The organism is Schaalia sp. (genome assembly GCF_050312375.1).
Classification (GTDB): domain Bacteria; phylum Actinomycetota; class Actinomycetes; order Actinomycetales; family Actinomycetaceae; genus Pauljensenia; species Pauljensenia hyovaginalis.
The window spans coordinates 1-108,663 of record NZ_JBNOYB010000024.1 but is presented as its reverse complement, the minus strand read 5'-3'; the positions used below and the strand labels follow the sequence as shown (position 1 = coordinate 108,663).

General features: G+C 65.6%; 91 protein-coding genes, 1 tRNA gene, 1 other RNA gene and 2 pseudogenes. 65 read left to right on the top strand and 30 right to left on the bottom strand.

Going from position 1 to position 108,663, the window contains the following annotated elements; translation table 11 throughout:
* Positions 1 to 86: 86 nt before the first annotated feature.
* Both ACQY7V_RS01885 and ACQY7V_RS01880 read right to left on the bottom strand, forming a co-directional pair.
* Positions 87 to 1,109: a siderophore ABC transporter substrate-binding protein gene (locus ACQY7V_RS01885; protein WP_428638631.1), complete on the bottom strand. Its 1,023-nt coding sequence runs from the start codon at positions 1,107 to 1,109 to the stop codon at positions 87 to 89.
* A gap of 124 nt (positions 1,110 to 1,233) precedes the next feature.
* The gene (locus ACQY7V_RS01880) at positions 1,234 to 1,818 is read right to left on the bottom strand and encodes a 1-acyl-sn-glycerol-3-phosphate acyltransferase (RefSeq protein WP_428638629.1); all 585 of its coding nucleotides are present in this window, start codon (positions 1,816 to 1,818) and stop codon (positions 1,234 to 1,236) included.
* Positions 1,819 to 2,034: 216 nt separating this feature from the next.
* Here ACQY7V_RS01880 and typA point away from each other — a divergent pair, with 216 nt between their 5' ends.
* The 8 genes from typA (at position 2,035) to ssrA (ending at position 9,987) form a co-directional block, all read left to right on the top strand.
* Positions 2,035 to 3,954: a translational GTPase TypA gene (gene typA, locus ACQY7V_RS01875; RefSeq protein WP_428638628.1), complete on the top strand. Its 1,920-nt coding sequence runs from the start codon at positions 2,035 to 2,037 to the stop codon at positions 3,952 to 3,954.
* Positions 3,955 to 4,074: 120 nt separating this feature from the next.
* On the top strand, positions 4,075 to 5,199 hold the full coding sequence (gene prfB, locus ACQY7V_RS01870) for a peptide chain release factor 2 (RefSeq protein ID WP_277299194.1): 1,125 nt from the start codon (positions 4,075 to 4,077) through the stop codon (positions 5,197 to 5,199).
* A gap of 232 nt (positions 5,200 to 5,431) precedes the next feature.
* Positions 5,432 to 6,121, top strand: a complete 690-nt coding sequence (gene ftsE, locus ACQY7V_RS01865) for a cell division ATP-binding protein FtsE (RefSeq protein ID WP_154476485.1) — start codon at positions 5,432 to 5,434, stop codon at positions 6,119 to 6,121.
* A 4-nt stretch (positions 6,122 to 6,125) separates the two neighbouring features.
* Positions 6,126 to 7,040: a permease-like cell division protein FtsX gene (ftsX, locus tag ACQY7V_RS01860; protein ID WP_277299196.1), complete on the top strand. Its 915-nt coding sequence runs from the start codon at positions 6,126 to 6,128 to the stop codon at positions 7,038 to 7,040.
* A complete protein-coding gene (locus ACQY7V_RS01855; protein WP_428638625.1) occupies positions 7,040 to 8,320 on the top strand; it encodes a peptidoglycan DD-metalloendopeptidase family protein in 1,281 nt (426 codons plus the stop codon). Before ftsX ends, ACQY7V_RS01855 begins: the two co-directional genes overlap by 1 nt.
* A gap of 79 nt (positions 8,321 to 8,399) precedes the next feature.
* Entirely contained in the window at positions 8,400 to 8,927 is a 528-nt protein-coding gene (smpB, locus tag ACQY7V_RS01850; RefSeq protein ID WP_303773796.1) for an SsrA-binding protein SmpB, read from the top strand.
* Positions 8,928 to 8,940: 13 nt separating this feature from the next.
* Entirely contained in the window at positions 8,941 to 9,498 is a 558-nt protein-coding gene (locus ACQY7V_RS01845; RefSeq protein WP_303777912.1) for a hypothetical protein, read from the top strand.
* Positions 9,499 to 9,612: 114 nt separating this feature from the next.
* Positions 9,613 to 9,987: a transfer-messenger RNA gene (ssrA, locus tag ACQY7V_RS01840) on the top strand.
* 265 nt (positions 9,988 to 10,252) lie between these two features.
* Here the strand turns inward: ssrA and ACQY7V_RS01835 are convergent.
* The 6 genes and pseudogenes from ACQY7V_RS01835 to ACQY7V_RS01810 all read right to left on the bottom strand — a co-directional run bounded on the left by ACQY7V_RS01835 (position 10,253) and on the right by ACQY7V_RS01810 (position 17,214).
* Positions 10,253 to 11,510 (bottom strand): annotated as a pseudogene (locus ACQY7V_RS01835) (IS256 family transposase).
* Positions 11,511 to 11,832: 322 nt separating this feature from the next.
* Positions 11,833 to 12,699 (bottom strand): hypothetical protein, encoded by an 867-nt coding sequence (locus ACQY7V_RS01830; protein ID WP_303773798.1) that lies wholly within the window; start codon positions 12,697 to 12,699, stop codon positions 11,833 to 11,835.
* A 57-nt stretch (positions 12,700 to 12,756) separates the two neighbouring features.
* Positions 12,757 to 13,935: pseudogene (locus ACQY7V_RS01825) on the bottom strand (IS3 family transposase).
* 305 nt (positions 13,936 to 14,240) lie between these two features.
* Positions 14,241 to 15,935, bottom strand: a complete 1,695-nt coding sequence (locus tag ACQY7V_RS01820; RefSeq protein ID WP_303773799.1) for a hypothetical protein — start codon at positions 15,933 to 15,935, stop codon at positions 14,241 to 14,243.
* A gap of 226 nt (positions 15,936 to 16,161) precedes the next feature.
* Positions 16,162 to 16,644: a 2-oxo-4-hydroxy-4-carboxy-5-ureidoimidazoline decarboxylase gene (locus tag ACQY7V_RS01815; RefSeq protein ID WP_303773882.1), complete on the bottom strand. Its 483-nt coding sequence runs from the start codon at positions 16,642 to 16,644 to the stop codon at positions 16,162 to 16,164.
* A gap of 351 nt (positions 16,645 to 16,995) precedes the next feature.
* Positions 16,996 to 17,214 (bottom strand): hypothetical protein, encoded by a 219-nt coding sequence (locus tag ACQY7V_RS01810; protein WP_303773801.1) that lies wholly within the window; start codon positions 17,212 to 17,214, stop codon positions 16,996 to 16,998.
* Between the two features lie 86 nt (positions 17,215 to 17,300).
* Between ACQY7V_RS01810 and ACQY7V_RS01805 the strand changes: the two genes are divergently transcribed.
* From ACQY7V_RS01805 to ACQY7V_RS01775, 7 genes are all read left to right on the top strand, one after another.
* A complete protein-coding gene (locus ACQY7V_RS01805; protein WP_303773802.1) occupies positions 17,301 to 18,554 on the top strand; it encodes an ATP-binding protein in 1,254 nt (417 codons plus the stop codon).
* Positions 18,555 to 18,924: 370 nt separating this feature from the next.
* Positions 18,925 to 19,749, top strand: coding sequence for a MerR family transcriptional regulator (locus ACQY7V_RS01800; RefSeq protein WP_303773804.1), 825 nt, complete (start codon positions 18,925 to 18,927; stop codon positions 19,747 to 19,749).
* 692 nt (positions 19,750 to 20,441) lie between these two features.
* Positions 20,442 to 21,383: a restriction endonuclease gene (locus ACQY7V_RS01795; protein ID WP_303773805.1), complete on the top strand. Its 942-nt coding sequence runs from the start codon at positions 20,442 to 20,444 to the stop codon at positions 21,381 to 21,383.
* Between the two features lie 114 nt (positions 21,384 to 21,497).
* On the top strand, positions 21,498 to 21,743 hold the full coding sequence (locus ACQY7V_RS01790) for a type II toxin-antitoxin system Phd/YefM family antitoxin (protein WP_303773806.1): 246 nt from the start codon (positions 21,498 to 21,500) through the stop codon (positions 21,741 to 21,743).
* Complete coding sequence (locus tag ACQY7V_RS01785; RefSeq protein WP_303773807.1) at positions 21,740 to 21,997, top strand: Txe/YoeB family addiction module toxin; 258 nt, start codon at positions 21,740 to 21,742, stop codon at positions 21,995 to 21,997. The genes ACQY7V_RS01790 and ACQY7V_RS01785 overlap by 4 nt, the downstream gene beginning before the upstream one ends.
* A 682-nt stretch (positions 21,998 to 22,679) precedes the next feature.
* A complete protein-coding gene (locus ACQY7V_RS01780) occupies positions 22,680 to 27,824 on the top strand; it encodes an endo-alpha-N-acetylgalactosaminidase family protein (protein WP_428638622.1) in 5,145 nt (1,714 codons plus the stop codon).
* A gap of 209 nt (positions 27,825 to 28,033) precedes the next feature.
* On the top strand, positions 28,034 to 29,299 hold the full coding sequence (locus ACQY7V_RS01775) for a peptidoglycan bridge formation glycyltransferase FemA/FemB family protein (RefSeq protein ID WP_195838684.1): 1,266 nt from the start codon (positions 28,034 to 28,036) through the stop codon (positions 29,297 to 29,299).
* Positions 29,300 to 29,419: 120 nt separating this feature from the next.
* On the opposite strand, the gene ACQY7V_RS01770 is transcribed toward ACQY7V_RS01775, so the two are convergent.
* A complete protein-coding gene (locus tag ACQY7V_RS01770) occupies positions 29,420 to 30,247 on the bottom strand; it encodes a YwiC-like family protein (protein WP_428638620.1) in 828 nt (275 codons plus the stop codon).
* A 136-nt stretch (positions 30,248 to 30,383) separates the two neighbouring features.
* Here ACQY7V_RS01770 and ACQY7V_RS01765 point away from each other — a divergent pair, with 136 nt between their 5' ends.
* Complete coding sequence (locus tag ACQY7V_RS01765; RefSeq protein ID WP_235361297.1) at positions 30,384 to 31,358, top strand: bile acid:sodium symporter family protein; 975 nt, start codon at positions 30,384 to 30,386, stop codon at positions 31,356 to 31,358.
* A 271-nt stretch (positions 31,359 to 31,629) separates the two neighbouring features.
* Here the strand turns inward: ACQY7V_RS01765 and ACQY7V_RS01760 are convergent, their stop codons facing one another.
* Positions 31,630 to 33,594, bottom strand: coding sequence for a solute carrier family 23 protein (locus tag ACQY7V_RS01760; protein WP_428638618.1), 1,965 nt, complete (start codon positions 33,592 to 33,594; stop codon positions 31,630 to 31,632).
* A 432-nt stretch (positions 33,595 to 34,026) separates the two neighbouring features.
* On the opposite strand from ACQY7V_RS01760, the gene chvE reads away from it, so the two are divergent.
* The 7 genes from chvE (at position 34,027) to ACQY7V_RS01725 (ending at position 42,590) form a co-directional block, all read left to right on the top strand.
* A complete protein-coding gene (gene chvE / locus ACQY7V_RS01755) occupies positions 34,027 to 35,211 on the top strand; it encodes a multiple monosaccharide ABC transporter substrate-binding protein (RefSeq protein ID WP_428638616.1) in 1,185 nt (394 codons plus the stop codon).
* 83 nt (positions 35,212 to 35,294) lie between these two features.
* Positions 35,295 to 36,842, top strand: a complete 1,548-nt coding sequence (locus tag ACQY7V_RS01750) for an ATP-binding cassette domain-containing protein (protein ID WP_428638614.1) — start codon at positions 35,295 to 35,297, stop codon at positions 36,840 to 36,842.
* A complete protein-coding gene (mmsB, locus tag ACQY7V_RS01745; RefSeq protein WP_428638613.1) occupies positions 36,839 to 38,008 on the top strand; it encodes a multiple monosaccharide ABC transporter permease in 1,170 nt (389 codons plus the stop codon). The genes ACQY7V_RS01750 and mmsB overlap by 4 nt, the downstream gene beginning before the upstream one ends.
* A gap of 155 nt (positions 38,009 to 38,163) precedes the next feature.
* Positions 38,164 to 39,198 carry a LacI family DNA-binding transcriptional regulator gene (locus ACQY7V_RS01740; protein WP_428638612.1) on the top strand — a complete coding sequence of 345 codons (1,035 nt, stop codon included), beginning with the start codon at positions 38,164 to 38,166 and terminating at the stop codon, positions 39,196 to 39,198.
* Positions 39,199 to 39,465: 267 nt separating this feature from the next.
* A complete protein-coding gene (locus ACQY7V_RS01735; RefSeq protein ID WP_428638611.1) occupies positions 39,466 to 40,209 on the top strand; it encodes an L-ribulose-5-phosphate 4-epimerase in 744 nt (247 codons plus the stop codon).
* The gene (gene araA, locus ACQY7V_RS01730; RefSeq protein WP_428638610.1) at positions 40,209 to 41,717 is read left to right on the top strand and encodes an L-arabinose isomerase; all 1,509 of its coding nucleotides are present in this window, start codon (positions 40,209 to 40,211) and stop codon (positions 41,715 to 41,717) included. Before ACQY7V_RS01735 ends, araA begins: the two co-directional genes overlap by 1 nt.
* Positions 41,718 to 42,305: 588 nt before the next feature.
* Positions 42,306 to 42,590, top strand: a complete 285-nt coding sequence (locus ACQY7V_RS01725; protein WP_154476535.1) for an HU family DNA-binding protein — start codon at positions 42,306 to 42,308, stop codon at positions 42,588 to 42,590.
* Positions 42,591 to 42,758: 168 nt separating this feature from the next.
* Here ACQY7V_RS01725 and ACQY7V_RS01720 read toward each other — a convergent pair whose 3' ends face one another.
* On the bottom strand, positions 42,759 to 43,919 hold the full coding sequence (locus ACQY7V_RS01720) for an ROK family protein (RefSeq protein WP_320785570.1): 1,161 nt from the start codon (positions 43,917 to 43,919) through the stop codon (positions 42,759 to 42,761).
* Between the two features lie 190 nt (positions 43,920 to 44,109).
* Between ACQY7V_RS01720 and ACQY7V_RS01715 the strand changes: the two genes are divergently transcribed.
* From ACQY7V_RS01715 to ACQY7V_RS01675, 9 genes are all read left to right on the top strand, one after another.
* A complete protein-coding gene (locus ACQY7V_RS01715) occupies positions 44,110 to 45,417 on the top strand; it encodes an alpha-L-fucosidase (RefSeq protein ID WP_303777669.1) in 1,308 nt (435 codons plus the stop codon).
* Between the two features lie 36 nt (positions 45,418 to 45,453).
* Positions 45,454 to 46,728 carry an ABC transporter substrate-binding protein gene (locus ACQY7V_RS01710; RefSeq protein ID WP_428638608.1) on the top strand — a complete coding sequence of 425 codons (1,275 nt, stop codon included), beginning with the start codon at positions 45,454 to 45,456 and terminating at the stop codon, positions 46,726 to 46,728.
* 25 nt (positions 46,729 to 46,753) lie between these two features.
* On the top strand, positions 46,754 to 47,668 hold the full coding sequence (locus ACQY7V_RS01705; RefSeq protein WP_235361311.1) for a carbohydrate ABC transporter permease: 915 nt from the start codon (positions 46,754 to 46,756) through the stop codon (positions 47,666 to 47,668).
* A complete protein-coding gene (locus ACQY7V_RS01700) occupies positions 47,658 to 48,572 on the top strand; it encodes a carbohydrate ABC transporter permease (RefSeq protein ID WP_303773824.1) in 915 nt (304 codons plus the stop codon). Before ACQY7V_RS01705 ends, ACQY7V_RS01700 begins: the two co-directional genes overlap by 11 nt.
* A gap of 63 nt (positions 48,573 to 48,635) precedes the next feature.
* A complete protein-coding gene (locus ACQY7V_RS01695) occupies positions 48,636 to 50,120 on the top strand; it encodes a M81 family metallopeptidase (RefSeq protein WP_428638606.1) in 1,485 nt (494 codons plus the stop codon).
* Complete coding sequence (locus ACQY7V_RS01690) at positions 50,117 to 51,067, top strand: ROK family protein (RefSeq protein ID WP_428638605.1); 951 nt, start codon at positions 50,117 to 50,119, stop codon at positions 51,065 to 51,067. The genes ACQY7V_RS01695 and ACQY7V_RS01690 overlap by 4 nt, the downstream gene beginning before the upstream one ends.
* The gene (locus ACQY7V_RS01685; RefSeq protein ID WP_428638634.1) at positions 51,067 to 51,756 is read left to right on the top strand and encodes a copper homeostasis protein CutC; all 690 of its coding nucleotides are present in this window, start codon (positions 51,067 to 51,069) and stop codon (positions 51,754 to 51,756) included. Before ACQY7V_RS01690 ends, ACQY7V_RS01685 begins: the two co-directional genes overlap by 1 nt.
* A gap of 29 nt (positions 51,757 to 51,785) precedes the next feature.
* Positions 51,786 to 52,127, top strand: coding sequence for a DUF3039 domain-containing protein (locus ACQY7V_RS01680; RefSeq protein ID WP_154476551.1), 342 nt, complete (start codon positions 51,786 to 51,788; stop codon positions 52,125 to 52,127).
* On the top strand, positions 52,124 to 53,935 hold the full coding sequence (locus tag ACQY7V_RS01675) for a DEAD/DEAH box helicase (RefSeq protein WP_303773826.1): 1,812 nt from the start codon (positions 52,124 to 52,126) through the stop codon (positions 53,933 to 53,935). The genes ACQY7V_RS01680 and ACQY7V_RS01675 overlap by 4 nt, the downstream gene beginning before the upstream one ends.
* Before the next feature lie 130 nt (positions 53,936 to 54,065).
* Here the strand turns inward: ACQY7V_RS01675 and ACQY7V_RS01670 are convergent, their stop codons facing one another.
* On the bottom strand, positions 54,066 to 55,406 hold the full coding sequence (locus ACQY7V_RS01670; protein ID WP_277299219.1) for a nicotinate phosphoribosyltransferase: 1,341 nt from the start codon (positions 55,404 to 55,406) through the stop codon (positions 54,066 to 54,068).
* An 81-nt stretch (positions 55,407 to 55,487) separates the two neighbouring features.
* Here ACQY7V_RS01670 and clpS point away from each other — a divergent pair, with 81 nt between their 5' ends.
* From clpS to ACQY7V_RS01650, 4 genes are read left to right on the top strand one after another with little or no spacing between them, the layout of a single operon-like run.
* Positions 55,488 to 55,775 carry an ATP-dependent Clp protease adapter ClpS gene (gene clpS, locus ACQY7V_RS01665; RefSeq protein ID WP_428638602.1) on the top strand — a complete coding sequence of 96 codons (288 nt, stop codon included), beginning with the start codon at positions 55,488 to 55,490 and terminating at the stop codon, positions 55,773 to 55,775.
* Positions 55,772 to 56,347 (top strand): DUF2017 family protein, encoded by a 576-nt coding sequence (locus ACQY7V_RS01660; RefSeq protein WP_235361317.1) that lies wholly within the window; start codon positions 55,772 to 55,774, stop codon positions 56,345 to 56,347. The genes clpS and ACQY7V_RS01660 overlap by 4 nt, the downstream gene beginning before the upstream one ends.
* 9 nt (positions 56,348 to 56,356) lie before the next feature.
* Entirely contained in the window at positions 56,357 to 57,193 is an 837-nt protein-coding gene (gene murI, locus ACQY7V_RS01655; protein ID WP_303777664.1) for a glutamate racemase, read from the top strand.
* Positions 57,190 to 57,999: an MBL fold metallo-hydrolase gene (locus tag ACQY7V_RS01650; RefSeq protein WP_235361319.1), complete on the top strand. Its 810-nt coding sequence runs from the start codon at positions 57,190 to 57,192 to the stop codon at positions 57,997 to 57,999. Before murI ends, ACQY7V_RS01650 begins: the two co-directional genes overlap by 4 nt.
* Before the next feature lie 71 nt (positions 58,000 to 58,070).
* On the opposite strand, the gene ACQY7V_RS01645 is transcribed toward ACQY7V_RS01650, so the two are convergent.
* Positions 58,071 to 58,991, bottom strand: coding sequence for a LysR family transcriptional regulator (locus ACQY7V_RS01645; protein WP_184453374.1), 921 nt, complete (start codon positions 58,989 to 58,991; stop codon positions 58,071 to 58,073).
* Positions 58,992 to 59,130: 139 nt separating this feature from the next.
* On the opposite strand from ACQY7V_RS01645, the gene ACQY7V_RS01640 reads away from it, so the two are divergent.
* Positions 59,131 to 59,259: a histidine kinase gene (locus ACQY7V_RS01640; RefSeq protein ID WP_184453372.1), complete on the top strand. Its 129-nt coding sequence runs from the start codon at positions 59,131 to 59,133 to the stop codon at positions 59,257 to 59,259.
* A gap of 83 nt (positions 59,260 to 59,342) precedes the next feature.
* On the opposite strand, the gene rdgB is transcribed toward ACQY7V_RS01640, so the two are convergent.
* A complete protein-coding gene (rdgB, locus tag ACQY7V_RS01635; RefSeq protein ID WP_428638598.1) occupies positions 59,343 to 60,032 on the bottom strand; it encodes an RdgB/HAM1 family non-canonical purine NTP pyrophosphatase in 690 nt (229 codons plus the stop codon).
* A complete protein-coding gene (gene rph / locus ACQY7V_RS01630; RefSeq protein WP_154476569.1) occupies positions 60,029 to 60,799 on the bottom strand; it encodes a ribonuclease PH in 771 nt (256 codons plus the stop codon). Before rph ends, rdgB begins: the two co-directional genes overlap by 4 nt.
* A 36-nt stretch (positions 60,800 to 60,835) precedes the next feature.
* Between rph and nudC the strand changes: the two genes are divergently transcribed.
* Together nudC and ACQY7V_RS01620 are read left to right on the top strand one after the other, a co-directional pair.
* On the top strand, positions 60,836 to 61,870 hold the full coding sequence (gene nudC / locus ACQY7V_RS01625; RefSeq protein WP_428638596.1) for an NAD(+) diphosphatase: 1,035 nt from the start codon (positions 60,836 to 60,838) through the stop codon (positions 61,868 to 61,870).
* 45 nt (positions 61,871 to 61,915) lie between these two features.
* On the top strand, positions 61,916 to 63,934 hold the full coding sequence (locus tag ACQY7V_RS01620) for an ATP-dependent helicase (protein ID WP_428638594.1): 2,019 nt from the start codon (positions 61,916 to 61,918) through the stop codon (positions 63,932 to 63,934).
* A 22-nt stretch (positions 63,935 to 63,956) separates the two neighbouring features.
* Here ACQY7V_RS01620 and ACQY7V_RS01615 read toward each other — a convergent pair whose 3' ends face one another.
* Complete coding sequence (locus ACQY7V_RS01615) at positions 63,957 to 64,964, bottom strand: hypothetical protein (RefSeq protein ID WP_428638593.1); 1,008 nt, start codon at positions 64,962 to 64,964, stop codon at positions 63,957 to 63,959.
* Between the two features lie 56 nt (positions 64,965 to 65,020).
* Positions 65,021 to 66,556 (bottom strand): zinc-dependent metalloprotease, encoded by a 1,536-nt coding sequence (locus tag ACQY7V_RS01610; RefSeq protein ID WP_428638591.1) that lies wholly within the window; start codon positions 66,554 to 66,556, stop codon positions 65,021 to 65,023.
* 130 nt (positions 66,557 to 66,686) lie between these two features.
* On the opposite strand from ACQY7V_RS01610, the gene ACQY7V_RS01605 reads away from it, so the two are divergent.
* Positions 66,687 to 67,967 (top strand): YlbL family protein, encoded by a 1,281-nt coding sequence (locus ACQY7V_RS01605; RefSeq protein ID WP_428638589.1) that lies wholly within the window; start codon positions 66,687 to 66,689, stop codon positions 67,965 to 67,967.
* A 31-nt stretch (positions 67,968 to 67,998) separates the two neighbouring features.
* On the opposite strand, the gene ACQY7V_RS01600 is transcribed toward ACQY7V_RS01605, so the two are convergent.
* Positions 67,999 to 68,568 carry a PPA1309 family protein gene (locus ACQY7V_RS01600; RefSeq protein ID WP_428638587.1) on the bottom strand — a complete coding sequence of 190 codons (570 nt, stop codon included), beginning with the start codon at positions 68,566 to 68,568 and terminating at the stop codon, positions 67,999 to 68,001.
* Between the two features lie 121 nt (positions 68,569 to 68,689).
* Here ACQY7V_RS01600 and ACQY7V_RS01595 point away from each other — a divergent pair, with 121 nt between their 5' ends.
* The 3 genes from ACQY7V_RS01595 (at position 68,690) to ACQY7V_RS01585 (ending at position 73,278) form a co-directional block, all read left to right on the top strand.
* Positions 68,690 to 71,761: a UPF0182 family protein gene (locus ACQY7V_RS01595; RefSeq protein ID WP_428638632.1), complete on the top strand. Its 3,072-nt coding sequence runs from the start codon at positions 68,690 to 68,692 to the stop codon at positions 71,759 to 71,761.
* Between the two features lie 155 nt (positions 71,762 to 71,916).
* A tRNA-Met gene (locus ACQY7V_RS01590) sits at positions 71,917 to 71,990 on the top strand.
* Between the two features lie 514 nt (positions 71,991 to 72,504).
* On the top strand, positions 72,505 to 73,278 hold the full coding sequence (locus tag ACQY7V_RS01585; protein ID WP_320772574.1) for a sulfite exporter TauE/SafE family protein: 774 nt from the start codon (positions 72,505 to 72,507) through the stop codon (positions 73,276 to 73,278).
* Between the two features lie 87 nt (positions 73,279 to 73,365).
* Here ACQY7V_RS01585 and ACQY7V_RS01580 read toward each other — a convergent pair whose 3' ends face one another.
* Both ACQY7V_RS01580 and ACQY7V_RS01575 read right to left on the bottom strand, forming a co-directional pair.
* On the bottom strand, positions 73,366 to 73,977 hold the full coding sequence (locus ACQY7V_RS01580) for a DUF5052 family protein (RefSeq protein WP_235361327.1): 612 nt from the start codon (positions 73,975 to 73,977) through the stop codon (positions 73,366 to 73,368).
* Positions 73,978 to 74,085: 108 nt separating this feature from the next.
* Entirely contained in the window at positions 74,086 to 74,535 is a 450-nt protein-coding gene (locus ACQY7V_RS01575; protein WP_277299228.1) for a rhodanese-like domain-containing protein, read from the bottom strand.
* 249 nt (positions 74,536 to 74,784) lie between these two features.
* Between ACQY7V_RS01575 and ACQY7V_RS01570 the strand changes: the two genes are divergently transcribed.
* The 12 genes from ACQY7V_RS01570 to ACQY7V_RS01515 all read left to right on the top strand — a co-directional run bounded on the left by ACQY7V_RS01570 (position 74,785) and on the right by ACQY7V_RS01515 (position 85,683).
* Positions 74,785 to 75,381, top strand: coding sequence for a SatD family protein (locus ACQY7V_RS01570; protein ID WP_428638585.1), 597 nt, complete (start codon positions 74,785 to 74,787; stop codon positions 75,379 to 75,381).
* A gap of 3 nt (positions 75,382 to 75,384) precedes the next feature.
* Complete coding sequence (locus tag ACQY7V_RS01565) at positions 75,385 to 75,807, top strand: hypothetical protein (RefSeq protein WP_428638583.1); 423 nt, start codon at positions 75,385 to 75,387, stop codon at positions 75,805 to 75,807.
* A 378-nt stretch (positions 75,808 to 76,185) separates the two neighbouring features.
* A complete protein-coding gene (locus tag ACQY7V_RS01560) occupies positions 76,186 to 76,719 on the top strand; it encodes a Fic family protein (protein WP_428638582.1) in 534 nt (177 codons plus the stop codon).
* 3 nt (positions 76,720 to 76,722) lie between these two features.
* A complete protein-coding gene (locus ACQY7V_RS01555; protein WP_428638580.1) occupies positions 76,723 to 77,127 on the top strand; it encodes a hypothetical protein in 405 nt (134 codons plus the stop codon).
* Positions 77,128 to 77,286: 159 nt separating this feature from the next.
* Entirely contained in the window at positions 77,287 to 78,849 is a 1,563-nt protein-coding gene (locus tag ACQY7V_RS01550) for a type I restriction-modification system subunit M (RefSeq protein ID WP_235361330.1), read from the top strand.
* The gene (locus tag ACQY7V_RS01545; protein WP_235361331.1) at positions 78,846 to 79,526 is read left to right on the top strand and encodes a restriction endonuclease subunit S; all 681 of its coding nucleotides are present in this window, start codon (positions 78,846 to 78,848) and stop codon (positions 79,524 to 79,526) included. Before ACQY7V_RS01550 ends, ACQY7V_RS01545 begins: the two co-directional genes overlap by 4 nt.
* On the top strand, positions 79,526 to 80,125 hold the full coding sequence (locus tag ACQY7V_RS01540; protein ID WP_428638578.1) for a restriction endonuclease subunit S: 600 nt from the start codon (positions 79,526 to 79,528) through the stop codon (positions 80,123 to 80,125). Before ACQY7V_RS01545 ends, ACQY7V_RS01540 begins: the two co-directional genes overlap by 1 nt.
* A gap of 5 nt (positions 80,126 to 80,130) precedes the next feature.
* Positions 80,131 to 81,126 carry a GIY-YIG nuclease family protein gene (locus tag ACQY7V_RS01535; protein WP_235361333.1) on the top strand — a complete coding sequence of 332 codons (996 nt, stop codon included), beginning with the start codon at positions 80,131 to 80,133 and terminating at the stop codon, positions 81,124 to 81,126.
* Positions 81,123 to 84,167 carry a type I restriction endonuclease subunit R gene (locus ACQY7V_RS01530; RefSeq protein ID WP_428638575.1) on the top strand — a complete coding sequence of 1,015 codons (3,045 nt, stop codon included), beginning with the start codon at positions 81,123 to 81,125 and terminating at the stop codon, positions 84,165 to 84,167. The genes ACQY7V_RS01535 and ACQY7V_RS01530 overlap by 4 nt, the downstream gene beginning before the upstream one ends.
* A 70-nt stretch (positions 84,168 to 84,237) precedes the next feature.
* Positions 84,238 to 84,759, top strand: coding sequence for a hypothetical protein (locus ACQY7V_RS01525; protein ID WP_277299237.1), 522 nt, complete (start codon positions 84,238 to 84,240; stop codon positions 84,757 to 84,759).
* Positions 84,760 to 84,772: 13 nt separating this feature from the next.
* Positions 84,773 to 85,210, top strand: a complete 438-nt coding sequence (locus ACQY7V_RS01520; RefSeq protein WP_277299238.1) for a helix-turn-helix domain-containing protein — start codon at positions 84,773 to 84,775, stop codon at positions 85,208 to 85,210.
* A complete protein-coding gene (locus tag ACQY7V_RS01515) occupies positions 85,207 to 85,683 on the top strand; it encodes a hypothetical protein (RefSeq protein WP_428638573.1) in 477 nt (158 codons plus the stop codon). Before ACQY7V_RS01520 ends, ACQY7V_RS01515 begins: the two co-directional genes overlap by 4 nt.
* Before the next feature lie 150 nt (positions 85,684 to 85,833).
* Here ACQY7V_RS01515 and ACQY7V_RS01510 read toward each other — a convergent pair whose 3' ends face one another.
* Positions 85,834 to 86,847, bottom strand: coding sequence for a LacI family DNA-binding transcriptional regulator (locus ACQY7V_RS01510; RefSeq protein WP_277299240.1), 1,014 nt, complete (start codon positions 86,845 to 86,847; stop codon positions 85,834 to 85,836).
* A gap of 180 nt (positions 86,848 to 87,027) precedes the next feature.
* Between ACQY7V_RS01510 and ACQY7V_RS01505 the strand changes: the two genes are divergently transcribed.
* From ACQY7V_RS01505 to ACQY7V_RS01490, 4 genes are read left to right on the top strand one after another with little or no spacing between them, the layout of a single operon-like run.
* On the top strand, positions 87,028 to 87,903 hold the full coding sequence (locus ACQY7V_RS01505; RefSeq protein ID WP_277299241.1) for a carbohydrate ABC transporter permease: 876 nt from the start codon (positions 87,028 to 87,030) through the stop codon (positions 87,901 to 87,903).
* A 3-nt stretch (positions 87,904 to 87,906) separates the two neighbouring features.
* The gene (locus ACQY7V_RS01500; protein WP_277299242.1) at positions 87,907 to 88,704 is read left to right on the top strand and encodes a carbohydrate ABC transporter permease; all 798 of its coding nucleotides are present in this window, start codon (positions 87,907 to 87,909) and stop codon (positions 88,702 to 88,704) included.
* Positions 88,701 to 90,521, top strand: a complete 1,821-nt coding sequence (locus ACQY7V_RS01495) for a glycoside hydrolase family 43 protein (protein WP_277299243.1) — start codon at positions 88,701 to 88,703, stop codon at positions 90,519 to 90,521. The genes ACQY7V_RS01500 and ACQY7V_RS01495 overlap by 4 nt, the downstream gene beginning before the upstream one ends.
* A 50-nt stretch (positions 90,522 to 90,571) precedes the next feature.
* Positions 90,572 to 91,894 carry an ABC transporter substrate-binding protein gene (locus ACQY7V_RS01490; RefSeq protein WP_277299244.1) on the top strand — a complete coding sequence of 441 codons (1,323 nt, stop codon included), beginning with the start codon at positions 90,572 to 90,574 and terminating at the stop codon, positions 91,892 to 91,894.
* A 138-nt stretch (positions 91,895 to 92,032) separates the two neighbouring features.
* Here the strand turns inward: ACQY7V_RS01490 and ACQY7V_RS01485 are convergent, their stop codons facing one another.
* Together ACQY7V_RS01485 and ACQY7V_RS01480 are read right to left on the bottom strand one after the other, a co-directional pair.
* On the bottom strand, positions 92,033 to 92,857 hold the full coding sequence (locus ACQY7V_RS01485) for a hypothetical protein (protein WP_428638571.1): 825 nt from the start codon (positions 92,855 to 92,857) through the stop codon (positions 92,033 to 92,035).
* 38 nt (positions 92,858 to 92,895) lie between these two features.
* Positions 92,896 to 93,690, bottom strand: a complete 795-nt coding sequence (locus ACQY7V_RS01480) for a hypothetical protein (RefSeq protein ID WP_277299246.1) — start codon at positions 93,688 to 93,690, stop codon at positions 92,896 to 92,898.
* Between ACQY7V_RS01480 and ACQY7V_RS01475 the strand changes: the two genes are divergently transcribed.
* The 3 genes from ACQY7V_RS01475 to ACQY7V_RS01465 all read left to right on the top strand — a co-directional run bounded on the left by ACQY7V_RS01475 (position 93,662) and on the right by ACQY7V_RS01465 (position 97,025).
* Complete coding sequence (locus ACQY7V_RS01475) at positions 93,662 to 94,660, top strand: DMT family transporter (protein WP_428638568.1); 999 nt, start codon at positions 93,662 to 93,664, stop codon at positions 94,658 to 94,660. The two genes, ACQY7V_RS01480 and ACQY7V_RS01475, sit on opposite strands and share 29 nt — an antisense overlap.
* A gap of 278 nt (positions 94,661 to 94,938) precedes the next feature.
* The gene (locus ACQY7V_RS01470) at positions 94,939 to 96,297 is read left to right on the top strand and encodes a sigma-70 family RNA polymerase sigma factor (protein WP_428638566.1); all 1,359 of its coding nucleotides are present in this window, start codon (positions 94,939 to 94,941) and stop codon (positions 96,295 to 96,297) included.
* Between the two features lie 80 nt (positions 96,298 to 96,377).
* Positions 96,378 to 97,025, top strand: coding sequence for a cation transporter (locus tag ACQY7V_RS01465; protein WP_277299249.1), 648 nt, complete (start codon positions 96,378 to 96,380; stop codon positions 97,023 to 97,025).
* A 35-nt stretch (positions 97,026 to 97,060) separates the two neighbouring features.
* On the opposite strand, the gene fumC is transcribed toward ACQY7V_RS01465, so the two are convergent.
* Positions 97,061 to 98,467, bottom strand: coding sequence for a class II fumarate hydratase (gene fumC, locus ACQY7V_RS01460; RefSeq protein ID WP_277299250.1), 1,407 nt, complete (start codon positions 98,465 to 98,467; stop codon positions 97,061 to 97,063).
* 185 nt (positions 98,468 to 98,652) lie between these two features.
* Positions 98,653 to 99,888 (bottom strand): MFS transporter, encoded by a 1,236-nt coding sequence (locus tag ACQY7V_RS01455; RefSeq protein ID WP_277299265.1) that lies wholly within the window; start codon positions 99,886 to 99,888, stop codon positions 98,653 to 98,655.
* A gap of 184 nt (positions 99,889 to 100,072) precedes the next feature.
* Here ACQY7V_RS01455 and ACQY7V_RS01450 point away from each other — a divergent pair, with 184 nt between their 5' ends.
* Positions 100,073 to 100,513, top strand: coding sequence for an MmcQ/YjbR family DNA-binding protein (locus ACQY7V_RS01450; RefSeq protein WP_428638564.1), 441 nt, complete (start codon positions 100,073 to 100,075; stop codon positions 100,511 to 100,513).
* 131 nt (positions 100,514 to 100,644) lie between these two features.
* Positions 100,645 to 103,827 (top strand): hypothetical protein, encoded by a 3,183-nt coding sequence (locus tag ACQY7V_RS01445; protein WP_428638562.1) that lies wholly within the window; start codon positions 100,645 to 100,647, stop codon positions 103,825 to 103,827.
* Between the two features lie 151 nt (positions 103,828 to 103,978).
* Here the strand turns inward: ACQY7V_RS01445 and ACQY7V_RS01440 are convergent, their stop codons facing one another.
* The 5 genes from ACQY7V_RS01440 to ACQY7V_RS01420 are packed head-to-tail and all read right to left on the bottom strand — an operon-like array spanning position 103,979 to position 107,076.
* Positions 103,979 to 104,509 carry a dihydrofolate reductase gene (locus ACQY7V_RS01440; RefSeq protein WP_428638560.1) on the bottom strand — a complete coding sequence of 177 codons (531 nt, stop codon included), beginning with the start codon at positions 104,507 to 104,509 and terminating at the stop codon, positions 103,979 to 103,981.
* Positions 104,506 to 105,309 carry a thymidylate synthase gene (locus ACQY7V_RS01435; protein ID WP_428638558.1) on the bottom strand — a complete coding sequence of 268 codons (804 nt, stop codon included), beginning with the start codon at positions 105,307 to 105,309 and terminating at the stop codon, positions 104,506 to 104,508. The genes ACQY7V_RS01440 and ACQY7V_RS01435 overlap by 4 nt, the downstream gene beginning before the upstream one ends.
* Before the next feature lie 40 nt (positions 105,310 to 105,349).
* Positions 105,350 to 106,135: a VPDSG-CTERM exosortase interaction domain protein gene (locus ACQY7V_RS01430; RefSeq protein WP_184453273.1), complete on the bottom strand. Its 786-nt coding sequence runs from the start codon at positions 106,133 to 106,135 to the stop codon at positions 105,350 to 105,352.
* The gene (locus tag ACQY7V_RS01425; RefSeq protein ID WP_184453271.1) at positions 106,113 to 106,571 is read right to left on the bottom strand and encodes an OsmC family protein; all 459 of its coding nucleotides are present in this window, start codon (positions 106,569 to 106,571) and stop codon (positions 106,113 to 106,115) included. Before ACQY7V_RS01425 ends, ACQY7V_RS01430 begins: the two co-directional genes overlap by 23 nt.
* Before the next feature lie 25 nt (positions 106,572 to 106,596).
* Positions 106,597 to 107,076 carry a DUF2505 domain-containing protein gene (locus tag ACQY7V_RS01420; RefSeq protein ID WP_428638556.1) on the bottom strand — a complete coding sequence of 160 codons (480 nt, stop codon included), beginning with the start codon at positions 107,074 to 107,076 and terminating at the stop codon, positions 106,597 to 106,599.
* Between the two features lie 82 nt (positions 107,077 to 107,158).
* On the opposite strand from ACQY7V_RS01420, the gene ACQY7V_RS01415 reads away from it, so the two are divergent.
* Positions 107,159 to 108,619, top strand: a complete 1,461-nt coding sequence (locus ACQY7V_RS01415) for a sensor histidine kinase (protein ID WP_154476615.1) — start codon at positions 107,159 to 107,161, stop codon at positions 108,617 to 108,619.
* Positions 108,620 to 108,663 lie beyond the last annotated feature (44 nt).

The following is a 108,663-nucleotide window of genomic DNA, read 5'->3' as shown; positions in this document are numbered from 1 at the left end:
CTTCTGTGCGCCGGGGAGGGAGTCGCGGACTGGGCCCGCGACTCCCGCCGCCGCCCTCGTATCCGAGGGGCGTGAGGCCGAGATCGTCACTTCGCCTGTTCCATGGCGTCGGCGATCTGGGTGAAGAACTCCGTGTAGGTCTGGATCGACTCGTTGACGTAGGTGTCCGCGGGCATGTAGAGGATGCGGCCCTTCGTCACGGCGTCGACGTTCGCGAGGGCGGCGGTGTTCGCGAGGAGCTCGTTCGCGGGGACGGGGGTCTGGCCGCGCTTGGCGCCGATGGCCGCGTCGCGGTCCATGACGAGGATCCACGCGGGGTTCGACTGCGCGATCGCCTCGACGGAGACGTCGTCGCCCTCGTGGTCGGTCGACCCCTCCGAGGACAGGGCGGGGGTCAGGCCGAGGACCGAGTAGATCGGGCCGAGGGTTCGGCCCGAGCCGGGGGCCGAGTAGTTGATCTCACCGCCGGAGACGATGACGGAGAGGACGGTCTGGTCGGAGGAGTAGGCGGCTTTCACGCGGGCGATCGCGTTCTCGAAGTCGGCGACGAGCTTGGCGGCCTCGTCCTCCTTGCCGAAGATCTTCCCGAGGAGGGTCGTGACGCGGATGAGTTCGGCGTCGAGCGGCTTGTCCGGGTCGATGTTGGTGTCGACGAGGGCGGCGCCGGGGACGAGTCCCTTGATCGCGTCGTACTGCTCCTGGAAGCGCTGGCCGTTGAGGACGAGATCGGGATTCGCGGCGACGAGCGCCTCGAGGTTCGGTTCGCGGTGGGAGCCGAGGTCGACGACCGTCTCGTCGGCGGCGTAGGCGGAGGTGCTGGCGATGATCTGGCGCGGTGCGGCTGAGAGCTTCACGCCCCAGTCCTCGAGGGTCTCGAAGATCCGGTTGTCGGTGGCGACGATGCTCTTCGGGGAGGTCGGGACCTCGACTGAGCCGCGGAGGTCCTCGACCGTGATCGTCGCCGGTTTCGCGGCTGCGGACTGGGGTGCGCTCGAGGCGGATTGAGCGGCGGGTTCGCCGCCGCCGGTGCTGCAGGCGGCGAGGGTGAATGCGGTGATGCCGACGAGGGCGAGGGAGACGGCGCGTGCGCGGAGCGCGGTCGAGGCCACGATGGAACTCCTACAAGTCGATTCTCGATGGGCGCACGGTCGTGCGCAGCTCGCACGATATTCGATAGGAGTTCGTGATGTAAATGGTGACTGAGGATAGAAAGGTCACCCTAAGAAGCGCTGGTCATGACCCGGATTCCTCGTCCTCGATCCGCAAGCGCGGAACGGAGACGAGCTCCGGATTCACCCCGGTCTTGTCGGCGTAGAAGGCGCGGATCACGTCCATGTCCGCCTTCGGATCCCCGCTGAGGCGAATCGAAGGGCCCCAGCCGAAGGTGCGGGTCTTCGCATCCACGTAGCCGAGCGCGACGGGGAGGTCCGCTCCCAGGGCCATCCGGTAGAAACCGGACTTCCAATACTGCCTGGGCGAGCGCGTGCCCTTGGGGGTCAGGACCACGGTGAACTCATCGGCCTCGGCCGCCCTGGCGACCACCTGCCCCACGACCCCGTGCGCCGCGGAGCGGTCGATCGGCATCCCGCCGATCGCACGGACGAAGGGGCCGAGCAGCGGGACCCTCGTCACGGACTCCTTCACGAGGAAATTGAAGGGGCGCCCCAGTGACCAGAAGCACAGGGCCATGAAGACGCCGTCCCAGTTCGAAGTGTGCGGAGCGCCGATGACCAGCGTCTTGTCCTCCAGAGGCTCGTGGACGAAGGTCCAACGCGAGAACAGCATGTAAGTCTTCGCGACGAAGCGGCGGATGCGCATGAGTCCGATTTCAGAGCTCCCGTGCAGATCGGCGGTGTCGAGGGCGCGAGCCGTCGAGGGGCCGGGAGGGCCGGGCCCCGGACGTGCTCACGCGCCCAGAGTAGCGGCTCGACGCGTGGCCGATGTCGCACGTCCCGCCCTCGGGCGCAGCGGCCTGAACGACTAGGATCGGGGGTGCTCATTGCGCCACAGGGGCGCGAGGAATCGAGGAATCACATGCCCGTACGCCAGGACCTGCGCAATGTCGCGATCGTCGCACACGTCGACCATGGCAAGACGACGCTCGTCGACGCGATGCTCTGGCAGTCCGGCGCGTTCTCGGATCGCGACACGGTCGAGAAGACCGGTGAGCGCGTCATGGATTCGGGCGATCTCGAACGCGAGAAGGGCATCACGATCCTCGCCAAGAACACCGCGGTCCACTACCGGGGTCCTGCCGCCCAGAAGCTCGGACTCGAGGACGGCGTCACGATCAACGTCATCGACACCCCCGGCCACGCCGATTTCGGCGGCGAGGTCGAGCGCGGCCTGTCGATGGTCGACGGCGTCGTCCTCATGGTCGACGCCTCGGAAGGGCCCCTTCCCCAGACGCGCTTCGTCCTCCGCAAGGCCCTGCAGGCCCAGCTCCCCGTCGTGGTCGTCGTCAACAAGGTCGATCGGCCCGACTCCCGGATCGACGAGGTCGTCTCCGAGACGACCGACCTCCTCCTCTCCCTCGGCGAGGACCTGCTGAACGACGGCGTGGACGCCGATGTCGATGCGCTGCTCGACGTCCCGGTCGTGTACGCCTGCGCGAAAGCCGGCGTCTCCTCGCTGACCAACCCCGGCAACGGCGTGCAGCCGACCGAAGACCTCGAGCCCCTGTTCGAAACGATCCTGTCGAGGATCCCGGGCCCCTCCTACGAGGAGGGCGTGCCTCTCCAGGCGCACGTGACCAACCTCGACGCCTCCCCCTTCCTCGGGCGCCTCGCGCTCCTGCGCATCCACAACGGCACCCTCACCAAGGGCGCGAGCGTCGGCCTCGCCCGTCACGACGGGACGATCAAGTCGGTCCGCGTCACCGAACTCCTGCGCACCGAGGGGCTCGAACGCGTGTCCGCCGAATCCGCGGCCCCGGGCGACATCGTCGCCGTCGCCGGCATCGACGACATCATGATCGGCGAATCCCTCGTCGATCTCGAGGACCCTCGCCCCCTCCCGCTCATCACGGTCGACGATCCGGCGATCTCCATGACCATCGGCATCAACACCTCGCCGATGGCGGGTCGCGTCAAGGGCGCGAAGGTCACGGCCCGGCAGGTGAAGGACCGCCTGGACCGCGAACTCATCGGCAACGTCTCCTTGAAGGTCCTGGCGACCGAGCGCCCCGACGCCTGGGAGGTTCAGGGCCGCGGCGAGCTCGCCCTCGCGATCCTCGTCGAGCAGATGCGCCGCGAAGGATTCGAACTCACCGTCGGCAAGCCGCAGGTCGTCACCAAGGACATCGACGGCGTGCGCTCCGAACCGATGGAGCGCATGACGATCGACATCCCCGAGGAGTACCTCGGCGCCGTCACGCAGCTCCTGGCCGCCCGCAAGGGCCGCATGGAGACGATGGCGAATCACGGCTCGGGCTGGATCCGCCTCGAGTTCGTCGTGCCCGCGCGCGGCCTCATCGGCTTCCGCACGCGCTTCCTCACCGAGACGCGCGGCACCGGCATCGCCTCGTCGATCGCCGACGGCTACGCGCCCTGGCAGGGAGCGATCGAACAGCGCCTCACCGGCTCGCTCGTCGCCGACCGCGCCGGACAGGCGACCCCCTACGCGATGACCAACCTCCAGGAGCGCGGCTCCTTCATCGTCGAACCCGGCTCGGAGGTCTACGAGGGCCAGGTCGTCGGCGAGAACCCGCGCGGCGAGGACATGGACGTCAACATCTGCCGTGAGAAGAAGCAGACGAACACGCGCTCGGCGACGGCCGACGTCTACGAGTCGCTCACGCCCTCGCGCAGGCTCACCCTTGAGGAATCCCTCGAGTTCGCGGCCAACGACGAGTGCGTCGAGGTGACGCCCGAGGCGATCCGCGTGCGCAAGGTCGTCCTCGACGCGCAGGAGCGCTTCAAGATCGCCGCGCGCGAACGCCGCGCCCAGAAGTAGGAGGGGCCTTCGGCCCGCCTCCCGTCCGCACGCGAGAACGGCGGCCCGGGCGGGTCGAAGGTGATGCTCGCGACGGCCGCGGGAGCCGGTTCGGGCCTCCGGATCGACTAGGCTGGGGCCGTGGCCATTGAATTCCCCGAAGAGATCCAAGCACTGCGCACGACGATGGAGAACGTCCTCGCCGTCGTCCAGCCCGAGCGCCTGCGCGCCCAGATCGCCGAGCTCGAGAAGCAGGCGACCGCCCCCGACCTGTGGGACGATCCCGCGCACGCCCAGGAGGTCACTTCGGCGCTCTCGCACCGGCAGTCCGAGCTGGATCGGGTGACCCGCATGGTCGATCGGATCGACGACCTCGAGGCCATGGTCGACATGGCCGGTGAAGACCCCGATGAGGCCGCCGAGATCCTCGCCGAGGCCGAGGGCGACCTCGTCTCCTTGAAGTCCGACATCTCCGACCTCGAGATCCGCACCCTCCTCGACGGCGAATACGACGAGCGCAACGCCGTCATCACGATCCGGTCGGGCGCCGGCGGCGTCGACGCCGCCGACTTCGCCGAGATCCTGCTGCGCATGTACCTGCGCTGGGCGGAGCGTCACGGCTACCCGACGAAGGTCATGGACACCTCCTACGCCGAAGAGGCCGGCCTGAAGTCCGCGACCTTCGAAGTCCAGGCCCCCTACGCCTACGGCACCCTGTCCGTCGAGGCCGGCACGCACCGCCTCGTCCGTATCAGCCCCTTCGACAACCAGGGGCGCCGCCAGACCTCCTTCGCGGCGGTCGAGGTCATCCCCCTCATCGAATCGACCGACCACATCGAGATCCCCGAATCCGAACTGAAGATCGACGTCTTCCGCTCCTCGGGCCCCGGCGGCCAATCGGTGAATACGACGGACTCTGCCGTCCGCATGACGCACATCCCGACCGGCATCGTCGTGTCCATGCAGGATGAGAAGTCGCAGATCCAGAACCGTGCGGCGGCTCTTCGCGTCCTCCAGTCGCGCCTCCTCGTGCTGCGCCACGAAGAGGAGCAGGCGAAGAAGAAGGAACTCGCGGGCGATGTGAAGGCCTCCTGGGGCGACCAGATGCGCTCCTACGTCCTGCAGCCCTACACGATGGTCAAGGACCTGCGCACGCAGTTCGAGTCCGGCAACCCGCAGTCCGTTTTCGACGGGGACATCGACGGCTTCATCAATGCGGGGATCCGCTGGCGCAAGAACCAGCAGAACGAGGCGCAGGAGTCCTGAACCCGGAGGCGCAGGAGTCCTGCGCCGTCCGGCTCCTGCGAGCCCCGTCGGGGTGATTCCTCCCCTCGCAGGGGAGGGGAGGGGAGGCGGGGGCGGCGGAGCGGCATGACGATCCCGCGGGCGGGCCGCCTGTGAGTCTCATCGGGTTCCGCTCCGGCCGCGTGTCGCCGAAGAGGCGCGGAGCGCGCGCGCCTAGTCTGGTCGCGACCACTACCCCGGACTGGATGGCCCAATGATTCGATTCGACGATGTCACCATGGTGTACACGCCGGGCGCCAAACCCGCGCTCGATCACGTGTCGCTCGAAGTTGAACGAGGGGAGTTCGTCTTCCTCGTCGGCAAATCCGGCTCGGGGAAATCGACCTTCCTTCAGCTCGTCATGCGCGAGCTGAAGACGACTTCGGGGCACGTCTGGGTCCTCGGTCAGGACGTCGCGCGCCTGTCGAACTGGGCGGTGCCGAAGCTGCGCAGGCAGATCGGAACGGTCTTCCAGGACTTCCGCCTCCTCCCGTCCAAGACGGTCTACGAGAACGTCGCCCTCGCGATGCAGGTCATCGGCAAGCCGAAGCACGCGATTCGCTCCGCTGTCCCCGAGGCCCTCGAACTCGTCGACCTCGCGGGCAAGGAGAAGCGACTGCCTCACGAGCTGTCCGGCGGTGAGGAGCAGCGCGTGGCGATTGCGCGCGCGATGGTCAACCGGCCCGAGCTCCTGCTCGCCGACGAGCCGACGGGCAACCTCGACCCGGATACCTCGCTCGGCATCATGAGGCTCCTCGACCGGATCAACCGGACCGGGACGACCGTCGTCATGGCGACGCACGATGCCGACATCGTGAACCAGATGCGCAAGCGCGTCATCGAGCTCCAGGGCGGCCAGATCGTGCGCGATCAGTCGCGCGGCGTCTACGGATCGGCGAGGTGATCCGATGAAGCTCCGTTTCATTCTCTCCGAGGTCGGCAAGGGCCTGTCCCGCAATCGGGCGATGTCCGTCGCCGTCGTCCTCGTGACCTTCGTCTCCCTCCTCTTCGTGGGCGTGGCCGGCCTGTCTCAGATGCAGGTCATGCGCATGAAGTCCCAGTGGTACGACAAGATCGAAGTGTCGATCTACATGTGCGCCATCGACGACGGAACGCCCTCGTGCAACGGTGAAGAGGCGAGCGAAGAGCAGATCGCGGCCGTGAGGGAGAAGCTGAACTCATCGGCGATGACGGCCTACGTCAAGAACGTCTACGAGGAATCGAAGGAAGAGGCGTACGCGAACTTCCAGAAGCTCTACGGCGACTCGACGATCGGCCAGTGGACCAGCGCCGACATGATGCAGGTCTCCTTCAGGGTCAAGCTCGTCGACCCCGAGCAGTACTCGATCATCAAAGAGGAGTTCTCCGGCGTTCCGGGAGTCTCCGAGGTCAAGGACCAGCGCGAGATCATCGAGCCCCTGTTCCGGGTGATCGACGCGGCCAGGATGCTCGCCCTCGGCCTCGGCGCGGTGATGATCATCGCCGCGGTCCTCCTGATCTCGACGACGATCCGCCTGTCCGCCATGAGCCGCGAGCAGGAGACCCAGATCATGCGCTACGTCGGCGCCTCCAACCTGTTCATCCAGGCCCCCTTCATGATCGAGGGCGCCCTCGCCGCCGTCACCGGGGCGCTGCTGTCGGTCGGTGCGCTGTTCGCAGGCGTCCACTTCCTGGTTCAGGGGTGGCTCGCCCCGGCGTTCAAGTGGACGAGCTTCGTCGGCCTGACCGAGGTCGGCATCATGACGCCGATCCTCATCCTCGCAGCCGTCCTCCTCGCCCTCGTCGCCTCCGCCTGGTCGCTCGCCAAGTACACGAAGGTCTGATGAACGTGGCTCTTCATCCGCACAGTCGATTCCTCAGGGGCCGCGCGCTGGCAGCCGCCGCGGTGGTCGCCCTCACGGCGCTGGTCACGACGGTGACGCCGTCCGCGGCGGACGACCGTGACGATGTCGAGCGCCAGCGTGACGCCGCGTCGAACCAGGTCGATCAGCTCTCGGCCGACCTGGAGGGGATCGACTCCGAGCTCGCCGCGATCTACGTGGATCTGCAAACGGCGAACGAGCGCATTCCCGAGGCCGAGAAGCAGCTGGAGGACGCCCGGAAACGGCGCGACACGGCGAACCGTGAACACGAGGTCGCCATCGGCCAGCTCAGTGCGGCGCAGGCCGAGAAGGACCGGCTCGTCGAGTCCTCGCAGGCCGCTCAGGCGAAGGAGGAGCTCGCCAACGAGGCGATCGGCCAGTTGGCCCGTCAGATGTACCGGAACGGCTCGGATTCACCGGCCGTCGTCGCATTCACCAAGTCGGGTACGGAGAACATCGGTCAGCGGGCGGCGGCGGCCGATGCGATGGCCCGCTCCCAATCCCAGGCGATCGCGGCCGCGATCGACGTGAGGACCCGTCAGCGCACTCAGGAGAGCAGGCAGACGTCCATCACTGATCGCATCAGCGCCCTCGAGAAGACGGCGGCCGATGCGCTCGCAGCCGCGCAGAAGGCGGAGAGTGACGCGCAAGCGGGACTCGCCGCTCTTGAGAAGGCCAAGAGCGACGCGGAGACCAAGCAGGCCGCCTGGGATGCCCGGAAGTCGGAAGCGGCGGATCAGCTGAGGAAGGCGCAGGACGACTACAAGGCCCTCAACGATCGTCTCGCGGCGATCGATGCCGCAGCGGCGGCCCAGGGCGCGGTGCCGCAGAGCTCGGCCAGCGGTCTCACCTTCCCCCTGCGGATCCCGATGCTCATGACCTCCCCGTACGGCATGCGCCTGCATCCCGTCGTGGGGATCTGGGTCCTTCACGACGGCACGGACTTCGCGGCCTCTTGCGGCACCCCGCTTTATTCCTCGGCGCCCGGATACGTGAGCGACGCGGGATGGATCGAGGGCGGCGGCAATACCATCTCCATCAACCACGGGACGATCGGCGGCGCCCAGCTCTCGACGACCTACATGCACCTGCAGGCGCCGGCCTCCGTTTCCGTCGGCCAGTACGTCGACACGAACACGGTCATCGGCTACGTCGGCACGACCGGGTATTCGACGGGATGCCACCTGCACTTCACGGTGCGCGTCAACGGAGGGACCGTCGATCCGATGGGCTACCTGTGACCGCAAGCGTTAATATTGTCCTTCTGTTGCGCGGGGCTCCGCCCTCGGCAACCTGAGGCCGGAGGAAAGGGGGTGCGCTGTGCCCAAGGAATGGAAGAAGCCCAAGCCGACTGAGGGCGAGCGTCGCAAGGCGGCTTCCGATGCGAAGAAGACGATCGCGCGCAACAAGAAGGCGCGCCACGACTACCTCATCGAGGACACCTGGGAGGCCGGACTGGTCCTGACGGGGACCGAGGTGAAGGCCCTGCGGATGGGGCGCGCCTCGCTGGTCGATTCCTGGGTCGAGGCGAAGAACGGCGAGGCCTGGCTCTACGGCGCGAACATCCCCATGTACGCCCAGGGCTCGTGGACGAATCACGCGCCGACCCGTAAGCGCAAGCTCCTGCTCCATCGCTCGGAGATCCTGCGGATCGAGCAGAAGGTCCAGGCCAAGGGGTACACGGTCGTCCCGCTCGAGCTCTATTTCATCGGAGGCCGCGCGAAGGTCGAGATCGCCCTGGCGAAGGGCAAGCAGGAGTTCGACAAGCGTCATGCGCTTCGCGAGAAGCAGGACAAGCGCGAAGCCGAACGTGCGATGAGCCGCTACGTGAAGCGTCCGCAGCGCTGAATCGGAGGACGTCGTGGGAGTGATCGAATACGAACCGCACGAGGGCCTCTTCGCCAAGCTCCGGCGTTTTTTCAGCGGTGGGACGGCGGATGCGCCCCTGAGCGGTGAGGGCGTGGCAGCGGGCGCTCCTGCGGGCAGTGCCGAAGGCCGTGACGAGTCCTTCGGCCGGAACGGGACGCGACGCGTGTCCTCGGGATCGACGACGTGGAGCGCCCCGCCCCTCTCGCAGGAGGAACGGGCCCTGGTCGCCAAGGGGAACCGCCCCCGCGCCTCGGCCCTGTACCGGGACCGCACGGGAGTGGCCGATTGGCAGGCCGTCCGGGTCGTCGAGGCGCAGGCCCGGTGGTTCGAGGACATGGCCGGTCAGGAGGAGCCTGCCTCGGCGCCGGATTCGCACTCGCCTGCGCCATCCGCGCTGAATCCTCCGGCCTGCCTTCCGGGCCTCAATGAGGAGGAGATCCGGCTCATCGATTCGGGAAGGGTGATCGGAGCGGTCGCCTCTTTCCGTCGGCGGACCGGCTGCTCCTTGGTCGATGCGAAGGCGGCCATCGACTCGTATCGAGGCGTGTGAAGCCCCGAATCCCCGGATTCTCCGCGGCGCTCCTCTTGCGCGCTTCGCCGAGGAAGGGCTATCCTGATGCGTCCGGACGGCTTCGGCCGACCGGGAGAGTTGATGAACTCAATAGGGGATGATCGGTTTCGACGGCGGTCGTCGATCGAGGGGAAGCGGGCCGAGAACGCGCGCTCAACTCGCAAACGCTGCGTGCAAACCAATAGGTGCCGAACAGAACCGCACCGACTACGTTCTCGCCGCCTGATTGCCGCGTGAACCTTTAGTCCGTCAGCCCGGGTGGTGCCCTCAGCCCGGTGTCTGGCGTCGTTCAGGGGGCCACTGGGTGCGGGCCATGTCGGTGGGTCCGCTCCGACACTCAATCGACTGAGCCCATCCAGCAGCAGGCCTGCATGACGTTGGGGGCTGAGAAATAATCAGCAGGATGCGCCCGGAGAAGACCTCGGGGTCGGCCGTCGGACGGGGGTTCGATTCCCCCCATCTCCACCAATCCGCATGATTCCAACGAAAAACCCTCCTCGGAGGGGGCGCGTGGAACAAACGTGGAACACTGAAACGGGCTCGGGTCCATTCGGCACTTCTTGAGAGGTGACGACATGAGCCCTGAGCCCGTCCTCATTCCCCTGTCCTGCCTGGGGCACAGTCACGCCGATTCCCGACGCCAGTCTCCGTGACTGTCGGGAGCTGTTCCGACTCCAAGGGCGGCACGGTAGAGCTCGTCCTCGGTCAAGTCCTGTGTGGTGGTGTCACTTGCTTAGGCGGTGTGGGGGAGTTGGGGTCTGGTGTTGTCGTGCTGGTCGGTGAGGATGTGGGTGAGTGTGCGCATGGAGGTGTCGGAGAAATAGCTGCGTTCACCGTATTGCCATTCCTCGTGCTGTTCGAGGAGGACTGCGCCGATAAGGCGGTTTGCGGACTGACGGTCGGGGAAGATCTGGACGACGTCGGCGCGGCGCTTGATTTCGCGGTTGAGCCGCTCGATGGGGGTGTTGGACCAGACCTTTTGCCAGTGCTCTCGCGGGAGGGTCGCGAAGGCGGTGAGGTCGGCCTGGGCGTCGATGCGCATCTGGGCGATCTGGGGGAAGGAAAGGGCCAGGGAGTCGGTGACCGCCCGGTATTGGGCGGTGACGGCCCTTGTGCGTGGTCTGAGCGAAGGTCGTGGAGATCAGGGCGTTCACGGGCTTGGAGTGGGCTGATCCGAGACGCTGGGTGACGTTGCGCGAGAAGTGGACGCGGCAGCGCTGCCAGGCCGCTCCCGGCAGGATCGCCTTGAGGCCGGCATGGGCATCGCTGGTGACCATGGCGAGCCCAGAGGGTCGTGGCTGGTGGCGACCCTTGGGCCCTGTCGCGTAGGGAGCCAAGGAAGATGGTCCAAAAGTCGGTGGTCTCGGCGTCCCCCAGGCTGATCCCGAGGATCTCGCGGCGCCCCTCGCCCGAGACGGCAGTGGCGACCACGAGCGCTTGGGAGACGAGTCGGCCTCGCCCCCTGACGTCGAGGTAGGTGGCGTCCAGGAACAGGTAGGGGAACCAGGTGTGGTCGAGGCGGCGTGTCAGGAAGTGGGCGACGGCCTCGTCGATCTCGGTGCAGATCCGCGACACGGTCGAACGGCTAATGCCTGTCTCGTTGCCCAGGGCGCGCACCAGCTTGTCGACTTTACGGGTGGCACGCCGTCGATCCAGGCCTGGCAAATCACCACGTACAGGGCCTTGTCGACCCTCCTGCGAGGAGACAGTAGAGAAGGGGGGAAGAACGATCCTTCCCTCAACTTGGGGATCGCCAGTTCCACCTCGCCAGCCAGCGTCGCCAGCGTCTTGGGGCGCGTCCCGTTACGCCGGGTCGCGCGCTCGGGGATCCGCTCGTGCGGGGCCGCACCGATCCTCGCGGTCGCTTCGGCGTTGGTCAGGTCCTGCAGTCCCGCCTGCAGCATCCGTCAGAACACGCCCGAGTGGGCAAGGCCGGGATCGGTCAGGACTTCCTGGATCAACGCGAACAAGGCAGACTGGTTATGGGTCATCGTGGGATCACTTCTTTGCTTCTTGCCGGAAACAACAGGGGCCTCCCACAATGGCCCCTCTTCACATCACCGACGACGAACCACCAGCGGGAAGTGACACCACGCTAAGAGACACACCCTCGTCCTCAGCCGATGCGTCGAGCGTATCGAAAGACGGCTATCGGTGTCCGCGTCATGATCGCCTCCGTGGCGTGGGTTGTGTGCGCCAGCTACAGCTTGTGGTGACTTCTATGGGAGACATCGTTCATCGGCGCCATCTTCGACTCTGTTGATCCTCCCAGGGGTGAACGGGAAGTCGGCAGTCTGGGGAAACTGCTGACTTTCAGGCGCGGTCTGGTCGACGATCGCCGACCAGAATGCCGCATCGATCGAGAAATAGCACTAGCGATGCGTTAATTGTGTATAGACAGGTGTTGAAGCTCTCCATCAGGATTGCGTCATTAACGCTGATGATTGATGTTCGTCCTTTGGGGGTCTCTTCGGCGTTTGTGTGATCAGAACCCAGGCATAGGGACCAGCTCATTCCATGCTCATAGCCGGACAGGAAGCGCCATTGGGCCCGAATGAGGGTGGTAATGGAAGGCTGATATGACAGCCAGGCGAGGTTTTCGATCTCCTTGGTTAGCTTGCATGATTTCCTGTCGATCGGAGTGGTCTTTTTCGTCCCGCCTCCTCTATTAGATGTGATCGGTCCCTTGTTGTCCAGCCCAGCATAGGAACATCCAAGGCTTTCGGCTTCAGTTTTAAATACCTCGTTTAATCTTGCAACATCTTCTGTTTGGCAATCTTGCGCCTCTCGTAGTTTCGACAGATCTTCGGTGAATTGAAGTCGATTTTTGATATCTTTGATCTCCATCCAAAGGCCGCGTTTCCTCCGCGTCGCGGAGCTGGGAGGATCGAGTAGCCAAATTGACCAAAGAGACGACTCGAGTGCCGGGCGCAGTAGGGTGTATGGCGTGGTGATACCGATGGGGCCTTCGGTCAGCATCCTGTAGCACTCTGAAAGATGATCATGTGCAACGGCGATGTGTCGAAATGCTGCGTAGTACGTTCGGTGTCCACTGGGATTAGATTCGTCTTCTTCGCGGGCGCTCTCCGGTTTCCATGGCGGCTGCTGTTCGGCAAGTTCGTTGATTCGCTGATGAAGATCTTGGATTTGCTGGTAGAGCTTCTGCTGCTGGCTGTCCATGTGTTCATGTTAGAGAGTGTGAACAGAAGAGTCTGCTGCGGATTTAGGTGGCAGTGGTTACGCGGCTTGATGGGCTGCTGTAGTCATGATCTTCTCGTATTCGGTGGGGGTCAAGTGTCCGAGGTGGTTTTGCCTGTGGCGTCGGTGGTAGGTGCGTTCAATCCAGGTGACGATCGCGATGCGTAGTTCTTTGCAGATGGTCCACTGGCGGCGGGCTGGGACACTCTTCTGCAGGAGGCTGAAGGAGGATTCCATCGCCGCGTTGTTACCGGCAGCGCCGACTCTGCCCATGGATCCAACCATGTGGTGACGGATGATCGCGTGCTGCAATTTCCTTGATCGAAACTGGCTGCCCCTGCCAGAATGCGGCACGCAGCCATCAACCGTCTGCCCTTCGATACGGCGTCGCGCAACATCATTGTCCAGAGCGTGAACCGCCAGACGGGCCCTTCATGCGCGAGTCGATCGAGTAGCCGACGATCCGGTTGGAGTACACGTCTTTGATGGCGCACAGGTAGACCTTGCCTTCGCCGGTGGAGTGCTTGGAGATGTCTGTGAGCCCCAATTGGTTGGGAGCGTCGGCCGTGAACTGGTGTCGCACGAGGTCGTCGTGAACGGGTGATCCGGAGCGTTTGTGCCTGCCTCGGGTGGGTTGGCCGAATAGCGATCACCACTGGTTCGTATGACAGATCCGCCACGCGCCCCGCGTGGCCATTACTTGCCCCGCGGCGCGCGCCTCGTCGGCCAGGAATCGGTAGCCGAACTCTGGATCGTCGCGATGGGCGTCGAACAAGGCGTTCGCTCGATGGGCCTGGATCCACTCCCTGCGCGTCACGGGTTCGGCGAGCCAACGGTAGTAGGGCTGGCGGGCGAGCTTGAGTACCCGGCCCGTCACCGCCACGGGAATCCCATCAGCGGCGAGCTCGCTCACGAGCGGGTAGAGCCTTTCCCGGCAGGTTTGCCTGGGACAAATTACGCGGCAGCTCGGCGCAGTGCCTCGACTTCTTGTTTCAGCAGGCGATTACGACGCCGCAGTTGATGAAGCTCAGCCAGTTCGGCACTGCTCGCACCGGGCCGCTCGCCGGCATCGATACGGTCTTGACGCAACCACTTGGTCAAGGTCGTCGGGTGGATACCGAAGTCCTTGGCGACCCGCTCCAGCGTCACCCCGTCCTCACGGCTGTGGGCAACCCGAACAACATCCTCGCGGAACTCCCGCGAGTAGGGCTCAGACACATTGGCACCCTTCCAGCCGACCCCACGGGCCAGCCATCTCAAATGTCACCCAAACCTGCAGCAGACCCGAATGCCCCGGCGACCGCAGCTTCGGGCGAACAGCCCGATCCGCAGCCTGCTGACGACGACCCATCACACACCCCTCTCACGAGGTGTTGCGACAAGCAGTTGAATCCACCGAGCCTACAATGGTCGGAGTTCGACACCTGCGCCTCAGATTCCCCCTGTGGTCCCGGCCAGTTCGCTGGCAGGGACCTTGCCTGTCTGGGCCTGCTATTGGCCGGACCTCGGTCTGCTTCGCTCCTTCAGGAGTCGACGGTCGATATCTCCGTTTCAGCCTGTTCGATTGCTTCCCTTGCTGTAGTCGCGCGGGGCGTTCGTTCCCAGAGTATCGTGGCCAAGTCGTCGATCTGATCGTGGCAGGCGGCATCGGGGAACATCCAGTGGATATCTCGATGGTCGGTTGTTACATCGATGGTCGGTCGAACAACCGCTCCGTGATTGGAGCGAGGCCGTACGTACTGCACCTCGTCCAGCGAGTGAATCGGGCCGAGTTCCCCTCGTCGTAGGAGGTCTCTCGGGTTGGCGGTGATGATTCGTCGATCAGTGACCGCTACGAATGTGCATGATGCGAACTTCTCCATGATGGTATGGGTTCTACCCGGAGCGAGTGCCTCCCATGTCGCATCTACCCGTTTGGCGAGAACTGCTGACACAAGTCTGCCCAGGTAATTAGTTTCAACTTCGTAGGGAAACGCTATGCCGCGAAGTTTCTCGCCATCCTCAAGGAACCATTGAAGTATGCGCAGGTAGGGGTCAAGATCAATGCCCTTGGGTGCGCACACAGTGTCTGGCATGGAGGGAAACTCGACTGCGGGATGAAACACGCGGGTCAGAGGTTCGATAGATTCGAGGAGTTGAGCGCATGTCAGTTTCGATACCCCGGCATCCTTCCGCTTCTTTGTCAGAGGCATAGTTGCCCGTCCGGGAAGCTCGGCGACGATCCGCAGCTCGCGGGCAAGGGACACGGTGAGTTGGGCGATCTCCCGGAGTAACTCTTCGATCTCAGGCGGGGTGTTTCGCGTGATGCGGTCGAAGAGCTGGGCTTCGTTCTCGTCGGTGGCGCTTCGGGTCCGGGCCAGCGCCGCACGAAGCGTCTGGTACTCGACGTGTGTCTTGAGGGAACTGAGCAGCGCATGCGTGTCAAAGACGATGGCCTCGGCGTTCGTTTCTAGATACTGGCGTCTGGCGCGCCCGTCGACTCTCCCGAGTTCCTGAACATGCCCGGCGACATTCTTCCGATAGAACTTCAGCTGCTTACGTATTACTGGGCCGCTTGAGGCGATTGGTTCCCACACTGTGTCCGTGATGACCTCGAGTTCACGGGCCTCGCGGAGTGCCTCATCGACCGACTCTGCGAGACCCTCGAGCTCGGACCATTGTTCGTTGCGGATAGTCTTGAGCGTCTGTGTGGTGAGCGCAATGTTGGTGCGGACGAGGCCCGAAATCTCGCCAATCTGCATCTGGAGCGCGATCATGGAGATGGCTGGCCCTATGGCTGCGATCGCCGTCGCAGCTGTCATCGACGCGGGGATGAAGCGTGCCTGAGCAACCAGCTTGCCGTTTTTGAAGATTGCTCCGAGCTTCGCACCGTCCTTCGCGGCCATCTGCCCGCCACTCTTCAGCAACGCCAGCGTCGCATCGTCGACGCGGAAGAGGCCTTGAGCGCTCGACACAGCCTCTGCAACGTTTCCAACGACAGTGCCTGCGTTGCCCAGCGAACCCAGAGCCGTGGAGAGCTGCGTTCGGTCGAACGACGGGATTAGGTTGAGATCGATGAGTTCAACGCCATTCGGGACTTCGCCGAAAAGGACAGCAACGCCCGGGATCACCTCTACAAGGGTTGTCGACGCTGCGGACTCCAGTTCTCCTGCCACAGCATGCACCTCTTCGGGCCGCACCGAACCAGCGTAGGTGGCTGAGTCAGTCGTGTCGGTCATCCCTGATCCTCTTCTCGTCGAGCGAGTCGGAACTCCTTCCGATGCAGCGACTAGCATAGCTAGCGTCTCTGACAAGGCCTGGATTCGCTCCCTTTACGGTGTCACCAACGTGACGATGAGTAGGCTCCTGCACGTGATCTGGAGTTCGACCCGTGCCCCTTGGTCTCCACCTGTGATGCCCCCTGCGCTCCTCTTGGGACTGCAGGGGCGTTGTGCCGTGTCCGCGTCAGTTGAGCTGCTCGAACTTGTGCGCCCAGGTGGAGCGGATGGGGTTGGCGATCATTGTGCTGAAGCGCTTGTCGGCGATGTCGATGACCTCGCCAACAGCGGTGCGTGCCTCGCAGTTATCGGAGCCCGCCGTGCGCGGCCAGTCCTGGGCGGTGAGCTGGCCGTGGAGGTGCTCGACGCACATGGCGAGCGGGTGCCCGAACGTTGCACGGTTGGCCTCGGACAGGTCGCGTAACTCGGCGGCTTCGGCGTCGTCGTGCTTCCCCAGGGCCGGCGAGGTGGTGGCTAGTAGGAGGTCGACGACATCGGTATAGCCGGCGATGAGTACCTCCTGATCCTCGGGCGAGGCGGCGAGGACCTCGTCCTCGAAGGTCTGGCGCAGCGTCGTCGTGGCGAAGGGGAGGGCCTCCCACACGCGTTCGGTCGGCCAGTGTTGGCGTACAGGTTCGAGAAAGCGCCGACGAGCTCCGCATGGGTCCATGGCGTTGACGTTGTCGAGGCTGAGGGCGCGCCCTGCGAAATGCCCCAGAGTGCCGTCGATGCCATCGGGCGCCGGGGGTGTGGCTCTCTCAAGTGGCAAGCGCTCTCACGAAAGTCCCCGGTCGCCTACGCCACCAGCAGCAGGTGATCTCGTGCGGGGAGCAGTTCGACTCGTACCCCCTTGAGCTTCACTACCTGCCTGCTGGCGTTGATACATTGACGCGCCAGCAGGCAGTTTGTCATGTGCGTGTGCCAATATTGCCCCCGCGCGCGAGAGTTGGGCGGTTTTGTCGATGCGGTGCGCCGCTTCGAACGGTGAGCCAGGCCTCGGCGGAGCCGAGGATATGGGCTCCTATGTGGGCAGGTCGTCACTCTGGGTGTCGGCGATCGCGTCTTCCATCATCCTCGCATCGATCGCACCCCGTTGCCGCACGGCTTGCGTCTCCAGCTCGGTGGTGTCGCAGAGGGTGGTGTGGAGGAGGTTCCAGTCGATTAGGTCCTGCTGCCGGACCAGTTGGGCGAGGACGGTTTGGAAGATCTGCTCGAGTTGCTGATTGCGTAGGACTGGCATCCCGGTCGGGCGTGGGGTGCGGCATCTGTCTCGGGTCTGAATGACGAAATGTCGATTTCAAAGATGACGAACTATAGACTTCTCGCATGACTGACTATCGACCTCGCGTGGTGGACGGCGAGCTGAACCGTCGGATGGCAGCGATGGGGGCTGTGCTCATCGACGGCCCCAAGGCGGTCGGCAAGACGCGCACTGCTGTCGAGGTCTCGGCCTCGGTCTTCAGAATGGATGTTGATGAGGCGGCTCGCGCGGCTCTCGAAGTGGCGCCTGAGCAGCTGTTCTCATCCCCAACTCCGATCGTCTTCGATGAGTGGCAGGAGACCCCGCGTCTGTGGAATCTTGTGCGCCACGCTGTCGACGACCATGACGGGAAAGGCCTTTACGTCCTCACCGGCTCCTCTCGTCCACGCGATGTGGCGCGGGTCCACTCTGGCGCCGGACGGATTGCGCGCCTGCGCATGCGACCGATGTCCTTGTTCGAGACGGGGCATTCCACTGGTGAGGTCAGCCTCCAAGCTCTCCTGGGGGGAGGTGATCCCGTAGGTGCGAGTTCTGGACTGAGCATCGAAGGACTGCTGGAGCGGATTGTGGTCGGTGGGTGGCCGGACCTGCTCGAGACCGACGAGCGAGAGGCCTCAGTGTGGCTGAGAGACTACTTGCGAACGCTCGCCGAGGTTGATGTTCCGGGACTGGGCCCCAGGCGAAACCCCGGCAACATCACACGACTCCTGGCCGCCCTTGGGAGGTCTGCAGCGACTCCGCTGAATCTGAGGTCACTCGCGCAGGACGTCGGTGGGGCCAGGGGGCCGATCGCGGCTGAGACCCTCACGAACTACATGGATGCGCTGGAGCGTCTCATGCTTATTGAGCCTATTCCGGCCTGGCGTCCTCATATGCGGTCTCGGACCCGGCTGCGTGCATCCGCCGTCCATCACTTCGTCGACCCCTCGTTGGGGACGGCCGCCTTGGGAGTCGGGACTCGGCAGCTGCGTCAGGACCTCAATGCTGCGGGCTTGCATTTCGAGTCTCTAGTCATGCGCGACCTGCGGGTCTACGGGCAGTCCTTGGGCGCAACGCTGGCCTCATGGCGCGATTCCCAGACAGGGCATGAAGTCGATGCGGTGCTCGAGCTCCCTGATGGACGATGGGCTGGGATCGAAGTCAAGCTGGGAGAGTCTGCGGCAGATGCTGCTGCGGCTTCACTACTGCGGATGGCCAGCAAAATCGATGGCGAGAGACATGGCGAGGCGGCGGCGCTCATCGTGGTGACAGGGGGTCGCTTCACCTATCGGCGTCCCGATGGCGTCTGTGTCGTCCCCATTACTGCTCTCGGTCCGTGACAGCCGCTTCGAGACACACTGCGCCGAGTGTGATCTTCGCGAAGTCGTGCACACGGCGAGAGACGATGAATCCTGACCTCGACCAGAGTGGATGATGGGCTCGAGAGCATTCCCTTGAACGAGCAACACGTGGTCGCGAGTCGGAACGAGTTCGACACGTGCCCCCTGAACTCCACTGAGTGCCTGCTGGCGTTGATACACTCACGCGCCAGCAGGCATTTTGTCGTTTTCTTGTGACATTTTGGGCCCCGCGCGTGAGAGTTCACGGTTTTCGCGCAAAATCCTGGTCAGAGCGTTTTGATGCGCGTGAGAGTCGCCTGTTTCGCCGAGGTGTTGACTCTGACATCGTGTGAGAGGCCATGCTGGATACATGACCGAGGCCTCCAACCTGATCTCGATCGGGGAGTTCAGCTCACTGACCCGACTGTCGGTACGCATGTTGCGTCACTATGACGCGCACGGCGTCCTAGTACCCGCTGATGTTGACCCGCGGACTGGGTATCGCCGCTACTCCCCGCACCAGTTGCGAGATGCGGCTGATATTCGCAACCTTCGCGATGTTGGGTTTGGTGTCTCTGCTATTTCGGCTCTGCTTGCTGCCCGTGGTACTCCGGCTTGGCTTACTGCGTTGGAGCTCCAGCGCGACTCGCTGGTCGATGAATCGTGGGCGGCTCAGGCTCGGCTGGCGCTCATTACCAGGCTTATTCAAGGAGAATCCAGCATGTCCATCACCCTCGACCGCCGCGTTGTCCCCTCCATGACCATTGTCGCCCTGCGCGACATCATCCCGACCTATGCCGACGAGCACCTGCTCTGGCATCGCATGATGCCCGAGGTGACACGCCAGCAGATCGCTCCGATCGGTCCCCGTGGCGTCATTGAGCATCATGACGAATTCACTGAGCATGACGTCGACGAGGAAGTCTTCCTTCCCATCGCTCCGGGGACGACCGCGGTGGCTCCATTGGCGATCCACGAGTTGCCCGAGCGTGAGTGCTTGGTTGCGCGTGTTGTGGGTCCGTATGAGCAGATTTCGCAGGCCTATGACCGCATGGGCGAGCGGCTCGCAGCTGAGGGGCTCAGTCTGTTGCACGATGGGACGCTCGCTGCGCGCGCCTTCAACCTGTACCTGAACACCCCTGACGAGGTGCCCGCTGAGGAACTGGTGACCGAGGCATACATGCCGTTGGCCTAGTTAGCGACACCATGCGGAGCGCCTTTGACGATGCCAGTCCGCCCCTGAGCTCCGGGATTGGATTGAGATGTGGTCGGCGTCGAGCCGGGCGGCGATCTTGGGGATGGAGCGTCCTTGAAGGAACTCGGCATAGATGCGGCGCAAGATGGCGCCCTTGATTTCGGGGTGTCAAATTCGATCTTGTCGGCCTTGGTCAACAGCGACGTCTTCGGGACGGTGAACTTGGCCCCAATACAGCCAGAGGTACTGGTGCTTCCCGTTGGAGCGGGCGGCACGGAACCCGATCGCGACGGGCGCCGCCGTCCTCGGAGGCAGACACCAGCACCCCGTTGCTGTCGACCCGGGCGCCGATCAGCGCGGCGGCAGCCGTCGGCCCCAGATCGTCGATGCCAAAGGTGAGGGTGCCGGAGGCGAACTCCTTGATCAGCTCCGATGCGCGGTCATCGGTATACAGGGTGACTTCGGCAAGCTCAACCTCCAGCTCGGCAGAGATTTCCTTGGCCGGCTGTACTGGCGTGCCGTAGGTTTCGGCCCCGATGTCGGGGGTCTTCGGTAATGGTGGCGTAGTACGGCTCGTCCAAGCCGATCGTGGCCATGGTGGGTGTCCTTTCAACGGTGAGGGTGTCTGAGCTCTCGGGCGGGGGATGGCGAATAGGGTGGTAGGTGACAGTGTGTGAGCGAGGAGGCTCGGCATGGGTGTAGATCTGACCCCGACGATCGATGAGTTCCGTCCCGTGGTGTTGCGAGTGTTGGCCGACGGCCAGATCCACCGCGTGCGCGATATCTGTGAACTGGTCGCCAACCACATGGGGTTGAGCGCTGAGGTTCGGGCCGAGATGATCACCTCGGGACAACTGAGGTATGTGAACCGGATCAACTGGGCCTGCTCTGCCCTCACCCACGCCGGGTTGCTGGATCGCCCGTCGCGCGGCAACTACCGCATCACTGCTGACGGCCGCAGTGTGGATGCGCGGTCGTTGACGAGTTACTCCGAGCAGGACATGCTGGAGTGGCGGGCGTGGCAGGCATACCAGGACGAGATCGCCGCCCGGAAAACCTCAGGTGGCCAACCAGCGGTGCAAGCGGTGACGCCAGCAACGGTGGGGAATCCGGTGGAGTTGATGGAGGGCGCGGAAGCCTTGTTCAACGCCCAGATCGAGACTGAGCTGCGGAGCAAACTGCAAGAGTCGTCGCCGGAGTTCTTCGAGAAAGCCGTCATCGACTTGCTGTGGGCGATGGGCTACGGCGGTGACTACGGCGAGAAGCAGCATGTGGGCCGCTCTGGTGATGGCGGTATCGACGGCATCATCCGCCAAGACACTCTCGGGCTGAGCAATGTCTACATTCAAGCCAAGCGTTATGCCGACACCAACAAGGTCGGCGATCCCGAGATCCGCAACTTCATGGGCTCGCTGATGACCAAGGGAGCCCTAAAGGGCGTGTTCATCACCACCTCCGACTTCCAGCCCGCCGCAGTAGCGAGCGCGAAGTCGTTCTCCAACGTCAAGATCGTACTAATCAACGGCATCCAACTGACCTCTCTCATGCTGCGCTACGGCGTCGGAGTCCACAAAACCCGCACCTTCACCCTGTACGAAATCGACGAGGACTACTTCGAGTCCGACCTGGCTTAGGCCTCGTGTAGGTGCCTCCCCCAAGCGAGCCGAGGCGTTCGAAAGGTTTGCGGTGGGTGGACACCATCAGGCATACTGGTACAAGATTTGGTACCAGTGTGGAGGGGGTTGGTTATGGCTGTCACTGCCACGGAGGCGCGCAAGAACTTGTTTCCGTTGATTCAGCGGGTCAACGAGGATCGCGCGCCAGTTGAGATCACCTCACGCAATGGCGACGCGGTGCTGCTCTCGCGGGCGGACTATGATGCGTTGGAGGAGACGGCACATCTGCTGCGGGTGCCCGCCAATGCCAAGCATCTGCTGGAGAGCTTGGAGCAGGCCCGTGCGGGCAAGCGCGAACAGCACGATCTGGTGCGATGAGACTGGTCTTCACGCCCAACGGCTGGCGCGATTACACCTACTGGCTTGCCGCTGACCGGCAGGTCCTCAAGCGCATCAACCGGTTGATCGACGAGGCTCTTCGTGATCCGACTGCAGGTATCGGCAAGCCTGAACCCTTGCGACATATGCTGTCCGGGACATGGTCGCGTCGCATCACCGAAGAGCACCGGCTTGTCTATCTCGTCGATGACGATGACCTTGTGGTCCTGCAGGCTCGATTCCACTACGAGTGAGGGTGTGATGTCCCAGGGCGTTGTTCCGGCAATGTCCTGGGACTTCTTTCATGTTTGGGGTGTTGGCGTCTCCTGGTGAGACGTCCGGTCGGTGAGCGGCGCGCCCGCCCGATATCGGTCGCCCCGCCGCTTGGAGGAAGTGCAGCTGGCCGAGCGCACGGCCGGGCCCAGACGAGGTCGACAAGACGAGTGCCCAGCCGGCCACCTGGCACAGCCCCCGCCCTCACGGGCGCGCCCCGGTGACGAGACTCACCACCCCCGAGGCCCTCTCCTCTCAGTATCACGCCACCCAAGCGACAATCGCATGAGCACCGAGCCCCCACTCACTGCACCCGGAACGATCCATTGGCGATGGTCCGGACGAGGGCGGCCCTTCGCCTCGACAGGCGGCCGGGGTGCGCCCGTCCCCAGGAAACTTGGGGGGCGAAATGTGATGGCAAAGCATTCAGGGTATTGCGTAAATGTGAAAACTTTGGACTAGAATCAATCACATGTCAACGGTGACATGCGCTAGAGAGCGATTCTCGTGCCAGCCGAGTCGCTGGGCGATTGAGTACTCCGCGCCATCGAGGAACCTCGGCGGAACGATCCATAGAAGGAACGGTGTTTTGCCTGATCACGGTTCCGGCATCGGTCGCTCTCTGAGTTACTACCCTCACGCAGAATTGGAGAAAGCATAAGGATGCGCCCGAGCAACTGGAGAGCCGCGACAGCGGCGTGCGCGATTCTCATGCTCGTCGGTTTGACGCCGGCCGGGCATGCCGCACCCACCTACACCTATACGCCGATCGATCCGAGCCGCATGGTCGCGGTGGCGACTGACTCGATCGAGACCACGGGCGAGGGCGCCAATGGAGCCCTCGAATTGGTGCTCGATGGGAATACCGACACGTATTGGCACACGAAGTGGCAGGGCGGGTCTGATCCGCTTCCGCACTGGTTCGTCATCGATCTCGGGCAGAAGGAAGAGGCGCTCGGCCGCGTCACGCTCACCCCCCGCCAGTCCTCCAACGGCTCGGGCCGCGTGGGGGAGTACGCGGTTGAGGTGTCGACCGATCCGAACTGCCAGGTCGCTGAGAATGCTGCGGCTGCGCAGTTCACTCAGGTGGCGAGCGGTTCCGTTCCCGCCGCGCCCGAGAACGGGAAACTCGCCCCGGTGGTGATTGATTTCGATGAGCCCGCGCCCGCCCAGTGCGTGCGCGTCACCTACAAGTCCTCCTGGGGCGGCAACGATGCGCCGGAGCAGGTGGCGACCCTCGCCGAGTTCGGGGCCTCATCCGCGAGCGAGGCGGAGGATCCTGGCGCGGATCCCTCGAATCCCGACGATCCGAATACCGGGGATCCGGGTGAGGGCCCGAGTATCGTCGTGCCGGAGGGCGCTGTGGAGATCACCGATGGTGAGCTCACTGTGCGAACGCATCCGGGCTTCCCCCAGATCGTCGATTACCGCTACGACGGCAAGCAGCTCGCCGGTCAGTTCGGTGATCCGCTTTCCGAGATCACGATTTCCGACCGGTCTTACAAGGTGACGGTCGGTGAGCCGGCGGTGTCTGCCGACCGCTCCTCCGTCACCTATCCGATGACGGTCCCCGGCCTCGAAGGCGTCACCCTCAACGCGATCCTTTCGGTGAAGGACGGTGCTCTCACCTACGAGCTTGCGGATATCACCGATCCCGAGGCGCAAGTCGGTACTATCGGCATCCCCGGGCTCAGTCTCGTTTCGGTCGTCGGAACGGATCCTGCGGCCCAGATTCTCGGCGCTGAGATCTCGGTGAACCGTGCGGTGTCCGGCGACCGCCTCGTCAATGTCGCGAATTCCGTGCTCAGACCCTCTCGGGCGTACGCGGTAACGGCATCGAACTCCGAGCTTGCGGCCGGCTTCGACACCAACGCAATCGGTTCTGACAGCACTGCGCTCGCCGCCACGAATTCGCGTTTCATCTACGCCAGCTCGAAGGTCCGCGGAGTCAACGTCGGCAGCGTCTCCCCGGGGACGTGGGTCCACCGTGCGGAGGAAGTCGCGAGCTATGACACGGGTTCTGGCATCGGTGTCGACCCGAATCCAATGGTCAAGGTGAAAGTCGTAGCGGATGCCAATGGAGATGCGAAGGTCGACTGGCAGGACGGGGCCACCGCCGCGCGCGAAATCCTCTCAGTCGCCAACGGCCGCGAAGACGTGAAGAACTACGTCATCATGCGCATCCCCTTCAACATCGTCTCCCAGGCGACGCACCCCTTCCTGCGCACCCTTGACGATACGAAGCGCATCTCCCTCGCCACCGACAACCTCGGCCAGGAGGTGCTCCTCAAGGGCTATCAGGCCGAAGGGCATGATTCCGCCCAGGGCGATTACGGCGGCAACTACAACGAGCGGGCCGGCGGCCTAGAGGACATGAAGACCCTCGTCTCCGAGGGCGGGAAGTGGAACGCCACTTTCGGCATCCACGTCAATGCGACCGAGTCCTACTCCGAGGCGAATTGTTTCGCGGACGCCGAGAACATGGACGTCAACGGCGTGGCTGCGCCCTGCGAGGTCGATCTTCCGCCGGGCAAGGCCTGGGGCTGGATGAACCAGGCCTATTACATGAATGAGCGGAAGGATCTCGCCTCGGGCAACGTCCTCAAGCGCCTTGACCAGCTGCGCGCGGATTTCCCCGCCGATTCGAACATGAACTGGCTCTATTGGGACGTCTACTACAAGCACGGCTGGCAGGCCCAGCGCTTCGGTCAGGAGATGCGCGACAGGGGATGGCGTCTGGGTTCGGAATGGGCGTACTCCATGCCGCAGTTCTCGTCTTGGTCCCATTGGGCGAACGATGAGGCCTATGGCGGCACGAATATGAAGGGCATCAACTCTCAGCTCATCCGTTACATCGAGAACTCCTACCGCGACACCTTCAACCCTGATCCGATGCTCGGCAATACCAATGTCATCGAGTTCGAAGGGTGGACCGGTCACACCGACTACAACGCCTTCATCACGAATGTGTGGCAGCGCAACCTCCCGGCGAAGTTCCTCCAGCAATCGGATATCCGCACCTGGGAGAAGGGCCGCATCACTTTCAAGAACGGCACCGAGGTCGTCTCGGCCCAGTCGTCCATTTCAGGTGCGGAAGTCCCTGTTCAACGGACCATTACCTACGACGGTTCCACGGTGTTCAAGCCCGGCGGCTCCTACCTCCTTCCCTGGAAGGACGGGGGGAGCGACCGCTTGTACTACTGGAACCCCACGAACGCTCCACAGAGTTGGGAGCTCACCGATTCCTTCAAGGGGCAGGCCTCTCTCACGCTGTTCAAACTCACCGATACCGGCCGTGAGAAGGTTGCCGACCTCGGCGTGAGCGGCGGTTCGGTGAACATCCCGGCGACCGAGGCCGACACCGCGTACGTGCTGTACCCGACGAGCGCGGTCCCCGTGCCCAAGACCCCGAATTGGGGCCAGGGATCGGGTATCGAGGACCCCGGATTCTTCTCTGAGACCCTCGATGCGTACACGACGAGCGGTGCGGTGACGATCGAGCAGTCGAAGGTCAACAACTCCTTCGCGCAGCTCGGTGCGGGTGAGTCGTCCTTGGCTCAGACGATCACCGTCGAGCCCGGCACCTACTCCGCATGGGCCTGGGTGGAGATCGAACCCGGGAAGACGCGGACGGTGAAGGTATCCGTGTCCGGCGAGGGCGTGAGCGCGCCTCCCGCCCAAAAGGGCGGGAACGGTGAAGCGGTGACGACCATCCATTCGTCCAGCGCGCTCAATGCGACGGCATCGGATGAGAAGCTGGGCACCTACTTCCAGCGCGTCCCCGTCCATTTCACCACGAGCGGGACTTCGGTGACCTTGAAGGTCGCGGCCGACGAGGGCGACGCCCGCGTGGGGATCGATGATCTGCGAATCGTCGATCGTCCGACGCCGGAGAAGGAAGGCGCCGTGGGCGGCACCGTCGTCTTCGAGGATTTTGAGAACGTCGATACCGGCTACTACCCCTTCGTCACCGGCAAAGCGAACGCGGGCGGCGATGCGCGCACGCAGCTCGCGAAGCTGCACGCGCCCTTCTCCCAGTCCGGGTGGTACGGCATCGTCGACGACAGCCGTCAGGGGCTGAAGGGCCAGAAGTACCTGGACAACGTGTTGGACGGCCAGTGGTCCCTCCTCGCGCACCAGGAGAACGGCGGTCGTATTCTGCGCACCACGGAGGCGACGCTGCCCCTCGAGTACGGTCACAGCTACGAGATCAGCTTCGATTACCAGGCCGGTTTCGACGGCAGTTACAAGCTCGAGCTCGGGCATGACGTGGCAAGCGGTGCGGGCTGGGAAGAGGCAGTCGATCAGACCTGGGATGTTCCCAAGGCCCGCGGGACCGGGTGGACCGACGGCGTCGAGACGGGCGAGGGCACGGCGACCTTCGTGAAGAACTTCGCTGTGATGACGAGTGCTCCTGCATTCATCGGAGTGCGGATGACCGCTTCGCATTCGCAGGACGATCTCGTGATCGACAACTTCCGGGTGGTCGATCTGGGGATCCGTCCGGTTGTGTCGATCTCGGGAACCGCGCTGCCCGTCGGCGACTCGGACACGGCCGCAATGGACGTGACGACGACCGTCAGGCTCGCCGAGGGCGTCGTGACGGGTGTGAAGCATTCGCTCCAGGTGCCCGAAGGCTGGGCTGCGGAACTGGTCGCCGCCCCCGGTGACCGGGTGAGCGGGTCCGAGGAGGGCTCTCTCGATTCGCTTGCGACATGGAGGCTCACCATGCCGACTGGCGCCGATCCGGCTGATGTCGTCTTCACCGCGAGCTGGACGGACGCTGAGGGCAAGGCGGCGGAGGACTCCGACACCCTGCGAGTCGCCCCTTCCGCATTCCCCGAGCGCGACCTCTTCACCGGGCATGACGAACTTGAAGTCGTCGGCGTCTCCTCGGAGCAGACCTCGCTGGAACCGGCCCCGAGCGGCTTCGCGGATGCCGCCATTGATGATGATCCGTCGACCTACTGGCACAGCAAATGGTCCGACGGAGAGGACCCCTACCCGCACGAGATCGTCATCAAGGTGATCCCCTGCGCGCAGAACGGCTGCACGATCAACGGGCTGGAATTCACGCAGCGCCAGAACGCCGATAACGGCCGTGTCGGCGGGTACGAGGTCTTCGTGTCCGAGGACGGCAAGACCTGGGGCGACTCAGTCGCGAGCGGAGAGTTTACCGGTGACCTCGCACCTCAGTTCGTCGCCTTCAACGCGGTGGAGGGCAGGTACGTCAGGCTCGTCGAGACGAGTCCGCTCTCTGCGGGTAAGAATTTCGGCGGCGCCGCCGAGATCCGCATCAGCGGGAAGACGCTGGCTTCCGCCGAGCCGGTGAGGGTTGACGAGGTAGTGGCGCCGCAGGCCACTGATCCGGCGAGCTGCACGGTCAAGCCCTTCGTGACGATTCCATCCACTGAGGGCGTGATCTATCGGATCAACGGCAAGGCGGTGAGTGCTGGGGGTTTCACCTACGAGTACGGCGGGACGGTGACGGTGACCGCTGAAGCCGCCGAGGGCTTCGCGATCGCGGATGGCCTGGAGGCCGAATGGACCTTCAGCGCGCCGAAACCGGGGGATTGCGCGTCACCCGGTGGTGATGCGCCCGGTGGCGGCGACGAGCCCGGCGCGGGGGATCAACCGGGTGCAGGCGCTCAAGCGTCGGTGACGCCCTCGAAGACCGCTCCGGGTGCGCGTGAGTCCGGCCTTGCCCGCACTGGCGCCGCTGTGAGCGCGGCTGTCCTGTCGGCGGCGGCGCTCGCCGGGGCAGGCGGAGTCCTCGCCCTTCGTCGTCGGAAGGCGGTGAAGCGCTGAAACCCCTCGGCGCGGGTGTACGTGAGTCGATGCGCTCCGTATGAGCCCGGGCCGCATGGACGCTCCCCGGGGCGGCGACGTCGTCGCCCCGGGGTTCGCGTATTCGGCGCCTTCCGGTTGTTGAGAGGACCGTCCTGGGCGCATTCGCCCGGCCCTTCGAGCGGCATCCGGGAAGGGGACGAAGAGGGCGGACGGCTATCATGAACGGCATGAGTGACCTCCGCTTCTCCGAAATAACTCCCGAGGAACTCGATGCGCTCAGCCTCGGGACGCCGCATTCCTCGTTCATCCAGAGCGCGGCCATGGCGAGGGCGCAGTCACGAGGGCGGGAGACGGCGTGTTTCGGGGTGAAGGAGGACGGCGTGCTCGTCGCAGGCGCCCTCGTCGTCTGTCGCACGGAACGCAGATTCTTCAAGGTCGCGCATATCAATCAGGGGCCCGTGATCGACCTGGAGCGCAAGGATCTGGTCGCATTCTTCTTCTCCGGGCTTCGGGAGGCGCTCGCGAAGCGCGGAGTGACCTACTGCCTCGTCACCCCGAATGTCGAGGTCGTCCTCCGCGATCTCGACGGCGAGGTGGTCCCGGGCGGCTTCGATCACGCCGACCTCCTGGCGAATCTCACGGCGGCCGGGCTCGAGTACCTCGGCCCGGATGACTCGCTGATCAACGGCGTCGGCCGGTGGATGTTCGTGAAGGACTTCGAGGGGATCGCCTCGGAGAAGGACTTCTTCAAGAGCGTCGATCGTTCGGTCCGGCGCCAGTACCGCACGGCCGACGAACTGCACGTCCAGATCGTCGAACTCCCGAGCGACGGCATGGAGCCCTTCTTCGATGTGCTCAGCCATACCGGTGAACGGCGGGGATTCGACACGCGTGATGACTTCCTCGTCGCTTTGAAGGAGGAGTTCGGGGACAAGTGCCGCGTCCTGCTGGCTCAGCTCGACGTGAAGGCCGGAATCGAGATCCTCGAATCCGAGATCCGGAAGCTGAACACCGAGATCACGCGGGTGACGAAGCAGCGTCAGAAGCAGGATTCCGATGGTCTGCGCCGCCGCCTGGAGGTGCTGGCCGAGCAGATTCCTCCGACGCAGGACCGGATCGCCGTGCTCCGTGAACTGCTCGGAAGCGGAGTCGAACTCGCCAACCTCGCGGCCGGCATCTTCTTCGAGCACGGGAACGAGTACACCCATTTCATGGGCGGCACCTACGAGGAATTCATGCATGTGAATCTCAACGGCAACAATTTCCTGGCGACGAGTCAGATGCTGCGCCTGGTGGAGTCCTCGGCCTTGGACCGCTACAACTTCTACGGCACCTTCGGGAGGTTCTCCGGCAGTGAGGACGAGGGCGTGTACAGATTCAAGCGGCGCTTCGGCGGGCGGATCCTGGAACAGCCCGGCAATTACCGGTTCGTGGTCTCGGCCCCGCGAATGAAGGCCTTCGACCTGCTGGGGCGCCTCGCGGGCAAGGGCTGAGCGGGAGGGCTCCCGCCTTCTCGTCCTGACGAGGGCGGGCCCGCCGGATTGAAGGCGGGCGCCTCTTGCGGCCCTCGGCCTCGGCCGCGCGGATTCGCGCATCCGGTGCCGGTCGTCTTCTCATATTCCCAGGAGGAGGAAGACCCACACGGCGGTCGTGCACGCCATTTCGAGCAGTCCGATCGTCATCGCTTTGATCGTCCTGCCTGCGCGGACCGCGAGGGGCAGTCCGATCGAGCGGACGAGCAGTCCCGCCCACACGAGGACGAGCCCCGGATGGATGGTCCCGCTTCGGGCGGCGAGGCAGATGAGGGCGAATCCGACGGCGTGCCAGATCCCCGATGCGACGATCCAGCGGAGTTCGCCGCGCCCTCGGATCATCGAGCGCACGTAGGGCACGGTCCCGAGGAAATAGGCGGCTTCGAGGGCGGCGATGAACCACGCCTGTCCGAGCTCGGGCGCGAGCGGACTGCCTGCGTGTGCGCCGAGCGACCATGCGACGGGGGTCATGAGGCAGGCCGCGAGAATCGTCGAGACCCGCGAGGTCAACGAGCGCTGGCGACCGCGAAGCGCTTCGACGATGGCGGCGAGGGCGAGCGGGGCGAAGAAGGGCGACCATCGCAGGAGCGCGGGGGAGAGGAGGATGAGGGGGACGCCCGTGCCGACGCCGACGGCGCTCCAGGTGACGAGGGCGGGCATCACCGCATGTCGGCGCCGCTCGGCGAGGCGCGCGAACAGTCCCATCGCGTGGAAGGCGCTGAAGCCCGCGAACCACGCTCCGAGGAGAAGGAGCGCGAGCGGACGCGGTCCGCCCGCGACGACGCCCGTGAGGGCGGGGAGGAGGGCCATGGGCCAGGCCCCGTGCTGATCGGGCAGCCATCCCGCTTTGAAGAGTCGGCGTGCGCCGCGAGGGCCGGCGGGCCGGGCTGAGGCTCGGGAGGAGGTCACGATGCGAGCCTAATCCGGAGGCCCCGATCCCGGTTATGACGGCCTGTCAGGGCCGCATCGGGGAGGGTTCGGGGGCGGGCCCGCCGGACCAAGGCGATATTTCGACTCCGGGGCCCGATTCGACGAGAATCGGGGCATGAGTGTTCAACAGACCGTCATCGCACCCGTCAATGCGCCCGCTTCCAAAGAGGACCGCTCCGCGAAGATCGCCGTCACCGTCTTCCCCCTCATCATTCTGGCCGCCCTCGTCTTGGGCCTTGCGCTCCCGCTTCAGACCGCGCCGCTGGTGAAGGGCGTGAACTACGCGCTCATGGTGATCATGTTCGGCATGGGCCTGACGCTCACGGCGCCGGATTTCGCGGTGATCGCGCGCCGGCCGTGGCCGATCCTCGTCGGCGTCCTCATGCAGTACGTCATCATGCCGCTGGCGGCGGTCGTGGTCGTGTGGGCCTTCCGGCTCGATCCGGCGCTCGCGGTCGGCGTCATCCTGGTGGGCTGCGCGCCCGGCGGTACCGCCTCGAATGTCGTGTCCTACTTGGCGAAGGGCGATGTCGCCCTGTCGGTGGCGATGACCTCCGTCTCGACTCTGCTGTCGCCGATCGTGACTCCTCTGCTGACGAAGCTCTTCGCCGACACCTATATGCCGGTCGACGCGCCCGCGATGGCGAAGTCGATCCTCATGATCGTCGTCATCCCGGTGGTTGCGGGGCTTCTTGTGCGCAAGCTCGCCCCGCGCTTCGTCACCGCCCTGCTGCCCGTCCTTCCGTGGATCTCGGTCATCGGGATCTCCTATGCGGTTCTGGGCCTGGTGGGGGCGTCCGCTCCGCGAATCATGACGGGGGGCCTCCTGGTCCTCGCGGTCGTCATCGTCCACAACGGCATCGGTCTTCTCCTCGGCTATTTCGCGGCCAAGGGCCTGAAGGTGGGGGAGCGGGCCGCTCGCACGACTGCGATCGAAGTGGGCATGCAGAACTCGGGTCTGGCCGCAGGTCTCGGCGCGCAGTACTTCACTCCCGAAGCGGCGGTTCCGGGGGCGATCTTCTCCGTGTGGCACAACGTTTCGGGGTCGGTCCTCGCGGCCTACTTCCAGCGCCGTCCGGTGAGGGACTGATCCTTCGGCCCGTGCTCGGCCGGACGATGGCGCATCATGCGATGGCGCTGATCCGGCGATCCGGAATCTCAGGGAATTCTGAGCTCGTCCCGATGTTCCTTCGAGCATGACGCCCTAGCGTGGTGTTCATCGCGAAGGGAGCCGACGGAGCCCGAAGGGACGCGTTCGTCGGCGTTGAGCAGCAGAGGAGACCGGATCGGAAGAACTCGCACTGTGTTGATGGGATGCCATGAGGGGCCGACTGAAGAGTCGGCCCCTCATGACGTGCGCTTCAGTCGACCTGGTCGAACTTGCGGCCCCAGGCGGTTCGGATCGGGTTCGCGTCGGCGACGAGCATGTCGAAGCGTTCGTCGGCGATGTCGATGACCTCGCCGAGGGCGAAGCGGGCTTCGCGGGCGGGGGAGGATTCGACCCTCTTCCACACGGCGCTCATGAGCTGTTCACGATCGGCCAGGCGCGTGACGCGCACGATGAGCGGGCGCGCGAACTTCTCCCGATAGGCGGCTGAGGCGGCGCTGAGCTCGGCGATCTCGGCGTCGTCGAAGTCTCCGAGGCGCAGGGCCGCCGTGTCGGCGTTGGCGCGTTCGTCGCCCTCGCCTTTGACGAGCGCCGCGATGTCCGTGTAGGAGGCGATGAGCGCTTCCTGCTCCTCGATGCTCGCCGCGAGGACCTCGTCTTCGAAAGCGCGGCGCAGAGCGGTCGCGTCGGCGAAGGGCCGGTGCTCCCAGGCGCGTTCGACCGGCCACTTCGGGCCCTCGTACATTCCTGAGAAGGCCGCGACGAAGGCTTCGCGGTCCATCGTGTTGACCTCGTCGAGGTCGACGGCGCGGCCGTTGACGATCGCCAGGTCCGGGGCGTCCTGCTTCCCGATGTGGAAGAAGAGGATGTTGAGGAGGAAGGCCGTGAGGGCGCCGATGGTCACGCCGGATCCGAAGAGGATCTGGAGCCAGGACGGCAGGACGGAGGCGATGTCGGGCTTGAGGGTGACGAGCATCGCCAGGCCGATCGAGGTGGAGACGATGACGGCGTTGCGGTTGTCGCGCATGTCGACCTTGCCGAGGGTCTGGATGCCGACGACTGCGACATTGGCGAACATGGCGAGCGAGGCGCCGCCGATGACGGGCGCGGGGATCGAGGCGACGATCGCGCCGGCCTTGGGCAGGAGGCCGAGGACGATCATGAGGACGCCCGCGGCGGTGACGACCCATCGGGATTTGACGCGGGTGAGGCGGACGAGGCCGACGTTCTGGGCGAAGCAGGTGTAGGGGAAGGAGTTGAGGACGCCGCCCAGAAGGGTCGACAGGCCATCGGCGCGCAGGGCGTTCGCGACATGGTTCGGGGTGATGCGCTTGCCGACGACCTCGCCGGTGGCGAAGACATCGCCGGTGGTTTCGACGGCGGTCACGGCCATGACGATGAGCATGGAGACGATCGCGGCGAGGGAGAACTTGGGCAGGCCGAAGAAGAAGGGGGTGGTCACTCCGACCCAGGAGGATTGGGAGACCTGGGAGAAGTTCGCGTCGCCGAGGGCGAAGGCGAGGATCGTCATGACGACGAGGCCGACGAGGACGGAGATCGTCGACATGAAGCCCTTGAAGATCTTCTGGACGGCGACGATGAGTGCGAGGGTGCCCATCGCGTAGGCGAGGCCCTTGAGGGTCAGGGCCGCGGTGTCCGCCCCCTCGGGCGCGTAGGTCGCGAGCGAGACGATGTCTCCGGCGGATACCGCGATGAGCGTGATGCCCATGACGGTCAGGAGGGTGCCGGTGACGACGGGCGGGAAGAATCTGAGGAGCTTGGCGAAGTAGGGGGCGATGAGGAAGGTGACGAGGCCTGCGGCGATGATCGAGCCGTACATCGTCGCCAGGCCGGTGGTCGGGTCCGCGCCGGCGGGCGTCGCGGCGATGCCGATCGCGATGAGGGGGGAGACCGCGGTGAAGGTGACTCCCTGGATGAGGGGGAGCTTGACGCCGATCTTCGGCCCCAGGCCCGCCGACTGGATGATCGTGGCGATGCCGCAGGTGAACAGGTCGGCGTTGATGAGATGAACGAGGGTCTGGGAATCAAGACCCAGACCCGAGGCGATGACGAGCGGAACGACGACCGCTCCGGCGTAGAAGGCGAGGACGTGCTGAATGCCGAGAACGGCGAGTTTGCCGACCGGGGGCATTTGATCGACGGGATGACGGTGGGGCGATCCGGCCTTGGGGGCCTTCGCATCGCGTCCGAGAGTCATGAGATCTCCTGGAGGATGAGGAGTTGATGGGCGCTTCGATTGTCCTCGCGGAGGGCGCTTGTTTTCGTCGGCGGCGGACGATGCGGACCGTGCTGCGCGTCTTCGGGGCGAGGGACTAGAGTTGTGAGAACGCGCCCCTTCGCCTTCGCCGTGGAGGGGTCCTTTCAGCTTCGCGCGGATCACTGCCGAGGGCGGGGCTCGTCGCTTCAGGGTTCGTTACCCGCTTCGCCCGGCGCTTCTTCGCACGGTGTCCATATGTGCGGCGGGAATCCTTGTCATTTCGCGGATGTGCACGTGCACATCGTTATGCGATCTTTATCTGCGCGGCTTGCCTCACAGCGCATGTGAGCGTTAATGTGTGGTGTCGGTCGCACGCGGAGGACTCTTCCGCGGTGACGGCACTGATTCTGTTGCTCGATGAGGAGAACACCCATGACCATTAGGCGAATCTTCGGTCGTCGCGCCGCCGGCCTCGCAGCCGTCCTTAGCGCGGGCGCCCTCGCCCTGTCCGCCTGCGCCGGTGGCGGCGCAGGCTCCACCACCGATGCCGCAGCCTCCGGAGCCGCCGGCTCCGGAGAGGGCATCAAGGTCGGTGTCGCCATGCCGACCCAGACCTCCGAGCGCTGGATCGCCGACGGCAACGCGGTCAAGGAAGGCCTCGAGAAGGCCGGATACGTCGTCGATCTCCAGTACGCCAACGACGACATCCCCACCCAGACCCAGCAGATCGACCAGATGATCACCAACGGGGCGAAGATCCTCGTTATCGCCTCGATCGACGGCACCGCCCTTTCGAGCCAGCTCGACGCCGCCGGCGCCGCCAACATCCCGGTCGTCTCCTACGACCGCCTCATCCGCGACAACGAGAACGTCGACTTCTACGTCTCCTTCGACAACTACAAGGTCGGCGTCGCCCAGGCCAAGGCCCTCCTCTTCGGCCTCGGTCTGACCGACAAGGACGGCAACAAGGCCGCCGATGCCCCCAAGGGCCCGCTCAACATCGAGCTCTTCGCCGGCTCGCCCGATGACAACAACGCCGGATTCTTCTTCAACGGCGCGATGGACACCCTCAAGCCCTTCATCGAAGACGGCACACTCGTCGTGAAGTCCGGCCAGACCGCGTTCGACCAGGCCGCAACGCTGCGCTGGTCGCAGGAGGCCGCGCAGAAGCGCATGGAGGACATCCTCACCTCGACCTACGGCGGCGGCTCCGAGCCCCTCGCCGGCGTCCTCTCGCCCTTCGACGGCATCTCCCGCGGCATCATCACCGCCCTCCAGGGCGCGGGCTACGGCCCGACGATCGCCGACGGCCTTCCGGTCGTCACCGGCCAGGACGCCGAGATCGCCTCGATCAAGCTCATCAACGACGGAGTTCAGCAGTCCACGATCTTCAAGGACACCCGTCTCCTCGCCGAGCAGGCCGTCAAGACCGTCAAGGCGATCGGTTCCGGCTCCGAGCCCGAAGCGAACGACACCGAGACCTACGACAACGGCATGAAGGTCGTGCCCTCGTTCCTCCTCGAAGTCCAGACGATCCTCAAGGACAACATCGAGTCCGACATCATCGGCTCCGGCTACTACACGGCCGACGAGGTCGCGGCCGGCGTCAGCAAGTGACCCATCGGTGAGCGGGGCGGGCGCCTCCGGTGCCCGCCCCGTCCACTGCCCGAAGTCTTCCATCTCGCGAATGCGGAAGTGACATGACCTTGAATATTCTTCAGATGCGCGACATCGACAAGGGCTTCAACGGGGTCCCCGTGCTCAAGCACGTCAACCTCGAAGTCCGACGCGGTGAAGTCCACGCCATCTGCGGCGAGAACGGTGCCGGCAAATCCACCCTCATGAAGGTCCTCTCCGGCGTCTACCCCCACGGCCAGTACGAAGGGGAGATCATCTGGGAGGGCAAGGAGGTCTCCTTCTCGTCCATCAAGGACTCCGAGACCCTCGGTATCGGCATCATCCATCAGGAGCTCGCCCTCGTCCCCTATCTCTCGGTGGCCGAGAACCTGTTCCTCGGCATCGACAAGCCGAAGAGGCACGGGCTCATCGACTGGCATGAGATCAACCACCGCGCTGAGGAGGTGCTCGCCAAAGTCGGCCTCGACGAGAACGTCACGACTCCCGTCGGCCAGCTCGGCGTCGGCAAGCAGCAGCTCATCGAGATCGGCAAGGCGCTCTCCAAGGACGTCAAGCTCCTCATCCTCGACGAGCCGACCGCCGCCCTCAACGACAACGACTCCGCGCAGCTGCTCGAACTCGTCCGTCAGCTCAAGGAGACCGGCGTTTCGATCGTCATCATCTCCCACAAGCTCAACGAGATCGCCGCGATCGCCGATCGCACGACGATCCTGCGCGACGGGCAGACCATCGAGACCCTCGACATGTCCGACCCCGCATCGACCCAGAACAAGATCATCTCGCTCATGGTCGGTCGCGAGCTCTCCCAGCGCTATCCGGTGCGCGAGTCCCATATCGGCGAGGAGCTCTTCCGCGTCGAGGACTGGACTGTCTACCACCCGACCCAGGAGGGGCGGCTCGTCATCAAGGACGCGAGCTTCAACGTCCGTCACGGTGAGGTCGTCGGAATCGCCGGCCTCATGGGCGCGGGCCGCACCGAACTCGCGATGAGCCTCTTCGGGCGCTCCTACGGCCGCAACATCTCGGGCCGCATCTACAAGGAGGGGCGGGAGATCCGCATCAAGTCGGTCTCCGACGCCATCAAGAACGGCATCGCCTACGCGACCGAGGACCGCAAGCAGTACGGCCTCAACCTCATCGACGACATCCGTCACAACATCGCGACCGCGGGCCTGTTCAAACTCTCGCGCCACGGCATGGTGAACGCGAACGAGGAGCTCGCCGTCGCGTCGGACTACAAGGAGCGGATGAACATCCGTTCCCAGACGGTGATGCAGCTCGCCGGCTCCCTGTCGGGCGGCAACCAGCAGAAGGTCGTGCTGTCCAAGTGGCTGTACACGGACGCGGACGTCCTCATCCTCGACGAGCCGACGCGCGGCATCGACGTCGGCGCGAAGTACGAGATCTACACCCTCATCAACAAGATGGTCGAGGCGGGCAAGGCCGTCATCGTCATCTCCTCCGAACTCGAAGAGATCCTCGGCATCTCCGATCGCGTCTACGCGCTCGCCTACGGGCGCATCACCGGCGAACTGCCGATCGCCGAAGCGAACCAGGAGAACCTCATGGAACTCATGACCATTGAACCCTCAAGGGAGAACGACAAGTGAGCACCACCAAGAGCCTCGGCGAGATGTTCAAGGGGAACATCCGCCAGAGCGGCATTTTCCTCGCCTTCCTCGCCATCGCCGTCCTGTTCGCGGTGCTCAACCCCTCCTTCCTGAGCCCGGGCAACCTGACGAACATCGTCCTCCAGTACTCCTACATCCTGGTCCTCGCGATCGGCATGCTCTTCGTCATCCTCCTCGGCCAGATCGACCTCTCGGTCGGCTCGGTCGTCGCGGTCACCGGCGCCCTCTCGGCCGTCCTCGTCATCAAGAACGGCATGCCCTGGTGGGTGGGCGTGATCGCGGCGATCGTCCTCGGCCTCATCATCGGCGCCTGGCAGGGCTTCTGGGTCGCCTACGTGGGGATCCCCGGCTTCATCGTCACCCTGGCGGGCATGCTCCTCTTCCGCGGACTCACCTTCCAGGTCCTCGAGAACGTCTCGCTCTCGCCCTTCCCCAAGGCCTACTACAACATCGCGAACGGCTTCTTCAACGGACTCCTGGGAGGGATGGGCTTCGACGTCTTCACCCTCGTGATCTTCGGCATCGGCGTCCTCGGCTTCGCCTACCAGCAGTTCCGCTCGCGCAAGGCGCGCATCGCCTACAACCAGGCGGTGGAGTCGATGGTCCTGTTCATCGGCAAGATCGTCGTCATCGCGGCCTTCGTCATGTGGTTCGCCTTCCAGCTCTCCCGCTCGCGCGGCCTGCCCTTCGTCCTCATCATCCTCGCGATCCTCGTCCTCATCTACGGCATGCTCGCGAACTCGACGGTCTTCGGGCGCGACGTGTACGCGATCGGCGGCAACATCTCGGCCGCGGCCCTGTCCGGCATCAACGTCAAGTCCGTGACCTTCTGGACCTACGTGAACATGGGCTTCCTCTCGGCCATCGCCGGCATCATCTACTCCGCCCGGATGAACGGCGCCCAGCCCTCCGCGGGCAACATGTTCGAACTCGACGCGATCGCGGCCTGCTTCATCGGCGGCGCGTCGACGACCGGCGGCATCGGCAAGCTCTCCGGCGCCCTCGTCGGCGGTCTCATCATGGCGGTCATGTCGAACGGCATGCAGCTCATGGGCGCATCGACCTCGACCCAGCAGATGGTCAAGGGCCTCGTGCTCCTCCTCGCCGTCGCCTTCGACGTCTGGAACAAGCGTCGCGCCGGTTGAGCCTTGTTGCTGAGCGCGAGTCCCCTGCGGGACTCAGGGGCGGGGCCGTGCCGGGAAGGGCGCGGCCCCGCCCCGCGCTCGGAATGATGCGCGTAGCCTGTCATCATCGTTCCCCATCCATCCGCTTGATCCACTCATGATGTGAGGAGTGAGCCATGGCTCGTCCGCGCCGTGCGAAGAGCACGCCCTCGATCGTCGACGTCGCGAAGGCCGCGGGCGTCTCCCATCAGACGGTCTCGCGGGTGCTCAACGGCTCGCAGTCCGTGCTGCCCGAAACCCGCGAGCGCGTCCAGAACGCGATCAACGAACTGGGGTATCGGCGCAATTCGGTGGCGAGGGCGCTCGCGAGGCAGCGCTCGGAGATGATCGGCATCGTCACCACGACCTCCCTGGACTACGGCCCCAGCTCGATCCTCATGGAGATCGAATTGGCGGCGAGGAAGGCGGGGTTCTACGCCGCGGTCGCGCCAGTGGAGGACTACGACGACGCCTCGGTGCGCGCCGTCTTCGACCACTTCCTCGGGGTTCCCGTCGAGGGGATCGTCTTCATCGCCCCGCTTCGCGAGATCACCGCGGACATGACGCAGATGACGATCCCCGTTCCGGTCGTCGCGGTGACGACGCAGGCCCTGGGCGCCGGAGCGGGACTGACTCCGATCTCGATCGATCAGGAGCTGGGGGCCAGACTCGCCCTCGAGCACCTCTACGACCTGGGTCACCGGGACATCGCGCATATCGCGGGCAATCAGGAGTTCTTCGAGGCGCGCAATCGTGAACGGGCATGGCGGGACTTCATGTCCGAGCGCGGGCTCGCGATCCGAGAGCCGCAGGTGAAGGGCTGGGAGTTCTCGGTGGGGTATGAGGAGGGGCGGCGCCTCCTCGCCGAGGGGCTGCCGACCGCGGTGTTCTGCGCGAATGATCAGATCGCCCTCGGCCTGTACCGTGCGCTCGAGGAGGCCGGGGTCTGCGTTCCGCGGGAGGTCTCGATCGTCGGCTTCGACGACATGCCGGCGGCCGCTTACTACTCGCCGGCTCTGACGACCGTTCGTCAGGACTTCGCGAACCTCGGCAGGGTCGTCCTCGAAACCCTCCTGGAGGAGATCGGCGCTGCGGACAAGGGCGGGGCCGCGCGGGCCTTGACTCCGGCCCTGGTGGTGCGCGATTCGACTGCGCCTCCCCGCAGCCGCTGACCGCGGGGCCTTCGCGTTCTTCGCTTCGGGCGGACGGGGCGGCGGGCTCCGAGGGCGCGGGCTCCGAGGGCGCACGGCCGGTGCGGGCCTTGGAGGGGCGCCTCCCGGGGGAGGGGCGCCGGCTGAAGAAGATGGCGGGATCGTGGACAACACCGCGATGTGAGCGTTAACCTAAGGAGTGTCGGCGCACATGCGCCCTGGCATCGACCGAGCCCGACACAGCGGAGTGCTCGCGGCTTCGTCGCCCCGGAACCGGAAGGAAGACCAATGGACCATCGCGATCCGTCCACCTGGGATGCGGAGTTCGCCGCGCGCGTGCGCGCGACCCGCGAAGTCGTGTCCGCGCTCCACGCCGAGCTGCCCCGATGGGGCCTCATCGTCTGGACCGCCGGGAACGTCTCGCAACGCGTGAAGGGGCTCGCCGCCGACGGCTCCCAGGATCTGCTCGTCATCAAGCCCTCGGGCGTGTCCTACGACGAACTCATGCCCGAAACGATGGTCGTCTGCGACCTCGACGGCCGACTCGTCGAGGGCGAGGGCTCGCCCTCGTCCGACACCGCCGCCCACGCCTACGTCTACTCCCACATGCCCGAGGTCGGCGGCGTCGTCCACACGCACTCGACCTACGCGACCGCCTGGGCCGCCCGCGGCGAGGAGATCCCCTGCGTCCTGACGATGATGGGCGACGAATTCGGCGGCCCCGTCCCCGTCGGCCCCTTCGCGCTCATCGGCGACGACTCGATCGGCCGCGGCATCGTCGACACCCTCAGGGAGTCCCGCAGCCCCGCCGTCCTCATGCGCAACCACGGGCCCTTCACGATCGGGAAGGATGCGCGCGCAGCGGTCAAGGCCGCCGCGATGGTCGAAGAGGTCGCCCGAACGGTTCACATCGCCAAGCAGCTCGGAGAGCCGATCCCGATCCCCCAGGACAAGATCGACTCCCTGTACAACCGCTACCAATTCGTCTACGGACAGCACGAGGGCGATGGCGCCCCGGAAGGAGAGAACTGATGACCGGTTTCTACGAAGGGCGCGAGGTCTGGTTCTACACCGGATCCCAGGACCTGTACGGCGAGGACGTCCTCGTCCAGGTCGCCGACCAATCGCGCGAGGTCGTCCGCCTCCTCAACGAGTCCGGGCTCATGCCCGCCCCCGTCGTGTGGAAGCCCGTCCTCAAGGACTCCGACTCGATCCGCCGGGCGATGCTCGAGGCCTCGGCCGACGACAAGGTCCTCGGCGTCATCTCGTGGATGCACACCTTCAGCCCGGCGAAGATGTGGATCCGCGGACTCGAGGTCCTCTCCAAGCCGCTCCTCCATCTGGCGACGCAGGCCAATGTCGAGATCCCCTGGGACACCATCGACATGGACTTCATGAACCTCAACCAGGCCGCCCACGGCGACCGCGAGTACGCCTACATCCTCACGCGCCTCGGCGTCGCCCGCACGACCGTCGTCGGCCACGCCTCGAACGCCTCGACCTGCGCGCGGGTCGCCGACTGGATCCGAGCAGCCGCCGGCTTCGCCGCGACGAATGAGCTGCGCGTGGTCCGCTTCGGCGACAACATGCGCAATGTCGCCGTCACCGAGGGCGACAAGACCGAGGCCGAGCGCCGACTCGGCGTCTCGGTCAACACCTGGGGCGTCAACGACCTCATCGCCGTGGTCGACGCGGTCGAGGATGAGGCGATCGATGAGCTCGTCGCCGTCTACGAGGCCGAGTACGAGGTCGAGGACGCGCTGAAGAAGGGCGGCGAGCGCCACGAGTCGCTCCGATACGCGGCCCGCGAGGAGATCGCCCTGCGCCGCTTCCTCGACGAGCGCGGCGCGAAGGCCTTCACGACGAACTTCGAGGACCTCGGCACGCTGCGCCAGCTCCCCGGCCTCGCCGTGCAGCGCCTCATGGCCGACGGTTACGGCTTCGGCGCCGAGGGCGACTGGAAGACGGCCGTCCTCGTGCGCGCGGCGAAGGTGATGGGGGAGGGGCTGCCCGGCGGCGCCTCGCTCATGGAGGACTACTGCTACAACTTCGTCGAGGGCGCCGAGATGATCCTCGGGGCGCACATGCTCGAGATCTGTCCCTCGCTCACCGCTTCGAAGCCGCGGATCGAGATCCATCCCCTCGGCATCGGCGGCAAGGAGGACCCGGTCCGCATGGTCTTCAACGCGGACGCCCGCCCCGGCGTCGTCGTCGCCATGTCGGACATGCGCGACCGCTTCCGCCTCACCGCGAACGTCGTCGACGTCGTCGAGCCGCCCCGCGACATGCCCAAGCTCCCCGTCGCGCGCGCGATGTGGCAGCCCAAGCCCGACTTCTACACCTCCGTCGAGGCGTGGCTGACGGCCGGCGCCGCCCATCACACCTGCATGTCGACCCAGGTCGGCGTCGAGGTGTGGGAGATGTTCGCGAAGATCGCGAAGATGGAGCTCCTCGTCATCGACGAGCAGACGACCCGCCGCGACTTCGCGGCGAGCTCGAAGTGGAACCAGGCGTATCACCGCCTCGCCGAAGGACTGTGAGTCCGAAGCGGCCGATTCGAGAGCCTCATCGGCCGCTCCGAGCGCAGCCCCTGTTCGCGCACGAGGGCGCACCCGAAGACTTCGGGTGCGCCCTCGGTGTCTATGCGGAGCGGAGGGCAACGGGACCGTGCAGAAGGACGCCGAAGGGATCATGACCCCGTGACGTCCGCTGCGGTGATCGCGACGGTGCGGCTGAACTCGGAGAGCCTGGCGGGCGGGCTCCGAACTGAGCAATGCCGATGCTCGGTGGAAACCCCTGAACAGGCACGGAGGGACGCAGCTGCATGAGTGCGAGCCGCATTGGCCCTCCCGGAATGAGAGCACTGGTGCGCGCCCCGCTCGACCCGCGCATCCTCTCTCCGAACTCGCGCTTCCGAGGCGCTGCCCTCACCTGATCTGTCCGATCAACAGGCCTGAATCAGCGCGCGAAGCCGCCTTCTGCCACCCGAAAATGACCACATGGCAAGAAACCTGGGTCAAAAGCGTGACTTTCCGCGCTCGAAGTGGGATTTTTGCCGCTGATTTCGTAGTGTTTTCACCAGCGACCGCCGCAGTGGCGGTTTGTACGAAAAGGAATGAGGTTCCTCCATGTCCGTGAATCGCACCGAGCTCGTCTCCAAGATCGCCGAGCGCGCCAACCTGACCAAGGCCCAGGCGGATGCCGCTCTCGGCGCTTTCCAGGACGTGCTCGTGGAGTCGCTCGCCCAGGGCGAGGCCGTCAAGGTCACCGGTCTCTTCTCGGCGGAGCGCGTCGAGCGCGCCGCGCGTACCGGCCGCAACCCCCGCACCGGTGAAGAGATGCAGATCCCCGCGGGCTTCGGCGTGAAGCTCTCGGCCGGCTCGAGCCTGAAGAAGGCCGTTTCCTCCAAGTGAGGCCATGTCTCATCGCTGAATGAGGCTGCGGGGCGGGTGCAACATGCACCTGCCCCGCCTTTTCGTCCGCCGAAGCGCGTCCATCGCATAGACGTGCCTTCGGAGGTGAAGCCGGGGGGCGGCATTCGAAGAAGGGATCGCCCCCGGTCCCTCCGTCCCGCCGACCGCTCAGTCCATGTCGGTGCTGAGGCCCCCGATGGCGGCGGCTGAGGCGACTGCTCCTTTGAGGGCGGCATCGATTCCCGCCGAGGTGGCCTCGATGACGAGGTTCCTCGTGATGAGCGGGTGACAGTTTGCATAGAGAGCCGCTCTGATGGCCGCCAGGAAGGTCTCGGAGGTGGACAGGCGCCCTCCGATGAACACCGCGTCGGGGTTGAGGAGCCCCGCGATGACGCTCAGGGCCTCGCCGAGCCGTGAGCCCGCGGTCCTCAGGAGTTCCAGGGCGGCGCCATCGGCGTTGAAGTCGGCGTTGAGGAGGTCCTCCAAGTCCTGTGGCCGCCCAACTGCTTCGCTCCATTGCCGGGCCAAGGCGAGGCCGGAAAGAACCGTGTCCAGGCATCCTGTCTTACCGCAGGCGCACGGAAGATTCCCGAAGGCGGGCATTCGCACGTGAACGATGTCGCCGGCGGCACCAGTGGCCCCCCGATGGAGGCGAGAATCGATGACGACACCGACGCCGATGGAACCGCCCGCCTTCACGGTGATCGAGTGCTGGAGTTCCGGGTGCTCGAGGTGCTCCCCGAGCGCCATGATGTCGGCATCGTTCTCGATGGCGACGGGGATTCCGAATCGTGCGGAGAAGACATCGGCGATGGGGAAGTGATGCCAGCCGCGTAGTCGTGAACCCGAGTCGACCCATCCGTTTTTGTGGTCGATGGGTGCAGGGAGTCCGATGCACGCTGCGGCGGGGCTTCCTGAATCGATGTTGTCGGCGATCATCTCGTCGATGGTGGTGAAGAGGAGATCGAGGACTTTCTGAGGTCCAATCGACGAATCGATTTTGAGGGAGCGGAAGTCGACGATTTCACCATGCGCCTTCGCAAGGCCGAGGCGCGCGTGGTGCGTGCCGAGATCCGCAGCGAGTACCGTGCGCTCGCTGGAGGCGAGGGCGATGGCCCTGGAGGGGCGGCCTGTACCAGAGGGCAGGGAGCCGATGTCGATGAGTTCCCCCGAGTCGATGAGCTCACGGGTGCGGAGCGAGACTATCGAGGGGGATGCGGGGAGCAGCGCGACGAGGTCGCCCCGTGTCTGTGCGCGGCCAGTGCGGACGAGGTCGAGGATCCGTCGATGGATCTCGAGACGAGGGGGTGGTGTTGCGTCGGCAGGCATCCGGGCTCCTTTGGCGAATCCGCGCCGAATTTGTGCAACAAGTATTGCAGAAAGTCTGCTGACTTGCATCCATTCTGTTATCGAATCTTGAGAAACAAACGATGAAATCGCGTTGATGGATCATGTATGCTTCGACACATCGAGTAGGACAAAGCGGTCCTATTTATGCAAACTGTCGAAAGAAGTGAGAATGAGCCGCTCTTCCGCCGCCGACCGACGTGCCGATCACCGCTGGTTCGACGAAGCCCGCTTCGGACTCTTCGTCCATTTCGGTCTCTACTCCGTCGCCGCTCGCCACGAATGGGTGATGACTCGTGAACGTCGCACCGTCGAGGACTATGAGCGCTACGCCGAGTTCTTCGAGCCCGACCTCTTCGACGCCTCGAAGATCGCAACCCTCGCGAAATCCGCAGGGATGGGGTACGCCGTTCTCACGACGAAGCATCACGACGGCTTCTGCATGTGGGATTCCCGATTCACCACCTACACGTCGATGCATCATCAGCACAGGGACTTCGTCCGTGAATGGGTCGATGCACTGCGCGCAGCGGGACTCAAAGTGGGGCTCTACCACTCCCTGCTCGACTGGCACCATCCCGATTTCCCCTATGACTTCCACCATCCGCGTCGTGACGACGCGGACGCCCGGGACGCCCACCCGGAGCGGACGATGGCCGAGTACAGGACCTACCTCCACAATCAGGTCCGCGAGCTGCTCACGAACTACGGGACGATCGACTACCTCTTCTTCGACTTCTCTTATCCCTGGGAATCCGACGGATGGAAAGGCAAGGGCAAAGAAGATTGGGGTTCTGATGAACTCCTCGCAATGGTGCGCGAGCTTCAGCCCGGGATCATCGTCAACGACCGACTCGATATCCCCGCTGATCTCGTCACGCCCGAGCAGTACCAGCCCTCGGCGCCGATGGAGATTGATGGTGAGCGCGTACGCTGGGAGGCCTGCCAGACCCTCAACGGTTCGTGGGGTTACGACCGGGACAATCTCGATTTCAAATCGACTGATCTCATCGTGAGGATGCTGTCCGACACGGTCTCCAAAGGCGGCAATCTCCTCCTCAACATCGGTCCTGATGGTCGAGGCGCGGTATCTCCCGTCGACGAGCACACGCTCGCCGAAGTCGGGGAATGGATGCGCCTCCACCGCAATGCGATCGTCGGTGCGGACGCCGCGGAGGGGTTCACAGCACCCGAAGGCGCTGTGCTCACGAAGCGGGGCGACAGGCTTTACATCCATCTGCTCCACTGGCCCTTCGGGCACCTCCACCTTCCCGATCTCGCGGGCAAGGTCCGTTTCGCACGCCTGCTCAACGACGGCTCCGAACTCAAGATGACCGAGTTCTCGCCGGAGACCGTCGCGCTCACCACCGAACCCGGGGGGCAGCCCGCAGGAACCCTCACCCTCGAGCTGCCCGTCAGGCGCCCCGACGTTCTCGTCCCCGTCATCGAGCTCTATCTGAGCCCCGATGCGCTTCGCTGATCGATCACTCAATCACCATCTCAAAGGAGAGAAACCATGACACAACGAAAGACCGCGTTCCTCGTGGCAGCAGCCATGACCGCCACGATGGGGCTTGCCGCCTGCTCGGGCGGCTCGGCCTCCGACGGAGCCTCGGACGGCTCCGGTGTGAAGGTCACGTGGAACATGTGGGCCGGCTCGACGGATGACGAGAAGTGGGTTGCGGATACCGCGGACATCGTCCGTTCGCAGAACCCCGATATCGAGCTTGATACGCAGACCTCTTCGTGGGGCGACTACTTCACGAAGCTCACGGCGAACGCCTCGTCTGGGAATCTCGCCTGCGTGACCTCGATGAACGGTCAGCGACTCTCCGGCTTCCATCAGACCCTGTCGCCCTTGAGCGATGAGGATCTGAAGAAGGCTGGAATCGACAAGTCTGCTTTCGCCGATGGCGCCCTCGACATCCTCTCCTACGACGGAAAGGTTTACGGCGTTCCTTATGACGTCGCTGCGATGATGGTCTACTACAACCGTGACATGCTCGCCGAGACGGGAACCCCGGAGCCGGCGGCCGACTGGACCTTCGACGACTTCGTCGCAACGGCGAAGGGCGCGACCACCGATGCGCATAAGGGATTCGCCGTGGGCATGGGCGAGTTCCAGTGGATGGCGCTGCCGATCGCGAAGTCCGGTGTTCAGCCGGTCGATCCCTCCTCCACTCTCCAGCTCACCGACCCGGCCTTCGTCGAAGCCGCCGAGTGGTACGCGGATCTGGTCCTCAAGGAGAAGGTCGCTGATCCCGTCCCTTCCGCGTCCGAGGCCGGATGGGGTGAGGATCAGTACTCCAATGGCAACGTTGCGATGGCTGTCGACGGCACCTGGAACGCCGTGGGCTACTTCACCAACGATGCGGGCTTCAAGGCCGGAGCGACTCGTCTGCCCTCGGGCGACAAGGGCTCACTCGGCCTCGTTCTCGGATCCGGATTCGGCATCGCCGCGAACTGCGAGGGTGCTGAGCGTGATGCCGCCCTCAAGGTTCTCGGGTCCCTCGTCTCGAAAGAAGCCCAGGATCTCATCGGGTCTTCCGGCCGGTCCTTCCCCGCGCTGAAGGCCTCCCAGTCGGCCTACTTCGAGTCGCTCGACGAATCGATCCGCGATGACATCAAGGCTGCATTCGAAGCCGCCTTCTCGGACACCGTCGGACAGAACTCAACCGCCAAGTGGACCCAGGTGAACGAGTACTTCACCCCGAACCTGGTTTCCGTCTACTCCGGAGCAATGCCGATGAGCGAGATGCTCTCCCAGGCGCAGGCCCAGTTCGGCAACTGAACCTTCCCACGAAGCACACGGACCCATGAAATCTCCATCGACCTCGCGGCGCGGCCGCTCGGTGATGGCGAAGCGGGAGTCCCGCCAGGCCCTGGCCTTCGCAAGCCCGGCCCTGGTGGGACTCGCCGTGTTCACCATCGCGCCAGTCCTCCTGTCCATCGTCATGAGCTTCTACGACTGGCCGGCTTTCGGCGAGAGAAGCTTCGTCGGCCTGAAGAACTATCAATGGCTGATGACCCAGAGTCCCGACTTCTGGCCGGCTCTGAGGAACTCGGTGGTCTTCACAGTCCTCTACGTGCCGATCAATATCATCGTCTCGCTCACCATGGCACTCATCCTCGGACCCAGGATCCGGGGGAGGAACGCCTTCCGGGTTCTCTTCTTCATCCCCGTGGTGACGCCGATGGTGGCCAATGTTCTCGTGTGGAAGATGCTCCTTCAACCCCAGGGCCTTTTCAACGGGATTGCGCAGGGGTGGTTCGGCGTGAAGCTCCCGTCCTTCCTCGCGGATCCGCACTGGGCGATGATCATGATCGTCGTCATGTCGGTTTGGCAGGGTGCTGGTTACAACATGCTCATCTTCTCGGCGGCGCTCGAGGAGCTCCCGGACTCGGTGATGGAAGCGGCGAGGATCGATGGGGCGACCGGTGCGATCATGCTCTTCCGCGTCATCATCCCGATGATCTCGCCCTCGATCTTCTTCGCCGCCGTCATGACGGTCATCTCCTCGCTCCAAGTCTTCGTCCAGCCGCAGATGCTGACGGGTGGCGGCCCCGGCAACTCGACGCTCCCTCTCGTCATGTTCATCTACAACACCGGCTTCAAATTCCAGCAGCTGGGAATGGCGGCAGCCGCGGCATGGATCCTGTTCGCACTGGTCATTCTCGTGACGGCGTTCCAGTTCCAAGCTCAGAAGAGGTGGGTCCACTATGAGTCGTGATCGTGTCTCCTCGCCCTCGAAGAAACGTTCGGGCGAGCCCGCCGCGAAGCTCTCGAACGTGGGACTGCTGGGCGGCGAGCCCTCGAAGGTGAAGGACTTCGTCGCGAATGCGGTCGTCTGGGTCGCGGCCTTCTTCTTCGCCTCGCCACTGATCTACGCCTTCTTCTCCTCCCTCAAGGCCAAAGATGAGATCTACGCGGTGCCGCCGACGCTCTTCGGGGCGCGCCTGCGCTGGGAGAACTACATCGAGGTGTTCACCTACGGACCTTTCCTGCGCTACATCGCGAACTCTTTCATCGTCGCCATCCTCGGTACGCTCGTCGTCCTCATCGTCTCTTCCACGGCGGGCTACGCTTTCGCCCGCTTGCGCTGGCGAGGCCGTGAAGGGGCTTTCGTCGCCTTCCTCGCCACGATGATGGTTCCTGCTGAAGTTCTCGTGATCCCCATGTTCATCGTCATGCAGGAACTCAACTGGGTGAACACGTATCAGGCGCTGATCCTCCCCTTCGCCTTCGGAGCCTTCGGCACCTTCCTCATGCGCCAATTCATGCGAGGGATCCCCTACGAACTCGAGGAAGCGGCACGGGTCGACGGTGCCGGGCCGCTGCGGACCTTCATTCAGATCATCCTCCCTCTGACGAAGTCGGCGATCGCGGTCCTCGCAGTGTTCACCTTCATGAGTTTCTGGAACTCCTACCTGTGGCCGCTCATCGTCACCGTCGACTACTCCGAGCTCGGAACGCTTCCGGTCGGCCTGGCCTCCTTCTCCTCGCAGAAGGGAACGCGGATCGACCTGCAGATCGCAGCCTCCATGATCTCGATGGTGCCGACCACGCTGCTCGTCATCCTCCTTCAGAAGCACCTCATCAAGGGGATTTCCATGTCGGGCATGGGCGGGCGCTGATCCGCCGCGCATCGTGTCCGACATCGTTTCAGACCATCAGATCGTCCTCACCGAGGAGAAAAAATGCCCGTTTTCCCCGTCGCAACACCGGCCCGCGCACCCCGCATCGCCGTCTGCGGCATCCACATCGAATCCTCGACCTTCACGCCCTACATCTCCACCGAGGCGGACTTCATCGTCACGCGCGGGGACGAGCTCATGACGCGCTTCCATTGGCGCGACGAGCCGTGGGCGAGGGCGGTCGAGTGGATCCCGATCCTCCACGCCCGAGCCCTTCCCGGCGGAGTCGTCGAACGCCGCTCCTACGAGGCGTGGAAGGCCGAGATCCTCGAGGGACTGGGCGCCTGCGGCCCCCTCGACGGCCTCTTCTTCGACATCCACGGGGCGATGAGCGTCGAGGGCATGGACGATGCCGAGGGCGACCTCATCTCGGCGATCCGCGGGGTCATCGGGAGCGGGCCGATGGTCTCGGCCTCGATGGACCTCCACGGGAACGTCTCCCACGCCCTCTTCGAGGGCTGCGACCTCCTCACCTGCTACCGGATGGCGCCGCACGAGGATGCCCTCGAGTCCCGCGAGCGGGCCGCCCGCAACCTCGTCGACCGCCTCGTCGCGGGCGCGCCGAAGCCCGTGAAGGCGCTCGTCCACGTCCCGATCCTCCTCCCGGGCGAGAAGACCTCGACGAGGATCGAACCGGCGAAGTCCCTCTACGGGCGGATCCCGGCGATCGAGGCGAAGGAGGGGATCCTCGACGCGGCGATCTGGATCGGCTTCGCGTGGGCGGATCAGCCCCGCTGCAAGGGCGCGGTCGTCGTCACCGGCGATGACGCCGCCCTCGTCGAGGCCGAGGCCCGTGAACTCGGACGGGCCTTCTGGGACGCTCACGACGACTTCGAATTCGTCGCCCCGGTCGCAACGATGGAGGAGTGCCTGAAGTACGGCGAGACGGCCGAGGCGCCCTATTTCATCTCCGACTCGGGCGACAACCCGGGCGCGGGCGGCGCCGACGACGTCACCGTCGCCCTCAAGGCCCTCCTGGGGTGGGAGCCGGTGAAGTCCGCGTCCAAGGACGTCGTCCACGCATCGATCGTGGATCCTGCGGCGGCGGCCCTGTGCTGGGAGGCGGGAGTCGGCGCCGAGGTCGAACTCGAGGTCGGGGGCAAGATCGACGCCCGGGATCCCGGACCGGTCCCCCTCCGCGGCACGGTGCGCTCCCTCGTCGACGATCCGAGGGGCGGGCGCACTGCGGCGATCCGATGCGCCGGACTCACCCTCATCGTCACCACGAAGCGGAACCAGTACACGGAGTTCGAACAGTTCGAACGACTCGGAATCGATATCACGAGGGCGGATGTCGTCGTCGTGAAGATCGGTTACCTCGAGCCGGATCTCTATGAGACGCAGAAGTCGTGGCTGATGGCCCTGACTCCCGGAGGCGTGGATCAGGACCTCATCCGCCTCGGTCACAGCCGCATCGATCGGCCGATGTTCCCCTTCGACTCGGATATGGATCCGGGTGAGCTGCCCGTCACGGTGAGCATCCCGTGAACGGTGGGACCGGCCGTTCGGACGGCCTCTTCGCGGGCATCGACATCGGCGGCACATCGATCAAATGGACGATCGTCGACTCGAAGGGGCGAACGCTCTTCGAGGGCTCCGCCCCGACGGATCCCGACTCCGTGGCGGGGCAGAGCGCGCAACTGGTGGGCGACCTCGTTTCCGCGCATCCGGCGATCGTCGGCCTCGGCGCCTGCTGCCCCGGGATCGTGGATGAGGATCGGGGGATCGTCGTCTACGCCTCGAACCTCAACCTCCGTGAAGCCGAGCTCCGCTTAGAGCTGGAGGAGGCGGCCGGACGGCCGATCCGCCTCCTCCATGACGGGCGTTCGGCGGGCTTGGCCGAGGGGCTGCTCGGCGCGGGGCGCGGAGCGTCCTCCTTCGTCATGATCCCCATCGGAACCGGGATCTCCGCAGCGCTGTGCTTCGGCGGGGATCTGTGGGCCGGTGCGAGCTTCTCCGCCGGGGAGATCGGGCACTCGCCGGTCTTCCCCGAGGGCGAAGCCTGCGCGTGCGGTCAGAGGGGCTGCCTCGAGGTCTACGCCTCGGCGAAGGGGCTGGTGAAGCGTTACCGCGCGGCGGGCGGCGAGGCTGCAGGAGCGCGCGGCGTCGAGGCGCGTCTCGGCGAGGACCCGCGCGCCGACGAGGTCTGGGCCGCGGCCATCGACGCCCTGGCGATCTCCTTGACGCAGATGACCTTCGCCCTCGACCCCGAAAGATTCGTGATCGGCGGCGGATTGTCTCGGGCCGGCGAGGTCCTCCTCGATCCGCTCCGCCGGGAGCTCGCCTCCCGTCTGCGATGGCGCAAGGCGCCGGAAGTCGTGCGAGCGGGGCTCGGTTCGACGGCGGGCAGGTGGGGCGCGCTCATCGCCGCCGCCCGTGCCGTCGGCTCCGAGTGCTACCGGGAGTGGAGCGTCCTCGAGCAGGTGGTCCCGTGATGACCCGGGTGGAGCTGTGCGTTCAAGACCTCGAGGGCGCGCGCATCGCCCGCGAGGTCGGCGCGGATCGGGTCGAGCTGTGCGCGGACATCTCCGTCGGCGGTCTGACTCCTTCCTTCGAGCTCGTTGAAGCGGCGTCCCGTCTGGGCTTCCCGGGAGGGATCGCGGTCCTCGTGCGGCCGAGGGCGGGAGACTTCGTCCACGACTCCCGGGAGATCGGCGTCATCGAAGGAACGATGAGGGACTACTCGGAGCGCTTGGGCCGCGCAGCCCGTCTCGCCTTCGTCGTCGGCGTCCTCGATGAGAGGGGACTCATCCACCGGGAGGCGATCCGCTCCTTCCGCGAGGCCGCGGGAGACCATGACCTGGTATTCCATCGGGCCTTCGATCGGCTCGAGGACCGCTACGAGGGACTCGAGATCCTGCGCGGACTCGGGGTCGATCGCGTTTTGACGACCGGCGGCCATGAGTCCGAGGCGGACCCGACTGAATTGCGGCGCCTCATCGAGGCCGCCGGGGACGACATCACGATCCTGGCCTCCGGGGGGCTGCGCTCGGGGAACGTCGCGCGGATCGTCTCCCTCAGCGGGGCCAGGGAAGTGCACATGCGCGCGCCGGCCGGACCGGATCGGACCGATCCCCGGGAGGCCGCGGCGATCATGTCGGCTCTCACACCCCCCGACTGGTGATGCCCGCCCCCGGCCCTACAATGGGGGGCATGCGCGATGCCCTCGATGAACCGACCGGACCCGGAGCCCCCGAGGGGCCGGGTGGACCGTCGACCCGCACTTCGACGGGACTGCTGGAGCGGACCGAGGTCGAGCAGGAGAAGTCGCCGGGCGACGGCGATCGCTTCGCTCATTTCGTGCGCAAGGACAAGGCGGATTCCTCGATGATCACGGGGCAGCCCGTCGTGGCCCTGTGCGGGAAGGTCTGGATCCCCACCCGGGACGCCTCGAAGTACCCCGTGTGCCCGACGTGCAAGGAGCTGCGGGATTCGATGGGGAAGAACGGCCGCAATTGGCCCTTCTCCGACGGTTCGGGAGGCTCCGGCAAGTGAGTGCGGCGCAGGATCGGTCTCATTTCCCCGCCCGCGCCTCAGCATCCGCCGCCAGAACCCTTTCGCCCTCCTTCCCCGATCGCGCGCGCAAGGGGACCGCGGGGAGTCTGCGCGCGTGGCAGGCTGAAGCGCTCCGCCTCTACCTCGAGCGGGCGCCCAGGGATTTCCTCGCCGTCGCGACTCCGGGCGCCGGGAAGACGACTTTCGCCCTGAGGATCGCCGTCGAGCTCATGGGGGCGGGCGTCGTCGACAAGGTGACCGTCGTATGCCCGACGGAGCATTTGAAGACGCAGTGGGCCGACGCCGCGGCGCGCGTCGGCATCCACATCGACCCGGCCTTCTCGAACGCGCAGGGGCGGGCTGGCTCGCATTTCGACGGCGTCGCCGTGACTTATGCGCAGGTCGCGGCCAATCCTTCCGTGCATTCGGCGCGGACGAGGGCGAATCCGACCCTGGTGATCCTCGACGAGATCCATCACGCGGGTGACGCCCTGTCGTGGGGCGACGGGGTGCGCGAGGCCTTCGATTCGGCGACCAGGCGCCTCGCCCTCACGGGCACGCCCTTCCGCTCGGACACCTCACCGATCCCCTTCGTCCGCTACGAGGCGGACGCGGACGGGATCCGCCGCTCGAAGGCGGACTACACCTACGGCTACGGCGACGCCCTGCGGGACAAGGTCGTCCGTCCGGTCCTCTTCATGTCCTATTCGGGCACGATGTCGTGGCGGACGAACGCGGGCGACGAGATGTCGGCCCGCTTGGGCGAGCCCCTGACGAAGGACATGATGAAGCAGGCGTGGCGGACGGCCCTCGACCCCAAGGGGGAGTGGATTCCCGCGGTCCTGCGCGCCGCCGACCTCCGCCTCGAGGAGGTGCGCCGCCAGATCCCCGACGCGGGGGGCCTCGTGATCGCCTCGGACCAGACGAAGGCCCGGGCCTACGCGCGTCATCTGCGCGAGATCACCGGTCGTGCCCCGGTGGTCGTCCTCTCCGACGATGCCGACGCCTCGGATCGCATCGACGCCTTCCGCGAGGGCGACGAACGGTGGATGGTCGCGGTCCGCATGGTGTCCGAGGGTGTGGACGTTCCGCGCCTCTCGGTGGGCGTCTACGCGACGAACACCTCGACCTCGCTCTTCTTCGCCCAGGCCGTCGGCCGTTTCGTGCGGGCCCGCAGGCGCGGCGAGACCGCGACCGTCTTCATTCCCTCCGTCGTCCAGCTCCTCGATCTGGCCGGCGAGATGGAGGTCGAACGCGACCACGCCCTCGACCGCCCCAAGCCCGAGGGCGAGGACGCGATGTGGAACCCGGAGGACGCCCTCATGCAGGCGGCGAACCGGCAGGAGAGGGCTTCATCGGATCTGCTCGGCCAGTTCGAGGTCCTCGGCGCCGATGCCGAGTTCGATTCGGTCCTCTTCGACGGCGCGGCCTGGGGGCAGGGCGCCGAGGTGGGCTCGGAGGAGGAGCAGGAGTACCTGGGGATCCCGGGCCTTCTCGACGCCGACCAGGTGACGACGCTCCTTCGTGCGCGCCAGGCCGAGCAGATGGCCGCGCAGTCGAAGCAGAAGTCGGCGTCGCGGATGCGCGAGCAGAACGCGGGCCTGGCCGATCACCGCGTGCGCGCGGCCAAGCGCAAGGAGCTGTCCCACCTCGTGTCCTCGTGGTCGCGCAGGTCGGGCGAATCGCACGCGATGATCCACTCGAAGCTGCGGACCCGATGCGGCGGCCCTGAGATCGCCCAGGCGACCACCGAGCAGATCGAGGCGCGCATCGCGCTCTTGCGCGAGTGGTTCGTCGGCCGCTCCTGACCCGGCTCCTCCCGCCGGGGAGCGGGACGGAGCGGAAGACAGCGGGACGCGGGAACGGGCCCCTTCGGGTCCGCCCTTCGTCGTCGGGCGCCTCCGCCCTCGGCGATTGGATTCCCGAGGGCGGTCGGACTCAGCCCTCGATGTAGCGGGTCGGGATCGCCGTTTCTCCTTCAGAGAGCCTCCACGCCTGGTAGGGCAGCTCGTTGCGGGTCCGGACGTGGTGGGCCTGCGCCTTCTCCAGAGCGCCGTCCTTCCACAGCTCGGATCGGATCTCACCCTTCGTGATGAGCGGGATCTGCAGGCGGCGCGCGCCGAGCTCGTCGAGCTTGGCCTCAGCGGCTTCGCGGGAGGAGGCGACGACGAGGATCTCCTCAGCGGCGTAGCCCTCCTCGTCGAGCACGCGGCCCGCGAGCTTGCGCCCGCCGACGGTCGACTTCGACTCGGACTTCTTCGCGACCGGCTTCATGACGCCGTCGTCGCCCTCGCGCGCGACGAGCTTGTACACGAGAGCCGCAGTGGGCACGCCCGAGCCGGTGACGAGTTTCGTGCCGACCCCGTAGGAGTCGATGGGGGCGGCGCCGAGGGCGGCGATCGCGTACTCGTCCAAGTCGTTCGTCACCGTGATCTTCGTGGTGGTGGCGCCGAGGGCGTCGAGCTGTCCGCGGACCTTGAAGGCCTGTGCGACGAGGTCGCCGGAATCGATGCGGACCGCGCCGAGCTCACCGCCAGCTGCGCGCGCCGCCTCGACGGCGTTGAGGACCCCCTGCGGGATGTCGTAGGTGTCGACGAGGAGGGTCGTTCCCGGTCCGAGAAGGGCGATCTGCGCGTCGAAGGCCTCGCGTTCGGAATCGTGCAGGAGCGTGAAGGAGTGCGCGGCCGTGCCGATGGCCCTGATGTTGTAGCGCTTCGCCGCCTCGAGGTCGGAGGTCCCCGCGAAACCGCCGATGATGGCGGCGCGCGCCGCGGAAACGGCGGCGCGCTCATGGGCGCGCCGCGCGCCCATGTCCATGCAGGGGCGGCCGTGCGCGGCGATGGTCATGCGGGACGCGGCGGAGGCGATCGCGCAGTCGTGGTTGAGGATCGACAGCAGAAGGGTTTCGAGGATCGTGCATTCGGCGAAGGTGCCCTCGACGGTGAGCAGCGGCGAGCCCGGGAAGTAGCACTCGCCCTCGGCGTAGCCCATCATGTCGCCGGAGAAGCGGAACTCCTTGAGGTAGTCGAGGGTCTCATCCGAGACGATGCCCCGCGCGTGGAGGAAGTCGATCTGCTCGGGCTCGAACTCGAAGCGCTCGAGGGCCTCGAGGATCCGGCCCGTTCCGGCGACCACGCCGAAGCGCCGCGTCGCGGGGAGCCTGCGCCCGAAGACCTCGAAGACGGAGGGCCTCATCGCGGTGCCCGTCTTCAGGGCGGCGTCGATCATCGTGAGCTCGTACATGTCCGTCAGCAAGGACGTGGAAACCGAAGATGGCATAGGGCGAGGGTATCGCGATCCGGGTGCGGGTCGAGAGGCGAAACCTCAGCGATTCGACGAATCCTTGCATAGTGTGGAGCCATGCCGAGCACGACAGCCCTTCCTCAAGGCGCGACATCGACGCGATCGACGCCGATCCCGTCGTGGCGCACCGTCGTCTGGGACGACCCTGTGAATCTCATGGATTACGTGACGGGCGTCTTCATCAGGCATTTCGGCTATTCGGCCTCGAAGGCGCGGGCGCTGATGATGGAGGTCCACACCCGCGGCCGCGCGGTGGTCTCGACCGGGATGCGCGAACGCATGGAGGCGGATGTGGTCGCCATGCACGGCTACGGCCTGAAGGCGACCCTGGAGGCGGTCTCGTGATCGGAGCGTTCCGCTTCGAGGAGGGCGTCTACCGGGCGAGACTCGAAGCCCCCTATTCGACCCTCATCGCGCGGCTCATGCGCGAGATCCTCGTCGTCCTGGACGAGCCGGGGGAACTGGGGAGTTTCATTCAGGCGGCGACGCAGCTGGAGACGGAACGGCCGGCTCCCGAGGAGCGCGCGCTGGGGCACCTGCTCCCCGCGATGAGCGAGGATCCGGAGGACGCTTCGGGCCTTCGCGCACTGACGGAGGACTTCCTCCGGGCGGAGAAGTCCTCGCGCTTGCGGGTCGTCGGCGGGCAGATCGAGCGGGTGGCGCTCCACGGGGGAGCCGAGGTCGAAGTCGCGCCCGACGAGGTGTGGGAATGGCTGGCCGCGCTCAATGATCTTCGTCTCGGTCTCGCCGGCGAGCTCGGCCTCGAAACCGATGGGGACGTCGAGCGCATCGAGGCTCTCGCCTGCGCGGATCCGGACGGGAGCCGCGAGCAGCCCGCCGCTGCGATCTACTCGCTGCTCACCTGGTGGCAGGATTCACTCATCGCGGCCCTGAACTCTTCGGAGGCGTCGAACTAGGGTCGAAGCATGGACAACGCGCCGATTGGCATCTTCGACTCCGGCCTGGGGGGCCTGACCGTTGCGCGCGCCATCATCGACAAGCTCCCCGACGAGGAGATCTGCTACCTGGGGGACACGGCGCACACCCCCTACGGCCCCCGTCCGATCGCCCAGGCGCGCCGCTTCACCCTGGAATGCTTGGACGCCCTCGCTTCGCGGGGCGTGAAGGCCCTGGTGATCGCCTGCAACACGGCGACGGCGGCCGCCATTTCGGATGCGCGTGAACGCTATTGGATCGACGCGCGGATCCCCGTCATCGAAGTGATCACGCCGGCTGCCCGCCGGGCGGTCGCCACGACCCGGAATCGGCGCGTCGGCGTGATCGGCACGGAGGCGACGATCCAGTCCGAGGCGTATCGCCATGCGCTCGCGGCCGTTCCCGGTTTGACGGTGGTCGAGCAGGCCTGCCCGCAGTTCGTCGAATTCGTCGAGCGCGGCGTGACGACGGGCCCGGAGCTGGAGGCGGTCGCGCGCGAGTATCTGGAGCCCCTCAAGGCCGCGGATGTCGACACCCTGGTCCTGGGCTGCACGCACTACCCCCTGCTCACGGGGGTGATCGGCCGCGTCATGGGCGATTCGGTCTCCCTGGTGACCTCGTCCGAAGCGACTGCGAACGCGACCTACAACGAATTGGTCGATCGCGCTCTCCTGCACGAGCCCTGGGCCGAGGGCCGCTCCCCCTCGCACCGCTTCCTCACCACCGGCGCGGGCGAGTCCTTCCCGCGTCTGGCCCGCCGCTTCTTGGGCCCCGAGGTGGCGCGCGTCGATGAGATCGCGATCGATTCGACGGAGACGGGCGCATGAGGCTGACGATCATCGGTTCGACGGGTTCGATGTCGGGTCCGGCGTCTCCGGCCTCGTGCTATCTCGTCCAATCCGAGGGCGCGGATCCGGTGACGGGCGAAGTGCGGACGTGGAACGTCGCGCTGGAGCTCGGGCCGGGATCCTTCGGGGCGCTGTGGCGCCACATCGATCCGCGCGACCTGGATGCGGTGGTCCTGTCGCACACGCATGCCGATCACATGGGGGACATCATCTCCTTGCAGGTCCATCGGCGCTGGGGCCCCGGGGCGGACCTGGGGCCGCTGCTCCTGGCGGGGCCGGTCGGCACGGTGGAGCGCATCCGTCAGATCGACGGCACGCGCCTCCCCGATGACTACTCCGGCGAGTTCACGATCCTCACGGTGCGCGCGGGGGCTCCCTACCGGGTCGGTCCGATGACCTTCACGCCCTTCCCCGGAGTGCATACGATCGAGTCCTTCGGCACGCGCATCGAGGGGCCCGCCGAGGGCGATCCCGATTCGCGGGTTTCGCTCTTCTTCACGGGGGACACCGATGAGGCCCCGGCGATTCTCGAGGGCGCTCGCGGCGTCGATCTGCTGCTCTGCGAGGTGGGCTTCACTCAGGCCGATGAGGTCCGCGGGATTCACATGGACGGGGTCCGGGCCGGACGGCTCGCGCGCGAGGCGGGGGTCGGGCGTCTGGTGGCCACGCACATCCAGCCGTGGACCGACCGGGAGGTCGTCGAGGGGGAATTGCGCTCCCAGTGGTCGGGGCCTCTCGATTTCGCCGATGCGGACAGGGTTTTCGTCCTCGGCCCTCGGTCTTAGGGGCGGCGGGCCCTTTCGGCGGATCGTGAGGCGCGCGTCCGCCGGTGCTGTCGGTGCTTCGGCTCTGCGGCTCAGGCTTGCGCGCCGCGCCAATCGCCGTGGTGCTCGGCGACCCACGAGAACAGGCCGGTGAGGACCTGGCCGGTCGCCGTTGAAATCGCGTCCTCGCCCTTGCGATGGCGGACGAGGATCCGCCGGTATCCGAGGCCGGGCAGCGTGGTGACGCGCATGCCGTCGAGGTTGATTCCGCGTACCGCCATCGAGGGCAGGATCGTCGAGCCCTTGCCCGCGCGGACGAGGGCGTGGGCGGCTTCGTAGTTGATGTAGGAGTAGGGCACCCACTTCGGGTGGCGCAGGGCCGATGAGATGCGCTCCATGGTGTGGTAGCCGATGGTCTCGGGGTGGACGCGCAGCCATTCGACATCGGCGAGGTCGCGTTCCGAGCCGACTTTGGGGGCGGATTCGGGGCTGACGAGGACCCAGGGCTCGTCGATGAAGGAGGTGTCGACGAAGCCCTTGGGCGCGATGCCGGGAGCGGTGTCGCGCTCGAGCATGAGCAGGTCGATGCGGCCGGCGCGCAGGTCCGCCATTCCGCGGGGCTCGTCGACCTCGTTGATGTGGATCTCGACTCCGGGAAGGTCGCGTTCGAGGGTGGAGGACAGGGGCAGGAGGACGTTGCGGATGACTGTCTGGAATCCGCCGATGCCGACGACGCCGGTCACCTGTCCGGTGATCGGGCGGAGGTCGCGGGCGATCTCATTGAGGTCGTTCTCGATGCGTTCGGCGCCCTGCACGAGGATGCGGCCCGCGGGGGTGAGCATCGCGCCGGTGGGGGCGCGGTCGAGGAGGGTGAGTCCGACTTCTTCTTCCAAGCGTCTGATCTGCTGAGATACCGCCGAGGGGGTGAGTCCCAGGACATCGGCGGCGGCGACGATGCCGCCTTCCCGATGGACTGCGAGCAGGTGGGAGAGGCGTCTCGGGTCGATGCGCACGGGAACCTCCTGGTATGTAGAAAAAATGAATCTGTGTTGAAGTGTACTTCGATTGGACTATATGTGCATTTCGGGCACAATAGTGGTATGGCGCACGGGAGCACCTGAATCCCGGCGCCTCGAACAAAAGGGGTCCGACATGTCGACGTTCATCCGCGCTCGCCTCGTCCAGTTCCGCTCCTACGTCACCAGGTACCGTCGCCAGCAGAGGGACGAACTCCAATTCTGCATGGACCGGCCGATCTACGGGTCCCTCGTCGCCCGCTGAGACGGACGGCGGGGCGCACCCGGCGCGAGACCGCCCGGCGCCGCCCGTGAGCATCGGGCGGCCGACGGGCTCGCCCGCCCTCGTCACCCGTGCGCTGAAAGCTCCATCGCCTGAAGGATCGACGGAACGAGAGCCCTGAAGGCGATGCCGCGATGGCTGATCGCGTTCTTCTGCTCGGGCGTCATCTCCGCAGTCGTCACCTCGAATCCGTCGGGAACGAAGATCGGGTCGTAGCCGAATCCGCCCTCGCCCCTCCGCTCGCGGATCAGGACCCCCTTCACCTCACCGCGCTCGACGAACTCGCGCCCATCGGGGAGCACGAGGGCCGCGGCGGAGACGAAGGACGCCCGACGATTCCGATCGGGCACGTCCGACAACTGAGCGAGGAGAAGGCTGAGATTGGCCTCATCATCCCCGTGCCGACCGGACCAGCGCGCGGAGAAGATCCCGGGAGCACCGCCCATGACCCCGACCGCCAGGCCCGAATCATCCGCAAGCGCGGGCAGGCCCGTCAGCGCGACAAGTGCCCGCGCCTTGATGAGCGCGTTCTCCTCGAAGGACGCGCCGTCCTCCACGGGATCGGGCGCGTTGAAATCGGACATGCGCGCAATGCCGTCGACCGTCGAGCCGCCCAGAGCCTCGGAGAGGATCGCCTCGAGCTCGCTGATCTTGTGCGCATTCGAGGTCGCGAAGACGAGGCGGGGCGCGCCCTCATCGGGCCGGGCGCCGTGGACGGAGGCGGCAGGGGCGGCGGGATCCTGAACGGCGCTCATGCCAGCGTCACCGTCTCACCGGGCTCGGCGGCCAAGGCGCGCTTTTGCAGGTCGGCGAGCTGAGCGTTCCCGATCGAGGCGAGGTCGAGCAGATCGGACAGCTCGTCGCGCGAGAAGGGGCGGTGCTCGGCGGTGCCCTGGACTTCGATGAAGGCGCCCGAACCGGTCTGCACGACGTTCATATCGGTCATCGCGCGCACATCCTCGACGTAGGGCAGATCGAGCATCGGCGTGCCGTCGACGACGCCGACCGAAATCGCCGACACGGAGTCGGTGAGGACGGGGGAGGCGGCCTTCGGAGTGATGAGCCCCCGTTCGACGCCCCAGTTCACGGCCTCGGCGAGGGCGACGTAGGCGCCGGTCACCGAAGCGGTGCGGGTGCCGCCGTCGGCGCGCAGGACGTCGCAGTCGAGGACGATGGTGTTCTCCCCCAGGGCGGTCACGTCGATGATCGCGCGAAGCGAACGGCCGATGAGCCGGGAGATCTCCTGAGTGCGCCCCGAGACCTTGCCCTTGACGGATTCACGCTGGGAGCGCTCCGAGGTCGCGCGCGGGAGCATCGCGTATTCGGCGGTGAGCCAGCCCTCGCCGCTGCCCTTGCGCCACCTCGGCACGCCCTCGGTGAGGGAGGCGACGCACAGGACGCGGGTCCGTCCGAACTCCACGAGGACGGACCCCTCGCCCGTCCCGGACCACGAACGGGTGAGGGAAACGGGGCGGAGCTGGTCGAAAGCGCGCCCGTCGGCGCGAAGATCACTATTCGTCATGGGCCCCAGCCTAGTCGAGGGCGTTAGCGTGGAGTCATGAGCCTTCATCTTCCCCTGGCGCGCGGGCGCCTGCTCCACACGGCTGCGCTGCGCGAGGCGGTCGATCCCGTCGCGCTCATGAGGGAGGGGACGGGCGCCCTGCGAGGGCTCGCCGGCCCGGCCGCCGAGGAGGCGTCGCGAATCCGCAGCACCGGCGTGATCGCGGTGACCCGCGAGGGCTCCGTCTGCCTCGATCCCCCTCCGCTCGGGCCGGCCGCTGCTCCTCATCGGGCGGGCCCCGCGCGATCCTCGCAGATCGACGAGGGCGCGCGCCTGCGCCGGATCGAGGGGGAGGATGCGGAGCGCCTGCTGGGCGCGCGCGCCCTGCCCCTGCTCATCGGCGCGAACGCGAAAGGCGAGCTCCTCGTCGCCCTCGTCGCGGATGCGCCCGATCCGCGGCTCGGGCGCTGGATACACCTGAGGAGCTGCGCGCACCTGATCGCCGACGACGAGTCCGCTCTCGCGGTGAGCGCGACGGCCCTGGCGGCCTGGCACGCGGACTACCGCTTCTGCCCGGCCTGCGGGACGCGGACGCGCCCGATCCTGGGCGGGTGGGCGAGTGAATGCGCGGCCTGCGGCCGTCAGGAGTATCCGCGTCAGGACCCGGCGATCATCGTGGCGGTCCTCGATGAGCGGGATCGTCTGCTCCTCGCCCACAACACGGCGTGGCCCCATCCGCTGGCGTCTTTGATCGCGGGTTTCGTCGAGGCCGGTGAGACGCCGGAGGCGGCCGCCCGGAGGGAGGTGCTCGAAGAGGTCGCGCTGGTGATCGACGCGCCCGTCTATCGGGCGGCGCAGCCCTGGCCCTTCCCCCGTTCGCAGATGATGGGCTACGCGGCGCGCCTTTCCCCCCATTCGCCTCTTGAGCCCGCGCCCGACGGCGCGGAGATCGACTGGGCCGGGTTCTTCACGCGCGACGAGGTCGCGAAGGCCCTTCGCGGGGGCGATTTCGTGGCGCCGGGGCCCGCGTCGATCGCCCATTCGATGATCGTCGACTGGTTCGGAGGCCCCCTTCCGACGCCCGGCCCCTGATGGGGATGAACGGAAGACGCCCGAGGGGCGTGGGATGATCGGGGTATGAATGAACGCGACCCCGAAGCGCTGCTCGACGCCCTGGACCCGGATCAGCGGGCCGTGGCACTGCAGGTGACGGGCCCGCTCGCCGTGCTCGCGGGCGCGGGAACGGGGAAGACCCGGGCGATCACCTATCGGATCGCCTACGGCACCGCGATCGGCGCCTATCCGCCCGATTCGGTGCTGGCGGTGACCTTCACGAGGCGCGCGGCCTTCGAGATGCGGCATCGGCTCGCGGGCCTGGGCGTGCCGAGGGCGCAGGCGCGGACCTTCCATTCGGCGGCCCTGCGTCAGTTGCAGCACTTCTGGCCGACGGTGATCGGCGGGCCGATGCCGTCGATCCTCGCGCACAAGGCGTCGATCGTGTCCTCGGCCGCTGCGAGGCTCGGAATCGCCGCCGATAAGACGATCGTGCGCGACCTGGCCGCGGAGGTCGAGTGGGCGAAGGTGTCACTGGTCGATTCAGAGCATTACGCCGAGAAGGTGGAGGCCGGCCATGAGGTGCCCGCGGGTTTGAGCGCCGATGACATGGCGCGCCTCCTCGACGTGTACGAGGACGCGAAGTCCGAGCGGGGGGTCATCGATTTCGAGGACGTGCTCGTGATCCTGTGCGGCATGCTCCAGGAGCGCTCCGATGTGGCGGCGAAGGTGCGCGCGCAGTACCGGCATTTCGTGGTCGACGAGTTCCAGGACGTGTCGGCGATCCAGCGCCGACTGCTGGACCTGTGGCTGGGGGAGCGGCACGACGTGTGCGTCGTCGGTGATGTGGCGCAGACGATCTACTCCTTCGCGGGTGCGGATCCGGCGCATCTGCTGGACTTCCCGCGGCGCCATCGGGGCGCGCGGGTCTTGGAGCTGAGGCGCGACTATCGTTCGACTCCGCAGATCGTGGCGGTGGCGAACGGATTGATGGCGCATGCGAAGGACTCCGGCGCGGTGCGCTTGCAGTCGCAGCGGCCCGGCGGCGCTGCGGTGCGTTTCACGACCTACGCCTCTGACGCCGAAGAGGCCGAGGGCGTGGCCGCGAAGGCCGAGGGCCTCATCGCCTCGGGGGTGAGACCCGATGCGATCGCGGTCCTCTTCCGGACGAACGGTCAGTCGCAGGCCTTCGAGGAGGCCTTCGCCGCAAGGGGGATCCCCGTCGCCCTGTCGGATGGCAGGCCCTTCTTCCAGCGCGAGGACGTGCGCAATGCGATGCGCGTGCTCACGACCGCTGCGAAGTTCGCCGACCCTCAGGCGCCCGCGTCCCTGGTCGAGGCCGTGACTGCGCAGTTGGAGGCCGTGGGGTGGACGCCGGAGGCCCCTACGGGCGGGGCGGCTCAGGAGCGCTGGGGGAATCTGAGGGCGATCGTGTCCTGGGCGGAGGACTCGTCCGCGAGGGATATCGCGGAGTTCGTCGCTGAAATGGAAGAACGCGCCCAATACCAGGTCGAGCCCGATAAACGGGGCGTGGAACTGACGACCCTGCACGCGGCCAAGGGCTTGGAATGGGATGCCGTCTTCCTGGTGGGCGCCGCCGAAGGGCTGCTGCCGATCTCCTACGCGAAGACTCCCGAGGCCAAGGAGGAGGAACGCCGCCTCCTGTACGTGGGCATCACGCGCGCCCGGGATGTCCTTGAGATCTCGTGGGCGAAGACGCGGGGCGCGGGCTCTAGGGGTGCGCGCAAGCGCTCCCAGCTGCTGGACGGCGTATGGCCCGACGACGCGGCATCGCCGAGGACGTCGCGCCGGGCGAGCGGGAGGGAAGCGGCCCGTGATTTCGCGGCGAGGGCTTCTGAGGAGGACCTGGCCCTCTACGAGGAACTGCGGGCCTGGCGGAGCGCCACCGCGAAGGCGGGCGGCCGCCCGCCCTTCGCGGTGTTCACCGACCAGACTCTCAGGGAGATCGTGCTGTCGCGTCCGACCGGCTTCGAGGGCCTCCTGCAGGTGAAGGGCATCGGCGAGGTGAAGGCGCGCATGTTCGGGGCTCATGTCCTGGCGATCGTCGCGGGCGAGCAGGTGGACCTGCCGGAGGCCGAGTAGGCGAGGCGCCGTCGCCTGCGGGTCAGCCCCGCCGCCGCATCCCGGCCCCGCCGTCTTCCGGCTCGCCCCTCCCGACGCCCGGGGCCCGCTTCCGTTTCATCCCCTCGGGGACGGCCCCCTTCCCCTGGCGGCTCCCGGCATCATCGGCGGGGAAGGGAGGGCCCGCGGCGCCGCAGCCGCACTGCGGGTGCGGCGCGACCTCGAGCGGGTGCGGGCGCCCGAGCGCATCGATCCGGACGATCCGCCCGCAAGACGCGAGAGCGCGCTCCCCGAGGGCGAAAGCGCGAATCATCCCGGCGGCATGAACGGCGGCCGCGTAGAGGGAGACGAGCGGAGGCTCGGGCGGGCCCCCGTCCCGGGTCGCGTAGACCTCGGCCGGGTGGAAGGGGTCGGACTCCGCTCGCCGGAGCGCCACGCAGTGGGCGCAGGCGGTGCGTCCGGGGACAGTGAGGGGACCGAGCTCGTAGCCGTCGGCGCAGGCCCTGATCGGCAGATGGGGCTGATCCTGGACGAGCAGGGAGGCGAGGGGCGCCGGGTCACCATGGCCTCCGCCCGCGCAGATCACCAGGTCCGGGCTGCTCAAGGAGGAGACCGTGATGCCCGTGCCGGCGACGGCCTTCGCCAGCGCGATCGGGAGCTTCATGCCCAGTGCAGCGGATCCGAGGGCGAGGTGCAGGGGCGCGGGCACCGTCCTCGGGCTCCTGGGATCGACGTGGAGGCTGAAGGTTTCGGACAGGACGCCGATCAGGGCGAGCGACAGGAGATCCGCGCCTTGAATCGCGATGCCGAGCCGGGGCCGCTCGGTTTCGAGCATGTCGTCGGCGAGGAGGCGGGCGGCGATGTCGGGGCGGAGCAGGGCGGGCGCGCCGGTTCCGCGCGGCGAGGAGGATCGAAGGGCGCGGATGAGCGCGCCGGTTTCGAGCCCGTCGAGCCCGTGCAGGGTCGTGGCGCGCGAGAGACCCGCGTTCAGGTGCAGTGCGCCCGGCCCGCGCCGCGTGGCCGTCGTTCCTTTGCGAAGTTGCGTTCCCACGCCAGAAGTATCGGGCGGCGAGGGCGGGAGCGGAGCCCGTCCACAGGCCGATCCCTTCAGGCCTTGTCGGCGCCGCCCTCGTCCTGCGGAGCATCGGCGTTCTTCGGAGCATCCGCATCCTCCGAAGGATCGTGATCGGGGGAGGTCGCGTCATCGGCGTTCCCGAAACCCGCCTTGGCCAGGGTCTCCGCCTCCGGATCGAGATCCGGGGTGACCCCGTCCGCCCAACCCATCGTGCCCTCGAGCAGGGCCTCGAGGGCCGCGTCGATGTCCGCGTCCTGCTCTCCGGCGGCTCGGCGCATGACGAGGAAGGTGTCGGGGGAGTCGAGCTCGGCGATCGTGGGCACCATGTCGGGATGGGACCACAGGGCGTCGCGGGCGGCGGCGTCGGAGTCGGCCTCGACGAGGGCGAAGATCTTCGCCGCGCCTCGGGCCCGCCGCGGGCGCATCTTCAACCCGATGAGCTCGCCGAGGACCTGTTCGGCCGGTCCCCCCGAGGCGCGCCTGCGGCGCATCATCTCGCGCAACTGGTCGGCGTGCGGCAGGTAGGGGGCGACGGCGCGCGCGGTGACCACCTCGACCCAGCCCTCGATCAGGGCCAGGATCGTCTCGAGCCGGTCGAGGCTGCGCTGCTGCTCCGCCGTGACGCCGATGGCGAAGACCCCGCCCGAGAGCGCTGACTCGATGGAACCCGGGTCGCTCGGGTCGAAGGAACGGGCCGCTTCAGCGATGGCGTCCTCGTCGATGGCGATGCGCGCGCAATAGCTTTCGACAGCGCGGATGAGATCGCCGTGAAGCCAGGGCACGGCCGCGAAGAGCCTGCGGTGGGCGCATTCGCGGACGGCGAGGAAGTGGAGGACCTCGTCGAAGGGGATGTCGAGTCCGTCTGCGAAGGCGTCGACATTGGAGACGACGAGTCCGGTGACTCCGCCTTCGACCAGGGGCAGGCCGACATCGGTCGAGCCGAGCGCTTCGGCGGCGATGCCGGTGAGGGCGCGCGAGATCTGCGAGGCGAACATCATCGCGGACAGCTTCGGGACGAGCTCCTGGGTGCGTCCGAGCATCTGGGCGATGCCGGGCGGCAGCGGGGCTTCGTCGGCCTCGGAGCCGAGGCGGCCGCCGAGGACCTCCCCGAGCGCGCGCGACACGTTCTGCGCGACGGGTTCGGTCATGCGCTTCCACATGGGCAGCGTCTGGTCGATCCATTCCGAGCGGGTCCACGCGCGCCGCTCGAGGGGCCCGGGTTCGAAGGCGGTCGCCGTGTCGAGCCACAGGTCGGCCACCGTCATGGCGCGTTTGGCCTGTTCCGCCTGCGCGGCGGTGAGGACGGGGTCGCCGTTCCGGTAGATCGCCTGTCGGGCCGAGTCGGTGACGATGCGCCAGTCGACCGGCCCGCTCGAGGTGTTCATGAGGAACTGGAATTGGCTGAGTGCGGCGTTCAGGGCCGCGGGATCGGAGAACTGCGGGGGCAGCTTCGCAGGGTCGAAGCCCTGGGCGCGCAGAGCGCGGGCGGCCTCTTCGGCTGCTTCGTCTCCGAGCATCTTGCGGAGGAATTCGTCGAAGGGGGTGGGCTCTGGAGCGTCCTGGGTCATGTCTTGACACTACCGCCACTGCTCGGAAGGAGCGTGGTGAAAGCTGTGTGTGCGCCAAGAGCTGAAGGGGACTTTCCTGGAAACGCGTGCGCGGCGCGACGCGGCGGCCGCTACGGGCGACAATGCCAGGGTGGAAGAAGAGGAGCATGCGGTGAACGGCCTTCAAGACCCCCGGGGCGACGAGGGCGGGACGCGCAGTCGACATGGCGGAGACGAGCGGGAGGGGCGCTGGAACGGGCGCGCTCCGGGAGGCGGCGCTGCCCTTGCCGGGCCCCTCGGCCGACGCGGGCCCTTCGGATTCGGCGTCGGGCGGATCGGCCTCCTGGCCCTGGCCCTCGTCGTCGCCCTGGTGCTGTTCATCGTGCCGATGCCCTACGTCGTCGAATCCCCCGGCCCCACCTTCGACGTGGCGGGCCAGTACCGGGGGACGGCGCTCATCGAGGTCTCGGGGACGGACCCGAAGACGGGCGGGCAGATCGAGGCCGAAGCTGCGCATGAGGCCGGAACGGGCGCGGGCGAACTGCGGATGGTGACCGTCTCGGAGTCCGGAGGGCCCGGGCGCCGCCTGAATCTGGTGCAGCTCATCTCCGCCTACTTCGATTCGACGGCCAAGATCATCCCCTATTCCCAGGCCTATCCCGATACCGCGACGAAGGAGCAGGTGGATGCGGCGCAGTCCGTGTTGATGCGCTCCTCCCAGTCGACTGCGGAGGCGGCTGCCCTGACGCACCTCGGGTGGGAGGTCCCCGCGAAGGTGACGATCCGCGGTGCGACCGCGGGCTCTGACGCGGAGGGGAAGGTCGAGGACGGCGACGTCCTGGTCTCGGTGACCGACGCCCAGGGCGTCGAGCACCCGATCGACCGGGCCGCAACGGTCTTCGACCTCGTGAAGGCCACTCCGGTCGGCTCGGTCCTCACCGTGAACACGGAGCGGGACGGGGAGCCGATGTCGGCGAAGATCACGACCGTGTCCGGAGGGGAGGGGGCCCGGGGTTCCCGTCTGGGCGTCTACCTGGACGTCGACGTCGACCTCCCGCTTCAAATCGCCTTCAACCTCGGTGAGGTGGGAGGCCCCTCGGCGGGCATGATGTTCGCCCTCGGGATCATCGATCGACTCACGCCGGGCGACCTCATGGGCGGTCGTTCGATCGCGGGCACGGGGACGATGAGCTACAACGGCGAAGTCGGGGCGATCGGCGGCATCGTGCAGAAGATGAACGGGGCGAAGCGCGACGGCGCCGCCTTCTTCCTCGCCCCGGCCTCGAACTGCGGCGAAGTCGTGGGCAACGAGCCGCCCGGATTGCAGGTGGTGGCCGTCTCGACTCTCGACGAGGCGGTGTCGGCGGTGAAGGCGATCGCCGCAGGGGACGGCGAGTCCCTTCCGACCTGCGCTTCCGTCCTCGGGAAGTGAAGCGGGGCCGCGCTCGGGGCGGTGAACGGGCTCAGTCCCGCTGCTCGGGCTCCAAGGAGACCAGGAGGGCCTCGACGAGGTTGGGGACCAGGCGCGATCCCTGCCCGACCTTGTCATCGGCGTCGAACGCGCGCGTGCGCAGGGCGCACCAGGACTCGCCGGTGCGCAGCGCGCCGACGGCGAGGCGCACATCCGAGCGCTGCGGGTGGTTCGTGATGAAGGCGAGAGCCTCTTCGGGGTCCTCCGGGGCCTGAGCCTCGACCTCGGGCGGGACGATGACGCGCTCGACGGTGAGGGCCGCGCCCACGACCTGGTCGGGCCATCCGAGGTGGCCGAGCACCTCTTCGAGGTCGTCTTCGGCGAGGTCCTCCTGGACGATCGCGGACAGGTGATCGGCGGTGCCGTCCCATCCGGCGCGGATCTGCGCGGCGAGGTCCTCGGGCAGTCCCGGCTGGTCGAGCAGCCCTGCGGTCGGCACGAGCGCGTACAGCGACGGGGCGTGGTCCCACCCGGCTCGGGCCGCTGTGCGCTCGATATCGACGACGACATTGGCGAGGGCGATCTGGCGCGATGTCGGCATCGCGGAGTTCTCGATGGTCATGGCCCCTATCGTCTCACGCGCGGCTTCGGGCGGAGGCCTCCAGCGGGCGATCCGGCCGCCGCCGGGTAGGATGGGGGCACTTCCGTCGATGTCAAGGAGTGAGGCTGTGAGCGCCTTCCCCATGTCAGGATCCTTTCCGCGACCGTCGAAGAAGGGAGGTGAAGAAGCCGACCGTCCTCGCATCGGACCGGGTTCGGTGACGATCCTCGTTCTCCTCGCGATCGTCGGCCTCATCTACGCCGCTTCGAGCGTGTGGACGGAGATCCTGTGGTTCAAGCAGATGAACTCGACGCGCGTGCTGCTCACCCAGTGGTTCGCATTCGCGGGTCTGTTCCTCGTGGGATTCCTTGTCATGGCCTCCGCGATCCTGCTCACCCTGAACTTCGTCTACCGGCACAGGGCCGCCTCGACGCGCGGTGAGGCCTCGGCGAATCTCCGCCAGTACCAGGAGGCTCTCGAGCCGCTCCGCCGGGTCGTCTTCTGGGGCCTCGCGCTTCTCCTGGGCGTGACTTCGGGCGCGAAGCTGGCGGGGGAGTGGCAGACCGTCCTCCAGTTCGTCAACCGCACGCCCTTCGGGACGACGGATCCGCAGTTCGGCCTTGACGTCTCCTTCTTCGTGTTCACGCTGCCCGCCCTCGACCTCCTCGTCTCCTTCCTCATGAAGACGACGCTCTTCGCCCTCGCGGCGGCGATCATCGTGTCCTACCTGTACGGGACGATCCGCCTGTTCCCCAGGCCGCACGCCTCCAAGCCCGCGCGCCACATCACCGGGATCCTCGCCGCGGTGGCCTCCCTGCTGTTCGGCGCGAATTACTGGCTGGGACGCTACGCGCTGCTCACCAAGCGCGGCTCCAACGTGGACGGCGCCATGTACGCCGACATCAAGGCGACGCTGCCGGCGCATTCGATCCTCGCGGTGATCTCGGTGCTCGTCGCCGTCCTCTTCCTCATCGCGGCGTTCAAGGGGACCTGGCGCCTTCCGGTCATCGGCGTCTCCGTGACCGTCGTATCAGCCCTGGTCGTCGGCGGGATGTATCCGGCGCTCATTCAGCAGTTCCGGGTCACCCCGAACGAGCGCGAACTGGAATCCCCCTACATCCAGCACAACATCGATGCGACCCTGAAGGCCTACGGGCTCGAGGGCCTCGAGTACACGAACTACGATGCGGCGACGGCCGCGCAACCGGGTCAGCTGCGCGAGGACTCGGAGTCGACCTCGCAGATCCGCCTGCTCGACCCGCAGGTCATCACGAAGACCGTCCAGCAGCTCCAGCAGTCGAGGCCCTACTACGGCTTCGACTCGGGCATGAAGGTCGACCGCTACACCGTCGGCGATGAGCGCCGCGACACCGTCATCGCCGTGCGCGAGATGAACCTCGCGGGCCTGTCGGCCGAGCAGCGCACCTGGGTGAACATGCACACCGTCTACACCCACGGTTTCGGCGTCGTCGCCGCGTACGGCAATACGCTCACCTCCGACGGCCTGCCCTCCTACTGGGAGCAGTCCGTGCCCTCCCGCGGTGAGATGGGCGACTACGAGGAGCGGGTCTACTTCTCGCCGAACGCCCCGCAGTACTCGATCGTGGGCGCCCCCGAGGGCGCGGACCCGCAGGAGCTCGATTACCCGGATGACAACGCCAAGGGCGGTCAGGTCGCCACCACCTTCACCGGCGATGGCGGTCCGAGCGTCGGCAACCTCTGGAACAAGCTCCTTTACTCGATCAAGTTCGCCTCGACGGACATCTTCTTCTCCTCGCAGACGAATTCGGCTTCGCAGATCCTGTACGTCCGCGACCCGCTGGCCCGTGTCGCGAAGGTCGCTCCCTTCCTCACCCTCGAGCAGGAGGCGTACCCGGCGGTCGTCGACGTCGACGGGGACCCCTCGACGCCCAAGCGCCTCGTGTGGGTGGTCGACGGCTACACGACCACGGACGACTACCCCTATTCGCAGCACGAATCGCTCGCTCAGACGACGATCGACTCGCAGTCGGACACCATGAGCCAGTACGTGCGCGCTGAGACGATCAACTACATGCGCAACTCCGTCAAGGCCATCGTGGACGCCTATGACGGTTCGGTCCGCCTGTTCCAGTGGGACCAGGAGGATCCGATCCTTCAGACCTGGATGAAGATCTACCCGGATCGCGTCGAGCCCCTGTCGCAGATCTCCGGCGACCTCATGAGCCACATGAGGTATCCGGAGGACATGTTCAAGGTTCAGCGCGAACTGCTCACGAGCTACCACGTGAAGAACGCTTCGGACTTCTACGCGGGCGGTGACCGCTGGCGGCTGGCCGAGGAGACCTCGACTGCCGTCTCGTCCTCGTCCGAGGGCGCGGTGGCGCCGTCGGCGACTCAGCCGCCCTACTACCTCACGATGCAGATGCCGGGCCAGGAGAGCGCCGAGTTCTCGCTCACCTCGGTCTTCGTCCCCGGCGGCGAGTCCAAGCGCGAGGCGATGGCGGGCTTCCTCGCGGTCGATTCCGAGACGGGCAATGAGCCGGGCAAGATCCGCGAGGGCTACGGCAAGCTGCGTCTGCTGGCCCTGCCCTCGTCGACGACGGTTCCCGGTCCGGGGCAGGTTCAGAACGCCTACGACTCGAATGAGACCATCGCCCGTCAGCTCAACCTGTTGAATCAGGCGGATTCGAAGGTCATTCGCGGCAACCTCCTCACCCTGCCCGTGGGAGGCGGTCTGCTTTACGTGCAGCCCGTGTACGTGCAGGGCACGGGTTCTGCGTCCTATCCGGTGCTGCGCTCGGTTCTGACGGCCTTCGGCAACCAGGTCGGTTTCGCACCGACCTTGGCCGAATCCCTCGATCAGACCTTCGGCGGCGACTCCGCGGCGACGGTTGCGGGCGCCGATCAGGACAGTGGGGGCGAGCAGGGGGCCGAGGGTGAGGCGCCCGTGACGCTGAGCGCGCAGCAGAAGCTCGCTCAAGCGCTGTCGGCCGCTTCGAAGGCGATGCAGGACTCGCAGACCGCTTTGAGCGGGGGCGACTGGGCCGCTTACGGCAAGGCCCAGGAGACGCTGAATGCGGCGATCGCCGCGGCGATCGAGGCCCAGAGTCAGATCGACGGGGCTGCCGGTGCCGGCGGTGCTACTGGCGCGGACGGGGCCGGGGGTGCTGGTGGCGCGGACGGGGCCGGGGGAGGGTCCTCGGCCGGCGCCGACGCTCCTCAATCGCAGTGATGCGGGGACTCTCTCGGCGCTTGTGAACGCCAGAGAAGGCGCACGCGTCCAGTGAGCTGCGCACTTGATCCGGGGCGGTGGGCTTCCTCTGTTAGGAAGCTCACCGCTCTCGGTTTGAAGGTCCAGGCTGCGAGGGCTACTGTAGGTATCACCGACGCGGGGTGGAGCAGTTCGGTAGCTCGCCGGGCTCATAACCCGGAGGTCGTCAGTTCAAATCTGGCCCCCGCTACTAGGAAAAAGCCCCTGACCAGGTGAAACATCTGGTCAGGGGCTTTTGTCATGTCCGCTGGAATGAATATCGAGGGGCCAAGAATCGGGCCGGAAAGGTCGCTCGAGGGGACGGGGCGGGGCGCAGTGCTCCCGCGCGGGGGCGGGCGCCGTACGCGGGGTTGGCCCTTTGTGTTCGGGCTCGGCCCCTTGTGTACGGGGTTGGCGGGTTCATTGGAGGGGTTGATCCCGCAGTGTGTTTCTTGTGTGCGGGGTTGGCCCTTTGTGTGTGGGGTTGGCGGGGTTGTTGGAGGGGTTAATCCCGCATGGTGTTTCTCGTATGCGGGGTTGGCCTCCAGAATGCGGCCTTGGCGGGCCTGCGGGAGCGTTCGCTTCACGCAGGCGCTCGAAAGAGGCATCCCGACTGAAGCGTCTCAGACGCAGCCCGCCCGAGGCCCTTCGGATCACCGGGCGTAGAATCGCCAGTCGTGAACGCGATTGATCAATCCCGGGAAGGCGCCGAGCCTTCCGGTCGAATGGGGCCGGTGCGCCTCGCCCTCGTCCTCCTGACGGGCGCGGCCGCAGGATTCCTCGCAGGCCTCTTCGGCGTGGGCGGAGGCCTGATCATCGTCCCGGCCCTCATGACCGTGCTCGGGATGGACCAGCGCAGGGCTTCGGCAGCCTCCCTCGTGGCGATCATTCTCACGGCGGGCGCCGGTGTCACCTCCTACGCCCTCGGAGGGCAGGTCTCGTGGATCGCGGCCCTATTCCTCATCGTGGGCGCGCTGGTGGGCGCGCAGATCGGCGTGCGTTTGCTCCAGCGGATCCCCGACAGGGTCCTTCCGTGGATCTTCACCGCGTTCGTGGTGCTCGTCGTGATCGCTCAGCGCTTGCACATCCCGGTGCGAGACGCGGTTCTCGTTCTCGATGCTCCGCGCGCGATCGGACTGGTCTTCGTCGGCTTGCTCTCGGGCGTCTTCTCCGGTCTTGTGGGCGTCGGCGGCGGCTCGATCATCGTCCCGGGCCTCGAACTGCTGGTCGGAGTCGGTGATCTGCTCGCCCGGGGGACTTCTCTGCTCGTCATGATCCCGACGGCCGTGTCGGGCACCTGGACCAATGCGAGACGCGGACTGGTGGATCTCAAGGCTGGTCTGCTGGTCGGCGCGATGGCGGCGCTGGTGACTCCTGCGGGGGCCTGGGTGGCGCACTCGATTTCCCCGCGCTTGGGCGGGATCTTGTTCTCCTGCTTCCTCGTGGCAGTGGTGGTGTCGATGCTGGGGAAGGCGCGTCGGGCGCGCACCGGTCGTTAGACGCCCGGGCGTCTGCGGGTCCGTCGGCTCCTCGTCGGCGACGAGGGCGGAAGTGCGGCTCCCTCAGAGCGGGGTGAACCGGGGGTTCTATTGGATGAGCTCCGAGGAATAGATCGTGTAGTCGCAGCGGTAGATGAACAGGCGCTTGTGGTCGATGAGGAGCACGGTCGAGTTGGGGATGCCCTCGGCGGAGTAGGAACTCACTTTGTCTCCGGAGTAGACGGCGATGGGGGTCCCCTCCTGGGAGCGGATGAGGACGGTGTAGTCCTTTCCGGTGAAGAACTCGTCGAAGGAGGTCTTGAGGCGCGAGAGGAAGGGGATCGAGGAGTCGGTCGAGTTGACTTCGGCCTTCGCGTTGGCGTCGTTGAGGATCGATTCGAGGCCCTGTTCGGCGAGGATGAGCGAGCTGCCGACGTGGTAGACGGGTTCGCCTCCGACGGTGAGTTTGAGGACGGAGGATTCCTTCGTGATCTTGCCTTCGGCGTCGGTGATGTCGAAGCGGTCGTCGGTGGTGACCTGGATGGATCTGCCGGTGATGCGGTCGAGGGCGTTCGCGTTGACGTCGAAGGTCTCGACGGTCGCGGTGATCCCGCGGAATTCGGCGCTGACGTCTTTGACGGACTGCTCGAAGTACTGGCAGCCGCCGAGGGCGAGGGTTGCGGCGGCGAGCGCGCCGAGCAGGGAGGTCCTTGTCTTCACGGGGGCTCTTTCATGAGGTCGTCGTCGGTCGGTGCGAGGAGGCGGCGACAGCGGGTGCGTTCGGGCTGCGTGCGATGCGGGGCTTCGCGCCTATCGCGGGCGGGATGGTCAGTCGGTGACGATCGGGAGAGCGAGGGACTTCGCGGCCTCCTCGAGTCCGCCCGCGTTGCGGACTTCGGTGAATCCGGCGGCGGTCATGAGTTCGGCGGCTCGAGCGGCCCGGTTTCCCGAGCGGCAGTAGAGGGTGTAGGCGCCTTTCGGATCGAGCTTAGCGATCTGCTCGGAGAAGTCCGCGGCCGTGGCGTCGATGTTGATGGCGCCGTCGAGATGACCGGCGGCGAACTCTTCGGGGGTTCGGACGTCGATGATGAGGGGTGTCGCGCTCGTTTCGGACGACTGTCCGCTGTTGGATGACTGCCCGCTGCTGGGCGTCTGTTCCGCCGATGCTTCGGAACTGGCGGGAGTACTCGCGGACTGGGGGGAGGTGCAGGCCGTCAGGGCGAGGAGAGTGATTGCGGCGGCGGCTGCGGTGCGGAGCGCGGGGGAGAAGGGGCGCATGGGTCCTCCGGGTCGTGGGGCGTGGGCGCGGTCAGTCTTTCAGGAATCGAGGGGCGGCGCGACCGCTGCGCCGGAAGGGCCTCGTGGGGTGGGTGTTACGGGGCGTTGTCGTGCTCGTTTCCGTCGAGGAGAGAGTGGTTCAGGTTAGCAACTGAAGCAGTCATAATTAAGCTATGAACCTTATGTAGGCATTATGAAGCTGCTATGCTTCATTCAAGGTGTTGGCGTGCCTCAAGGGAAGGAGACGCGATGTTCGTCCTCACGATCGATCAGCGCCGCTCGCGAGAAGAGGAGGACCGCGTTCCGGGCATTCTCGCCGAACTCGCGTCGATCCCGATCGAAAGCCCCTTCGTCCGCACCGCCGGCGACGAGATTCAAGGGGTTGCCGCTGAGCCCGAGGCCGTCGTCGCGATCATCGACAGGCTTCTGCGCTCCGGCCTCTGGCGCTGCGGGATCGGCGCAGGGGCCGTTGAGCTCCCCTTCGCCGAGGACGCCCCCGATTCCCGTTCGGGCCGGGGCGAGGCCTTCGTCCTCGCCCGCGAAGCACTCGAAAGCGTGAAGAATTCACGTCATTCGATCGCCCTGCGCTCGCGGGCCGAAGAGCCGGCCCGCGAGGGCGAAGCGCTCATCCGACTCATCGAAGCGGTGTCGGCGTCCCGGACCCGTCGCCAGTGGGAGGTCGTCGAAGCCGTGGAGGCCAGTGAGACGATGGCCGAGGCGGCCGAGCGGCTCGGTGTTTCCGCATCGGCGATCTCGCAGGTCTACGCCCAGTCCGCCAGGCGCGAGCAAGTCGCCTGCTACGGTCTTGTGCGCAGGCTGTTATCGGAGTGCGAGCCGAAGGAGTGACCGATGAACGAGCCGCCCTCGCTTCCCGTCATCCTCGCCGGGGCCGGCGTCGTCCTCGCCGCCGTCCTCATCGGCTGGGCGATCACCGTCCTCGTCCTGCGTTTCGCGCAGCTTCCCGACAAGACCGCGCATTCGCGCGAGGACGGGGGTGAATTCATCCTCGAGGCGCCCGCGCCGAAGACGGAGGTGCCGAGGGGCGGCACCCTGGTCGGCCTCCTCGAGCGGGCCGCCGTTGCGACCTGCGTCGTCACGGGTCATGCGGAGCTCATCGCGGTCGTCGTCGCCGTCAAGGGGCTCGGTCGTTTCGCCGAATTGCGCGATGATCCGGCTTTCGCCGAACGATTCCTCATCGGGACCCTCACCTCGATGCTGACCGCCGTGTGGGTCGCCCTGCTCGGCGCGTGGATCATCCAGGTCGTGCACTGAGGCGCGTCTCTTGATCGGGCAGGATGACGCAGGCGTCGAGGGGCGCCTCTTTTCTGCCGGTTTCTCTGCCGGTGGCGGGGTGTTCGCCGAGGCGGGCGGCGGGGCGCCTTCCTCCGAAGGATGAAGTGGGAGCTCGAACCTGATCGGGGGACAGCGGCCGCTTCGATATGTCGATGAGATCGACCTGTTCTCGAGACGTGTCGAAATATCGTCCGAATATCGACACGTTCTTCCCATGCGGTTACGCTATCGACATGTGGAACCACCCGGATCGGCCATTCCAGGATCTCCCTCCGCTTCCCCCTGCCGGGGATGTTGAGAGCCCGACGGTCCTCAAGGCTGCGATTTCGGCTAGTCGTGCCCTTGCGCGTCTCGACGGTGTTCATCAACATCATTCCGCTGATGGAGGCTCAGGCTTCCAGCGAGATCGAGAACATCGTCACGACGAATGATGAGCTCTTCAAGGCTGCGAGCGGTGCTCTTCCCGCGCCGACGCCCCAGGTGAAAGAGGCGCTGCGCTACCGGGAAGCATTGCGCGCGGGATTCGACTCCCTCCGTGAGCGCCCCCTCACAGTGAGAACGGCGATCGAGGTATGCAGTCGAATCCAGGGACGCGAGGCCGTCATCCGAGACCTTCCCGGAACCTTTATCGGCAGTCCTGCGACAAGGCGTCGCATCTACACTCCCCCAGAGGGAAAAGGCCTCCTCCTCGATCATCTCTCTGCCTGGGAGAGTTTCCTCCATGCCGACAATGGACTCGACCCGCTCGTCGTCATGGCACTCGCCCACTATCAGTTCGAGGCGATTCATCCGTTCTTCGATGGCAATGGCCGAACGGGTCGAGTTCTCAACACGTTGTTCCTCATTGAGTCCGAGCTGCTTCGCCTCCCGATCCTCTACCTTTCCGGCTAGATCGTGCGGCACAAGGACACCTACTACGAGCGCCTCAACGCTGTGACCTGCGAGGACGCGTGGCAGCCGTGGATCCTCTTCATGCTGGCGGGCATCGAGTCGACGGCGAAGTGGACACTCCGCATCGTTGAGACGACCGACCGGATGCGAGCGGCCTTGGAGACGCGTATCCGTGAGCAGAATTCGAAGCTCCCGGCCGTCGAGTTGAGCCGCTTGCTCTATGCGCAGCCCTATTTGCGTATCGAGAACGTCGTCGAGACGGGACTTGCGAAGCGCCAGACTGCGGCGCGCTGGCTCACGGATCTCGCGGGCTCAGGTCTCATCGTCAAAGAGAAGATCGGCAGGACCGTCATCTTCGTCAATACGGAGCTCCTTGACATGCTCTTCACGACGCCGTTGTCGGACTGATGTTCGTCGCTGAGAGAGGGAAGGCAGCGTGCGCGAGCGCCGAACGCCCGGCGGATGAATCGGAGAACCTCGGCTGAACTGCATGTGCTGGCCGGAAACGGGGGAGCGGGGTGGCAAACTCTATGAGGAAGTCACCGCCCCGCGAAGAAGAGGCATGAGATGGCATCGGAGAATCAGCGCGCTGAGCTGCACCGGACGATCTGGCAGATCGCGAACGACCTGCGTGGAGCCGTTGACGGTTGGGACTTCAAGTCCTACGTGCTCGGCTTCCTGTTCTACCGCTTCATCTCCGAGAACCTGACGGTCTTCATCAACGAGGGCGAGGCCGAGTCCGGGAATGAGGGATTCGATTACACCCTGGCGTCGGATTCTGATGTTGAAGATCCCAAGTTCCGTCGCGACCTCGTGAACGAGAAGGGCTTTTTCATCCGCCCGTCCGAGCTCTTCGTCAACGTGAGGGCCAGGGCCGCCCACAATGAGAACCTCAATGAGACTCTGTCGACGGTCTTCGCGAACATCGAGCGCTCCTCGATCGGGACCCGGGCCGAGAAGGACATGAAAGGCCTCTTCGCCGATATCGATGTGAATTCGCCGAAGTTGGGGAACACGGTCGCTCAGCGCAATCTCAAACTCGTGAAGATCCTGGACGCGATCGGTGATATGGATCTGTCCTACGGGGAGTCGACGATCGATGCCTTCGGTGACGCCTACGAATACCTCATGACGATGTACGCCTCGAGCGCGGGCAAGTCGGGCGGTGAGTTCTTCACTCCGCAGGAGGTGTCAGAGGTTCTTGCACGCATTGCGATCGATGGGCGTGAGCGCGTGGGGCGGGTGTACGACCCCGCCTGCGGTTCGGGCTCGCTCCTCTTGAAGTTCGCGAAGATCCTCGGCGCTGACAAGGTCGAGGGCTTCTTCGGCCAGGAGATCAATCTGACGACCTACAACCTGTGCCGGATCAACATGTTCCTGCACGACATCAACTTCGCGAACTTCGACATCGCGCTGGGGGATACGCTGCTCGAGCCCGCGCATTGGGATGACGAGCCTTTCGACGCGATCGTGTCGAACCCGCCGTATTCGACGAAGTGGGTCGGCAAGGATGATCCGACGCTGCTGCATGATCCGCGGTTCGCCCCCGCCGGAGCCCTGGCGCCGAAGTCGAAGGCGGATCTCGCTTTCACGATGCACATGCTCAATTGGTTGAAGGTCGACGGGACGGCGGCGATCGTCGAGTTCCCGGGTGTCCTGTATCGCGGGGCGGCCGAGCAGAAGATCCGCCAGTACCTCGTGGACAACAACTACGTCGATGCGGTGATCCAGTTGCCGCCGGACCTGTTCTTCGGCACGACGATCGCGACCTGCATCATCGTGTTGAAGAAGTCGAAGAAGGATAATGCGGTCTTCTTCCTCGACGCCTCGGACCAGTTCGAGCGCAAGGGGAACAAGAACGTTCTGACTGAGGCGAATCGCGACTTCATCATTGATTCCCTGGTGGCGAGGGCGGATATCGAATACAAGGGGGCGCTGATCGACGCGGAGACGATCGCGGGCAACTCCTACAACCTCTCGGTCTCGTCCTATGTGGAGCCGGAGGATATACGCGAGGAGGTCGACATCGCCGAGCTCAACGAGCGGATCGCCGGCATTGTCGAGCGTCAGGCGGAGCTGCGGGCGAAGATCGACGCGATCGTCGCTGACCTCGAGGGCGGTGTGCGATGAACCGGATCGAGCGCATGGTCGCCGAGATGTGTCCGGATGGGGTTGAATACAGGCCTCTTGGGGAAGTCGGGGTTTTCATCCGGGGGAACGGGATTCAGAAGTCTGACTTCGTTGATGAAGGTGTTGCAGCGGTTCATTACGGTCAGATCCATACCCGTTTCGGAATCTCAACTGACCATGCCGTGTCGAAGGTTCCTGCCGAGATGGCGCGCCGCCTCCGTCATGTTGAGTACGGAGACTTACTGATCGCAACGACGAGCGAAGATGATGATGCGGTCGGCAAGGCTACGGCTTGGCTTGGTCTTGACGACTGCGTCATTGGTGGTGATGCGTATATCTATCGTCATTCACTCGATCCGAAGTACGTGTCTCATTTCTTCGCTTCTATGGAGTTTCAGACGCGGAAGAAAAAATACCTTACTGGTACGAAAGTTCGACGCATTTCGGACGCCTCTCTCTCCCGTATATTGATCCCTGTTCCGCCGATTGAGATTCAGCGAGAGGTTGTTGGTATTCTCGATTCTTTCACTAAGCTTGAGGCGGAGCTTGAGGCGGAGCTTGAGGCGCGCAGGGTGCAGTATGCCTTCTATCGAGATCGTCTTTTAAGTTTCGATTTTGAAGCGGGGGGGGGTGCTCTCTTCGAGGCTTCCGGGCATTCGAGGTCAGGTGGGCTCTGATGAGTGATATCGCGACTCTCTATGGCGGCTTGATTGGAAAATCAAAGGCTGATTTCGCCCACAGTGGTTGCCCCTATATCTCTTATAGAAATGTCTTCGACAATATGGCTGCGGATCTTTCTGGAAAAGATCGAGTATTGATTGGCGAGGGCGAGCGACAGAAGGCCGTGCGTCAAGGTGATCTCTTGTTTACGGGTTCCTCTGAGAATCGTGAGGAGACGGCGATGTCATCTGTCGTAGTCGATGAGCCCTCGGAAGTGACCTACCTCAATAGCTTTTCGATTGGAGCTCGGTGGAGTGACTCGAAACTTTTTGATCCGCGCTTCACCAAGCATCTCTTTCGGTCGGCGCGAATGCGTGCGCAGCTCGTGAGGACATCGATGGGAGTGACTCGATTCAACGTTTCAAAAGAGGCGTTGAAGAAGATTCTTGTGCCAATCATTCCGCTGTCAGTACAAGGTGAAATCGCAGATGTCCTCGATGACTTCGATGCCCTCGTCAATGACCTCTCTTCCGGTCTGCCCGCCGAGATCGCGGCTCGGCGTCAGCAGTACGAGTACTACCGCGATCGACTCCTGACCTTCCCCGAAAAGAAGTGATTCCCGTGGCACGCGGCATGCACATCGAACTCTTCCTCGTCGACGGCGAGGTCGGCGGTATCGCGACCGCCGATCTCGTGTCCTGGTCGGGTCATGTCCTCTACGGGCCCCGCTCGAAACTCTCCGAACTGCTCGCCCGAGAAGAAGCCCACCGCAACGGCGTCTATCTGCTGCTCGGCGATGACCCGGAGGCGATCGAATCGACGCGCTGCTATATCGGGAAGACCGAGGACTTCACCAAGCGCTTCCTCGACCACAAGCAGAAGAAGGACTGGTGGGACCGGGCCGTCCTCATCTCGTCCGCAGATGACTCCTTCAACGAAGGGCACTGGGGGTACATCGAATCGCGCTTGGTCGAGATCGCGATGCGTGCCGAACGTGCGACCCTCGATGACAACAAGCAGACTCCACAACGGCGAAAGCTTTCCGAAGCGCAAAAATCCGATGTTGAAGACTTCATCGACAAGGTGCGGTTGATCCTCCCCGTCCTCGGCGTCACAGCCTTGAAGACCCGTACGAAGGACCGCGTCGAAACTCCGGTGCTCAACATTGCAAGTGAGGAATCCCCGATCTTCCACCTCGAAATCCCCAGGCGCAGCATTCATGCGCGAGCCCAGTTCATCTCGGGAGAACTCATCATGCTCGAGGGCTCGCAGGTCGCAGGGAGATGGACGGGCAAGGCGAAAGCGGATACGACCCAACGTGCCTACAACGGACTGCAATCCCGCTTCGAGAAGCTCGTCGCCGATGGTTCGATCCGGGTCGACGAGGCGGTCGGCATCGTCACCCGAGACATCCCCTTCTCCTCGCCCTCGGCCGCCGGCGCAATCGCATCCGGTCGCTCATGCAATGGCCGAATCTCCTGGATCACCGCAGACGGCCTCACCTATGGCGAATGGGAAGAACGCGGCGTCACCGCTTCCGATTCGTCCAGCCCTGCAGCCCCGCCCTCGTCGGCGGGAACGGAAACAAGAATCATCAACGGGGAGGAACCCGCATGAGTGCTTCGGTCGACACGGGCTTCAATCCCTCCATGCGGATCGAACCGATCATCCTCACCGACGAGGCGACGGTCGTCGCCCAATTCGAGCCCGGACCCGATACCGACCTGTCGTATCAGTCCGAAGCCGCCCTCGAAAAGGAATTCATCACCCAACTCCAAAGACAGGCCTACGAGTACATCGTCTTCGACTCCGAAGCGGCGATGATCGCGAACCTGCGCACTCAACTCGAAGCCCTCAACCACTACGCCTTCACCGACTCGGAATGGGAGCGCTTCTTCGCCGAGAAGATCTCAGGGCGCAACGACGGCATCATTGAGAAAACGCGGCGCATCCAAGAAGACCACGTCCAAGTCCTCCTGCGCGACACCGGAGAAACCAAGAACATCCGCCTCATCGACAAGGAACGGATCCACAACAACCGACTCCAGGTGACGAACCAGTACGTCGTCGAATCAGGTGCGCACGACAACCGCTACGACGTCACGATCCTCGTCAACGGCCTGCCCCTGGTCCACATCGAACTCAAACGCCGCGGCGTCGCCCTTAAAGAAGCCTTCAACCAGATCAACCGCTACCAGCGCGACTCATTCTGGGCGGGCGCGGGCCTCTTCGACTACGTGCAGGTCTTCGTCATCTCCAACGGGACGCACACGAAGTACTACTCGAACACGACGCGCCGCGACCACATCACCGAAGACCGGCCCGGACGCCCCCAGGCGAAGGCCGCCACCTCCGACTCCTTCGAATTCACCTGCTGGTGGACCGACGCGCGCAACCACCAGATCACCCGGCTCGAGGACTTCACGCGCACGTTCTTCGCCAAGCACACGATCCTCGCGATCCTCACCCGCTACTGCGTCTTCACCACCGAGGCGAAACTCCTCGTCATGCGCCCCTACCAGATCGCCGCAACCGAAGCGATCCTCCAGCGGATCCACACCTCGACCATTCAGAAGACCACAGGCAGCCTCGAGGCCGGCGGCTACATCTGGCACACGACCGGATCGGGCAAGACCCTCACCTCATTCAAAACCGCGAAACTCGCCGCCGGACTGCCCGAAATCGACAAGGTCCTCTTCGTCGTCGACCGCAAGGACCTCGACCACCAGACCATCAAGGAATACAACCGCTTCGCCGCCGGGACGGTATCGGCCAACCAGTCGACCGGTCAACTCGCCGCGCAGATCAACGACCCGCACGTCCCGATCATCGTCACGACCATCCAGAAACTCTCGAACTTCGTCGCCGCCCACCGCGGGCACGCCATCTACTCCGGGCACGTCGTCCTCATCTTCGACGAATGCCACCGTAGTCAATTCGGCGACATGCACACCGCCATCACCAAGGCCTTCACGAACTACCACCTCTTCGGATTCACCGGGACGCCGATCTTCGCCGAGAACTCCTCAGCCTCGGGAAACATCCACCTGCGCACCACCGTCCAGGCCTTCGGCGACCAGCTTCACTCCTACACGATCCTCAACGCCGTCGCCGACCGGAACGTCCTGCCCTTCCGCGTCGACTACATCGACACCTTCCGCCACTCCGGCGAGGTCGAGGACGCCGAAGTGGCCGGCATCGACACCGAAGCGGTGTTCCGCGATCCGCGCCGCATCGCCGGGATCGTCACCTACATCCGCGAACACTTCGACCAGAAGACCAAACGCCAATCCAGCTACACGCTGGGCGAGCGACGCATCCGCGGCTTCAACTCCCTGCTCGCCACCCAATCGATCCCGGCAGCCCGCGACTACTACGCCGAATTCCAACGCCAGCAGGAGCACCTGCCGTCAGATGAGCGCCTGAGCATCGGCATCATCTACTCCTACGCGCCCAACACCGAAGCGCCGGGGGATTCCCTCGCGGAGGAAAGCGTCGACCCCACCGCCCTGACACGAGACGACCGCGACTTCCTTGAACGTGCGATCGCCGACTACAACGCCAGGTTCGGAACGAACTACGACTCCTCCGCCAACGGCTTCGAGTCCTACTACGAAGACATCGCGAAGAAGCTCACCACCCGCGAAATCGATCTCGTCATCGTCGTCAACATGTTCCTCACGGGCTTCGACTCGAAAACCCTCAACACGCTGTGGGTCGACAAGAACCTGCGCACGCACGGGCTCATCCAGGCCTTCTCGCGCACCAACCGCATCCTCAACGCTGTGAAGTCCTACGGCAACATCGTCTGCTTCCGCAATCTCAAGGACGAGGTCGATGCCGCGATCACCCTGTTCGGCAACAAGGAGGGCGGCGGTTCCTTCCTCATCCGCCCCTACGAGGAATACCTCGGCGAATACGTCAACGCGGTCGTCGACCTGCGCGAATACCCGCGCGATCGTCTCATCATCTCCGAATCGGAGATGGAAGCCTTCGTGGAGCTGTTCTCCAAGGTCCTCAGGCTGCGGAACATCCTCACCTCCTTCGACGAATTCGCCGCCGACGACCCGCTTTCCGAGCGCGAATTCGCCGACTACAAGGGCATCTACGTCGACATCTACAACGAGCTGCGACCCCGTGCGGACGCCGAGAAGGCCGTCATCAACGACGACCTCGTCTTCGAGATCGAACTCATCAAACAGGTCGAGGTGAACATCGACTACATCATCCGCCTCGTCGAAGAGCACAAGGCCGCCCATGGTGAATCGAAGGATGCCGAGATCAGGGCCGACGTCACCCGGATCGTCAAGGCCAGCCCCTCGCTGTACTCCAAGCGTGATCTCATCGAGCGCTTCCTCGCCACGTACACGGCCGGCACGGATGGAGGCGCTCACTGGGAGGCGATCCTCGCCGCCGCCAAAGCCTTCGAACTCGACGAGCTCATCGACAGTGAGCACCTCAAGCCTGAGGCCGCGCGCGCCTTCGTCGCCAAAGCCCTCGATCGCGGCTACCTGGCCGAGGAGGGCACGGAGATCCTTTCGATCCTGCCGCCCATGTCCCGCTTCGCGAAGGCCGCAGGCGCCGAGACGCGGGCGGAGAAGAAGCAGCGGGTGATCCGGGCTCTGAAGGAATACCTCGAGCGTTTCCTCGGGGTGTAGGTCGGCATTGCCCCGATCCGCACCAGAAGGGTGAGCGTCACGTGCCTATGGCACTTGTTACCGTCGCTTCATGAAAGAGCTTCCCAGGCGTGTGTCGATCTGCGCTTCACCCAGGGCGGTGCCCGCTACCGTGCACCGTGCTCGTTTTGGCGCGATTGACGTGCAGCGCGAGATCACGGAGGTCGTATATGAAGCTCTCAGGGCGAGGGGACTGAAAGGGCGTGGTCTGGAAGTACAGGGTGCTCACTTGGTGGGGGAGGTCCTCGGCCAGCTGAAGTCGTTTGCAAAAGGGCAGCTTCCCGAGGGTCGTCGAGGGGCCTTCGAACCCGTCGTCTCGCAGCCCGACCTGTGGGAGATCCGAGTGAATGGCAGACGATTCGGCGCCTTCCGTCTCTATCACGCCGAACCAGAAGGCGGTGACCCCGACATCGTCGTCCTCCGCTTTCATCAAAAGGACGCTCCGGGAATCCCATCGGAGTCCATGAGTGACGTGCAGAATCGGGTCATGGCCGACGCTCAAATGGTCTTCGAGTCGGGCTTGTCACAGCGGTGGGGTCATGTGGATCACTGCGCCGCATGTCTCGAGTCGTGATAGGTTTGAAGCTATGTTGACGCTCAAGAGTCGTCTGGATTCGCGGACCTTCGATGAGTTGGTCGAAGCGAGCGAGCGCCTGGCCCTGGCTGATAATGACTTGCGCTGGGCCCTCATTGAAGCCCGCAAGCGTGCGGGATATACGCAGCGGGAGCTCGCTGAAATACTCGGCGTATCTCAGCCGACTGTTGCCAATTTCGAACGCCAGGACAATGACCCGCGACTGTCGACCTTGCGCCGCTACGCCCTCGCGGTAGGTGCAGATATTCGACATCAGGTCCTTCTTCCCGATGGTGCTCAAGTCGAGACGGCGTCATGGCGGGCCTGTGCGAGCGTCGAATACATCTTCGTGTCTTCGGCGGATCCAGATTCTCGGGCGCAGAATTCTCGGCGAAGTGGACCATCCGCTGCGGGTCAGCTCGATCGGCGCGACTATGTGAGTGCAGCGTGATGACTCAACCGCTGTCGACTCTCGAAGAAGTGATCCGTGTATCCGACCCTGTCGAGGACGTTCTTTTCGGTGTGCAGCTCGAAACTGAAACTGTAGCTGCGTCCTTCAAGGACATGCCGGTGTCGTGCCAGGTCGCCGGCATGTACAGCGTTCGGCCCGGCATCGTCTCTTTCAGGGCGATCTTCACGGTAGGAGCTGAGATCTTCACGCGCGCGTCGATCGATGTCGCGGTGAACTACTCGGTTCCCGAAGATGCTGCTTTCGCCCGTGAAGCCTTCTTCGAGTTCGCGAATGCGGTGGCGACTCCGCACATGAGGTCGTACGCGCAGTCGATCCTCGACAACCTCCTCGGACAGATGAAACTTCCCGGTAAACTCCTGCCGCCGATCAGCTCATACGATGAGGGGGTTTTCAAGGCCGATCATGCGCCGGATGTGATCGCAGCTGACGGCGCATTCGAAGCGACGGAATAAGGGAGCGCGAGCGCTCGATCCCCGTATTCGCGATCCGCCCGCCTCGGGCATAGCCTCGATGGGCTGATTCATCCGGCACGACCCGGTGCGGCAGGGGAACGCCGTGAGTTCGCTTGGGTGGGAGGAGAAGCCCTGCTCCTCGTCGCCCGTTCAGCTGGTCGTGGATCGCGAGAGGACTTCGAAGGGGATGCGCACTCGGGTGCCTGAGCGCGGGCGCGCCTGGATGATGTCGAGGGCTGAGGAGGCCATCAACTCGACTCGTGGATCCACCGTGTCGAATGCAGGAATCGAGAAACGCCCTTCTTCGATGTTGTCGAAACCGATGAGTTTGATCTGCTCTGGGACCTTGAGCTTCTCCGAAGCGAGGGCGTGCAAGGCGCCCAAAGCCATGGTGTCGGAGAAGCAGACGATGCCATCGAAGGGGCGCCCGCTCCTGACGAGGGAGTGCACCGCCTGAGAGGCCTCGCCCAGGTTGAACGAGCTCACCGCCCCGACGAGCGCAGGATCGAAGATGAGGCCGGCTTCATCAAGGGCGCGCCGGTAACCTTCGAAGCGAAGTCGGGATGTCGCCTGACTCTGATCTTCCTGGTAGCCGACGACAGCGAGGTGTCGACACCCCTGGGCGATGAGGTGGGCCGTCGCCGCGCGTGATGCGGCGATATTATCGATTCCGACGTGGCTGAACGTCGGCACCTTGAGGTGCTCGCCGTATTCTCCGATGAGAACGACGGGGACCGGCGGCACGTGATCGCCGAGATCGTGCGCTCGTGCGGAGAGGGGCGAGCAGATGATTCCGTCGAGGACTGGCAGATCTCTTCCTTGAATCGCCGCTACTTCGCGCTTCGGATCGCCATCGGTCTGGGTGACGAGAACCGTGAGATTCCGTCGGCGCGCCTCTGTGACGAAGCTCGAGGCGAGACCTGCGAAGTAGGGCTCGCGCAGGTTGGGGAGCGCCAGGGACACGATGCCTGAATTGCCTGAACGGAGATGGCGTGCGGCTGCGTTCGGCCGGTATCCGAGTTCTTCTATGGCTTCCTGAATGCGCAGGCGGACTGCGTCGCTCACCCAGCCCGTGCCGTTGACGACATTCGACACGGTCTTGGCACTGACGCCGACGTGATCGCCGACGTCTTTGAGAGTGACGCGGCGCGAAGAGTGTGGCATAGGCCTTCACTTTCCGGAGGGGACAGTGCTACAGTACACACACTCATACAGTTCAACGTTGAACGCGCCGAATGTTCGACCACCTTCTGCGGGTTTCCCCGTCTAATGAAGTGGGATTGCTGATGTGCGTTCAACGTTGAATGACTCGTCGGTGAACATCCCTGCATGAAGGAGTAGTCAATGGTGCAGCTGGCGCGAGGGGTACGCCCGTACCTCTACATAGCCCCGATCGTGCTGATCTCCGGAGCGATGATCTACTACTTCATCGGATTCACGCTTCTCGCCAGCCTCACGGACTGGAACGGTTTGCGCGACTGGAGCTTCATCGGCCTCGACAACTACTGGACCCTCGTGGGCGACCCGACGTTCTGGACGGCGCTGCGCAACAACGTCGTATTCATGATCGCCACGATTACGATCCAGGCCTGTCTCGGCCTCTTCGTCGCCGTCATCGCCGCCGAACGACTCCCGGGTTCGAACATCTTCAAAGCGATCTTCTTCCTGCCGATCTCCATGGCACCCGCCATCATCGCCACAGTCTTCCGATACATGCTCGAAGCGAATTACGGCACCGTCAATGAGAGCCTGCGGGCGGTCGGCCTCCTCGGCCAAGGGGAAGTCATCGAATGGCTCGGAGCGGATCTCGGCACGTGGTCCATGGTCGCCATCAACGTCTTCCAGTGGATGGGTTTCTCGATGATGATCTACTACGCCGGAATCATGGCGATCCCGAAGGACCTCTACGAAGCCGCGATGATCGACGGGGCAGGATGGTGGAGGCGCCTCTTCTCGGTCACCATCCCCTCGCTGCGGGGTGTGACTTCGACTCTCATCGTCCTAGGAATCGTCGGTTCGCTCAAAACCTTCGACATCGTGTGGCTCACGACAGCGGGAGGGCCCGGTAACGCCAACCAATTCCTCACCACTTTCCTCTATCAGGAGCGCGCAGGACGCGAAGCCGGATACGCCTCGGCGATCGGCACCGTTCTGCTGATTCTCGCTTTCGGCCTGGCCATCGGCCAGTCCGTCTGGACGTCCCGAAAGACAAGGAGCTGAGACATGCGCGCCAATCGACTCGCAACCGCAGCGAAGTACGCAGCACTCCTGTTCATGGCCGTGATCTGGCTCTACCCGATCGCCCTCGCCCTGTACAAGTCGATCGCAGTGGGCGGATGGGGCAACTACGGCCTCGTGCTCAACCACGAGACTTTCCACTATTGGGAAGCCGTGGCCAACTCCTTCATCATGGCCCTCGCCGCCACCGCCGGCATCGTCGTCTTCTCCACTCTCGGCGGCTACGCCTTCTCCAAAATGGTTTTCCGAGGACGGGCCCTCATCTACAACCTCCTCATCGCATGCATGGCGGTGTCCATCGCCTCAGTCGTCACCCCGCTGTTCTCCACGATCAACAACGCCGGACTGCGCGACACCCAACTGGGCGTGATCATCCCGATGATCGCCTTCAACGCCCTTCAAATGCTCGTCATCATGAAGACCCACTTCGACTCCTTGCCTGATGAGCTCATCGAAGCGGCACTGCTCGACGGCTGCCGGTCCTTCCGGATCCTGAGGACCGTCCTCGTCCCGATCTCCGGTCCGACACTCGCCACGGTCTCGGTCCTCTCCTTCGTCTATACGTGGAATGAGTACCTCCTCCCGCTCCTCCTCCTCAAGAGTCCGGAGCTGTTCCCCGTGACACGTGCGATATCGCTCCTGCAAACCGACCGAATGAGTCAAGGCGACATCTCCGTCCTGTACTCGGGCCTCATTCTCATGACCCTCCCCACCCTCGTCGTCTACCTCGTCAGCCAGCGCTACCTCCAGTCCGGCGTCACCGCAGGAGCCGTCAAAGCATGAACATGCAGTACACCAATCCCGTCTCCTATTCCGGTCCGACCCCGACCAACCCCGATCCCTACGTCCTTCGATACATCGGGACGTACTACTGCTACAGCACCGACGAATCCGGTGTGCGTGTCTCGACCTCGCCAGACCTGGTCACCTGGCGCGATGAAGGACTGTGCTTCCAAGAAAGCGGCAGTCGAGCCTACTGGGCGCCATGCGTCGTTTATCGCAACGGCATCTTCTACCTCTACGTCTCCACGCGTCCGGCCGACATCGACGACCCGCACTTCCAACGGATGAGAGTCGCGACGAGCGACGACCCCCTCGGGCCCTTCCGCTTCGAACGAGTCATGGCGGACACCTTCTGCATCGATGCGGACGTCGTCATCGACGAACAAGGCGACGCATTCATGTTCTACGCCACCAACGATGCCGTCGGAGCCTCCACCGGACGGGCGGGTACCTGTGTCGTTCTCGATCGGATGAACGACATGATGCATTTGGCTGGCGCACCGCGTCCCGTCATAGTACCCACCCTCGATGAAGAGATCTTCGCCGAGAACCGATTCGGCGATGGCCGGAACTGGCACACCATCGAAGGATCGACATACGTCACCTACAGGGACCGCGCGTACATGACGTACTCGGGGAACGCTTACGTGCGGGAGGACTACTTCGTCGGAGTCACCTCGGCCGACCTCGTCGCTCCGATCGAAGCGCTTAGGTGGACGAAGCAGCCCGACGACTCCACGTACGCCCCGATTCTGCGACGAAGCGCTGATGTCGAAGGAACGGGCCACAACTCGATCACATTCGCCCCCAATCTCGTCGATCCCTGGATCGTCTACCACGGCCGCAGCGCCCATGAACCCCTCACGCCCGGTGTCGAGCAGCGAGTGATGCGGATCGATCCGCTGGAATTCGCCAATGGGCGCCTCGAATGCGATGGACCGAGCTCTACTGCCCGGCCCGCGCCTGCGCTTCCCGACATCAGAATCGACGGCATCCGTCGAACGGATTCAGCGGCACGAGCTGTCATCCCGCTCGCTGACGGCATCGGCCCGTACCGGGCTGAAATCGACCTGCGCGTGCCGCACAGCGATATGGGTGCCGTCTTCGGTCTTGAGGTCATGCGCACAGCCGACGAGTCCTGGACCGTCTGGATCAACGTCGCGATGAATACCGTCAGGGTTGATCACGAAGTCGGCGGAATCCTCATCCGAGGTGAGGAAGAAGCGCTTTCAGGCATCGACCTGCGGTGCTGGCAGGCCCTGACGATCGACCGTCGTCTTGGAGACCTCCAGGTGCGCTGCGGACGACAGACGATCGCCAACTTCACTCACACCGGCGGCCTCACCCCGGCCTCGGTGTCACTCGTCTCCCAGTACACGCAACTCGAGCTCGGTTTCGCGGCTCTGACTGAGCACATCGACTGGGATCCGGCTCAAGGAGCCGCGATTGCGCGCCTGCTGAAGGCGCTCGGATGTGGAGGCGAGAACGACGGAGACGGCAATTCGCCTTCGCGAGGGGCTCGAGGTATCGAGCTCCACGAGTCGGGGCTTCGCGTTTCGGGGAGCGCCTTCCTCGCCATCGCCTCCTCGATGCGGCAGTGGCGACTCGCACTCGACCTCGTCGTCATGGGCACGGAGTCACATGCTCGCATTTGGGCCGGAGGGCACCAGATCGCAGGCACGCCTCCGGGCGCGACGGGGGCCCAGCACCTTGATGTCCGCATGGCGGGTGACGATGCCCCCCTCGGTTTGGACCTCTCCGGTGTCGTCATCTCGGGACTTGCCCTCACGTCCATCCGCGGGAGTGAAAAGGCGTGAGGACCCGCATGAGCATTCACAACCCTGCAACACAACCAAGGAGAATCGCAATGAAGGTACAACGCAGGCAACTCGCTCGGGGCACTGCCCTCGTCCTTGCCAGCACGCTCCTTTTCGCCGGATGCGCCAAGGGCAGTCAGTCCGCCGACGCCGCGGGGGAGGGCGCCGAGGGCGATGCCATCGCCCTCACCTTCCACACCTGGATCCCCACGCAGACCCAGTGGCCCGAACTCATCGCCGCTTTCGAGAAGGAGAACCCGGGCATCTCGATCACCTTCAACCGGGAGGAGGACTACGACACCTACCGGACGAACCTCGACAACGAGATCCTCGCCGGCGAAGTCCCCGACATCTACGGCATCCAGGTCGGCTCCTCCTTCGACGACTACGCCCAGTACGCCAAGCCCGTCGAGGAGTACGGCGCAGACTGGATCGGGAAGATTCAAGAACCCGCCAAAAAGGAGACCACGACCGCCGACGGAGTCCTGGCCGGCGTGCCGGTCCTCATGAGCTCCCAGGAGTTCTACCTGTACAACAAGACGCTCATGGACGAGCTCGGCATCTCCCTGCCGACGAACTACGAGGAACTGGTCGCGGCTTCCCGGACCGCCACCGATGCCGGGTACTCGCCCTTCGCCATGGGCGCTGCCGATAGCTGGCACGACGTCGACTTCTTCGTCTGGCTGTCCAACCAATACGGTGACGGCGGAGACATCTACAAGGCCGCGGCGGGCGAGATCCCCTGGTCCAGCCCCTCACTCGTCTCCGCGGCGACTGCGTGGCAGAAGCTGTTCAGCGACGGGGTCTTCCAGAAAGCAGCACTGACCACGACCACCTACCCGTCTGCGCGGGACGACTTCTTCCTCGCGCGCAAGGCGATCGCCATGCCGACCGGATCGTGGCACGTCGGCATGTCCATGGTCGGACCAGACCAGGAGCAGCCCGGTAGCGCCGCGGAGAAGGACGAGATCGGCATGGCGGTGTTCCCGACACTGGGCGAGAAGGACGCGGGCGTGACGACGGGCGTCGACTTCGCACTCGCCCTCTCAGACGAGCTCGAAGGCGAAGAACTCGAAGCCGCGGCGAAATTCGCAGAATTCCTCGCCACCGGCACCGGCCAGCAGCTGTGGGTCAACACCCTCCAGGGATTCCCCGCCTCCACCGAGGTCTCCATCGAGGTCGGGGACGATGAGCCGACCATCGCGAAGGAATCCATCAAGCTCGTTGAAGACGCCATCGCATCGGCGACGTACGCCCGGAAACTGAATGTCCCGGGTTGGGACTCCCTCCAGGAGGATCTCGGCGCAGTGCTTCAGAAGATCGCCGGCGGCTCTGATCCGAAGACTGAGCTCGAGACCCTCACGCGGGACTGACGCGGCCGGCTCTGCTCGAACGGCGCCTCGAAGGGATTTCCTTCGAGGCGCCGTTGCGGTACCACGGGACGGAGGGCGGAAATGCGCCCGCACCCGGTGCGGGCAGCGGCTCGCGCTCAGCTCGCCCTGAGCGTCCTATCAGGAGCGCTTGACGACTTCCGCCATCAGCATGCGAATCGCCGAGGACATCTTGGTCGAGTCTTCGAGCGTTCCGTCCTTCGCGAGTCCCCAGTCGGCAAGCGACGACAGGCCGTTCCGCAGGGCTGCGAACGCCCGCGGGGACTCGTCCTTCATCCGTCCGAACCAGTGCGTGAACTTGTCTTCCGAAGCCTTGCCCTGAAGGCACAGCAGGCCGTGGGGCTCCTGCGTCGGAATGTCCTCGTGCCCGAGAATGCGCAGCCCCTGCCCCTTCCCCGTGCGGTAGAGGTCGAGATCACAGTGCCCGTACTCTCTGCGCAGGTCCTCGTCTGTGAATGCGAGGCGCGCTTTTTGCGGTCTGATCGCGGGGTCATAGGCCGAATCCGTCATGTGCTCCCAGATCGTCTGGACGGCTTGACGCAAGGCTTGTGACGGAGTGTGATCGGCGATCAGCGGGATCCGTCGGATGTCAAGCACGTCGCGAGCAAAGGCCCGAATAGTGCTCGCAGTGAGGTGAGGGGAGTGCGCCTGGATCGCCTCGACCAGGGCGTCGGTATCGACGGTGCTCCGAGCTTCTTCGGCGCCCTGGGCGAGGTAGTCCTTCTCGTAGCGCTTGCGTGAATCGTCGTCGAGATCGTCCTCATCTGCAGCGAACTCGGACTCCTCGTCCGCTGCGAGGGTCCATGCGGCCGTGAAATTCGGAGTCAGCGTGAGCTTGTCGTAGCGCGTGCCTTTCACGTCCTCCGTCGTGTCCGGACCTCCATACAGGAAAGCGAATCCTCCGGTGATGAAAGACTCATCCGTCTTCTTGCGGATGTCGGCCATGAACCTGCACGGAGCGGTACCAGGCGCTCTCGATGGCCTCAGAGAATGCCGAGGCCACTTCTGTGTAGTTCATTGCGTTTTCTCCTGGTCCTTGAACGACTCGAGGTAGTCGTAGAAGAGCGTGCGGTACGTGTAGAGCTCAGAACCCTCGTCGAGTTCGTCCGCGCTGTCGAACCAGAGGAGACCCGAATAGACTGCGTGTCGCCGACGAAATCGGCGAAGGCCTCGCTGTTGAAACCCTCCTCCACGTCCACCAGTTCGGCATCGATCGCCTGCTGAATCCCCTCGGCCGTGAAATCGACGAAGTCCTCGGCCATTCCCTCGTAGCCGAAGCGGTAGTACGCCCCGACCGAGGCGCATTCATCGTCGGCTTCAATGACCTCGACCGAGGTCGTTCCGTCTTCGACGGTGATGGTCGCACGTCTGTGACCGGTGTTGAGTTCGTCCGCATAGTCGACGGTCATGTCGATGGTCACCTCGTGTTCGCACGTGTATCCCGACAGCACGCTATCGAGAAGCCCGTCTGCGATGACGATGTCAGTGAGGGTGATGAAGCGCTCGGAGTCGAACTCGTAGTCGAACTCGACGACTGCGTCGTGCTGCGTTAGGTAGGCGATGACCTGCTGCCGCTCCTCCGATGGCGTGACTGTGAGAGAGCCGTTGTGGCTCGTGCGGATGTGCATCCTCGCCCTCCGTCGCAAATATGTGATGTCCAACACCCGATAGATGCTGACAAACTGTTCAAGGTGCAAGTTGTCGTGAAAGGCAGGGTTGCCCGAGTCGTCCCCGCTGTAGGCTCGGCAGGTGCTCGTCCTCCTCATCGTGGTGCTCACCGGCCTGCTCCCGCCCCTTCAAACGGCGATCAACTCTCGCCTGAACGGCTTCGTCGGATCGCCCCTGAGGGCGGCGCTCGTCTCCTTCTCGACGGGCGCGCTCGTCCTCGTCCTCGTGGTCCTGCTCGTCTTCGGGCCGGCAAACGTCATCGCAGACCTCGCCGAAGCGACACGCGCCCCTGCGTGGATGTGGCTGGGCGGCATCCTCGGCGCGGCGATCGCGAGTTCCAGCATCTTCGCCTTCCCCCGCCTCGGCTCGATCGAAACGGCGCTATGGCCCCTGCTCGGTTCCGTCACCGCTTCCATCGGGGTCGATGCAGCGGGCTGGCTCGGCGTCGATCAACGCCCCCTCTCCCTCCTGCGCCTCCTCGGCGCCCTCGGCGTGCTCATCGGCGTCTCCGCCGCCTCCGGGGCGCTCGTCCTCGGCCGTTCGGATTCAGGCGGGCTCGCCCGGGCAACGAGGGCGGAACACCTTGACGCCGAGCGGGGGAGTGCTCGACCCCTTCCCGGAACGGCCCACCCGTGGTCCTGGCGCATCCTGCTCCTCGTCGCTGGCGCGGGCGGCGGCATCCAGGGCGCGGTGAACGGCGCCCTCGGCAGGCAGATCGACGCGCCCTTCGTGGCGGCGCTCATCTCCTTCCTCACGGGCGCGCTCGCCCTCGCCCTCGTCGTCGGCATCCAGGCGATCGGCTCGCGCGGGGCGCCCGAGGCCGAGCGGACGGCGGGCGGGCCGTGGTGGATGTGGCTCGGCGGGCTCCTCGGCGCCGTCTTCGTCACGACGGCGACTTTCGCCGTCCCTACGATCGGAGCGGGGCCCGCCAATGTTGCGACCTACGCGGGAACCTCGGCATCCTCCCTTCTCATCGACCGTTTCGGGTGGCTCCTGGCGCCCCGCAAGTCCGTCGCGCCCCTCCAGGTGCTCGGCGTCCTCCTCGTCCTCCTCGGCGTGCTGGCGGTGCAGCTCGGCTAGATTCCACCGCCGTTCTTGCGCTCGTCTTCTTCACGTCGTGCTGGAGATGCATGTGGGCCTCGTCATAATGAAGAGGTGATGAAGGAAGCCTTCGACGGAGCAGTTCGTATCCGATCCGGATCACGGCGTGCAGGTGCATGGAGTTCCTGATGACTCAGGAGTGAGCCTGCCCGTCGATGCCGTGGTCCCGGTGCGGCGATGAAGAGGTGACTGAAACGGACCTTGAGCATACGAGCGCTTGGTTGCAAGCCGATTGGTGGTTCAAGGAAGAACCGCGCATGCAACTGAGCGGGGATGAGGAACAGGCGAGCCTCGACGAGGGAGCGGCCTGGGACGAGGAGCCCCCCGACCAGTGCGCCCGGGAGACCCGGGAGAAGGAGTATGCAGAAGTCTCGGACTGGGATTGGATCCTCCTCAAAGCCCTCAGGCTGCCCGGGCTCTCTGCGGATATGCTCCTCCACGAACTTCTCACGGCGACGGAGGAACAAGTACTGGCGCGGCTCATCCAAGAGGGGATCGCCGTCGCGCGAGACGAAGGGCTGAGGCGCACGCGCTCAGGACGGGGCATGATCGAACGCACGGCCACGGCCGCCGATATCTTCGTCCGCTCCAACATCCGCCTCGTCCGCTCCGTCGTCCTGCGCCGCGGTAAAGGACTCGAGTACGACGACGCGATGAGCCACGGAATGCTCGGCCTCATGCGCGCCGTTCAGAAGTTCCAACCGGGCAGGGGGAAGTTCTCGACCTACGCGGTCTGGTGGATCCGGCAATCCCTCGGCCGCGGAAGCGACGATGAGGCGCGCCTCATTCGGATTCCCGTCCATCAGATGACCTCGATCCGTGCGACCGAGCACCTCCTCGATGCGATCAACGAGGACTGGGCGAGCCCGGCCAATATGCTTCCCGATTCGGTCTTCGAGCATATGAACCGTGAGAAGTACGAGTCGCTGCACGCTGTCGTCGCCGAGCCGATCAGCCTGGGGGACGCGACCAGTCCGGATCCCGGCGAAGAATGGTGGGAGGGGATTCCCGAGGAGCGCGACACCATCGGCGAGTTCGACGAGGAGCTTCTTCGATCCGAGATCTGGTCAATGCTCGAACGCTGCATCGGATGGACTCCGTCGCTCTCGTTGCGGGAGTACGAGATGGTGCGGATGCGCTTCGGCGCCTATGACGGCGAGGAATGGACTCTCGATCAGATCGGCAGGCGCTTCGGCATCACCCGTGAACGTGTTCGTCAGCTCATCAGCAAGGTCGTTCAGGACCCGCTCGTGAAAGAGGCTCTCGCCGGATTCATCGATGACGAGGCGCCGTTGCCTGACTGGAGCGCGTATCTCGAGCATTATACGAAGGAGGGGAAGTCGTCGAAGTCCGCCGCGAAGAGGAAAGGCTCGACGCGAGCCCGGCGCGCGGCTCGAAGGGAACGGGATACGGGCGCGAAGGCATCGGAATCGCCTCTCCGCGCTGCGGAGGAACGACGTGCACTCGGACGGTCGCCCTTCGTCGAGCTCGACTCGCGCGAAGAGAGGCCTCCACATGCCGCGTGCGATCCCATGGAGCTGATCGAGCGAGCGCTCGGGCGCTCCGACGAAGCGAAAGCATGGAAGGAGACGATGCGCAAGCTCGCCCATACCTGAGTCGGATCCGCGCCGACTCGCTGGGCGACGTTGGCCGCGGCCTCGCCTTCGTGCCCGCGGGCGTGCCACACTTGATCCTCGTGTCGACCGCAGAACCCCGCAGCGAAGAAGCCCATGAATACACCGGCCCGATGAGGCGGATCATCGCGATCGTCGCGCTGCTCAACCTCGCGGGCATGGTGATGGAGATCCTCGTCGGATCCCTCATCGGGTCCGCGTCCCTCTTCGCCGACGCCGCCGACTTCCTCGAGGACTTCCTCATCAACGGACTCGTCCTCGCAGCCCTCGGATGGTCGGTGGCATCGCGGCGCAGGGCGAGTGTGTGGCTCGCCGGCCTCATCCTCATCCCCGCGGTCGCCGCCCTCGGCACGGCGATCTGGAAGGTCATCAGCGGCGTCCCGCCCGAGCCCTTCACCTTGTCGATCACCGCCGCGATCGCCCTGGGCATCAACCTCGCCTGCGCGCTCCTCCTCATGTCGCTGCGGCGCGCCGGCTCCGCCCTCGTCCGCGGCGCGTGGCTCGCTGCCCGCAACGACGTCCTCGCGAACGCGCTCATCATCTGCGCCGGCGTCGTCACCCTCTTCGCGCCGAGCGTGTGGCCCGACGTCCTGGTCGGCGTCGTCATGGCGTTCATCAACGCGCGCGCCGCGAAGGAGGTCCTCGAACAGGCGCGGGCCGAGGTGCCCGAACTCGAGATCGACGAGGACGACGATGAGGACGACGACTGAGAGGCGGGGCGACCGCCTCTCCTTTACGCCTCCCCTTACTCCTCCGCCGCGCTCGGATGCGTCATATCGGCGGGCACGACCCAGGCGTCGAACTGCTCGGCGGTGACGAAACCGAGCTCGAGCGCCGATTCGCGCAGCGATAGGCCCTCGTGGTGGGCGTGCTTGGCGATCTTCGAGGCCGCGTCGTAGCCGATGTGCCGGTTGAGGGCCGTGACCTGCATGAGGTTCGTCGACAGATTCGCCTCGATGCGCTCCGTGTTCGGTTCGATCCCGTATGCGCAGTGCTCATCGAAGGACACGCACGCGTCCCCGAGGAGGCGGATCGACTCGAGGACGGCCCACGCCATCACCGGTTTGAAGACGTTGAGCTGGAAATTGCCCTGAGAGCCGGCGAAACCGACCGTCGCGTCGTTGCCGAAGACCTTCGTGGCGACCATCGTCATCGCCTCGCACTGGGTCGGGTTGACCTTGCCCGGCATGATCGACGAGCCCGGCTCGTTCTCCGGGATGAGGAGTTCGCCGATGCCGTTGCGCGGACCGGAGGCGTACCAGCGGATGTCGTTCGCGATCTTCATGAGCGCGTCGGCGAGGACGCGCAGGGCCCCGGAGACGAGGACGAGGGCGTCGTGCGCGCCGAGGGCGGCGAAGAGGTTGTCGGCCTGAGTGAATTCGATGCCGGTCTCCTCGCTGATCCTCTTCGCGGCGAGGGGGCCGAAGTCCGGGTGGGCGTTGAGGCCCGTGCCGACCGCCGTGCCTCCGATCGCGAGCTCGCGGGCCCTCGAGTCCGCGTACGCGATGCCGTCGAGGGCGAAGTCGATCTGCGCGACCCAACCGGAGAACACCTGCCCGAGGCGGATCGGCGTCGCGTCCTGGAGATGCGTGCGGCCGACCATGACGACCCCGTCGAACTCCTTCGCCTTCCGGTCGAGCGTGTCGCGCAGACGGCGCACGCGCGGATACATCGCGGCGAGTTCGCAGACGACGGCGATGTGCATCGCCGTGGGGAAGGTGTCGTTCGAGGACTGGCCTCGGTTGACGTGATCGTTCGGGTGGACGGGCGTCTTCGATCCGAGGGCGCCCCCGGCGAGCTCGATCGCCCGGTTCGAGATCACCTCGTTCGCGTTCATGTTCGACTGGGTGCCGGACCCCGTCTGGAAGACGACGAGGGGGAAGTGGTCGTCCAGGTCGCCCGCGATCACCTCGTCCGCCGCCTTCGCGATGAGTTCGGCGATGCCGGCGGGCAGTTCGCCGAGTTCGGCGTTCGCGAGGGCCGCGGACTTCTTGAGGACGCCGAGGGCGCGGATCATCGGGCGCCCCCAGACGAAGGTGTCGCGACCGATGTCGAAGTTGTGGAGGGAGCGTTCGGTCTGCGCGCCCCAGTAGCGGTCGGCGGCGACCTCGACGGCGCCCATCGAGTCGGTTTCTGTACGAGTAGCGGCCATGCGTGCTCCTCCTTCGCAGGCGGTCTTCCGGTTCCGGCCGTCCATCGCCGAGGGCGGGGCCTCCTCCTGAGAAGAGGGGGCGGGCGTCCTCGGCGCGGGCGGGCCGTCTTCGAGAGTATTCGAGCCCCGCGTTTTCGGCAGCGCGAAAGGAGGCGCCGCTGCCCGGGGAGGCGCTGTGGCGGTCCTCAGCGGGCCTCGTCCTCGCCGCCGCGAACGCGCCACGCGAAGGCGAGGGAGATCGTGAACAGGCCCAGCGAGACGAGGAAGGGCGAAGCGGCATGCCACCCGTACAGGGTGGTCGCGATGACGGGTGCGAAAATCCAGGTCAAGGCGCCCGTCGCATTCACGACGCCCGCGACTCCGCCCTGTTCCGCATCGCTGACCGCCAGGGAGGCTCCCGCTGAGAAGCCCGGGGAGGCCAAGCCGCTGGCCGCGCCCAAGGCGAAGGTCGACAGAGCCAGGAGGGGAGCCGACGAAACGAGGCTCAGTGCGATGAGCGAGACGAATCCCAAGGTCATGCCGAGACGAAGGAGGAGCTTGGGCGCAAGAGCCGCTCGCGGCACGACGAGCAGCTGCATGAGCATCCCGCCCGCAGCATTCGCGAGGAGCATGAGGGCGGTAACGCTCACCGTCTTCTGTGGGTCCAAGCCGATCCGATCCTGCACGAGGAAACCCATGGTGATCTGCACGACCCCGTTGGCGAAGAAGATCCCGAAAACGCCGAGGATCCAGGGGAGCACCCTCGGATCGGCCCATCGGACCCTCGGCGGCAAAACCGCAGGCGCCTTCTCCGAGGCGGCGTCGGCGGATCCGCGCGCAGCGCGGGCGGGCCCGTCCTTCGGGATCGTCGCAAGACCGATGACGAGGGCGATCGCGATGAACACCGGGGTCGCATGCACGGGCCCGTAGATCCACCATGCGCCCAGAGCCGAAGAGATCAGCGAACCGATCATGATCGACAGCTGAACCGCGCCCGAGAAGGCTGAGATGCCGGCGACACGGGCCGCCTCATCGGGGGTCGCCTCGGCGATGAGCGCCTGGCCCGTCGGGGGGATCGCGGCGACCGCCGCCCCGAAGAAGGGGCCGCGCGCGATCATGATGGCGGCTCCCGCTGCCAGGGGGCCGACGAGGGCGAAAGAGCGGAGCAGGACGGCCCCGGAGAAGAGCGAGCCTGCGATGAAGGCGAGGAGCAGGGCCGTCAGGAGGACCCTGCGCCGTCCCCAGGAGATCGACCGCCTCCCCCAGAATTGACTGAGGGCGGCGACCGTGACCGCCGCCAGGGAGACCGCGGCGCCGACGACCCAGCCGGGGATGTCCAGGGCGCGCGACAGCGGAGCGATCGACGCGTTGAGCATGTTCTGAGCCGTGTATGTGAACAGGACGATCGCCAGCAATGCGCGAAGCGTCGGATTCAGGGGCATCCTGCGGCTGGGGCTCGGAGAGGAGGGCGTGCGTCGCGGGTCGAGCGTCGGATCTGAGGGCACCGCCAGATTCTATCGGTCGCCCCCTTTTCGCTCGCGAGGAGCGGGCCGAGCGTTGCTCTTCGTTCCATCGTGACCGGCGACTACCGTGAGACCAGAAGGACATCGTTGGAGGGAGAGATCCATGCGCGGCGCCGAGCTTCATCGCATAGCGGACGAAACCGCCCTCGAACTGCCCCAATCTGAACTCACGTACCCTTTCGGGCCCGACTGGGAGGTGTACAAGGTCGTCGGGAAGGTGTTCCTCCTCCTGACGCAGTCGGCAGGGCCTCAGATGGCGACCTTCAAGGTCGAGCCTCGGGAGGGGCGGGCGCTGGTCGGCGCTTTCGACAACGTCGTGCCCGGGTACCACATGAACAAGACGCACTGGGTGACGGTGCTCCCCTCAACGAAGGGGCGGCCCGGCCTGCCGGCCGAGGAACTCGAAGAACTCATCGTCTCGTCCTACCTGCTTGTCGTCGCCGGATTGGCGAAGAAGAATCGGCCGGTGGACCCCTACGCCTTCGGAGCGGTTCGTGATCGCCGCTTGGGACGGGAGGCGCATCCGGGTCCGCTCCCTTTCTGAGGGCTGATCGTCCTCGGCGTCCGGGGGAATCCGGAAAGCGCTTTTGATCTTGTGAGATCCATCTCTGGACAATGATGAAGTGTCCCCTCAGTATTCATAGGGTTACCTAAGTTGATCGAGGGGATTGATACATGCAGAGACGGAAATCGCCCATCACCATCGCGATCGCGACGCTCGCAGCCGCCGTCATGACGACGATCGCCGCGGCCCCCGCCCATGCGGACCCCGAAAGGCGCGCGGCCGGATCGGATTCGGACTCCCTGCGATGGTCCTGGATCCACACCTCCCGCTACGGCGACATCATCCGCAAGACCGACCGCGTCACCTACACCGATGCCGGGGCCTTCACCCCGATCGGCTGCGACGCCACAGCCGACGGCCTTCCCGACATCGTCTTCGCCAACGAAGAGGGCCTCCACGTCCTCGGATACATCCCCTACGGCGATCCCGCCGATGAAGTCACGCGGACGCTGGCCGAGCAGAACGAGCTCGTGACCGTCCCGCGACCCGAGGGCTCCCAGGGCTTCGGAAAGCTCGTTACCTGCCTTCCGGGCGCTGTGAAAGGATCGGCCATGATCGGCGTGGCCGATCAGAGCCGCGTCTACCTCTACGCTTCGGGAACTGATGGGAGCGCCCCCGCTCTGGTCAAGACGATCGACATCGGCGAGCGGATCACGGCACTGGCCGGAGGACCGCGCAACGCCCTCTCGCCGAGCATCGCCATCGGCACGGCGAAGGGAGTCTCCGTCGTGAAGATCGAGCCCCTTTTGTCGAACGGCGGATCCGTGGGCCTGTCAGAGACCGATCCCCAGACGTGGACCATCGACGGATCGCAGGGCCTGAGCATCGTCGCCCTCGAAACCGCGCGCGGGCACTACGCCATCGGATCACCCGCGAGCCGAACCGTCTTCGTCGCCTCCGCCGCCACCAAGAGCGCGCAATTCACCGACAAGGCGATCCGCATCGAGGACAAGGCGGAAGCGGCGGACACCGCCTTCGGCGCCTCACTCGCCGCCATCGCGGACCTCGACGGCGATGGAACGCCGAACCTCGCCATCGGAGCCCCCGGAGCCAACGGAGGGCGAGGGGCGGTCGCCCTCGTCGCAACTCCCGACAGCGGGAGCATCACGGTCACGACCTCCTCCCAAGACTCCTCGCCCGTCGTCAATGAACTCGGAGGGAACGCCGGATTCCTGCTCCTGCGGGGAAGCGCAGGACGCCTCGGCGCCTCCCTCGCTTGGATCGACGGCGGAACGGAGGCCGGGGCCCTCCTCGTCGGACACCCCCAGGACCCCGAGCACACCGGGGGCGTCATCATCTCCGAAAAGGCCCTGAACAGGAACTACAACACGGGCCAGGGCATCACCGACATCCCCTCGGGGCAGATGGCGACCATCGCCTCCGCCGAAGGAGGAGAAGGCGATGCGGGCAGCCGCGTCGGGATCATCCCCCGAAGGGGCGACGACCCCCTCGTCGGCCTCTACACCGCTGACTCGACGAATCGAGTCGACGTCTGGACGGTCGACATGAGCCGCCAGTCGGAGCCGACCCACGACGAGAACGAGCCCATCGTCGCCCCCATCCCCGAGCCCCCCGCACCCACGGCCGAAGCCGCGCTCTCCCCGCTCGACACGGACGCCAAGAAGATCTGGCTCGGCGAATTCACCTCCGGACTGGGCTCCTCCCTGGCCCGAGGCCGCTGCGACGTCACCGGCGACGGGAAGGCCGACATCATCTCCGGCAACGTCGTGCGCTCCGAATGGAAATGGGACCCCTTCTACGCCGAGAGCACCCCGACGAAAGGCTGGGTCTTCAACGTCACCGGCCAGATCCAGATCATCCCGGGCGGAACCCCCGGCAAGGAGCTTCCCTCCGACGAGACCATCTCGATCAACGGCCCGAAGCGGACCCCCGATCCGGCCGTCGACTCCGCCGTCGGCCTGTCCGTCGCCTGCCTCGGCGACGTCAACGGGGACCGGATCGACGACATCGCCTTCGGATCCCACACCACCGCCAAAGTCTGGGTGATCTTCGGAGGAGGGCATCTGCGGGAAGTCGACCTCAACGCCCTCAAACCCGAATACGGCTGGGCCGTGGACCTTCCCGAGAAGGGCAGCGGAGGATTCCAGATCAGCCGCGTCGGGGACGTCGACAATGATGGTCTGGCCGACCTCGGCTTCGTCGTGGCGAACGCCGCCTACGCCTTAGGGACCGGCGATTCCGAACGCGGAACCGCCTACATCCTCAAGGGCAAGAAGGACGGCGCCACGATCGACCTCAAGAATCTCGAAGCGCCCAATGAAGCCGTCATCAAGAAGATCCACACCCCCGAGGGGCACACGATGAACGCCTTCACCCCGGTCGGCGACATCAACGCCGACGGCGTCGAGGACTTCGTCATCGCGGACTTCCAGCACCGCAACGACGAATGGGTCATGCCCGGAATGGCCTGGGTCGTTTACGGCGACTCCTCACCGGAGGTCCGAGCCGGGGAAGCGGGACGAGGATTCGTTCTGAGCATGCCCTTCGACCGCTCCCACCGCCTCGGCGCGGGCAACTCGATCGCCCCGCTCGGCGACGCGGACGGCGACGGAGTCGGCGACTTCCTCATCGGCTTCGACGGGGGACAGCTGCTCCATCAGGGAAGCGGGGGAGTCGCCCTCGTCCTGGGGCGCAAGACGCCCGTCGGAACCCCGGTCGCCGATCTCGTCATCTCCCCGCTCGACGCCGCCGCGCAATCGGAGCGCGTGCGCGTCATCACCGGGAGGTCCGGCGAAGAGGGGATCGGATTCGGATACGCCGTCGACGCCCTGGAACGCGCGGAGCAGCCGCCGCTCGTCGCGCTCGGGGCCTGGGGTGAGAACACGAATGGGCGCGCCCGGCTCTTCTCCGCCGACCAATTCAGCGTCCCCGTGCGCTCCATCGACGAGGTCGAGGCCGAAATCATCGAATCCGCCGGAGAACGCGCGCGCTTCGGCCGCTCGATCGCCTTCGTCGGAGACCTCCTCGGCGCCCCGAGCCTCGCCATCGGCGCAGACGGCGTCATCGACGATGAGGCGAAGGACGAGCAGGGCTACGCCCACTCCGCCCACATCATGGCCCTACGGGTGAGTGAGCCCCCGTCCGAGGGCGGGAGCGGTGCCGACGGGAAGCAGGGGAAGCAGGAGAGCGGAGGAGCCGTCACCTCCTCCTCGGCGGCCTCCGAGAAGGCACTGGCCCGGACCGGCATCGACGCGAGGATCGGACTTGCAGCCCTCGTCCTGCTCCTGGCGGGAGCCGCCCTCCACGGCCGTCGCTCCGCCCGGCGCGCATAAAGGACTCCGCCCCGCTTGTTTCCTTTCACGGGGCGGATGAGCCGGGGCGGGGAGGATGCGAGCCCTCCCCGCCCCGCAACTCCCCCTCATCAGAAGGAAGGGCAGACGTCCGCATCAGAAGGGCGAAAAGAGCGGGCGCGGTGCCGCGCCTTCAGCGCCGAACGTAGGTGGTGACGCGCCATCGGGCATCCCCCGACTTCGGCGCCCACTCGGCATCCGAGCGGGAGGCGTCGACGACCCAGATCCCGGCCGGGATCCCGGGGGCCCGAACCACTATCTCGCCCGGATGAAGCGCTGCGACATCAAGATCGAGATCGGTGACGACCAACTCATCCACCAGGTCCATCGTGTCCGCGTAGACCTGCGCTCCGCCCGCGATCCAGATCGTGGGCGCACCGGTCGAAGCGGCGATGCGACGCGCCAGTGCCAAGGCCTCGTCCATCGTCGGCACGACGGCCGCGCCCTCGGCCTCGTAGCCCGGCGAACGCGTCAAGACGATGTTCGTGCGCCCGGGCAGCGCACCGCCCAGAGCCTCCCAGGAGCGTCGCCCCATGATGAGCGGGCACCCCATGGTGGAGCGCTTGAAATGCGCGAAATCAGCGGGAACGCGCCAGAGCATCCCCGTGCCCGTCCCGAGGACGCCGTGCCGGTCCTGCGCCCAGATCGAAGCGATCCGCGTCATACGGCCACCGGCGCCTTGATCGTCGGATGATGCCGGTAGCCGTCCATGACGACGTCGTCGAAGCTGTAGTCGAAGATCGAGTCCGCCCTCCTCAGGTCGAGCCTCGGGAAGGGGTAGGGCTCGCGTGAGAGCTGCTCGGTCACCTGGTCGACGTGGTTGGAGTAGATGTGGCAATCGCCGCCCGTCCAGATGAAATCCCCGACCTCGAGGCCCGCCTGCTGGGCGAACATGTGCGTGAGCAGCGAATACGAGGCGATGTTGAAAGGAACGCCGAGGAACATGTCGGCGCTGCGCTGGTAGAGCTGGAGGGAGAGGCGGCCGTTGGCGACGTAGAGCTGGAAGAAGGCGTGGCAGGGCTCCAAGGCCATGTCCGGCAAAGCCCCGACGTTCCACGCCGAGACCACCATTCGCCGCGAATCCGGGTCCGACTTCAAGGTCTCGACGACCTTCGCGATCTGATCGATCTCCTTGCCCGAGGCGGTCGGCCAGCGGCGCCACTGCACCCCGTACACCGGTCCGAGCTCCCCGTCCTCGTCCGCCCACTCGTTCCAGATGCGGATGCCGTTGTCCTGGAGCCAACGGACGTTGGAGTCGCCGCGCAGGAACCACAGGAGCTCGCCGATGACGGACTTGAGGTGGACGCGCTTCGTCGTGATAAGGGGGAATCCCCTCGACAGGTCGTAGCGCAGCTGCGCGCCGAAGAGCGAGCGCGTGCCCGTGCCCGTGCGGTCGCCCTTGAATACGCCTTCGGACATGATCCGCGCGAGCAGATCCTCGTACTGCCGGTCCGCTTCGGTCACGGGGAAAGCCTCCTCTATCGTCTTTCCAGCTTCGCTTCCATTATCCCCGTCCGGAAGAATCCGGCTCGTCGGCCGCCGCGGCGTCGAGGGCGTAGGCCTCGAAGATCCGGGAGTCCTCGGGATCGCCCAGAGGCAGGACGTCGACGACGCGCTCGGGCGCGAAGGACGCGGGTGCGGGGCCGAGGGCGAGCATGAGCCCGTCGACCGTCGAGCGGGCGAGGGAGGACCCCGCCTTCCAGCCGATGAACGCGCCGATCCCGAAGGGGGCCAGGCGCCCGATCGTCGATGCGGCGAACTTCGACTGGGCCGTCCGCTTGAAGCGCTTGAGAAGAATCTCATTGACCTTCTGGGCGGAGATCGTCCTCACGTCCACGAAGGAGGAGGAGAACCACGCCAGGGCCTGCACCCCCGTCCTCATGGAGATCTCCTGCGCCCCTAAGGACCCGGTGAGGGCCGCCAGGACCAGGCCGGTCCGCTTCGCGGGATCCTTCAGATCCAGGCCGTACAGATGCGCGACAGTCAGGCAGTGGTGGGCGGCCTCGGCGATGAAGGCGAGGAACTGGACCCCCGAAGCGCCCGCGCTCAGGGCGGTGCCCATGCCCGGCCAAGCGGCGACCGCGCCGACCGTCGCCGACTCGCCGGACGCCCGTCGGATGAAACGCGCATTCGCGATCTCGACCAGGCGCGCCGGAGTCGCATCGGGGAAAGCCGCGCGGAGCCGCTCGGCGGACGCCCTGGTCGAAGCGCGCTCGACCTCGAGGGCCGCGGCCCAGGCGCGCGCCGGGATCCGCAGGAGCGAGGCCTCAGGCTTCCTCGACGGGCTCATCCGTGAACATCTTCCGATAGGTCGCGCCAGCGACGAGCGTGTGCCCGATCGTGCAATTGCGGTCGATCGCGCCCTCGGCACGACGGATCATCGCAGCGCGCTCCTGCGCGTCCACGGGGGACAGGTCCTGGATGAGCTCCACGTCGAAGGAGGCGTAGCGGTCCTCTCCTTCGACGTACTCGCCCGCGACGCCGATGAGCTGGGCGAAATCCTCGCCCAGACGATCGGCCAGGCGCTTGTCGCTCGACATCGCGTTGCAGCCCGCCAGGGCGATCTTGAGCAGTTCGCCCGGGGAGAAACGGCCCGGCCCGTCGCCGACGAGGACCTCGGCGCCGCGGGGATTCCTCGCCACGTACTGGCGAACTCCCTGGCGCTCGAGGAAGAGGGCGGGATTCGGCGCCGGAGCGGGTGCGTTCACAGGATTCGTGTCAGTCATAGTGCGATTCTCCCGCCAAAGCGCCTCAGGCGCCACGGGCGGCCAGCCACGCCCGGGCCAGATCGCCCTCGGCGTCGAGCACGAGCGACACCCTCGACAGGGCCTCCTTCTCCACGCGCCCGCCGAAGAAGGGGATCCTCACCGACAGCTCCCCCTCGAGGCTGCGCGAACTGAGGGCGTCTTGAGCCTCGATGACCGAGAGCGCCTCGAGCTTCACCGGCGCGCCCGTCACCTCGAGCACGCTGCGCGCCCTGCGCGCCCCGCCCTCGTCGCTCCACTCCTCCCGGAAACGGACGCGCGCATCGGCCGGAACGAAGGCCCGCGCCGCCGGGGGAAGTGCTGCGGGATCGAGCTTCGCACTCGCGCGAAGCGCGCGTCCTTCGACGAGGATCTCGGGGTCGAGGCCCGCCGCGGCGAAGCGCGAACGGACGAACTCGGGATCGAGGCTCATCCGCTCGACGTCCTCCGGCGGCATCGGGTATCGCAAGGACTCGGAGAACTTCATGGGCCTTCCTTCCTTCGGGGAACGATCCGCGGGGCGACGGGCGGGACGCTTCGAGCCCGCGCATCGCACTAGAGTTGATCCTATGAGAAGCCTGACGCAATTGGCGGAGGAGGCGTCGAGGAACGCCCTGTCCGAGAAGGACATCGAGTGGCTGCATCTTCTGCTGGCCGATTGGCAGGTGCTCGCCGATCTGGCGGCGGCCGATCTGGTCCTGTGGCTCTCCACCGACGACGATCGCTTCATCGCTGCGGCGCACTGCCGGCCAGCGACCTCCACGACGGTCCACGTCGACGACATCATCGGCTTGCAGCTGCCCGTCGCGCGCGAGGTCGAGTTGCGTCGCGCGATCGCCACGGGGCAGGTCGTCAAGTCGCCCTCGGCCCACTGGGCGGGCACCTACTCGATGATGGAGTCCTGCGTTCCCGTCCTTCACGACGGACGCATCATCGCCGTCGTCACCCGTGAATCGAACCTGTCCTCGCCGCGCCTGTCCCTCGGATTCGAGGGCTGGACCGTCGCCGCGGCGGACATCCTCTGCCAGATGATCGCCCGCGGGGAGTACCCCTACGAGACGACGCCGACGGTCACCGCGCACGGCGTGCCCCGCGTTCTCGACGGCGTCCTCATGATCGATCCTGAAGGCGCCGTCCTTCAGACGACGCCGAACGCGATGTCGTGCTTGCGGCGCCTCGGCATCCGCACCTCGGTGCGCGGCAGGGTGCTCGCCCAGGAGATCACCAACGTCATCGGCGACGAGACGATGATCGAGGAGTCCATGCCCGTCGTCGTCATGGGGCGCGCCTCGTGGCGGGCCGAGATCACCGCTCACTCGTCGACGATCACGATGCGGGCCCTGCCGCTCATGGAAGGGCGCAAGCGGCTCGGCGCGATCATCCTGACTCGCGACGTGTCGGAGGTGCGCCGCCGCGAGCAGGAGCTCATGACGAAGGACGCGACGATCCGCGAGATCCACCACCGCGTGAAGAACAACCTCCAGACGGTCTCGGCCCTCCTGCGCCTGCAGGCGCGGCGCTCGGACCAGCAGGGCGTCAAGGACGCCTTGGCCGAGGCGGAGCGGCGCGTTCAGGCCATCGCGACCGTTCACGCGGCGCTGTCGCAGAACGTCGATGAGGCCGTCGATTTCGACGAGGTCGCGCGTTCGATCCTGAGGATGGCGGGCGCGGTCGCTCAGACCGAGCACGCCGTCGAGGTCGTGACGAGGGGCGCTTTCGGCACGATCCCGGCCGATCAGGCCCAGGCCCTGGCGACGGTGCTCAACGAACTGGTCGCGAACTCGGTCGAGCACGGTCTCGCGGGGCGCGACGGCCGCATCGTCGTGGGTGCGAGCAGGGAGGGCGAATCGATGGTGATCACCGTCGCCGACGACGGCGTGGGAATCGAAGCGGGCACGCCGATGTCGGGCCTGGGCACGCAGATCGTCCATCAGATGGTGCGCGGGGAGCTCAACGGATCGATCGATTGGTCGCCCCGGGACGAGGGCGGGACGGTGGTCACGCTGAAGATGAGGGTCGAGGCCGTGTAGGGCTCGATGCGCGAGGAACGGGGGCGGGGCTGACCGATCGGTCA

Bases quoted from the DNA above. Each gene is read 5' to 3' on its own strand.
- ACQY7V_RS01880 (WP_428638629.1), bottom strand. From the start codon at position 1,818: ATGCGCATCCGCCGCTTCGTCGCGAAGACTTACATGCTGTTCTCGCGT.
- typA (WP_428638628.1), top strand. From the start codon at position 2,035: ATGCCCGTACGCCAGGACCTGCGCAATGTCGCGATCGTCGCACACGTC.
- ftsE (WP_154476485.1), top strand. From the start codon at position 5,432: ATGATTCGATTCGACGATGTCACCATGGTGTACACGCCGGGCGCCAAA.
- ftsX (WP_277299196.1), top strand. From the start codon at position 6,126: ATGAAGCTCCGTTTCATTCTCTCCGAGGTCGGCAAGGGCCTGTCCCGC.
- ACQY7V_RS01855 (WP_428638625.1), top strand. From the start codon at position 7,040: ATGAACGTGGCTCTTCATCCGCACAGTCGATTCCTCAGGGGCCGCGCG.
- ACQY7V_RS01830 (WP_303773798.1), bottom strand. From the start codon at position 12,699: ATGGACAGCCAGCAGCAGAAGCTCTACCAGCAAATCCAAGATCTTCAT.
- ACQY7V_RS01820 (WP_303773799.1), bottom strand. From the start codon at position 15,935: ATGACCGACACGACTGACTCAGCCACCTACGCTGGTTCGGTGCGGCCC.
- ACQY7V_RS01815 (WP_303773882.1), bottom strand. From the start codon at position 16,644: ATGGACCCATGCGGAGCTCGTCGGCGCTTTCTCGAACCTGTACGCCAA.
- ACQY7V_RS01810 (WP_303773801.1), bottom strand. From the start codon at position 17,214: ATGCCAGTCCTACGCAATCAGCAACTCGAGCAGATCTTCCAAACCGTC.
- ACQY7V_RS01805 (WP_303773802.1), top strand. From the start codon at position 17,301: ATGACTGACTATCGACCTCGCGTGGTGGACGGCGAGCTGAACCGTCGG.
- ACQY7V_RS01800 (WP_303773804.1), top strand. From the start codon at position 18,925: ATGACCGAGGCCTCCAACCTGATCTCGATCGGGGAGTTCAGCTCACTG.
- ACQY7V_RS01795 (WP_303773805.1), top strand. From the start codon at position 20,442: ATGGGTGTAGATCTGACCCCGACGATCGATGAGTTCCGTCCCGTGGTG.
- ACQY7V_RS01790 (WP_303773806.1), top strand. From the start codon at position 21,498: ATGGCTGTCACTGCCACGGAGGCGCGCAAGAACTTGTTTCCGTTGATT.
- ACQY7V_RS01785 (WP_303773807.1), top strand. From the start codon at position 21,740: ATGAGACTGGTCTTCACGCCCAACGGCTGGCGCGATTACACCTACTGG.
- ACQY7V_RS01780 (WP_428638622.1), top strand. From the start codon at position 22,680: ATGCGCCCGAGCAACTGGAGAGCCGCGACAGCGGCGTGCGCGATTCTC.
- ACQY7V_RS01775 (WP_195838684.1), top strand. From the start codon at position 28,034: ATGAGTGACCTCCGCTTCTCCGAAATAACTCCCGAGGAACTCGATGCG.
- ACQY7V_RS01765 (WP_235361297.1), top strand. From the start codon at position 30,384: ATGAGTGTTCAACAGACCGTCATCGCACCCGTCAATGCGCCCGCTTCC.
- ACQY7V_RS01760 (WP_428638618.1), bottom strand. From the start codon at position 33,594: ATGACTCTCGGACGCGATGCGAAGGCCCCCAAGGCCGGATCGCCCCAC.
- chvE (WP_428638616.1), top strand. From the start codon at position 34,027: ATGACCATTAGGCGAATCTTCGGTCGTCGCGCCGCCGGCCTCGCAGCC.
- ACQY7V_RS01750 (WP_428638614.1), top strand. From the start codon at position 35,295: ATGACCTTGAATATTCTTCAGATGCGCGACATCGACAAGGGCTTCAAC.
- ACQY7V_RS01740 (WP_428638612.1), top strand. From the start codon at position 38,164: ATGGCTCGTCCGCGCCGTGCGAAGAGCACGCCCTCGATCGTCGACGTC.
- ACQY7V_RS01735 (WP_428638611.1), top strand. From the start codon at position 39,466: ATGGACCATCGCGATCCGTCCACCTGGGATGCGGAGTTCGCCGCGCGC.
- araA (WP_428638610.1), top strand. From the start codon at position 40,209: ATGACCGGTTTCTACGAAGGGCGCGAGGTCTGGTTCTACACCGGATCC.
- ACQY7V_RS01725 (WP_154476535.1), top strand. From the start codon at position 42,306: ATGTCCGTGAATCGCACCGAGCTCGTCTCCAAGATCGCCGAGCGCGCC.
- ACQY7V_RS01720 (WP_320785570.1), bottom strand. From the start codon at position 43,919: ATGCCTGCCGACGCAACACCACCCCCTCGTCTCGAGATCCATCGACGG.
- ACQY7V_RS01715 (WP_303777669.1), top strand. From the start codon at position 44,110: ATGAGCCGCTCTTCCGCCGCCGACCGACGTGCCGATCACCGCTGGTTC.
- ACQY7V_RS01710 (WP_428638608.1), top strand. From the start codon at position 45,454: ATGACACAACGAAAGACCGCGTTCCTCGTGGCAGCAGCCATGACCGCC.
- ACQY7V_RS01705 (WP_235361311.1), top strand. From the start codon at position 46,754: ATGAAATCTCCATCGACCTCGCGGCGCGGCCGCTCGGTGATGGCGAAG.
- ACQY7V_RS01700 (WP_303773824.1), top strand. From the start codon at position 47,658: ATGAGTCGTGATCGTGTCTCCTCGCCCTCGAAGAAACGTTCGGGCGAG.
- ACQY7V_RS01695 (WP_428638606.1), top strand. From the start codon at position 48,636: ATGCCCGTTTTCCCCGTCGCAACACCGGCCCGCGCACCCCGCATCGCC.
- ACQY7V_RS01685 (WP_428638634.1), top strand. From the start codon at position 51,067: ATGACCCGGGTGGAGCTGTGCGTTCAAGACCTCGAGGGCGCGCGCATC.
- ACQY7V_RS01680 (WP_154476551.1), top strand. From the start codon at position 51,786: ATGCGCGATGCCCTCGATGAACCGACCGGACCCGGAGCCCCCGAGGGG.
- ACQY7V_RS01670 (WP_277299219.1), bottom strand. From the start codon at position 55,406: ATGCCATCTTCGGTTTCCACGTCCTTGCTGACGGACATGTACGAGCTC.
- clpS (WP_428638602.1), top strand. From the start codon at position 55,488: ATGCCGAGCACGACAGCCCTTCCTCAAGGCGCGACATCGACGCGATCG.
- murI (WP_303777664.1), top strand. From the start codon at position 56,357: ATGGACAACGCGCCGATTGGCATCTTCGACTCCGGCCTGGGGGGCCTG.
- ACQY7V_RS01650 (WP_235361319.1), top strand. From the start codon at position 57,190: ATGAGGCTGACGATCATCGGTTCGACGGGTTCGATGTCGGGTCCGGCG.
- ACQY7V_RS01640 (WP_184453372.1), top strand. From the start codon at position 59,131: ATGTCGACGTTCATCCGCGCTCGCCTCGTCCAGTTCCGCTCCTACGTC.
- rdgB (WP_428638598.1), bottom strand. From the start codon at position 60,032: ATGAGCGCCGTTCAGGATCCCGCCGCCCCTGCCGCCTCCGTCCACGGC.
- rph (WP_154476569.1), bottom strand. From the start codon at position 60,799: ATGACGAATAGTGATCTTCGCGCCGACGGGCGCGCTTTCGACCAGCTC.
- nudC (WP_428638596.1), top strand. From the start codon at position 60,836: ATGAGCCTTCATCTTCCCCTGGCGCGCGGGCGCCTGCTCCACACGGCT.
- ACQY7V_RS01620 (WP_428638594.1), top strand. From the start codon at position 61,916: ATGAATGAACGCGACCCCGAAGCGCTGCTCGACGCCCTGGACCCGGAT.
- ACQY7V_RS01610 (WP_428638591.1), bottom strand. From the start codon at position 66,556: ATGACCCAGGACGCTCCAGAGCCCACCCCCTTCGACGAATTCCTCCGC.
- ACQY7V_RS01600 (WP_428638587.1), bottom strand. From the start codon at position 68,568: ATGACCATCGAGAACTCCGCGATGCCGACATCGCGCCAGATCGCCCTC.
- ACQY7V_RS01595 (WP_428638632.1), top strand. From the start codon at position 68,690: ATGTCAGGATCCTTTCCGCGACCGTCGAAGAAGGGAGGTGAAGAAGCC.
- ACQY7V_RS01585 (WP_320772574.1), top strand. From the start codon at position 72,505: ATGGGGCCGGTGCGCCTCGCCCTCGTCCTCCTGACGGGCGCGGCCGCA.
- ACQY7V_RS01575 (WP_277299228.1), bottom strand. From the start codon at position 74,535: ATGCGCCCCTTCTCCCCCGCGCTCCGCACCGCAGCCGCCGCCGCAATC.
- ACQY7V_RS01570 (WP_428638585.1), top strand. From the start codon at position 74,785: ATGTTCGTCCTCACGATCGATCAGCGCCGCTCGCGAGAAGAGGAGGAC.
- ACQY7V_RS01565 (WP_428638583.1), top strand. From the start codon at position 75,385: ATGAACGAGCCGCCCTCGCTTCCCGTCATCCTCGCCGGGGCCGGCGTC.
- ACQY7V_RS01550 (WP_235361330.1), top strand. From the start codon at position 77,287: ATGGCATCGGAGAATCAGCGCGCTGAGCTGCACCGGACGATCTGGCAG.
- ACQY7V_RS01545 (WP_235361331.1), top strand. From the start codon at position 78,846: ATGAACCGGATCGAGCGCATGGTCGCCGAGATGTGTCCGGATGGGGTT.
- ACQY7V_RS01540 (WP_428638578.1), top strand. From the start codon at position 79,526: ATGAGTGATATCGCGACTCTCTATGGCGGCTTGATTGGAAAATCAAAG.
- ACQY7V_RS01530 (WP_428638575.1), top strand. From the start codon at position 81,123: ATGAGTGCTTCGGTCGACACGGGCTTCAATCCCTCCATGCGGATCGAA.
- ACQY7V_RS01525 (WP_277299237.1), top strand. From the start codon at position 84,238: ATGAAAGAGCTTCCCAGGCGTGTGTCGATCTGCGCTTCACCCAGGGCG.
- ACQY7V_RS01520 (WP_277299238.1), top strand. From the start codon at position 84,773: ATGTTGACGCTCAAGAGTCGTCTGGATTCGCGGACCTTCGATGAGTTG.
- ACQY7V_RS01510 (WP_277299240.1), bottom strand. From the start codon at position 86,847: ATGCCACACTCTTCGCGCCGCGTCACTCTCAAAGACGTCGGCGATCAC.
- ACQY7V_RS01505 (WP_277299241.1), top strand. From the start codon at position 87,028: ATGGTGCAGCTGGCGCGAGGGGTACGCCCGTACCTCTACATAGCCCCG.
- ACQY7V_RS01500 (WP_277299242.1), top strand. From the start codon at position 87,907: ATGCGCGCCAATCGACTCGCAACCGCAGCGAAGTACGCAGCACTCCTG.
- ACQY7V_RS01495 (WP_277299243.1), top strand. From the start codon at position 88,701: ATGAACATGCAGTACACCAATCCCGTCTCCTATTCCGGTCCGACCCCG.
- ACQY7V_RS01490 (WP_277299244.1), top strand. From the start codon at position 90,572: ATGAAGGTACAACGCAGGCAACTCGCTCGGGGCACTGCCCTCGTCCTT.
- ACQY7V_RS01485 (WP_428638571.1), bottom strand. From the start codon at position 92,857: ATGGCCGACATCCGCAAGAAGACGGATGAGTCTTTCATCACCGGAGGA.
- ACQY7V_RS01470 (WP_428638566.1), top strand. From the start codon at position 94,939: ATGCAACTGAGCGGGGATGAGGAACAGGCGAGCCTCGACGAGGGAGCG.
- fumC (WP_277299250.1), bottom strand. From the start codon at position 98,467: ATGGCCGCTACTCGTACAGAAACCGACTCGATGGGCGCCGTCGAGGTC.
- ACQY7V_RS01455 (WP_277299265.1), bottom strand. From the start codon at position 99,888: ATGCCCCTGAATCCGACGCTTCGCGCATTGCTGGCGATCGTCCTGTTC.
- ACQY7V_RS01450 (WP_428638564.1), top strand. From the start codon at position 100,073: ATGCGCGGCGCCGAGCTTCATCGCATAGCGGACGAAACCGCCCTCGAA.
- ACQY7V_RS01445 (WP_428638562.1), top strand. From the start codon at position 100,645: ATGCAGAGACGGAAATCGCCCATCACCATCGCGATCGCGACGCTCGCA.
- ACQY7V_RS01440 (WP_428638560.1), bottom strand. From the start codon at position 104,509: ATGACGCGGATCGCTTCGATCTGGGCGCAGGACCGGCACGGCGTCCTC.
- ACQY7V_RS01430 (WP_184453273.1), bottom strand. From the start codon at position 106,135: ATGAGCCCGTCGAGGAAGCCTGAGGCCTCGCTCCTGCGGATCCCGGCG.
- ACQY7V_RS01425 (WP_184453271.1), bottom strand. From the start codon at position 106,571: ATGACTGACACGAATCCTGTGAACGCACCCGCTCCGGCGCCGAATCCC.
- ACQY7V_RS01420 (WP_428638556.1), bottom strand. From the start codon at position 107,076: ATGAAGTTCTCCGAGTCCTTGCGATACCCGATGCCGCCGGAGGACGTC.
- ACQY7V_RS01415 (WP_154476615.1), top strand. From the start codon at position 107,159: ATGAGAAGCCTGACGCAATTGGCGGAGGAGGCGTCGAGGAACGCCCTG.